This is a genomic window from Phenylobacterium sp. GW821-FHT12F10, from assembly GCF_058806695.1.
This window is the reverse complement of record NZ_JBXAPY010000003.1, coordinates 544,822-644,273: the sequence shown is the minus strand read 5'-3', so window position 1 is coordinate 644,273 and position 99,452 is coordinate 544,822. Positions and strand designations below refer to the sequence as shown.

General features: G+C 69.7%; 102 protein-coding genes, 1 tRNA gene and 1 pseudogene (1 of these 104 running past the window's edge). 55 read left to right on the top strand and 49 right to left on the bottom strand.

Annotation, left to right across the window (positions count from 1 at the left end; translation table 11 throughout):
• The first annotated feature begins 229 nt into the window (after nt 1–229).
• A complete protein-coding gene (locus AC1RN5_RS19255) occupies nt 230–1,153 on the top strand; it encodes a DeoR family transcriptional regulator (protein ID WP_493042991.1) in 924 nt (307 codons plus the stop codon).
• Between the two features lie 236 nt (nt 1,154–1,389).
• Nucleotides 1,390–3,339: an O-linked N-acetylglucosamine transferase, SPINDLY family protein gene (locus tag AC1RN5_RS19250; RefSeq protein WP_493042988.1), complete on the top strand. Its 1,950-nt coding sequence runs from the start codon at nt 1,390–1,392 to the stop codon at nt 3,337–3,339.
• Here the strand turns inward: AC1RN5_RS19250 and AC1RN5_RS19245 are convergent.
• On the bottom strand, nt 3,321–4,073 hold the full coding sequence (locus AC1RN5_RS19245) for a TylF/MycF family methyltransferase (protein ID WP_493042986.1): 753 nt from the start codon (nt 4,071–4,073) through the stop codon (nt 3,321–3,323). The two genes, AC1RN5_RS19250 and AC1RN5_RS19245, sit on opposite strands and share 19 nt — an antisense overlap.
• An 81-nt stretch (nt 4,074–4,154) precedes the next feature.
• On the opposite strand from AC1RN5_RS19245, the gene AC1RN5_RS19240 reads away from it, so the two are divergent.
• Nucleotides 4,155–4,757 carry a class I SAM-dependent methyltransferase gene (locus tag AC1RN5_RS19240; protein ID WP_493042984.1) on the top strand — a complete coding sequence of 201 codons (603 nt, stop codon included), beginning with the start codon at nt 4,155–4,157 and terminating at the stop codon, nt 4,755–4,757.
• On the opposite strand, the gene AC1RN5_RS19235 is transcribed toward AC1RN5_RS19240, so the two are convergent.
• From AC1RN5_RS19235 to AC1RN5_RS19210, 6 genes are all read right to left on the bottom strand, one after another.
• Complete coding sequence (locus AC1RN5_RS19235; RefSeq protein ID WP_493042982.1) at nt 4,744–5,574, bottom strand: CgeB family protein; 831 nt, start codon at nt 5,572–5,574, stop codon at nt 4,744–4,746. The genes AC1RN5_RS19240 and AC1RN5_RS19235 overlap by 14 nt on opposite strands.
• 667 nt (nt 5,575–6,241) lie before the next feature.
• A complete protein-coding gene (locus AC1RN5_RS19230; RefSeq protein ID WP_493042979.1) occupies nt 6,242–6,568 on the bottom strand; it encodes a type II toxin-antitoxin system RelE/ParE family toxin in 327 nt (108 codons plus the stop codon).
• Nucleotides 6,565–6,804 (bottom strand): ribbon-helix-helix domain-containing protein, encoded by a 240-nt coding sequence (locus AC1RN5_RS19225; protein WP_493042976.1) that lies wholly within the window; start codon nt 6,802–6,804, stop codon nt 6,565–6,567. The genes AC1RN5_RS19230 and AC1RN5_RS19225 overlap by 4 nt, the downstream gene beginning before the upstream one ends.
• 70 nt (nt 6,805–6,874) lie before the next feature.
• Nucleotides 6,875–7,198: a hypothetical protein gene (locus AC1RN5_RS19220; RefSeq protein ID WP_493042974.1), complete on the bottom strand. Its 324-nt coding sequence runs from the start codon at nt 7,196–7,198 to the stop codon at nt 6,875–6,877.
• 191 nt (nt 7,199–7,389) lie between these two features.
• Nucleotides 7,390–8,109: a hypothetical protein gene (locus AC1RN5_RS19215; RefSeq protein WP_493042973.1), complete on the bottom strand. Its 720-nt coding sequence runs from the start codon at nt 8,107–8,109 to the stop codon at nt 7,390–7,392.
• 368 nt (nt 8,110–8,477) lie between these two features.
• Nucleotides 8,478–8,554 (bottom strand) — tRNA-Arg (locus AC1RN5_RS19210).
• A 215-nt stretch (nt 8,555–8,769) separates the two neighbouring features.
• Here AC1RN5_RS19210 and AC1RN5_RS19205 point away from each other — a divergent pair.
• Nucleotides 8,770–9,498 (top strand): class I SAM-dependent methyltransferase, encoded by a 729-nt coding sequence (locus AC1RN5_RS19205; protein ID WP_493042971.1) that lies wholly within the window; start codon nt 8,770–8,772, stop codon nt 9,496–9,498.
• A 55-nt stretch (nt 9,499–9,553) separates the two neighbouring features.
• Here the strand turns inward: AC1RN5_RS19205 and AC1RN5_RS19200 are convergent, their stop codons facing one another.
• The 3 genes from AC1RN5_RS19200 to AC1RN5_RS19190 form a co-directional block, all read right to left on the bottom strand.
• Entirely contained in the window at nt 9,554–11,215 is a 1,662-nt protein-coding gene (locus AC1RN5_RS19200; RefSeq protein WP_493042969.1) for a glycosyltransferase family 4 protein, read from the bottom strand.
• A gap of 37 nt (nt 11,216–11,252) precedes the next feature.
• On the bottom strand, nt 11,253–12,524 hold the full coding sequence (locus AC1RN5_RS19195; RefSeq protein ID WP_493042968.1) for a hypothetical protein: 1,272 nt from the start codon (nt 12,522–12,524) through the stop codon (nt 11,253–11,255).
• Nucleotides 12,525–12,809: 285 nt separating this feature from the next.
• Nucleotides 12,810–13,835: a P1 family peptidase gene (locus AC1RN5_RS19190; RefSeq protein WP_493042966.1), complete on the bottom strand. Its 1,026-nt coding sequence runs from the start codon at nt 13,833–13,835 to the stop codon at nt 12,810–12,812.
• Between the two features lie 102 nt (nt 13,836–13,937).
• Here AC1RN5_RS19190 and AC1RN5_RS19185 point away from each other — a divergent pair, with 102 nt between their 5' ends.
• The gene (locus tag AC1RN5_RS19185) at nt 13,938–15,647 is read left to right on the top strand and encodes a gamma-glutamyltransferase family protein (RefSeq protein WP_493042963.1); all 1,710 of its coding nucleotides are present in this window, start codon (nt 13,938–13,940) and stop codon (nt 15,645–15,647) included.
• Nucleotides 15,648–15,801: 154 nt separating this feature from the next.
• Here the strand turns inward: AC1RN5_RS19185 and AC1RN5_RS19180 are convergent, their stop codons facing one another.
• The 4 genes from AC1RN5_RS19180 to AC1RN5_RS19165 form a co-directional block, all read right to left on the bottom strand.
• On the bottom strand, nt 15,802–17,286 hold the full coding sequence (locus AC1RN5_RS19180; protein WP_493042961.1) for a sensor histidine kinase: 1,485 nt from the start codon (nt 17,284–17,286) through the stop codon (nt 15,802–15,804).
• A 70-nt stretch (nt 17,287–17,356) separates the two neighbouring features.
• A complete protein-coding gene (locus AC1RN5_RS19175) occupies nt 17,357–18,394 on the bottom strand; it encodes a quinone-dependent dihydroorotate dehydrogenase (protein ID WP_493042959.1) in 1,038 nt (345 codons plus the stop codon).
• Entirely contained in the window at nt 18,391–18,732 is a 342-nt protein-coding gene (locus AC1RN5_RS19170) for a DUF952 domain-containing protein (RefSeq protein WP_493042957.1), read from the bottom strand. The genes AC1RN5_RS19175 and AC1RN5_RS19170 overlap by 4 nt, the downstream gene beginning before the upstream one ends.
• 63 nt (nt 18,733–18,795) lie before the next feature.
• Complete coding sequence (locus AC1RN5_RS19165; RefSeq protein WP_493042956.1) at nt 18,796–19,293, bottom strand: SixA phosphatase family protein; 498 nt, start codon at nt 19,291–19,293, stop codon at nt 18,796–18,798.
• Between the two features lie 107 nt (nt 19,294–19,400).
• Here AC1RN5_RS19165 and metX point away from each other — a divergent pair, with 107 nt between their 5' ends.
• Nucleotides 19,401–20,558 (top strand): homoserine O-acetyltransferase MetX, encoded by a 1,158-nt coding sequence (metX, locus tag AC1RN5_RS19160; protein ID WP_493042954.1) that lies wholly within the window; start codon nt 19,401–19,403, stop codon nt 20,556–20,558.
• Nucleotides 20,555–21,211: a methionine biosynthesis protein MetW gene (metW, locus tag AC1RN5_RS19155; RefSeq protein WP_493042952.1), complete on the top strand. Its 657-nt coding sequence runs from the start codon at nt 20,555–20,557 to the stop codon at nt 21,209–21,211. The genes metX and metW overlap by 4 nt, the downstream gene beginning before the upstream one ends.
• Before the next feature lie 118 nt (nt 21,212–21,329).
• Here the strand turns inward: metW and AC1RN5_RS19150 are convergent, their stop codons facing one another.
• Nucleotides 21,330–21,608: a hypothetical protein gene (locus tag AC1RN5_RS19150; RefSeq protein ID WP_493042950.1), complete on the bottom strand. Its 279-nt coding sequence runs from the start codon at nt 21,606–21,608 to the stop codon at nt 21,330–21,332.
• Between the two features lie 12 nt (nt 21,609–21,620).
• A complete protein-coding gene (locus AC1RN5_RS19145) occupies nt 21,621–24,674 on the bottom strand; it encodes an autotransporter outer membrane beta-barrel domain-containing protein (protein WP_493042949.1) in 3,054 nt (1,017 codons plus the stop codon).
• A gap of 149 nt (nt 24,675–24,823) precedes the next feature.
• On the opposite strand from AC1RN5_RS19145, the gene AC1RN5_RS19140 reads away from it, so the two are divergent.
• The 3 genes from AC1RN5_RS19140 to hemE all read left to right on the top strand — a co-directional run bounded on the left by AC1RN5_RS19140 (nt 24,824) and on the right by hemE (nt 27,661).
• Nucleotides 24,824–25,165: a helix-turn-helix domain-containing protein gene (locus AC1RN5_RS19140; RefSeq protein WP_493042947.1), complete on the top strand. Its 342-nt coding sequence runs from the start codon at nt 24,824–24,826 to the stop codon at nt 25,163–25,165.
• A gap of 16 nt (nt 25,166–25,181) precedes the next feature.
• Nucleotides 25,182–26,537 (top strand): calcium-binding protein, encoded by a 1,356-nt coding sequence (locus AC1RN5_RS19135; protein WP_493042946.1) that lies wholly within the window; start codon nt 25,182–25,184, stop codon nt 26,535–26,537.
• 71 nt (nt 26,538–26,608) lie between these two features.
• Nucleotides 26,609–27,661 carry a uroporphyrinogen decarboxylase gene (gene hemE / locus AC1RN5_RS19130; protein ID WP_493042944.1) on the top strand — a complete coding sequence of 351 codons (1,053 nt, stop codon included), beginning with the start codon at nt 26,609–26,611 and terminating at the stop codon, nt 27,659–27,661.
• Here hemE and AC1RN5_RS19125 read toward each other — a convergent pair.
• Nucleotides 27,658–29,274 (bottom strand): NAD(P)/FAD-dependent oxidoreductase, encoded by a 1,617-nt coding sequence (locus AC1RN5_RS19125; protein ID WP_493042943.1) that lies wholly within the window; start codon nt 29,272–29,274, stop codon nt 27,658–27,660. The two genes, hemE and AC1RN5_RS19125, sit on opposite strands and share 4 nt — an antisense overlap.
• Nucleotides 29,275–29,441: 167 nt before the next feature.
• Complete coding sequence (locus AC1RN5_RS19120) at nt 29,442–30,119, bottom strand: nitroreductase (RefSeq protein ID WP_493042941.1); 678 nt, start codon at nt 30,117–30,119, stop codon at nt 29,442–29,444.
• A 211-nt stretch (nt 30,120–30,330) separates the two neighbouring features.
• Between AC1RN5_RS19120 and AC1RN5_RS19115 the strand changes: the two genes are divergently transcribed.
• Together AC1RN5_RS19115 and AC1RN5_RS19110 are read left to right on the top strand one after the other, a co-directional pair.
• A complete protein-coding gene (locus AC1RN5_RS19115) occupies nt 30,331–31,653 on the top strand; it encodes a cytochrome P450 (RefSeq protein WP_493042940.1) in 1,323 nt (440 codons plus the stop codon).
• A gap of 129 nt (nt 31,654–31,782) precedes the next feature.
• A complete protein-coding gene (locus AC1RN5_RS19110) occupies nt 31,783–32,652 on the top strand; it encodes an alpha/beta fold hydrolase (protein ID WP_493042938.1) in 870 nt (289 codons plus the stop codon).
• A gap of 82 nt (nt 32,653–32,734) precedes the next feature.
• On the opposite strand, the pseudogene AC1RN5_RS19105 reads toward AC1RN5_RS19110, so the two are convergent.
• Together AC1RN5_RS19105 and AC1RN5_RS19100 are read right to left on the bottom strand one after the other, a co-directional pair.
• Nucleotides 32,735–32,813, bottom strand: a pseudogene (locus AC1RN5_RS19105) (hypothetical protein); the annotation flags it as partial.
• 28 nt (nt 32,814–32,841) lie between these two features.
• A complete protein-coding gene (locus AC1RN5_RS19100) occupies nt 32,842–33,264 on the bottom strand; it encodes a YciI family protein (RefSeq protein ID WP_493042935.1) in 423 nt (140 codons plus the stop codon).
• A gap of 208 nt (nt 33,265–33,472) precedes the next feature.
• Here AC1RN5_RS19100 and AC1RN5_RS19095 point away from each other — a divergent pair, with 208 nt between their 5' ends.
• Entirely contained in the window at nt 33,473–33,868 is a 396-nt protein-coding gene (locus AC1RN5_RS19095; RefSeq protein ID WP_493042934.1) for a VOC family protein, read from the top strand.
• 9 nt (nt 33,869–33,877) lie between these two features.
• On the opposite strand, the gene AC1RN5_RS19090 is transcribed toward AC1RN5_RS19095, so the two are convergent.
• Nucleotides 33,878–34,147, bottom strand: coding sequence for a hypothetical protein (locus AC1RN5_RS19090; protein WP_493042929.1), 270 nt, complete (start codon nt 34,145–34,147; stop codon nt 33,878–33,880).
• A gap of 72 nt (nt 34,148–34,219) precedes the next feature.
• On the opposite strand from AC1RN5_RS19090, the gene AC1RN5_RS19085 reads away from it, so the two are divergent.
• Nucleotides 34,220–34,642 (top strand): MerR family DNA-binding protein, encoded by a 423-nt coding sequence (locus AC1RN5_RS19085; RefSeq protein ID WP_493042927.1) that lies wholly within the window; start codon nt 34,220–34,222, stop codon nt 34,640–34,642.
• Nucleotides 34,643–34,703: 61 nt separating this feature from the next.
• On the opposite strand, the gene AC1RN5_RS19080 is transcribed toward AC1RN5_RS19085, so the two are convergent.
• Nucleotides 34,704–35,726 carry a hypothetical protein gene (locus AC1RN5_RS19080; RefSeq protein WP_493042926.1) on the bottom strand — a complete coding sequence of 341 codons (1,023 nt, stop codon included), beginning with the start codon at nt 35,724–35,726 and terminating at the stop codon, nt 34,704–34,706.
• Nucleotides 35,727–35,940: 214 nt separating this feature from the next.
• On the opposite strand from AC1RN5_RS19080, the gene AC1RN5_RS19075 reads away from it, so the two are divergent.
• The 3 genes from AC1RN5_RS19075 (at nt 35,941) to AC1RN5_RS19065 (ending at nt 37,976) form a co-directional block, all read left to right on the top strand.
• Nucleotides 35,941–36,336, top strand: coding sequence for a hypothetical protein (locus AC1RN5_RS19075; RefSeq protein WP_493042923.1), 396 nt, complete (start codon nt 35,941–35,943; stop codon nt 36,334–36,336).
• Between the two features lie 300 nt (nt 36,337–36,636).
• Complete coding sequence (locus AC1RN5_RS19070; protein ID WP_493042921.1) at nt 36,637–37,179, top strand: hypothetical protein; 543 nt, start codon at nt 36,637–36,639, stop codon at nt 37,177–37,179.
• A 14-nt stretch (nt 37,180–37,193) separates the two neighbouring features.
• Nucleotides 37,194–37,976, top strand: a complete 783-nt coding sequence (locus AC1RN5_RS19065) for a hypothetical protein (protein ID WP_493042919.1) — start codon at nt 37,194–37,196, stop codon at nt 37,974–37,976.
• Nucleotides 37,977–38,099: 123 nt separating this feature from the next.
• On the opposite strand, the gene AC1RN5_RS19060 is transcribed toward AC1RN5_RS19065, so the two are convergent.
• Together AC1RN5_RS19060 and AC1RN5_RS19055 are read right to left on the bottom strand one after the other, a co-directional pair.
• Nucleotides 38,100–38,444, bottom strand: coding sequence for a P-II family nitrogen regulator (locus tag AC1RN5_RS19060; protein ID WP_493042917.1), 345 nt, complete (start codon nt 38,442–38,444; stop codon nt 38,100–38,102).
• Nucleotides 38,445–38,525: 81 nt separating this feature from the next.
• Complete coding sequence (locus tag AC1RN5_RS19055) at nt 38,526–39,281, bottom strand: class I SAM-dependent methyltransferase (protein WP_493042915.1); 756 nt, start codon at nt 39,279–39,281, stop codon at nt 38,526–38,528.
• Nucleotides 39,282–39,358: 77 nt separating this feature from the next.
• On the opposite strand from AC1RN5_RS19055, the gene gloB reads away from it, so the two are divergent.
• On the top strand, nt 39,359–40,105 hold the full coding sequence (gene gloB, locus AC1RN5_RS19050) for a hydroxyacylglutathione hydrolase (RefSeq protein ID WP_493042913.1): 747 nt from the start codon (nt 39,359–39,361) through the stop codon (nt 40,103–40,105).
• A gap of 132 nt (nt 40,106–40,237) precedes the next feature.
• Here gloB and AC1RN5_RS19045 read toward each other — a convergent pair whose 3' ends face one another.
• The 3 genes from AC1RN5_RS19045 to AC1RN5_RS19035 all read right to left on the bottom strand — a co-directional run bounded on the left by AC1RN5_RS19045 (nt 40,238) and on the right by AC1RN5_RS19035 (nt 43,092).
• Nucleotides 40,238–41,011 (bottom strand): DUF4908 domain-containing protein, encoded by a 774-nt coding sequence (locus AC1RN5_RS19045; protein ID WP_493042911.1) that lies wholly within the window; start codon nt 41,009–41,011, stop codon nt 40,238–40,240.
• A gap of 117 nt (nt 41,012–41,128) precedes the next feature.
• On the bottom strand, nt 41,129–41,854 hold the full coding sequence (gene phbB / locus AC1RN5_RS19040; RefSeq protein ID WP_493042910.1) for an acetoacetyl-CoA reductase: 726 nt from the start codon (nt 41,852–41,854) through the stop codon (nt 41,129–41,131).
• Nucleotides 41,855–41,916: 62 nt separating this feature from the next.
• Complete coding sequence (locus AC1RN5_RS19035; RefSeq protein ID WP_493042909.1) at nt 41,917–43,092, bottom strand: acetyl-CoA C-acetyltransferase; 1,176 nt, start codon at nt 43,090–43,092, stop codon at nt 41,917–41,919.
• Nucleotides 43,093–43,268: 176 nt separating this feature from the next.
• On the opposite strand from AC1RN5_RS19035, the gene phaR reads away from it, so the two are divergent.
• On the top strand, nt 43,269–43,886 hold the full coding sequence (phaR, locus tag AC1RN5_RS19030) for a polyhydroxyalkanoate synthesis repressor PhaR (protein ID WP_493042905.1): 618 nt from the start codon (nt 43,269–43,271) through the stop codon (nt 43,884–43,886).
• Nucleotides 43,887–43,926: 40 nt separating this feature from the next.
• Nucleotides 43,927–44,259, top strand: coding sequence for a hypothetical protein (locus AC1RN5_RS19025; RefSeq protein WP_493042903.1), 333 nt, complete (start codon nt 43,927–43,929; stop codon nt 44,257–44,259).
• Here the strand turns inward: AC1RN5_RS19025 and AC1RN5_RS19020 are convergent.
• From AC1RN5_RS19020 to AC1RN5_RS19010, 3 genes are all read right to left on the bottom strand, one after another.
• The gene (locus tag AC1RN5_RS19020) at nt 44,256–44,564 is read right to left on the bottom strand and encodes a DNA-binding protein (RefSeq protein WP_493042901.1); all 309 of its coding nucleotides are present in this window, start codon (nt 44,562–44,564) and stop codon (nt 44,256–44,258) included. The two genes, AC1RN5_RS19025 and AC1RN5_RS19020, sit on opposite strands and share 4 nt — an antisense overlap.
• A 143-nt stretch (nt 44,565–44,707) precedes the next feature.
• Nucleotides 44,708–45,136, bottom strand: coding sequence for a hypothetical protein (locus AC1RN5_RS19015; protein ID WP_493042900.1), 429 nt, complete (start codon nt 45,134–45,136; stop codon nt 44,708–44,710).
• Nucleotides 45,137–45,232: 96 nt separating this feature from the next.
• On the bottom strand, nt 45,233–45,970 hold the full coding sequence (locus AC1RN5_RS19010; protein WP_421934226.1) for a glycosyltransferase family 2 protein: 738 nt from the start codon (nt 45,968–45,970) through the stop codon (nt 45,233–45,235).
• A 55-nt stretch (nt 45,971–46,025) separates the two neighbouring features.
• Here AC1RN5_RS19010 and AC1RN5_RS19005 point away from each other — a divergent pair, with 55 nt between their 5' ends.
• Both AC1RN5_RS19005 and AC1RN5_RS19000 read left to right on the top strand, forming a co-directional pair.
• Nucleotides 46,026–47,705 (top strand): ArnT family glycosyltransferase, encoded by a 1,680-nt coding sequence (locus AC1RN5_RS19005; protein WP_493042897.1) that lies wholly within the window; start codon nt 46,026–46,028, stop codon nt 47,703–47,705.
• Complete coding sequence (locus tag AC1RN5_RS19000) at nt 47,702–48,601, top strand: hydroxymethylglutaryl-CoA lyase (protein WP_493042895.1); 900 nt, start codon at nt 47,702–47,704, stop codon at nt 48,599–48,601. Before AC1RN5_RS19005 ends, AC1RN5_RS19000 begins: the two co-directional genes overlap by 4 nt.
• 129 nt (nt 48,602–48,730) lie before the next feature.
• Here the strand turns inward: AC1RN5_RS19000 and AC1RN5_RS18995 are convergent, their stop codons facing one another.
• From AC1RN5_RS18995 to cysS, 6 genes are read right to left on the bottom strand one after another with little or no spacing between them, the layout of a single operon-like run.
• Nucleotides 48,731–49,669, bottom strand: coding sequence for a glycosyltransferase family 2 protein (locus AC1RN5_RS18995; protein WP_493042893.1), 939 nt, complete (start codon nt 49,667–49,669; stop codon nt 48,731–48,733).
• Nucleotides 49,666–51,651, bottom strand: coding sequence for a threonine--tRNA ligase (thrS, locus tag AC1RN5_RS18990; protein WP_493042891.1), 1,986 nt, complete (start codon nt 51,649–51,651; stop codon nt 49,666–49,668). The genes AC1RN5_RS18995 and thrS overlap by 4 nt, the downstream gene beginning before the upstream one ends.
• Entirely contained in the window at nt 51,648–51,917 is a 270-nt protein-coding gene (gene yidD, locus AC1RN5_RS18985) for a membrane protein insertion efficiency factor YidD (RefSeq protein ID WP_493042889.1), read from the bottom strand. Before yidD ends, thrS begins: the two co-directional genes overlap by 4 nt.
• A 59-nt stretch (nt 51,918–51,976) precedes the next feature.
• Nucleotides 51,977–52,426, bottom strand: coding sequence for an iron-sulfur cluster assembly scaffold protein (locus AC1RN5_RS18980; protein ID WP_493042888.1), 450 nt, complete (start codon nt 52,424–52,426; stop codon nt 51,977–51,979).
• Nucleotides 52,423–52,974, bottom strand: coding sequence for an SRPBCC family protein (locus AC1RN5_RS18975; protein ID WP_493042886.1), 552 nt, complete (start codon nt 52,972–52,974; stop codon nt 52,423–52,425). The genes AC1RN5_RS18980 and AC1RN5_RS18975 overlap by 4 nt, the downstream gene beginning before the upstream one ends.
• Nucleotides 52,974–54,368, bottom strand: coding sequence for a cysteine--tRNA ligase (gene cysS / locus AC1RN5_RS18970; protein ID WP_493042884.1), 1,395 nt, complete (start codon nt 54,366–54,368; stop codon nt 52,974–52,976). Before cysS ends, AC1RN5_RS18975 begins: the two co-directional genes overlap by 1 nt.
• Before the next feature lie 178 nt (nt 54,369–54,546).
• Here cysS and folE point away from each other — a divergent pair, with 178 nt between their 5' ends.
• Entirely contained in the window at nt 54,547–55,176 is a 630-nt protein-coding gene (gene folE / locus AC1RN5_RS18965) for a GTP cyclohydrolase I FolE (RefSeq protein ID WP_340646527.1), read from the top strand.
• Here the strand turns inward: folE and AC1RN5_RS18960 are convergent.
• Nucleotides 55,173–56,051, bottom strand: coding sequence for a DUF817 domain-containing protein (locus AC1RN5_RS18960; RefSeq protein ID WP_493042881.1), 879 nt, complete (start codon nt 56,049–56,051; stop codon nt 55,173–55,175). The two genes, folE and AC1RN5_RS18960, sit on opposite strands and share 4 nt — an antisense overlap.
• Before the next feature lie 45 nt (nt 56,052–56,096).
• On the opposite strand from AC1RN5_RS18960, the gene hisI reads away from it, so the two are divergent.
• Together hisI and AC1RN5_RS18950 are read left to right on the top strand one after the other, a co-directional pair.
• The gene (hisI, locus tag AC1RN5_RS18955; protein WP_421934216.1) at nt 56,097–56,498 is read left to right on the top strand and encodes a phosphoribosyl-AMP cyclohydrolase; all 402 of its coding nucleotides are present in this window, start codon (nt 56,097–56,099) and stop codon (nt 56,496–56,498) included.
• Nucleotides 56,495–57,121 carry a LysE family translocator gene (locus tag AC1RN5_RS18950; RefSeq protein WP_493042878.1) on the top strand — a complete coding sequence of 209 codons (627 nt, stop codon included), beginning with the start codon at nt 56,495–56,497 and terminating at the stop codon, nt 57,119–57,121. The genes hisI and AC1RN5_RS18950 overlap by 4 nt, the downstream gene beginning before the upstream one ends.
• Here the strand turns inward: AC1RN5_RS18950 and AC1RN5_RS18945 are convergent.
• On the bottom strand, nt 57,118–58,800 hold the full coding sequence (locus AC1RN5_RS18945) for an alkaline phosphatase D family protein (RefSeq protein ID WP_493042876.1): 1,683 nt from the start codon (nt 58,798–58,800) through the stop codon (nt 57,118–57,120). The two genes, AC1RN5_RS18950 and AC1RN5_RS18945, sit on opposite strands and share 4 nt — an antisense overlap.
• 69 nt (nt 58,801–58,869) lie before the next feature.
• On the opposite strand from AC1RN5_RS18945, the gene AC1RN5_RS18940 reads away from it, so the two are divergent.
• The 3 genes from AC1RN5_RS18940 to rpoH all read left to right on the top strand — a co-directional run bounded on the left by AC1RN5_RS18940 (nt 58,870) and on the right by rpoH (nt 61,291).
• Nucleotides 58,870–59,187: a ferritin family protein gene (locus AC1RN5_RS18940; protein ID WP_493042874.1), complete on the top strand. Its 318-nt coding sequence runs from the start codon at nt 58,870–58,872 to the stop codon at nt 59,185–59,187.
• Nucleotides 59,188–59,206: 19 nt separating this feature from the next.
• Nucleotides 59,207–60,199, top strand: a complete 993-nt coding sequence (locus AC1RN5_RS18935; protein WP_493042873.1) for an RluA family pseudouridine synthase — start codon at nt 59,207–59,209, stop codon at nt 60,197–60,199.
• A 204-nt stretch (nt 60,200–60,403) separates the two neighbouring features.
• Nucleotides 60,404–61,291: an RNA polymerase sigma factor RpoH gene (gene rpoH / locus AC1RN5_RS18930; protein WP_421934211.1), complete on the top strand. Its 888-nt coding sequence runs from the start codon at nt 60,404–60,406 to the stop codon at nt 61,289–61,291.
• 42 nt (nt 61,292–61,333) lie between these two features.
• Here the strand turns inward: rpoH and AC1RN5_RS18925 are convergent, their stop codons facing one another.
• Nucleotides 61,334–62,167: a response regulator gene (locus AC1RN5_RS18925; RefSeq protein ID WP_493042870.1), complete on the bottom strand. Its 834-nt coding sequence runs from the start codon at nt 62,165–62,167 to the stop codon at nt 61,334–61,336.
• Nucleotides 62,168–62,283: 116 nt separating this feature from the next.
• On the bottom strand, nt 62,284–63,570 hold the full coding sequence (locus AC1RN5_RS18920) for an adenylosuccinate synthase (protein WP_493042869.1): 1,287 nt from the start codon (nt 63,568–63,570) through the stop codon (nt 62,284–62,286).
• A gap of 217 nt (nt 63,571–63,787) precedes the next feature.
• On the opposite strand from AC1RN5_RS18920, the gene AC1RN5_RS18915 reads away from it, so the two are divergent.
• The 3 genes from AC1RN5_RS18915 to AC1RN5_RS18905 all read left to right on the top strand — a co-directional run bounded on the left by AC1RN5_RS18915 (nt 63,788) and on the right by AC1RN5_RS18905 (nt 67,360).
• Nucleotides 63,788–64,207, top strand: coding sequence for a VOC family protein (locus tag AC1RN5_RS18915; protein ID WP_493042867.1), 420 nt, complete (start codon nt 63,788–63,790; stop codon nt 64,205–64,207).
• Complete coding sequence (locus tag AC1RN5_RS18910; protein ID WP_493042865.1) at nt 64,204–65,181, top strand: threonine ammonia-lyase; 978 nt, start codon at nt 64,204–64,206, stop codon at nt 65,179–65,181. Before AC1RN5_RS18915 ends, AC1RN5_RS18910 begins: the two co-directional genes overlap by 4 nt.
• Nucleotides 65,182–65,329: 148 nt before the next feature.
• Nucleotides 65,330–67,360, top strand: a complete 2,031-nt coding sequence (locus tag AC1RN5_RS18905; protein ID WP_493042863.1) for an ATP-binding protein — start codon at nt 65,330–65,332, stop codon at nt 67,358–67,360.
• Here the strand turns inward: AC1RN5_RS18905 and AC1RN5_RS18900 are convergent.
• The 4 genes from AC1RN5_RS18900 to AC1RN5_RS18885 all read right to left on the bottom strand — a co-directional run bounded on the left by AC1RN5_RS18900 (nt 67,357) and on the right by AC1RN5_RS18885 (nt 74,057).
• Nucleotides 67,357–68,262 (bottom strand): hypothetical protein, encoded by a 906-nt coding sequence (locus AC1RN5_RS18900; RefSeq protein WP_493042861.1) that lies wholly within the window; start codon nt 68,260–68,262, stop codon nt 67,357–67,359. The genes AC1RN5_RS18905 and AC1RN5_RS18900 overlap by 4 nt on opposite strands.
• A 109-nt stretch (nt 68,263–68,371) precedes the next feature.
• The gene (locus AC1RN5_RS18895) at nt 68,372–71,512 is read right to left on the bottom strand and encodes an efflux RND transporter permease subunit (protein WP_493042859.1); all 3,141 of its coding nucleotides are present in this window, start codon (nt 71,510–71,512) and stop codon (nt 68,372–68,374) included.
• The gene (locus tag AC1RN5_RS18890) at nt 71,509–72,624 is read right to left on the bottom strand and encodes an efflux RND transporter periplasmic adaptor subunit (RefSeq protein WP_493042857.1); all 1,116 of its coding nucleotides are present in this window, start codon (nt 72,622–72,624) and stop codon (nt 71,509–71,511) included. Before AC1RN5_RS18890 ends, AC1RN5_RS18895 begins: the two co-directional genes overlap by 4 nt.
• Nucleotides 72,625–72,626: 2 nt before the next feature.
• A complete protein-coding gene (locus AC1RN5_RS18885; RefSeq protein WP_493042855.1) occupies nt 72,627–74,057 on the bottom strand; it encodes an efflux transporter outer membrane subunit in 1,431 nt (476 codons plus the stop codon).
• 304 nt (nt 74,058–74,361) lie between these two features.
• Between AC1RN5_RS18885 and AC1RN5_RS18880 the strand changes: the two genes are divergently transcribed.
• Nucleotides 74,362–76,020: a M28 family metallopeptidase gene (locus AC1RN5_RS18880; RefSeq protein WP_493042854.1), complete on the top strand. Its 1,659-nt coding sequence runs from the start codon at nt 74,362–74,364 to the stop codon at nt 76,018–76,020.
• Between the two features lie 13 nt (nt 76,021–76,033).
• Nucleotides 76,034–76,837, top strand: coding sequence for a DUF72 domain-containing protein (locus AC1RN5_RS18875; RefSeq protein WP_493042852.1), 804 nt, complete (start codon nt 76,034–76,036; stop codon nt 76,835–76,837).
• Nucleotides 76,838–76,983: 146 nt separating this feature from the next.
• Here AC1RN5_RS18875 and AC1RN5_RS18870 read toward each other — a convergent pair whose 3' ends face one another.
• Complete coding sequence (locus AC1RN5_RS18870) at nt 76,984–77,292, bottom strand: hypothetical protein (RefSeq protein ID WP_421934199.1); 309 nt, start codon at nt 77,290–77,292, stop codon at nt 76,984–76,986.
• A 236-nt stretch (nt 77,293–77,528) separates the two neighbouring features.
• Between AC1RN5_RS18870 and AC1RN5_RS18865 the strand changes: the two genes are divergently transcribed.
• The 8 genes from AC1RN5_RS18865 (at nt 77,529) to AC1RN5_RS18830 (ending at nt 84,567) form a co-directional block, all read left to right on the top strand.
• Nucleotides 77,529–79,490: a methyl-accepting chemotaxis protein gene (locus AC1RN5_RS18865; RefSeq protein WP_493042851.1), complete on the top strand. Its 1,962-nt coding sequence runs from the start codon at nt 77,529–77,531 to the stop codon at nt 79,488–79,490.
• A gap of 121 nt (nt 79,491–79,611) precedes the next feature.
• The gene (locus AC1RN5_RS18860; protein WP_493042849.1) at nt 79,612–80,523 is read left to right on the top strand and encodes an SDR family oxidoreductase; all 912 of its coding nucleotides are present in this window, start codon (nt 79,612–79,614) and stop codon (nt 80,521–80,523) included.
• A gap of 43 nt (nt 80,524–80,566) precedes the next feature.
• The gene (locus tag AC1RN5_RS18855) at nt 80,567–80,911 is read left to right on the top strand and encodes a hypothetical protein (protein ID WP_493042847.1); all 345 of its coding nucleotides are present in this window, start codon (nt 80,567–80,569) and stop codon (nt 80,909–80,911) included.
• 34 nt (nt 80,912–80,945) lie between these two features.
• On the top strand, nt 80,946–81,356 hold the full coding sequence (locus AC1RN5_RS18850) for a hypothetical protein (RefSeq protein ID WP_493042846.1): 411 nt from the start codon (nt 80,946–80,948) through the stop codon (nt 81,354–81,356).
• Between the two features lie 81 nt (nt 81,357–81,437).
• Nucleotides 81,438–82,061 carry a TetR/AcrR family transcriptional regulator gene (locus AC1RN5_RS18845; protein WP_493042844.1) on the top strand — a complete coding sequence of 208 codons (624 nt, stop codon included), beginning with the start codon at nt 81,438–81,440 and terminating at the stop codon, nt 82,059–82,061.
• A gap of 1 nt (nt 82,062) precedes the next feature.
• Nucleotides 82,063–83,109, top strand: a complete 1,047-nt coding sequence (locus AC1RN5_RS18840; RefSeq protein WP_493042842.1) for an alpha/beta hydrolase — start codon at nt 82,063–82,065, stop codon at nt 83,107–83,109.
• Nucleotides 83,109–84,092: an NADPH:quinone oxidoreductase family protein gene (locus AC1RN5_RS18835; protein WP_493042839.1), complete on the top strand. Its 984-nt coding sequence runs from the start codon at nt 83,109–83,111 to the stop codon at nt 84,090–84,092. The genes AC1RN5_RS18840 and AC1RN5_RS18835 overlap by 1 nt, the downstream gene beginning before the upstream one ends.
• 4 nt (nt 84,093–84,096) lie before the next feature.
• Nucleotides 84,097–84,567, top strand: coding sequence for a DUF6882 domain-containing protein (locus AC1RN5_RS18830; protein WP_493042837.1), 471 nt, complete (start codon nt 84,097–84,099; stop codon nt 84,565–84,567).
• Here AC1RN5_RS18830 and AC1RN5_RS18825 read toward each other — a convergent pair.
• Nucleotides 84,564–85,802: a hypothetical protein gene (locus tag AC1RN5_RS18825; protein ID WP_493042835.1), complete on the bottom strand. Its 1,239-nt coding sequence runs from the start codon at nt 85,800–85,802 to the stop codon at nt 84,564–84,566. The two genes, AC1RN5_RS18830 and AC1RN5_RS18825, sit on opposite strands and share 4 nt — an antisense overlap.
• 116 nt (nt 85,803–85,918) lie before the next feature.
• Between AC1RN5_RS18825 and map the strand changes: the two genes are divergently transcribed.
• Both map and AC1RN5_RS18815 read left to right on the top strand, forming a co-directional pair.
• Complete coding sequence (gene map, locus AC1RN5_RS18820) at nt 85,919–86,665, top strand: type I methionyl aminopeptidase (RefSeq protein WP_493042833.1); 747 nt, start codon at nt 85,919–85,921, stop codon at nt 86,663–86,665.
• Between the two features lie 358 nt (nt 86,666–87,023).
• Nucleotides 87,024–87,434 (top strand): M15 family metallopeptidase, encoded by a 411-nt coding sequence (locus AC1RN5_RS18815; protein WP_493042832.1) that lies wholly within the window; start codon nt 87,024–87,026, stop codon nt 87,432–87,434.
• Here the strand turns inward: AC1RN5_RS18815 and AC1RN5_RS18810 are convergent.
• The gene (locus tag AC1RN5_RS18810; protein ID WP_493042830.1) at nt 87,431–88,108 is read right to left on the bottom strand and encodes a hypothetical protein; all 678 of its coding nucleotides are present in this window, start codon (nt 88,106–88,108) and stop codon (nt 87,431–87,433) included. The two genes, AC1RN5_RS18815 and AC1RN5_RS18810, sit on opposite strands and share 4 nt — an antisense overlap.
• A 96-nt stretch (nt 88,109–88,204) precedes the next feature.
• On the opposite strand from AC1RN5_RS18810, the gene rpmH reads away from it, so the two are divergent.
• The 6 genes from rpmH (at nt 88,205) to AC1RN5_RS18780 (ending at nt 92,647) form a co-directional block, all read left to right on the top strand.
• Entirely contained in the window at nt 88,205–88,339 is a 135-nt protein-coding gene (gene rpmH / locus AC1RN5_RS18805) for a 50S ribosomal protein L34 (protein ID WP_215343146.1), read from the top strand.
• A gap of 23 nt (nt 88,340–88,362) precedes the next feature.
• Nucleotides 88,363–88,755, top strand: coding sequence for a ribonuclease P protein component (gene rnpA / locus AC1RN5_RS18800; protein WP_421934186.1), 393 nt, complete (start codon nt 88,363–88,365; stop codon nt 88,753–88,755).
• Nucleotides 88,756–88,768: 13 nt separating this feature from the next.
• Nucleotides 88,769–90,565, top strand: coding sequence for a membrane protein insertase YidC (gene yidC, locus AC1RN5_RS18795; protein ID WP_493042825.1), 1,797 nt, complete (start codon nt 88,769–88,771; stop codon nt 90,563–90,565).
• On the top strand, nt 90,562–91,239 hold the full coding sequence (gene yihA, locus AC1RN5_RS18790) for a ribosome biogenesis GTP-binding protein YihA/YsxC (RefSeq protein ID WP_493042823.1): 678 nt from the start codon (nt 90,562–90,564) through the stop codon (nt 91,237–91,239). The genes yidC and yihA overlap by 4 nt, the downstream gene beginning before the upstream one ends.
• 65 nt (nt 91,240–91,304) lie before the next feature.
• On the top strand, nt 91,305–91,784 hold the full coding sequence (locus tag AC1RN5_RS18785; RefSeq protein WP_493042821.1) for a hypothetical protein: 480 nt from the start codon (nt 91,305–91,307) through the stop codon (nt 91,782–91,784).
• A gap of 107 nt (nt 91,785–91,891) precedes the next feature.
• Nucleotides 91,892–92,647, top strand: coding sequence for a Crp/Fnr family transcriptional regulator (locus tag AC1RN5_RS18780; protein WP_493042819.1), 756 nt, complete (start codon nt 91,892–91,894; stop codon nt 92,645–92,647).
• A gap of 12 nt (nt 92,648–92,659) precedes the next feature.
• Here the strand turns inward: AC1RN5_RS18780 and AC1RN5_RS18775 are convergent, their stop codons facing one another.
• Nucleotides 92,660–93,928: a Xaa-Pro dipeptidase gene (locus AC1RN5_RS18775; RefSeq protein WP_493042817.1), complete on the bottom strand. Its 1,269-nt coding sequence runs from the start codon at nt 93,926–93,928 to the stop codon at nt 92,660–92,662.
• Between the two features lie 135 nt (nt 93,929–94,063).
• On the opposite strand from AC1RN5_RS18775, the gene argB reads away from it, so the two are divergent.
• The 5 genes from argB (at nt 94,064) to AC1RN5_RS18750 (ending at nt 98,121) form a co-directional block, all read left to right on the top strand.
• A complete protein-coding gene (argB, locus tag AC1RN5_RS18770) occupies nt 94,064–94,978 on the top strand; it encodes an acetylglutamate kinase (RefSeq protein ID WP_493042815.1) in 915 nt (304 codons plus the stop codon).
• Complete coding sequence (locus tag AC1RN5_RS18765) at nt 94,975–95,637, top strand: pyrimidine 5'-nucleotidase (protein WP_493042813.1); 663 nt, start codon at nt 94,975–94,977, stop codon at nt 95,635–95,637. The genes argB and AC1RN5_RS18765 overlap by 4 nt, the downstream gene beginning before the upstream one ends.
• Nucleotides 95,637–96,467, top strand: a complete 831-nt coding sequence (dapD, locus tag AC1RN5_RS18760) for a 2,3,4,5-tetrahydropyridine-2,6-dicarboxylate N-succinyltransferase (RefSeq protein WP_493042811.1) — start codon at nt 95,637–95,639, stop codon at nt 96,465–96,467. Before AC1RN5_RS18765 ends, dapD begins: the two co-directional genes overlap by 1 nt.
• Before the next feature lie 364 nt (nt 96,468–96,831).
• The gene (locus AC1RN5_RS18755; RefSeq protein WP_493042810.1) at nt 96,832–97,266 is read left to right on the top strand and encodes a hypothetical protein; all 435 of its coding nucleotides are present in this window, start codon (nt 96,832–96,834) and stop codon (nt 97,264–97,266) included.
• A gap of 324 nt (nt 97,267–97,590) precedes the next feature.
• Nucleotides 97,591–98,121, top strand: a complete 531-nt coding sequence (locus AC1RN5_RS18750) for a hypothetical protein (RefSeq protein WP_493042808.1) — start codon at nt 97,591–97,593, stop codon at nt 98,119–98,121.
• An 82-nt stretch (nt 98,122–98,203) separates the two neighbouring features.
• Here the strand turns inward: AC1RN5_RS18750 and AC1RN5_RS18745 are convergent, their stop codons facing one another.
• Entirely contained in the window at nt 98,204–98,710 is a 507-nt protein-coding gene (locus AC1RN5_RS18745; protein WP_421934175.1) for a hypothetical protein, read from the bottom strand.
• Between the two features lie 303 nt (nt 98,711–99,013).
• Between AC1RN5_RS18745 and dapE the strand changes: the two genes are divergently transcribed.
• On the top strand, nt 99,014–99,452 hold the 5' end (the start) of the coding sequence (dapE, locus tag AC1RN5_RS18740) for a succinyl-diaminopimelate desuccinylase (protein ID WP_493042805.1). 707 nt of this gene lie beyond the right edge of the window; the window shows 439 of its 1,146 coding nt (coding positions 1–439); the start codon lies at nt 99,014–99,016; the stop codon falls past the right edge of the window.

Genomic DNA, 99,452 nt, shown 5'->3' with positions numbered 1-99,452 from the left:
CCCATCGCCCCCGCGCCCCTGGCCATCCCCGAGGTGACCACCCCCGCGCCGGCGCCGCCCCCCGCCCCCGCCGTCGCGCCCCCGACCGATCCGGAGGTCCCGATGACCACCCGCCTGCCGGGCCCCGGCTAGGGCGCGACGCCGGCGGCGACTTTGTAAAACATCGTTCCCGGCCTTGCGGCCGCCCCGCTTACCGGCTGTTCTGGTCAAGCTTTGGGGGAAGCTGGCCATGATTCATCGGTCCGATTCGGCCACCAACCAGCGGTACCGGCTGATCCTGCGCTGCGTGCTGGAGTTCCTGCTGGACGAGTGCCGCAGCCTGATCCTGAGCCACGAGGGCAGCATCACCCGCGCGGCGGTCCACCTGGCCGTCGCCCAGGCCTCGCACCGCCGACCGGCCGGCGCGGCCGGGGCGATCAGCGTCCGCGCCGTCGCCCAGTCCCTGGACCTCGCCTATGAGACCACCCGCCGCCAGGTGGGCGCCCTGGAGGCCGCGGGCCTGCTGGCGCGGGCCGGCGAGTCCGGGGTGCGAATCTCCGGCGATCCCAGCTGGCCCCGGGTCGGGCGCGCCCGCGGACGACTGGCCGCCCTGCGCGCCCTGGTGGCCGACCTCAAGGGCCTGAACTTCGCGTTCGACCCCGGACCGCTCGGCCCTCCGCTGGAGGACGACGCCCTGGCCGCCCCGCTCTCCGACCTGCTGGACGACTTCATCCTGAGGGTGCTGGAGGCCGGGGTCGAACCCTACGGCTCGATGCTGGACGCGGTGATCTTCTCGGCCCTGGTGGTGGCCAACGCCGAGGCCATCACCTACGACCCCGAGCTGGCGGCGACCTATGCCTGGTCCGACAGCCCGCCCCCCGACGCGCTCCGCCGGCCGGCCACCGTCACCGAGCTGGCCGAGCGGTTGGGCATGCCCCACGAGACGGTGCGTCGCCGCATCGCCCGCCACCAGGCCCTGGGCTGGGCCGACCGGGTGCGCGGCGGCTACCTGTCGGCCATGAGCCGCCAGCAGGCGCCCGAGGTCATGCAGGGCAGCCAGATCATCGTGCAGCGCTTCCTGCAGCTGATCCGCGCGGCCCGGCAGATCGGCCTGGACGTCGAGGCCATCGCCCCCAAGGTCCGCCGCCCGGCGCGCGCCTCGATCCCCGCCTAGGGGACGAGGGGGCGCGCGAGGAGGCCCTGTTCCATCCCAGGGTGCGGGAGGCCGAAGTCCAGCGACCACGCCCCGACCTGGATCGATCGCCGACAGACCTTGAGGCGCGATGCGGAAACCAATGCGCTGGTGCCGCCTCGCGAAGAGCGAGTCGGGGGTTGTCGTCCCATCCGATATGGGTATCTGGAGCCCCATGGCGTCGGCGGGCCGACCGTTGAAACGATCCGGGAGCGGCTATGGACCAGGACGGCGGGGAGATGAACTCCGGCAATGGCGCAGGCTCCATGAACGTGGATGACGCGTTCCTAGCGGCTGTTGAACTTCACCGCGCAGGTCGTCTCGACGAGGCCTTGGCGGGCTATCAACGGGTGTTCGGCCACGCTGCTGACCACGGCGACGCCCTGTACAATGCTGGGCTGATCTATAAGGCGCGGGGGGCCTTCGAAGAGGCGCTCGGCCTCTGGCGACGAGCCTCCGCCCTATCCGAAACGAAGTTGAACCCGCAGATCGCGATGGGGCGATTGCTCGTCGAGATGGGGCGGCTGGAGGAGGCTCAGGCCTGCTTAGATCGGGCCTTGAAGGCGCGGCCCGACAGCGTGGATGCGCTGAATCTCCGCGGGGCCCTTGCGCATCGGAAGGGCCGACTGGGCGAGGCGCTGGGCTTCTTCGACGCCGCAATCGCGCTGAAGCCAGACTTCGCTCTTGCCTTGGCGGGTCGGGGCGACGTGCTGAGCAAGCTTGGCGAGTTGGAGGCCGCGATCGAAAGCTATCGAAGCGGCATCGCCGCCGATCCGACCAATGCGCCGCCCTTCGGATCGAAGCTCTATCGTCAGCTTCAGATCTGCGACTGGTCGGACTTTGACGAGGCGAGGACCACCGTGCAGCTTCGCCTCGGCCGCGGGGAGCCCGCCGCGCTGCCCTTCGTCGCTTTCGCCTTTTCAAACAGCGGGGCCGAGCAGCTCAATTGCGCCCGCATCCATCGGCGGCTGCGCCTGCCGCGGTCCCTACAACCCCTCTGGACGGGGGAAACATATAGGCATGATCGTATCCGGGTCGGCTACGTTTCCCCCGACTTCCGCAATCACGCCACCGCAGCCTTGATCGCCGGCCTGTTCGAGCAGCATGACTCTCAGCGGTTCCAAATATTTGGCTACGCTCTCGCGCCCGCATCGGACGATGCGATGCGCAACCGGATTCAGGCGGCTATTCCCGATTTCCATGATGTCGCCAACCTCGGGGAAGATCAGATCGCCCGCCTGATCCGCGCCCATGAGATCGACATCCTCATCGACCTTGGCGGCTATTCGGACAACGCGCTGCCTGGCGTCTTCGCCAGACGCTGCGCGCCGATCCAGATCAACTATCTGACCTATCCGGGCACTCTAGGCGGGACATTCATGGACTATATCCTGGCCGACCGGCATGTGATCCCACCCGGGTCGGAGAGGTTCTACGACGAAAAGGTGATCCGGCTGCCCAACAGCTATCAGGTCAATAGCCGGGTGGCTGAGCCACCAGGGCTCCCGCTGAGGCGAGCGGATGCCGGGCTGCCGGAGGAAGCCGTGGTCTTCTGTTGCTTCAACGCCAGCTACAAGATCACGCCCGAGGTCTTCGACGTCTGGATGCGGCTGCTGTCGCGGGTTGAGGGCAGCGTCCTTTGGCTGTTGGACCTGTTCGAACCGGTCAGCCGAAACCTGCGGGCGGAGGCGCAAAAGCGCGGCGTCGATCCTGCCCGCCTGGTGTTCGCCCCCAAGGTCGGTCACCGAAGCCACATGGCCCGCCACCGCCTGGCCGACCTCTTCCTCGACACCCTGCCCTGCAACGCCCACACCACGGCGAGCGACGCCCTGCACATGGGGCTTCCGTTGGTGACCTGCGCGGGCGAACCCTTCGCCGCAAGGGTCGCAGCCAGCGTGCTCTGCGCCGTAGGCCTACCTGAGTTGGTCACGGAGAGCCTAGAGGCCTATGAAGCCCTCGCCGCCGACCTGGCGCTCAACCCGGACCGCCTCGCCCGGGTGAAGGCCGAACTGCAGGCCCGCATCCGGTCGGCGCCCCTCTTCGACACCGCGCTCACGACTCGCCACATCGAGGCCGCCTATTTGGAGGCTTGGTTACGCCAGCAGCGGGGCGAGCCCCCGAACCATTTCGAGGTCGATCCCCGCCACGATCAGGTCTTCCGCCAATAGGCGCCCGTCCAGTCGATCTGCTCGACCTTGTCGGTGATGCCCCTCTTTGCGCGGAAGTCGATCACCGCCTGGCGACAGGCCGGGACCGCACCGAGGTCGTCGACGATGACGTAGCCACCCGGCGACAGCTTGTCGTAGAGCGCGTCGAAGGCCTCCATGGTCGATTGGTACATGTCGCCGTCCAGGCGCAGGATCGCCAGGCGCTCAATCGGCGCTGCGGCCAGGGTGTCCTTGAACCAGCCCTTCAGGAACCGGACCTGGTCGTCCAGCAGGTCATATTTCGAGAAGTTCTGCTGCACCTGCTCAAGGGAGATCGCCAGGGCCTCGTAGGTGGCGTGTTGGTCATTGGCGTCCTGCGGGTAGCTCGCCGGATCGGGCGGCGGCAGACCCTCGAAGGAGTCGGCGCACCAGACGCGACGGTCGGTGACGCCGTGGGCCTTCAGCACAGCCCGCATCATGATGCAGGCGCCGCCGCGCCAGATGCCAGTTTCGATAAAGTCCCCCGGCACGCCGCGGCGCAGCACGTCCTCGCTAAGCATCCTGACATTGTGCATCCGGCGAGCGCCGATCATGCTGTGGGCCTTGCTCGGCCAGTCCCGTCCGGTATCCCGCAGGGCCGGCTTGTAGGTCCCGCCAGACCAGATGTCCTGCGGCGGATCTTCCCAGATCAACCCCAGCAGGCAACGCTCCATGAGCTGGAGATAGCTGTCTTGCAACGCCTTGGCGTCTGTCATTAAACCTACCTCGTCGCCATGCGTCGGAGCCCCCTTCGGGGGCCCGGTTCGAGGCCATGGCTTTCGCCTGGGGAAAAACCGATGTCAACGCCGCCGCCAACGAAGATAAATCTAGGCAGCGGTAAGGACTTCAAGGCTGATTATCTGAACATCGACGTCTCGGACTATTGGTCGCCGGACATCCTGGCCGATGTGAGCGGCGAGTTCCCGATCGGCGGGCGTCAAATCTTCAACACCCGCCGCTTCGGCGACATCGAGGTAGCCCATGGGGCCTTCGACGAAATCGTCTGCATCGATGTCCTGGAGCATGTGCCAGACTTGGTGCGCACCATGACCAACGGCCTGAACCTGTTGCGGGTTGGAGGCGCCTTCCACATCCTGGTGCCCTACGACCTTTCCTACGGCGCGTGGCAGGACCCGACCCATGTGCGGGCGTTCAACGAGCGCAGCTGGCTCTACTACACCGACTGGTTCTGGTACCTCGGCTGGACCGAGAGCCGCTTCGTCACAAAGCGTCTCGAATATGTGATGGGCCCGCTGGGCAGGGAGTTGCTGGCCAAGGGCGAGACGCAGGATCTGATCTTGCGCACGCCTCGAGCGATCGACTCCATGAAGGTGATCTTCGAGAAGATTGCGCTCTCGGAGACCGACCTGGCCACCCTGCGGCGGTTCACCCGCGGTTGAGCGGCGCCAAGGCGGCCAGGGCCCGCGCCAGCATCGGCGCCTGCGGCCGGGCGGCGAAGGCCGCGAATCCCGCCGCGGCCAGGGCCTCGCGACGCTCCGGCGCCGACAGCAGGTCCAGGCAGGTCTGGGTCAAGCGGTCATAGGGCGCGAAGGCGACACCCTCGCGGAACGGCGCCTCCAGCTCGGCGTCGAGGCCACTCTCGGAGACCACGCAGACCCGGTTGGCCAGAAGGTAGGAGACGCGAACGATCTCGAACAGCTGGGCCTCGTAAAAGTGAAGGTTGATCACGATCTTGGCCCGCGCGATCAGGGCGTCGCGCTCGGGGCCATAGACGCCGAACACCGCCCTCACCTTGACACCTCGGGCGGCCAGATCGTTCAGGGCGGCGCGCCGGCGCGGATTCATGGAGCCAACGAACAGAACCTCGATATCCTGGATGGGCGCGTGCGGAATGCGGGTCAGGCCGGGCGCATAGCCGACGCCACACAGGATCGCCGACACGCCCTCCCGCGCCAGGGCCTCGATGTTGCGGGCGCTATAGTCCCAGACCGGATAGGCCCGCAGCAGGTCAAGATACTGTGGCGTGATCCAGGCCGACCCGGACTGCACCTGTTCCAGATTGTAGAGCACTAGTCCGGGCGGCCGCACCTGAGGCTGGGCCGCCAGGAGGTTGGCCCCCAGCACCACCGCCCGGCCGGTGATCCCATCCAGCCGGGTGATGATGGGCGCCTCGAATCCCAACTCGGCAAAGGCTTCGCGCAGGGCCAGGGCGAGATCCTCGAATGCCCGACTGTGGGTGTAGCCCGCTGGTGTCACGACCCATAGGCAATAGCCATTGTCTGTCGGAGGGATAAGGCCCACGGGCTTCCAGTCTCCAAGGGATGACGAGCCCCGCTTCTCATCCAGCGATACTCAGAATTCGAGGTTGATCTGAGCCTTGGTTGTCCTGCGCTGCAAGAGGTTGAGGCGCGGAACTCTGAGGTCACTCAGCACGCTGGAAGCGCCGGGGCTAGACCTTGGATGGCCCAAGAGATGCTCGAAAATGAAAGAATTTGGCGCGCCCGGAACGATTCGAACGTCCGACCCTCAGATTCGTAGGCTAAGGCCGAGCGTTGAAGTCGCTCGGTTTTCTTGTAAACCGGCCGTTTTTACCCCTTTGAATTCGTTGGGGTTCTGGCAGTTTTGCAAACTGCAAATCGTCACTTCAGGTAGGCAATCTCTAGACATCTGGTGCGTTCACCAGGCGATCGCTCAGCGACCGCCGCAGGCACGCGTCCGCGCCTCACGGCTCCTCGACTACAGCATTGATCAGTTCCGATCAGATCGCCGATTAATTTCGATCCGGCATAGCGAGATTCCGGCCGACAGCAAAATGGATGAGGCTCTGCTTCGTAGTCTCGGGAAATCCTTTGGGGGCTCAACGGATCCGCTCCCGGGGCGTGGAAATGGGCGAGTGACATCGATCGCCGTATCACCCCAGGTCTTAGGCCTGGGGCTCGCTCAGCCCCGCTGGTATGTCCCGGTGAGCGTGCAACACGCGCCAGACATCCAAGTAGTCTTTCTGCTCTATGTAGAAGACCACGTAGGGGAAGCGCTTCAGGGATCGGGTGCGCAGACCCGGAAGATCAAGCTCGTGACCGTATCGGGGCGAGCCCATCGCCGGTCGACGGCTGATCGCGCGGTAGGTCTCTTCTATAGCGTCAACGAAACGCAAGGCGATCATCTCGCCGGCCTCCGCCGCATAGTAGTCGACGGCGGCTTCAACATCCTGCCGGGCCCTCTCTCTCGGGACGACCTGCTTGGCGCTCATCCCGCCGCATGGGCGCGAGCGCGGAGACGAAGCCCGTCAAAATAGGCTTGATCAACGGGCGCCGTGAGCGCCGTCGATGCGCCGTCGAGGAGAACGCCGCGCAGGTGCAGGCGGTCCTGATCCCTCCGGATCAGCTCGCGAACATACTCGCTGCTGGTGCTGTAACCCCTGCCCAGGACCTGCTCGTCGACGAAGGTCTTGAGCGCCTCGGGAAGGGAGATGTTCATGGTGGTCATGGAAGAGAGAATATTACCTTGCCAAAATTTGGCAAGGTTTGAAGGCTGGCGCCTCGGCGACCCGACCCCTTCAGTGGGGCTCGAACGTGTCTGGTTGAAGCAGGTCATAGATCGCCGCGATCTTCCTGGTCTTCCTCACCTTGGCGAGAAGCGCTTTGAATTCGGCCTCGTCCTCATCGCCGTCCGAGTAATCCTCGGCGTGGGCCTCCATAGCGGCGCACGCTCGGCGCTGGACCTCTTCGAGTAAGACCTTCTCCAAGGGTTCAAGGTCTTGCTCGATACGCGATTGCCGTGGCCCAAACGGCAAGAAAAGAGAGACCCAGGAACCAGCGCGACCCGTTCTAGAAATCGAGCGAACCACCCAGCGGCTTCCCGCCGCGTCGATCAATTCCATGCCTGTCTGCGTACCCTCCTTCAGCTTACGGGGACCACACCGCGTGAGGGTATCTAGGTCCCTGAACCCCCAGATTTCCAAGTCGGTGGTGAATCCCAGGACCGGAAAATGAAAGCTTACGTCGGTGGACTTCATCGACATTTGAACAAATAGGGAACATATGCCATCGGGAGCGACCTGTGAAGCTTCAATCAGCGTCGCGACTTCGTGGGAGGTCCGAATGAAGGAGGGAAATACTGACCTGCGAGATTATCCACGGAATCCGCGAGGTAGCCGCCCGTGGCCACAGCCCCGGTCTTCATCCAGTCAGTGGTTCCATACCAGACACGCCGTATGGGATCGTACCTTGGCTTACCGGCCCAGCTCCCGGTGAGACGCCGATGCTGCTCCTTCGGGAGCACCTTGAGGAAGGCGTAGTGGTTTCTCCAATTCTGGGCGGTGCGACTTGCGCCGTTGAGGGGCACTGTGTGGTGGATTTCCTGCCCCTTTGTCGCCACACCCCAATCTCGGAGGCGACTGGCGGCGGCCTTGGCGGTGACGGACCCCTTCTTAAGAACGGTCACGCCCTTTCGGGCCGCGTTGAAGCCCTTGATGGCGGGGCCGATGGGCAGCGCGTCGGCCACGGCCATGGCGCCGTTGAACGTCGCCCCCGCGTAATTCCCGTCCTGTAAGTCGGCGACCGCCTCCCAGGCAGGGCCAACAATCGGAATGAACGACTGGGCCAGGTTTGGGCGCGGAATATCCGGACCATCCTGAAAGTCCCGCAGCGCGTCCCGGGCGACGTCGAGCGGCGAGGGGTATCCCTGGTCCTCGGCTTTCCTCTGCGCCCTGAGCTTCGCCATCTCCTGATCGTAAAGTTCGCCGGCCGGATCCGGCACAGACTGCGGCTGCCCGCGAGGTACGCTGGCCATCTTCTTCTCCATAAATTGGGGATATCGGCGCGCGCTCAACAGCGGCGAACATGCCAAGCCGTCGCGGTGCTCGAAATAAGAAGCGCGATACTCTTGCTGCGCTGGCCTTGTCCGTTCGCTCGGATGGCCCTGCGCAGTGACGAACGCGGGCAACCATCTCACGGACGGCACTGCGCGTCAAGAACAAAACAAGAACAGTTTGCATACTGTGCGCAGCCGACCACCCCGATGATGAGCTGCAGACGGTGTCTCTAAGGAAAGGTGTGGGAAATCAGCAACCTATAGAGGGCGTTGGCGCTGTCACGACAAATCGCTGCAAACCGCGCGCAACTGAAACGCCGACTAACCACATGAATTGTCAGGAAATTTGGCGCGCCCGGAACGATTCGAACGTCCGACCCTCAGATTCGTAGTCTGATGCTCTATCCAGCTGAGCTACGGGCGCGCATCGCCTCTCGGCGAAGGGCGGGTATCTACCGGTTCGTCGGCGGCGATTCAACCACGATCTCGCGCGATCATTCTGATCCGGAGCGCGATGGTTCGCGCAAACCGGCAAAGGAGCCCGCGCGCCGCCGGTAAAAATGGGGCGCGGGCCATTGCTTTAGAGTTGTCACGCCAGATCGCCCCCCATATCGATCTTCCTTTGAGGTCCTTGGAGAGTTGGATTTGCATCCTCATGAAGATTGGTTCGCCGCGGGCGGCGGAGCCGATAAGATACAGGGCTTCATCTCTGCGCGGGCGGCCAGGGCGATCGCCGCGATCCTGACCGATCAGAAGGCACGCCAGGTTTCCGGATCACTCGCGGAGATCGGCGCCTATCAGGGCAAGACCTTCATCGGAATGGCGCTCGCCGCCCAACCGAAGGAATCCGTGATCGGCCTCGACCTATTCCCCGGCTCCATGGCGGAGGATCTAACGGCCAACCTGAAAGCTCTGCTCCCGACCGAGGACCCCGCGAATGTGCGCTTGGTCAAGGCCGACTCCACCAAGCTTGCGACCATCGACTGGATTCGCCTCCTCGGCGCGCCGGTTCGTTTCGCCCATATCGATGGCGACCACACCCGTGACGCCGTCCTCAGCGACATGATCCTGGTGTCGTCGCACCTTGCGCAAGAGGCAGTCGTCGTCATCGACGACTACCTCCACGACTGGTTTCCTGACGTCACAGAAGGCGTGATCGACGGGCTCAGGATTTCCAAGAACTTGCGGCCGGTCGCCGTCATCCCTCGATCGGGGCCCCTGATGAAGGGGGGCACCAAGCTGGTCTGCGCGACGCCGAAGGCGTTGGCGGGGTGCCGGGACCTAATGATCCGGACATTCCCCGAGGTTCAGCGTCGGGAATTCGTCATCGCCGGCCACCCGGCGTTCACACTGCTGAACAACGACTAATCCGCGGCGAAGGCCGGACGGGGCGGCGGCGGTTCGCGCGCCCTCCCGTCGTGTCCTACAGCCAGTCCAGCATCCCGAGCTTGCACATCCACATCAGGCCCATCTGCACCGCCCGCCGGCGTTCGGGCGGGAAGGTGAGCAGGATCTCCTTCACCGTGCGCTGAGCGCTCCCCAGGCCCCTCAGCACCGCGGCGCAGTCCTCGGCCGAACAGCGCCAGGAGCTGGCGAAGCGGTCGAGCTCCAGGCTCATGGCGCGGTCGATGTCGGCGGCGGTCACGCCCGGCCGGACGCGGAGCAGGGTCTCCAGGCTCTGGACCTCGCTGGCGAAGCCCGCGAAGTCGCGGTGCGGATCGCCCTTCACCGGATTGAGTCCGCCCCGGGTCGCATCCTCCGGCGCGGCCAGGCGGATGGCGGTCAGCTCGTCGGCCAGGGCCGCGTACTGGCGGGCCACCACCGGCCAGTCGAACACCTCGCGCACGCGCTGGCGCCCGGCCTCCCCCATGCGGCGGCGCAGGTCGGGCGAGGCGATCAGGGCGCCGATGGCCTCGGCCGCGCGGCCGACATGGACGGCGGTGTGCTGGGCCAGCGCCCCCACATAGAGCTGATAGGACTCCAACCCCAGGACGTGCCGCTCGGCCGCGGCGATTCCCAGGCTGGCGGGCGGCCCGCCCAGGGTGGGGATCAGGAAGCCCTGCTGGCCGTCCTGGACGGTGTAGCGGTAGCCGTCCCAGTCGCTCACCACCACCGGCAGGCCCGCGGCCATGGCCTCCACCGGGGTGATGCCGAAGGTCTCCTGGATGTTGTCCACCAGCGAGATGAAGATGTCCGAGGCGGCCCAGAAGCTCCCCACCCGGCCCTGGTCGTTGCCGTCCAGGAAATGCACCGCCACGTCGGGGGCGTAGGCCTCGGCGGCCTGCTGGTAGCGGGCCCGGTCCTGGTCGCCGTTGGGGAACCAGCCCACCATGGCGAAGGCCACCTTGGCGCCGGCGGCCTGGGCGGCCTCCTGCACGGCGCGGAACATGGGCTGGGGGGCGGCCTTCTCGAAGAAGGAGAGCCGGCCCAGCCACAGCACCAGGATGTCGTCGTCCCCCAGGCCCAGCTCCTGGCGCAGCTGGGCGCGCACCTGCGGCCGGTCGGCGCGGGCCTGGATCGCCGGCTGGTCGACGCCGAGCGGAATCAGCGGCAGGCGCGGCTTGGGGTTCTTCGTCCCCCCGAAGCGGTCGCCGAGGAAATCCGCCCACTCGTCGAACATGCGGTTCAGCGCGTCCTGCACCGAGGGCGAGGTGCAGATCAGGGCGTCCCAGGCCTGGATGGGGGAGACGGCGGCCGTCGCCATGTCCTGGCGCAGGGCCGGCGGCGCGAGGGTGTGGACCAGGCCCATCAGGCTGTAGGCGCGGTCCCCCACCGCGCGGCGGCGCAGCCAGGCGATGTCGGCCAGAGCCGGGGTGCCGCGCAGCATGACCCCGGCCTCGGCCACCCGGCCCTGGGCCAGCAGGCTGGCGGTGGTCAGGGCCGCCCCGCCCGGCGCGTCCCCCAGCAGACCCTGGCGCAGGGCCGCGTCGCTGATATTGGCCTGGCTGAGGAAGCTGACCTGGTCGAAGCCCCCGTGGGCGGCCAGCGCCCGGAACAGCTCCAGGTTGGCGACGTCCTTGCCGAACGGGTTGTTGACCAGGTTGAACTGGCCCGAGGGATGGTAGATCGCCAGTCGCGACGCCAAGGCCCGCCTCGTTCTCTAGAGGCGTTTGCCCGCCCGATCAGAAGCGGGGAATACGACCTCCCAGACCGCGCAGCAAGGCGCCGCCAATGGCCTCGGCCGGGGTCTGGGGCGCGGTCTGCGGCGCGCCGGGGGCCGGACGCCCGTCGGCCTGGCCGCGGGGGCCGCCGCCGGGCATCTCCATCCCCAGCAGGGCGCCGGTCTGCGACTTGTAGCGCACCTTCACCGTCCACTCGATGTTCCACGGGACCTTCGGATCGGCGGGACGGGCCGGATAGGAGAGGTTGGTCTCGCCGCCATAAGCCGCCAGTTGCACCATGGCCTGGGGGGCGACCTTCACCACCTCCTGCGGGATGGTGCAGGCGGTGGTCTGCGGGCCCATCAGGGCGCGGGAGGCCACCAGCCGGGCGATGTCGCCATTGCTGAGATAGTCGGGCAGGGAGAAGGCCGAGGCCTGGACCTCGCTGGAGGTCCACAGCACCACGGTGTCGTTCTCGCCGCCGCCGATGGCGGTGGCCAGATAGGCCTGGGCCCCGGGGACCGCGCCCCAGCCGAGCTGGCCCGCGCCGCTGGCGCCGATGGCGTTGGTGACCAGGTTCAGCGGTCCCAGGAAGTCCTGGTTGGCGTTCAGGCTGAAGCGGATGTCGGGGCTGTAGGTCCCGCGGATCAGGTGCTCCCCCACCAGGGAGCCGTTCCCCGGCACGCTGGTGCGGGTCTTCTCGTTGGGCCACTCGCCATAGGTGGCGTTGCGCGTCGGCGAGGGCGGCTGCATGGGGGTGATGGCCAGGCCGCGGCTCATGGCCTCCATCCCGGCGGGAACCTTGCCGTTCGCCATCTGGGCGAAGTCGATGACGATCGGCTGGCCGGGCTTGGCGTGCTCGCCGCAGCCCCAGAAGATCAGCATCCGGCCCTTGGGCTTCTGATAGTCCCGCGGCACGGTGGGGCTCTCCTCCGTGCGCTGGGTCGGCTGGGCGCGCGGGGTCACCAGGGGCAGGCTGGGACCGGCCCGCAAGCCCGGGGGCGGCAGGTGTTCGGCGGTGGGCTCGCCCGCGGGCTTGCGGGTCGAGCCGAGCTGCAGGGTGAGCGTCTTGTTGGCCCCGCCGCCGCCGCCCATCATGCCCATCATCTGGCCCATGGAGGGCCGCGCGCCGCCCGCGCCGCCGCCCATGCCGGCGCCGAAGCCCGACATCGTCTGGGCGCTCATCCAGTAGACCGCCACCGGACCGGTCACGACCTGCTTCTGCTGCGCGTCGGCCGCGCCGGCCGTGAGCGCGATCACACTGACCGCCGTCGCCGTCTTCACCCAAGCCATTGGACGTCTCCTGAAACCCCGAAAGCCGCGTGGCTTAGCTTTTACGTCCGCCGAGCGCATTCGGCAAAATCGAAGAGGGGGTCTGCGTTCCCGCAGCAGAGCCCAGGCGGGCGGCGCGCGTCTTGATCGGGGTCAAGGGTCGCCCCACCCGCTCATCCCGGCGAAGGCCGGGACCCAGATTCATCCTGGACGTAGGATGCCGAACCTCAGGTCGGACCTCGGGCGGGCGCTGAGGCTGGTGGGCTTCACCTGGGTCCCGGCCTTCGCCGGGATGAGCGGTGGTCCCTACAGATCGCGCCAGCAGCGCACGTCCGACCCCGGCCAGGGGGTGGCCTCGAACACCGCCCGGGCCACCGCGCGGGCCAGGACGTCGGCGGCCAGGGCGCCGATGCGGGCGATGGTGAAGTCGCCGCCCTCCAGGGCCCGGCGGCCGGTGGAGAGCGCGAAGACCACGTCGCCGTCGAAGGGGGCGTGGATCGGGCGGATGGCGCGGGCCAGGCCGTCCTGAGCCATCACCGCCACCCGCTTGGCCTGGGCCGGCGTCAGCGCCACGTCGGTGGCCACGCAGGCGATGGTGGTGTTCATCCGCGCCTTGGGGTCGGCCTTGGCCAGGCCCCAGGCGTCGGGCCGCGCCGACAGCCCCGCCGACCCCAGGCCGCCGAACTCCGCCCCCATCTCGAAGGGCGCGGCCCAGAAGGTCCGGTCGTCGCCGGCCGTCACCGAGCCGAAGCTGTTGACGCAGACCAGGGCGCCCACTGTGATCCCGTCGGCGGCGACGATGGAGGCCGAGCCCGTCCCGCCCTTCAGGGATCCGGCCATGGCGCCGTAGCCGCCGCCGGCCGTGCCGAGGGCGAAGTCCAGGCCCGCCGCCGCCACGGCCTCGCGCCCCAGGCGGCGATAGGGCGGGTCCTCCCCCCAGGCGCGGTCGCCACCGTTGGCCAGGTCGAAGAGGATGGCGCCGGGCACCACCGGGGAGGGCGGCACGCCGGGCCGCGCCAGGCCGCCATAGCCGCGCCCCTTGGCGCCGAGCCAGGCCACGACCCCGTCGCCGGCGGCCAGGCCGTAGACCGAGCCCCCCGAAAGGACGATGGCGTCGATGGCCTCCACCAGGTTCTCCGGGGCCAGGGCGTCGGTCTCCCGGGTGCCGGGCCCGCCGCCGCGCACGTCGCAGGCGGCCACGGCCCGGTCGTCGGGCAGGATGACCGTCACGCCGGTGCGGGCCCCGACGTCCTGGGCCTGGCCCACGGTCAGACCGGGCACATCGGTGATCAGGTTGCGCGTTCCGGGGGCGGCGGCGGGCTTTTGGGTCATGGTCGGCACGAAGAGCATGGCTTGAGGTTTGTTGTCCACGCGCGGCTGGTTAAGGTGGCGCCTCGCATTTCCGTCGCTCCCCCTTTTCCGCGTGGTCCGTCCGTGTCGCATTTCAAGCGTTTGAGCATCGTCCTGCTGGCCTGTCTGGCCAGCGCCTGCGCCAGCCTCAACCCCGCCCCCTCCGCCCCGGCCCCGAGCGCCGGCAAGGGCATGGTGGCCGCGGCCAACCCCCTGGCGGTGGAGGCCGGCGTCAAGGTGCTGGCCCGGGGCGGCTCGGCGGTGGACGCCGCCGTCGCCGTCCAGGCGGTGCTCGGCCTGGTGGAGCCGCAGAGCTCGGGTCTCGGGGGCGGCGCCTTCATGACCTATTACGACGCCAAGACCCGCAAGGTGACCGCCTATAACGGCCGCGAGACCGCGCCCGCCGCCGCCACCCCGGCCCTGTTCCTCGACGAGGCCACCGGCAAGCCCCTGCCCTTCCCCGTCGCCGTGCTCAGCGGCCGCGCCACCGGCGTCCCCGGCGCCATCGCCATGCTCTCCATGGCCCAGGCCGACCACGGCAAGCTGGCCTGGAGCAGCCTGTTCGGCGACGCCGAGAAGCTGGCCGACGAAGGCTTCAAGGTCAGCCCGCGCCTGGCCTATATGATCGCGGGCCGCTTCCCCCAGACCAGCGCCCCGGACGTGGTGGCCTATTTCACCAAGCCGGACGGCGCCCGCTACGTGGCCGGCGACACCCTGAGGAACCCCGCCTACGCCGCCTCGGTGCGCAAGATCGCCGCCGAGGGGCCCAGGGCCATCCTGCAGGGCCCGATCGCCGAGGCCATCATCGCCCGCCTGCATCAGGGCGATCGCCCCAGCACCATGACCCTGGCCGACCTGGCGGCCTACAGGCCCAAGGCCGGGCCCGCCACCTGCCGCACCTTCCGCGTCTACCTGGTCTGCACCCCGCCGGCCCCCTCGGGCGGCCCGGCCCTGCTGGAGGGCCTGGCGATCCTGGAGCACACCGACGTCGCGGCCCACCCCAATGACGTCCAGGGCTGGTACCTGTTCTCCCAGGCCAGCCGCCTGATGTACGCCGACCGCGACCGCTACATGGGCGACCCCGACTTCGTCGACGTCCCCACCGCGGGCCTGCTGGACCCGGCCTACGCCGCCAGCCGCGCGGCCCTGATCAATGCCGACATGGCCGGTCCCGCCCCGGCCCCCGGCAAGCCCAGGGGCGCCGGCGTCCGCGCCCCCGACGCCACCCTGGAGCCCGGCGGCACCTCGCACATGGTCATCGTCGACGCCGAGGGGAACGCCGTCTCCATGACCACCACGGTGGAGAGCATCTTCGGCAACGGCCGCATGGTCGGCGGCTTCTTCCTCAACAACCAGCTCACCGACTTCTCCTTCTCGCCGACCGAGAAGGACGGGGTCGCCGCCGCCAACGCGGTGGCCGGGGGCAAGCGGCCGCGCTCGTCCATGGCTCCGGCTGTGGTGCTGGACAAGGACCGCCGCTTCGTGGCCGCCGTGGGCTCGCCGGGAGGCTCGGCCATCCTGGCCTACAACCTCAAGGCCCTGGTGGCCCTGCTGGACTGGAAGCTGCCCATCGACCAGGCCATCGCCCTGCCCAACCTGATCGCGCGCGGCGACACCTACGCCTCCGAACCGGCCAAGTTCCCGGCCGGCGTCGTCGAGGGCCTGGAGGCCAAGGGCGTGAAGCTCAGCAAGGGCGGCGGCGAGGACTCCGGCCTGCACGGCATCGTCATGACCCCCACCGGCCTGGTGGGGGCGGCTGATCCCCGGCGCGAGGGCGTGGCGAAAGCGCCTTAGGGGCAGCTCCCCCTACCAACCGCTCATCCTGGCGAAGGCCGGGACCCAGGTGAAACCCGCTCCGATCTCATAGCGAGAACACGGCCGGCGACTGGGACAACCTCCCGGTTCTGGTGATGAATCTGGGTCCCGGCCTTCGCCGGGATGAGCGGATCTATGCCGAGGGCTTCCGCGTCCGCTTCGGCTTCACCCGCGGCGGCGTCCCCGGCAGGCGCAGTTCGAACACCGAGCCGGCCTCGCTGGTCTCCGCCAGGGTGAGATCCCCGCCGTGGCCCTGGGCCAGCTCGCGGGCGATGGCCAGGCCCAGGCCCGCGCCCCCCGGCCGGCTGGAGCCCGCGAAGGGCTGGAAGATCCTCTCCCGCGCGCGGGCCGAGACCCCCGGGCCATTGTCGGTGAACCGGATCAGGGTCGCTCCCTCCGCCTGGGCGATCGCCACGGTGACGAGGCCGGGCGCCTCGCGCCCCTCCTGCTGCTCGACGGCCTCCCGCGCATTGCGCAGCAGGTTGACGACGATGCGGTGCAGCTGGTCGGGATCGGCCACCACCTGGTCGGCCGGATCGACCTCCATCTCCAGGCGCACGGTCTCCGGCGACAGGCGGGCCTCCTCGGCGGCCATCTCCAGGGCGGCGGCGAGCGGCATGGGCCGCGCGTCGGGGGCGGCCTCCTGGGTCTTGCCATAGACCAGGACGTCGGTGGCCAGCTTCACCGCCCGGTCCAGCGCCCGCTCCAGGCGCGGCAGGGCCTGGGCCACCTTCGGGTCCCGCGAGGCGGCCAGGCGCTCGGAGGCGATCTGGGCGCTGGTGAGCATGTTGCGCAGGTCGTGGTTGATCTTGGCCACCGCCTCGCCGAGCTGGGCCAGGCGCGCGCGGGAATTGAGCGCCACCCGCAGGTCGGCCTGCATCAGGTCCAGCTCCACCTCGGCCCGGCCGATCTCGTCGCGGCGGCCCGAGGGCTCCAGGTGCGAGGCCGGATCGTCGGGGTCGGCGCGGAACCGCTCCATGGCGTGGGTGATCCGCTGCATGGGCCGCACCAGGAAGAAGGCCAGGGACAGGTAGACCAGGATGCCGGCCATGGTGGCCACGAAGGCCATCACCAGCAGCAGCTGCCACAGATAGCGGGTCAGCTCGCGCTTCAGGGCCGCGTCGGGGGCGACGATCTCGATGAAGTCGGCCTTGCGGATGCGGGGCTCGGCGATCACCCGGACCATCCGCCCCTCGCCGCCGCCCATCAGGGTCTGGAAGGGCGCCGCCAGCCAGGAGATCGGCGCCTGGTCGCGCAGGTCCACCAGATAGGGCGCCCGCGCCAGCTTGGGCCCCTGCAGCACCAGGCGGCGCATGCCCTCGGTCTGGATCGCCACCCGCTGCACGCCCGCGCCCTCCAGCAGCTGGGCGGCGAGGGCCTCGCTCACCACCCGGTCGGGGGCGACGTCGGGGGCGATGGTGGCCAGCTCGGCGGCCCGGACCCGGTCCAGCAGCCACTGCTCCTCGAAGGCCGCGAGCGCCGGCGGCAGGATCGTGCCCCCCGCCGCGGAGACGAACAGGATGGTGAGGATCAGCAGACGCGCGGAGAGGCCGCCCGGCCAGAAGAACCGCCGTCTGGTCCGCCTCGGGGGCGCCTGAGGCTGAGGGGCGTCCGCCATGAACCTTCCCCCTACTTCACCGTGGCGCTTTCGGCAACGCGACGTCTGTTCGCGCGTGAGGGGAATCTTGTCAGTTGGCCCCCACCGCGTCGGCCACCTGGGCGAAGCCGTCGGCCCGCAGGCGCCGCGCCAGGTCGGCCTTGATCCGGCTCACCAGGCCCGGTCCGCCGAACACCATGGCCGAATAGAGCTGCACGGCGCTGGCGCCGGCCCGGATGCGCGCATAGGCGTCTGCGCCCGAGGCGATCCCGCCGGCCCCGATCAGGACCGTCCGCCCCGCCGCGGCGGCGTGGAACTCCGCCATCATCTGCTGGGCCAGGGCCTTGAGCGGCGCCCCGGAGAGCCCGCCGGCCTCCCCGGCGTGGGGCGAGGCCAGGGGCGGGCGGCTGATGGTGGTGTTGGAGACGATGATCCCCGACAGGCCATTGGCGATCACCGTCTCGACGATGGCCTCCACCTCGCCGGCCTCCAGGTCGGGCGCCACCTTGAGGAACATGGGGACCAGGCCGCTGGCCGGCAGCCGGTCGCGGGCCTCCGCCAGCCGCCCCAGCAGCTCCTCCAGCGCCGCCCTGGTCTGCAGGGCGCGCAGGCCCGGCGTGTTGGGCGAGGAGATGTTGATGGTGAAATAGGAGGCCAGGCCCCACAGCCGCGTGAGCCCGGTCACATAGTCGCCGATGCGGTCGGCGGCGTCCTTGTTGGCGCCGATATTGGCCCCGACCACCCCGGGGCCGCGCCGCGCCAGCCGGGCGGCGAAGGCCTCCAGCCCCGCATTGTTGAAGCCCATCCGGTTGATGACGCCCTGGTCCTGCGTCAGCCGGAACAGCCGCGGGCGCGGATTGCCCGCCTGGGGCAGGGGCGTGACCGTGCCGCACTCCACGAAGCCGAAGCCCGCCGCCAGCATCGGGCCGAACACCTGGGCGTTCTTGTCGAACCCCGGCGCCAGCCCCACGCAGTTGGGCAGGGAAAGCCCCGCCACCGTCGTGGCCAGGATCGGATCGTCGGCGCCCGCGCGGGGCCCCAGCCCCAGCTCCAGGGCCTTGAGGGTCACCCCGTGGGCGTCCTCGGGGTCGAGCAGATGCAGGGCGCGGGCGGCCAGGTCGTGGATCACGCCAGTTCTCCCAGCACCGGGATCCCGTCGGGGCCCAGGGGCGCCTCACGCACGGCTGCGACCTCGTTCACCGGCAGGGGCGCGTAGAGATGGGGAAACAGGTCCCCGCCCCGCGAGGGCTCCCAGCGCACCGCCTGGCTCAGCCCCTCGGTCTCCACCTCCAGCACCACCAGGTCGGGGATGTCCTTGAAATAGCGCCGCGCGGTCTCGGCGGCCTGGAGGCCGGTGGACAGGTGGATATAGCCGTCGGCCAGGTCGATCCCCGACCCGGCGAACTGGCCGGCGCCCTGGGCGGCGGTCCATTCGGCGCGGGGCAGGATCTTGTAGATGCGGGTCATGGGGTCCCTGTCTCAGAATCGATGGTCATCTCCGCCTCTCCCCTTTCAAGGGGAGAGGCGGAGTCATCGCCGGTCGCGCGGGAAGAACAGCCCGTCATAGGACGGCCGGCCGGCGTGGTCGAAGAGGAAGACCGCCGCCGCGGCGGTGGGGAAACCGTTCTGGGCGCGGGCGATCAGGGCCGGGGGCGCGCCGCCCTGGACCAGCATCTGCACCGCCAGCTCCTGCAGGCCCGGATTGTGCCCCACCACCATCACCGTGCCCGCCGTGGCGCCGGCCGCCTCGGCCAGGACCCGGATGGTCTCGGCCTCGGCCAGGTAGAGGCTGTCCTCGAAGCGGGCCACGGCCTTGGGGAAGGCCGGGGCCACCGCCGCCCACGTGCCCCGGGTGCGGGCGGCGGCCGAGACGAGGGCCAGGTCGGGCGACAGGCCCAGCTCCGCCAGGGTCTCGCCCATGGCCGCCGATTCGGCCGCACCCCGGCTCGCCAGGCGGCGGTCGAAGTCGTCGCCGCTAGGGGCGTCGCGCTCGGCCTCGCCGTGCCGCAGGAGTATCAGCCGGTCCATGGTCTCTCCGTCACCCCGCCATGCTGGGAGTCGATCGGTTCATAGCGGGCAAGCGCGCCGACGCGAAGCGGTTGACAGCGAAAGAGGTTGGCGGTCCAAGCGGGCCCATGAGCGACGTGCGCCACGCCACCCTCGCCACCCCCACCGACGGCGGGACCTGGAGGTCACCGGCCGACCGTCCGCTGCGCCTGGATTCCGGCGCGGTCCTGGCCCCCCTCGAGGTGGCCTACAAGACCTACGGGACCCTGAACGCCGACAAGTCCAACGCCGTCCTGATCCTCCACGCCCTGAGCGGCGACCAGTATGTGGCCTCCACCCAGCCGGTGACCGGCAAGCCCGGCTGGTGGACCACGGTGGTGGGGCCCGGCCTGCCGATCGACCCCGAGCGCTACTTCATCATCTGCCCCAATGTGCTCTCCGGCTGCATGGGCACCACCGGTCCCGCCAGCCCCGACCCCACCACGGGCAAGCCCTACGGCCTGGCCTTCCCGATGATCACCATCGGCGACATGGTGCGCGCCCAGGCCATGCTGGTGGAGTCCTTCGGCATCGAGACCCTGTTCGCCGTCGTCGGCACCTCCATGGGCGGGATGCAGGTCCTGCAATGGGCGGCCGATTACCCGGAGCGGATGTTCTCGGCCATCGTCGTGGCCGCCGCCGCGCGGCACTCGGCCCAGAACATCGCCTTCCACGAGGTGGGCCGCCAGGCGATCATGGCCGACCCGGACTGGCGCGGCGGCGCCTATGAGCTCGAGGGCGTCCGCCCCGAGAAGGGCCTGGCCGTGGCCCGCATGGCCGCCCACATCACCTATCTGTCGGAGACCGCCCTGCAGCGGAAGTTCGGCCGCGAGCTGCAGCGCGACGGCCTGTCCTGGGGCTTCGACGCCGACTTCCAGGTGGAGAGCTATCTGCGCCACCAGGGGGCCAGCTTCGTCGACCGCTTCGACGCCAACTCCTACCTCTACATCACCCGGGCGCTCGACTATTTCGATCTTGCCGCCAGCCACGGCGGGGTGCTGGCCAACGCCTTCCTGCGGGCCCGCAAGGTGCGGTTCTGCGTGCTCTCCTTCTCCTCGGACTGGCTCTACGCCACCTCGGAGAGCCGCGACATCGTCCGCGCCCTGAACGCCGCCGGCTGCCGGGCCAGCTTCGCCGAGATCACCACCGACAAGGGCCACGACGCCATCTTCCTGGAGGAGCCGGCCCTCGACAGCGCCCTGCGCGGCTTCCTGGCCTCGGCGGCCGAGAAGCGGGGCCTGGCGTGAGGACCCAGCGGGAGGACTTCAAGGAGATCCTGCGCCTGGTGCGCCCCGGCTCGCGGGTGCTCGATGTCGGCTGCGGCGAGGGCGAGCTCCTGGAGCTGCTCACCCGCGAGAAGCATGTCGACGGCCAGGGCCTGGAGATCTCCAGCGAGGGGGTCTCGGCCTGCCTGGCCCGCGGCCTGGCGGTGGTGCAGGGGGACGGCGACCGCGACCTGGATCACTTCCCCACCAAGGCCTTCGACTACGCCATCCTGTCCAAGACCCTGCAGCAGATGCGCGAGCCCCGCCACGTGCTCAACGAGCTGCTGCGCATCGCCGACCGGGCGGTGGTCTCCCTGCCCAATTTCGGCCAGTGGCGGGTGCGCTGGTCGCTGATGGTGCGCGGCCGCATGCCCGAGACCGCGGCCCTGCCCGATCCCTGGTGGTCGACGCCGAACATCCACCTCTGCACCCTGCACGACTTCACCGCCCTGTGCGACGACCTGGACCTGCGGATCGAGGCCTGCGCGGCGCTGAACAACGGCAAGCCGGCGCGGGCCATCGACCCCACCCGGGCCATCGAGAACTGGCGCTCGGAGACCGCGCTCTTCCTGCTCAGCCGCAAGGGCCAGGCCGAGGCCACCGCGGCCCCGCCGGGCGAACTGTTTCCGAAATAGCCCCCCGCTCACCCCGGCGCGGCCGGAGCCCGAGACGCCGGACCCGGGGAGGGGTCGTGTCTGTCCCGGGTCCCGGCCTGGGGGTGCAGGCCGGGATGAGCGCCCGGGGGGGGTCTTGTCAGGCCAGCCACCTCGGCTGGCGCAGGCCGGCGGCGGCCATCAGGCTGATGGCGGCCATGGCGCCCTCGAACAGGCACAGGGCCGCGACGATCAGCACCGGGGTCTCGCCCAGCGCCCGGGGGTCCAGGGCCACCAGGACCATCCCCGCCGCCAGGCAAAGGACCGAGCCCACGAAGGCGAGCTTGGAGCGCCACAGGGGCGGCTTTCCGGCGGTATGGCGGGCGATGCAGACGAGAACCGCCGCCAGCGCCAGAAGTCCTCCGGCCAGGTGGGTCATGGGAGAAAGCCCCTAGAACAACATCCTCGCGACGATGCGGGCGTCATAGGCCTCGTAGTCGTCGCGAATCTCCCCGCCGCCTTCCAGGGCGAAGTCGAGGTACTCGCCCTGGCCACGCAGGGCCAACCGTACAACCGCCCCGCCGCCCGAGAGTTCCGGCGCCGCGATGGTGAAGGCCGATCCGCCGCTGACGAACCGCGCGGTGGTGGAATCGGCGCCGTCGCCCGCCACCTGGCGCCAGCCGGCGGTGAGCTCCGGCCCCCAGCGGAAGTCGCCCTTCAGTCCGAACCTCGCCCCGACGCTGACCCCGGCGAAGGCCGCCATCTGGCTGGAGGACCGCTCATCGATGGCCAGGTTCATGGCGTCCCCGCCCCCGGTCTCGGTGCGGTCGCCCTCCTTCAGCAGGAAGTAGTCGAAGCTGGCCTGGGGCCGGGCGTAGAAGGTGTCGCCCTCCAGGTTCCAGTTCAGGTGGGCGTGGGCCGCCACCGTGGCGCCGTTCCAGTCGGCCGAGGCGGTGCGGGTGAAGCCTGAGTCGGTCAGCACCCGCTCGCTCTTCAGCGAGGCGTAGCCGCCGGTGATCCCGGCGCCCACCGTCAGGTCGCCGAGGCTCTCGCGCCAGTAGACCCCGGCCGACAGCACCGAGCCGGTCAGCGACTCCGAGCCCACCGAGGCGGCCTCGTCGACGTCCACATTGAGGAAGCTGGTCTGCAGACCCAGCGTGCCGAAGGCGGTGTCGGGGACCTCGATCCCCGCGGCCAGGCCGAAACCTCCGGCGTCGTAGGAGGAGGCCCGGTCGAGGTCGCGCTTGACCATCACCGCGATCTCCTGGGTCCAGGCCCGCACGCCCTCCCCCGCCGCCATGGAGGCGTCGGCCTCCGAGCCCCGGCCCGCGGCGTCCGAGGCCGCCGCCAGGGTGTGGAACAGGCCCCCGGAATGGTCGGGCAGGAACTGGTCGTAGAGGGCCTGGAAGCCCGCCGCCGTGGTCTTGGACAGCAGGGCGTCGCGCACCGAGGCGTCCTTGTCGAAGGCGGCGAACACCGCGTCATAGGCCGCCCCCTCCGCCGTGGTCAGGCCGGCCTCGGCGGCGGTGCGGCGGCGCACCTCGGCGATCAGGCTGGCGGTGGGCGTGTCGACCCGCAGAGTGGTCTTGTAGAGGAAGGGGGTGTCCCCCAGCAGGCTCTCGTCCAGGGCGCCGGTGGTCAGCGACCCGGCCTTGATCAGGGTGAAGCTGGCCGGCGCCTCCAGCTTGGAGGCGAAGGCCAGGCCCACCTTGGCGCCGGTGGCCAGGGTGGCGGCGCCGGCCACGTTGAAGGTGGTGGCCAGTCCGGCCTTGGGATCGGCGGTGAACACCAGCTCGCCGCTCGCCCCCACGTTCAGGCTGGTGAGGTTGACCGCCTGGGTGCTGGTGTCGGTCAGCCGGCCCTTGACGATGTCGAGGGCCAGGCCGCCGCCGGCGTCGGTCAGCGCCCCCTTCAGCTTGGCCCCGCCGTCGATCAGCAGGCTGTCGGCGCCCGAGCCGAAGGCCACGGCCCCGTTCAGCACCCCGGCCAGCAGCTCCAGCCGCGCCGCCCCGGAGCCGAACAGCACGTCGCCGGTGATGGTGGGGGTGATGGTGGTGTCGGTGTTGGCGTACTGGCGCAACAGCACGCCCGCCGTATTGGCCCGCAGGTCGAGGGCGATGGCCCGGCCGGTGACGGCGAGGGTGGAGTCGGTGGCGGTCACCGTGGCGGTGATGGAATTGGTGGTCTCGATGGCCCGCAGCGACCCCGAGGCGTCCAGGACGGCGGTGGCCGAGGCCTTGGAGCCGTTGACCACCGCGTTGATCACCCCGCCATTGGCCAGATAGGGCAGGCTGGCCCCGGCGTCGAGGCGCAGGGCGGTGGCGTCGGCGACGTCGGTGGCGGTGGTGGTGGCGCGGATGATCCCGATGTTGGTCAGGCTGGGGCTCTGGGCTCCTAACCCGACCCGGATCGCCGTGGCGCTGGCCTTGACGCCGGTGGCCAGGATGGATCCGGCGTTCCAGATCCCGCCGTCCACGGTCACCGTCCCGCCCTGGCCGCCCAGTTGCAGGGCCGTGGCGGTGATCCCGTCATAGATCCCGCCCGCCTGGATGGCGCCCTTGTTCATCAGGCCATAGGCGTCCGCCCCGGTCCCCAGGACGCCCAGCCGCACGCCGCGGCCGGCCGCGCCGATCACCATGCCGGGCGCCGAGCCATAGGAGGTGATGGCGCCCGACGACCCCACGAGCAGGCCGCCGAACAGGTCGCCGCGCACCCGCACCGCCGGGCCGCCCAGCAGCAGGTCGTCGGCGTCCAGCTTGGCCACCACCGCGTCGGTCCCCCGCGTGGTGGAGCGGAAGCCGGTGGCCGAGATCGCCGCATTGAGGGAGAGCTTGCCGCCGACATTGTCGTCCACCGCCACGGCGATGGAGTCCAGGCCTTGGGCGGTGACGCTCCCGGTCACCGCCACGTCGCCGCCGACCGTGCCTCCGGTGTGAATCCCGAAGGAACGGTCGCCGACCACCGAGATCGCGCCGGCCGTCTGCAGCGATCCGTCGATGGCGCTCTCCAACGCGACGCCGGCTGAATCATTACCCTCCACCACGATCGACCCGCCGGTCTGGGTGATCGACCCATGGAAGGTGGCGGGCCCGGTCACCCTGACCCCGAACCGGCCCGAGCCGACGGCGAACTGGCCGTCATTGTCGCCGTCGGAGTCGGTGTCCTTGATCTCGGTGGACTCATCGACGGTGATGGAGCCCGACAGCTTCACCTCGCCGGTGTTTCCCCCCACCACCGCCAGGCCCACGGCGTTGTTGGCGTCGGTGATGGCCACCACGCCCTCGAGGGTGACGTTGTTGTTGCTGTTCAGGGTGATCGCGGTCCCGCCGGTGGGCTTGATGGAGCCCGCCGAGGTGACGCGCACGTCGTCGCGGGCCCCGCTGGCGGCGGTGGCCGTGGCCACCGGCGTGGTCACCGCGGTGGAGATGGCGGTCTCAGCCCAGGCGGGCGCGGCCATCAGGCACAGGGGGGAGGCCGCGGCGAGCAGGAGGTGGCGAGGCGACATGGGCGATCCAGGTGGTGGCGGGACGGGGGGAGGTCGTCTATTGTACGGACGACGAGGCGTTATACGTCGCGTATTAATGTGTTTCGTAAGAACTGTATATTGTGTCGATTGCGGCGGCAAGATGGCGCCGCCCTGGAGTAGGAACCGAGATGCCGAGACCCGCCGTGGACCCGGTGCGCGCCGCCGCCACCAAGGCCCTGCGCCAGGAGGCCGGCCGCTGGCTGAAGGCCGGGCGCGAGGCCGCCGGCCTGACCCAGGCCGAACTCGCCGAGCAGGTGGGCATGCGCTACTACACCTTCGTCTCCCAGGTGGAGAGCGGCCTGGGCCGCGTGCCCATCGAGATGCAGCGGGCCTGGGCCCTTGCGGTCGGCCTTGATCCCGCCCATTTCGCCCGCACCTTGCTCGCCTATTACGAGCCCGAGCTGAACCGGCTGCTGTTCGGGGACGCCGCCGAGATCACCCCCGACGCCCAGCGCGCCTTCGGGACCTGAGGACCGCCCCTTCCCGATGAGCAACGTCGTCCCCTTCACCCCGAGGCCCGACACCGGCGGCTGGACCGCCGGCGAGCGCGCCAAGCTGTCGGACCTCGCCGACCGCCTGGCCGCCGAGGGCATCCATGTGCGGGTGGTCTACGGGTCCACCGACGCGGGCGACCCCTGGTGCGTGATCACCGACGAGAACGACGAGGTCCTGGTCCACGTCGCCCGCATCAACGGCCAGTTCGTCATCCACGACGCCGCCGCCGACGCGGTGGAGGAGGGCGACACCCTCTGGACCGCCTTCGACCGCCTGCTGGGCGAGGGCTGGCGCGAGGCCGAGGGCCAGGTGGTGGTGCCGATGGCCGCCCGCCAGGCCCAGACCCTGATGGCCCTGGTGGTGGCCGCCGCCTTCTTCGACATGACCGCCCAGGCCCAAGAGGCGCCCGACGAGGGCGGCCATCACGACACGCCCGCCGAGATCCTGGCCGCCTTCGCCGCCACCGCCACCCTGGCCGCCCCCTCGGCGGAGGCGCAGGAGCACCAGCGCTTCGAACGCAACGCCGCCCCGGCCGAGACCGACGGCCCCCAGGGGTCCGCCTCCGACCTGGCGGACGCCGAGGACCAGCCCGCCGCCCCGGTCCTCGCCCCGTCCGACACCGACACCGCCAGGTCCGCCCCGCAGGCCGAGGCGAGCGCCGCCGACGCCGACGCCACCCTGGCAGCCGACGCCCGCCCGCTCCAGGGCGCCGAGGGGGGTCAGACCCTGCGCGGCGGCGACGGCGACGACCTGCTGACCGGCGGCTCGGGGAATGACAGCCTGAACGGCGGGGCCGGCGCCGACCACCTGCTGGGGGGCGACGGGAACGACACCCTGGCGGGCGGCGGGGCGGGCTCCACCCAGGTCGATTTGCTGGAGGGCGGCGCCGGAAACGACCGCATCGAGCTTGGCCGCAACGTGGTGGCCATCGGCGGCGCGGGGGACGACACCTTCGTCATCGCCGCGCCGGCCCACGACCAGACCCCGCCCCCGCAGCACGCCCTGGGGGTGATCCTCGACTTCTCCGCCGGCGACCGCCTGGCCGACGGCGCCGGGCGCCTGGTCAATATCCTCAACGCCATCCGCCAGGACGACGTGCTGAGCGGCCTGCGCGGCTTCACCGGAACCGGCCACCTGCCCACCCCGCCGGTCCCCGGCTTCCGGGTCGAGGTGGACGTCAACGGCGACAACCAGGCCGACGGCTTCGTCATGGTCGCCGGAACCGGCGCCGCCAACCTGGTGAACCATGTCCTGGCCGGCGGCGGCCATCCGCCTGCCGCCCCCGACAGCGCCCCCATCACCCTGCCGGCCCACCCGCCCATCCCCGACGGCGACTTCCTGGGCTGACCGGCGCCATTGGCGACTCCCACCCGGCTTGCTAGCACTACGGCGCAGCTTCAACCGGAGGCGGAGACGACATGGTCCAGGAGAAGTTGCTGCTGCGCGCCCTGCGGGGCGAGCGCACCGAGCGGCCTCCGATCTGGCTGATGCGCCAGGCCGGCCGCTACCTGCCGGAATATCACGACACCCGGGCCGCGGCCGGCGGCATGCTGCAGCTCTGCAATTCCCCCGACCACGCCGTCGAGGTCACGCTCCAGCCGATCCGCCGCTTTCATCTCGACGGCGCCATCCTGTTCGCCGACCTGCCCCAGCTCGCCGCCGCCCTGGGCCAGACCCTGGACTATGTCGAGGGCGAGGGCCCGACCCTGAACCCGCCGATCCGCTCGGGCGAGGACATCAGGCGCCATCTCAGCGCCGACCGCCTGCACGAGAACCTGGCCCCCATCTATGAGACCGTGCGCCGGCTCGCCGTCGAGCTGCCCAGCGACGTCACCCTGGTGGGCTATGCCGGCGCCCCCTGGACCATCGCCACCTACATGGTGGAGGGCCGCGGCGGCGCCGCCACCGACCATGCCGTCATCCGCCAGTGGGCGCTGGCCGATCCCGACAGCTTCCAGCCCCTGATCGACCTGCTCACCCAGTCGGTGATCGCCTTCCTGGACCGCCAGATCCAGTGCGGCGCCGAGGCGGTCCAGCTGTTCGAGAGCTGGGCCGGGATCCTGCCCGAGCCCTTCTTCCGCCGCTGGTGCATGGAGCCTGTCGCCGCCATCACCGCGGCCCTGAAGGCCAGACACCCCACCGTGCCGGTGATCGCCTTCCCCCGCGCCGCGGGCCTGCTCTACGAGGCCTATGTGGCGCAGGTCCCCGCCGACTGTATCGGCCTGGACACCACCGTCCCCCTGGCCTGGGCCGCCCAGCGCATCCAGGGCGAGGGCCGCTGCATCCAGGGCAATCTCGACCCCCAGTTGCTGGTGGCCGGCGGCCCGGCGCTCGCCGCCGAGACCGACCGCATCCTGCGCGCCGCCACCGGCGGCCCCTTCGTCTTCAACCTCGGCCACGGCATCCCCAAGACCACACCGCCCGAACACGTCGGCGCCCTGGTCGCCCAGGTCCAGGCCTGGCGGGGCTAGGGCGCGGCCGCCCGCGCCACGGCCTCGGCGACCTTGATGCCGTCGATGGCGGCCGAGAGGATGCCGCCGGCATAGCCCGCGCCTTCGCCGGCCGGGAACAGGCCGCGCAGGGTCAGGCTCTGGAAGTCGGCGTCGCGGGTGATGCGGATCGGCGAGGACGTCCGCGTCTCCACCCCGGTCAGCACCGCGTCGGGATCGTCGTAGCGCGGGATCTTGCGGCCGAAGACCGGCAAAGCCTCGCGCATGGCCGCGCTCACATAGTCGGGCATCAGGGCCGCGAGGTCGGTGGGCCGGACCCCGGGCTTGTAGCTCGGGACCACCTCGCCCAGCGCGGTGGAGGCCCGGCCGGCCAGGAAGTCCCCCACCCGCTGCCCCGGGGCGGAATAGTCGCCGCCGCCGGCGACGAAGGCCGCGCTCTCAAGGGTCCGCTGCAGCTCGATCCCGGCCAGGGGATGGTCGCTCCCGTAGTCGGCCGGCGAGATCCCCACCACGAAGCCGGAATTGGCGTTCCGCTCGTTGCGCGAGTACTGGCTCATGCCGTTGGTGACCACCCGGCCGGGCTCCGACGCCGCGGCCACCACCGTGCCGCCGGGGCACATGCAGAAGCTGTAGACCGTCCGCCCGTTGGCGCAGTGGTGCGACAGGGAATAGGCCGCCGCCCCCAGGTCCGGATGCCCCGCGCAGGGCCCGAACATCGCCTTGTCGATCCAGGACTGCGGATGCTCGATACGGAAGCCGATGGAGAAGGGCTTGGCCTCGATGAAGACGCCGCGGGCATGCAGCGCCTCGAAGGTGTCCCGCGACGAATGCCCCACCGCCAGCACCACCTGCTCGGCGGCGATCACCTCGCCGCCCTTCAGGCGCAGGCCCGCCAGGCGCCGGACGCCGTCCGCGCCCGTCTCGATCTCCAGGTCGGTCACCTGGCAGCCGAACCGGTATTCCCCGCCGAGCGCCTCGATCTTGGCCCGCATCGACTCCACCATGGTCACCAGGCGGAAGGTGCCGATGTGCGGATGGGCCTCGGTGAGGATCTCGGCCGGCGCCCCGGCCTGCACGAACTCGGTCAGCACCTTGCGGCCCAGGAAGCGCGGGTCCTTGACCTGGCTGTAGAGCTTGCCGTCGGAGAAGGTGCCCGCCCCGCCCTCGCCGAACTGGACGTTGGATTCGGGGTCCAGCTCGCCCCGCCGCCAGAGGCCCCAGGTGTCCTTCGTCCGTTCACGGACGGCCTTGCCGCGATCCAGGATGATGGGGTTGAACCCCATCTCCGCCAGGATCAGCCCGGCGAACAGGCCGCAGGGCCCCGCCCCGATCACCACCGGCCGTGGGCCGCCGCCGGCCGGCGCGTTGGCCACCGGCTTGTAGGCGGTGTCCGGCGTGGCCCGCAGGTGTGGGTCCCCGGCCATCCGCGCCAGCACGGCGGCCTCGTCCTTCACCTCGACGTCGACGATATAGACCTTGAGGATCGCCGCCTTCTTGCGCGCGTCATGCGCCCGCTTCCAGACCGACCAGCTCAGCAGCTCCTCGGCGCCCACCCCCAGGCGCGCGAGGATCGCCGCCGGCAGGGCGTCCGGTTCATGGTCCAGGGGCAGCTTGAGTTCCGAGATCCGCAACATGGCGGTTCTCTAGCGGTTCTGGGCCGTCGGCGCACCGTCAACAAGTGTCATCCCGGAAACGCGAAGCGTTGTCCGGGACCCAGACGCGCGGGGCCCTCAGGAGAAATCGGTGTCTATGGGTCCCGGTCTTCCGCGTGCCGCGGAAACCGGGATGACACCCGAGAGAGCTAGTCCTCGAACCCCACGAACACGGTGGCCTCTTCCACCGCCTTGCGTTCGGACACCACCGCATTGGCCGGGAAGTCCTCGTCGGGCCAGCCCAGCGCGACGCTCTTCATGATCACCTGGTCGTCGGCGATGCCGGCGTGCTCGCGCACCACCGGCGACTGCATGATCCCCTGGCTGTTGATCACCGCCCCGAGGCCCCGCGACCAGGCGGCGTTGACCAGGGCCGTGGTCACCGCGCCGCAGTCGAAGGGGGTGTCGTCGCTGCCGTCCAGCACCTTGTCATAGGTGACGATGATGCAGACCGGGGCGTCGAACTGGCGGAAGCCGCGCAGCACCCAGTCCTGGCGCATCTCCTTGTCCTCGCGGGCGATCCCCATGGCGGAGAACAGCTGCTTGGCCACCACCACCTGGCGGTCGCGGTGCGGCCCGGCGAAGGGCTGGCCCTGGCGGAATTCGCGCGACTGCGGCACGCCCGCCACCATCCGCTCGGTGTTGCCCGCGCGGATCCTGTCCAGGGGCTCGCCGGTGATGACATAGAAGTTCCACGGCTGGGTGTTCATCGACGACGGCGCCCGCATGGCCAGCGCGATGATCTCCTCGATCAGCTTGCGCGGCACCGGATCGGGCTTGTAGCCGCGGATGCTCCGGCGACCGAGGATAACGTCGTCAAACTTCATGGAGGGGTCCCTGGAGAGCGTTGCGCGGGCGGCCGACCGCCCTGCCCGCAGTCTAAGGGCGCCGCCGACACAATTCCAAACCCCACGCCCACCGGAACGTGACCGCAAAACTGACGCCCCCGTCACGATAGGTCTTGTCGAACGCCGTTCAAGCGGCGACTTGTGGGGACAACGGGTCTTCAAAGACCTGGCCCAAGCGAGGAACGCCCCCATGAGCCAGAGCGCCACCCAGGACGCCCCCAAGGCCGACGCCCACCGCGCCGAGGTCTACGCCCAGCCCATCGAGAGCCTGAACGTGGCCCAGTCGGCGCTCTTCCAGGCCGACGCCATGTGGCCCTATTTCGAGCGCCTGCGGGCCGAGGACCCCGTCCACTGGACCCCGGCCAGCGACTTCGAGCCCCACTGGGCCGTCACCCGCTACAACGACATCATGGCGGTCGACACCAATCACGAGGTCTTCTCCTCGGCGCAAGGAATCAGCCTGGGCCCCAGCGAGGAGATGATCGCCAAGCTGGTGGCCAGCGGCGCCCAGATGACCGGCGGCCCCTTCGGCGGCCCCACCGGCGGGCCCACCATGTTCATCGCCATGGACCCGCCCAAGCACGACGAGCAGCGCAAGACCGTCAGCCCGGCGGTCTCGCCGCACAACCTGAAGATCATGGAGCCCCTGATCCGCGAGCGCGCCGGCCTGATCCTCGACAACCTGCCGATCGGCGAGGCCTTCGACTGGGTCGACAAGGTGTCCATGGAGCTCACGGCCATGACGCTCGCCACCCTGTTCGGCATGCCGCAGGAAGATCGCCGCAAGCTGACCCGCTGGTCGGACACGGTGATGTCGCGTCCCGGCGACGGCGTCGTCGATTCCTGGGAGGAGAAGCGCGCCGAGATGGCCGCCTATGCCGGCTACTTCCTGAACCTGTGGGCGGAGCGGAAGGCTGAGCCCATCGAGGGCGACATGGTCTCCATGCTGGCCCACGGCGAGGCCACCAAGGACATGAACCAGTTCGAGTACCTCGGGAATATCATCCTGCTGACCATCGGCGGCAACGACACCACCCGCAACACCATCTCCGGTTCGCTCTACGCCCTCAACAAGTTCCCCGACCAGTTCGCCAAGCTGCGCGCCAATCCCGACCTCATCCCCTCCATGGTGTCGGAGACCATCCGCTGGCAGACCCCGCTCGCCCACATGAAGCGGGTGGCGACCCAGGACTATGAGCTGGGCGGCAAGACCATCAGGAAGGGCGACAATGTCGTCATGTGGTACGTCTCGGGCAACCGCGACGACACGGTGATCGCCAACCCCAACGCCTACATCATCGACCGCGAACGTCCCCGCCAGCACCTCTCCTTCGGCTTCGGCGTCCACCGCTGCGTCGGCAACCGCCTGGCCGAGCTGCAGCTGAAGATCATCTGGGAGGAGATCCTCAAGCGCTTCCCCGAGATCCAGGTGCTGGAGGAGCCGCAGCGCGTCCCCTCCACCTTCGTCAAGGGCTACAAGTCCATGCAGGTGATGATCCCCCGCAAGCTCTAGGGGGGCTCGCCCTCAGGACCGTCATCCTCGGGCTCGTCCCGAGGATGACGGCCGGGGAATGCCAAATCTCCCTGCCCCCCGCGGGCCCGCGGGTGCTAAGCCTCGCCGGCCCTGCCGCGGAGATCGTCAATGGAAGGCCCCACGTCCCACTTCTACGTCTCGCAGCGGCTGCGGCTGCACTATGTCGACTGGGGCAATGAGGGGGCGCCGCCTCTGGTCCTGGTGCATGGCGGCCGCGACCACTGCCGCAACTGGGACTGGGTCGCCCAGCGCCTGCGCGACCGCTACCACGTCATCGCCCCGGACCTGCGCGGCCACGGCGACAGCGAATGGGCGGTGGGGGGCGGCTACGACCAGCCCGCCTATCTCTACGACCTGGCCCAGATCATCCATCAGAAGGGCATGGCGCCGACGACGATCATCTCCCACTCCCTGGGGGCCGGGATCGCGCTGAACTACAGCGGCGCCTTCCCCGAAAGCGTGAGCAAGATCGTCGCCATCGAGGGCCTGGGCCCCTCGCCGGCCATGATGGCCGAGCAGGCCAAGCGCACGGTGGAGGAGCGCCTGCGCGCCTGGGTCGACGACCGGCGCAAGAACTCCGGCCGCACCCCGCGTCGCTACGCCAGCCTCGAAGAGGCCGTGGCCCGCATGGCCCAGCAGAACCCCCACCTGTCGCCCGAACAGGCCCGCCACCTCACCCTCTACGGCGTCAACCAGAACGAGGACGGCACCTATAGCTGGAAGTTCGACAACCACACCGGCGGCGGCGGCGTCGGCGGCCTCTCCCACGCCGACCAGCACCGTCTGTGGAGCCAGATCACCGCCCCGGTCCTGCTGGTGCGCGGGGCGGAGTCCTGGGCCTCGGACCCCGTGGTCGACGGGCGGATCAAGCACTTCAAGAACGCCCGCCTGGTGAACTTCGAAGGCGCCGGCCACTGGGTCCACCACGACCGCCTCGACGCCTTCATGGCGGAGGTGGAGACCTTCCTGGCGGAATAGGGCGGCGGGCTCCCGTGTGGGGCAAACTCCCCTTGCGGCCCGCGCGCCGCTCATGGAACCACAACCCCGTCATCCCGGACGGCCGCAAGGCCGATCCGGGACCCAGGGGCCGAGCGCGCCGCCCCTGGGTCCCGGCTCTCCGCTTCGCTGCGGCCGGGATGACGATGTGGGATGAGGCCTTCGCCCTCCTCAGGCCACCCCCAACCTCCCGCGCTCCCCGCCCTGCGGCTCGGGAGCCTCCAGGCCCAGGGCGTCGGCCATGTCCTCGGCCTCGAAGAACGGCCGGATCTCGATCTCGCTGCGGCCCGGCATGGGGTTGGGGCTGCGCCGGGCCCAGGCCACGGCCTCGTCCATGTCCTTGACCTCCCAGATCGAGAAGCCGGCCACCAGCTCCTTGGTCTCGACGAAGGGCCCGTCGAGAACCGTCCGGGCGGCGCCGTCGAAGACGATCCGCTTGGCCGCGCCGGAATTCTTCAGACCGGCCCCGGCCACCAGGACGCCGGCCGCCACCAGCTCCTCGGTGAACCGCTCCATCGCCTCGAACGCCTCCATCGTGGGAGGCGCGCCGGCCTCGCTCGCCTGCGTGGCCTTCGCCAACACCATCACCCGCATGACCTGTCTCCCTGCCCGCCCCGTCGGCGGCTCATCGGAACGACGAACGAGCCCGGCGGAAATCGACATCGCGCGGCGATCTTGCACGCGCCCGTCCTCAAGTCCCCGATCCTGGTGACAGCGCACGCCAGCGCCATGACGCCGCGAGGGGTTTGCGAGCCCCCGCCGTTTCCGCTTGAGTGCGCTGTCACCGTCATTCGCAGGAGGCATGGCCGTGCTGGACCACTTTGGAATCAAGTGCCACCGCCCCGAGATCACCCTGCCCTTCTATGAGCAGTGCCTGGCGCCGCTGGGGGTGGTGGTCGTCCGGCGGCACCCGGATCTGAACGCCATGACCCTCAAGCGCCCGGACATGCCCACCCGCCTCTGGATCGGCGAAGGCGACGCCGACTGGAAGGCCCAGGCCGGGCAGCCGAGGTTCCACTACGCCTTCCGCGCCGACGCGCCGGCGGCGGTGGACGCCTTCCATGACGCCGGGATGCGTCTGGGCGCCCGGGACAACGGCCCGCCCGGCTATCGCCGCCCCACCAGCTATGAGGCCTTCCTCTTCGACCCCGAGGGCAACAACATCGAGGCGATCTGGCAGACCGAGCGGCCGTTCTAGGCCCCGCCTCTACCGTGGCTCCGGCTCCATCCGGCAGCTGGTTTCGCAGTCGCACGACCTGCGCGACGCCATTCTGCGGCCAAGCCAGAGCGCCAGCAGCAGCACCGCCCCGAACGCCGGCAGGCCCACGCACAGGATCTGATCCCAGGTCAGGCCGAAGAGCCGGCCGCCGCCCACCATTCCGGCCAGGCCCGCGCCGGCCAGCAGGGGCGCGATCAGCGGCGCGCAGCAGGCGCCGCAGGCGGCCGCCAGGCCGAGAATTCCCCAACGCAGCTTCATCGCAATCTCCATGAAAAGCTTCACAGGCCCCGTGCTACCTCTTCAAGCGACTTGAGGATCAAGGGGACTTTCATGGCGATGACGATTGGCCAGGCCGCGGTCCGCTCCGGCTGCTCGACCCCGACCATCCGCTACTATGAGGACATCGGGCTGCTGCGCCCGGTCGACCGGACCCCCAACGGCCGCCGCAGCTACGGCTGGCCGCAGGTCCAGCGCCTCACCCTCATTCGGCGCGCGCGCGATCTCGGGCTCCCGATCGGCGAGGTGCGCCAGCTGCTGGGCATCTTTGACGGCGACCAGTCGGCCTGCGGCGACGCCCGCGATCTTCTCCAGACCCACGTGGCCGAGGTGCGGCGCCGGCGCGTCGAACTCGAGCAGCTGGAGGCGACGCTCACCCGCATGGCGTCCCGCTGCGACGGCGCCTGCGCCGCCAACCCCGCCGAGCCCTGCACCGTCTTCGAGGACCTCGCGGCCCTGCCGGCGGCGGCCGGATGAGCTGGTCGGCGGGGCCGCCGATTACGGTCACACTGTCGGAAATAGGTCGCCCGCGCCGGCCCTAGCCTTTGATCAGTCGGCCGAACTGCCGACGCGCGTGGTCGGCGCCCACCAGGTCGCGGCGGTCGTGGACGATGATGTCCTCCTTCACCCGCTTGGGTTCGAGGCCGGCCATGTGACGGTAGACGCACATGGAGATGGCCAGGGGCAGCGAGCCGGCCAGGCCGAACAGCAGACCCGTGACGCCGGCGATCAGCACTAGCAGCAAGGGCGCGAGCAGGCCGGCGATCAGGTAGGCTATGTAGGACTGCTTATCCAAGGCCTTCAGGATCAGGTGGGCCAGCAGCACGGCCACGCTGAACGGGATCGGCGCGACCAGCCCCATGATCGCGATCACCTGCAGCTGGGACGCCACGGCCAGGCCCAGCATTTCCGACACCGGCATCGCGCCGCCGTGCTGCAGCCGGGCGGTCATCTCGCCTGCGGCGCCGATCACCAGCTGCGCCAGGCCGAAGGCCCCGGCGGAGACCAGCGAGGCCACGAACACCACCGGCAGGGCGGTGCGCACCTGTAGCGGCCCGTTGAAATATTCCGCCGCCCCGGTGTCGACCAGGGCGCCGTCTTCCGACACCGCGCCGGACCCCTCGGCCCCGCGCGAGGCCAGCACCCGCGACAGCCGGGCCGGATCGTCGCCCTCGGCCTCCAGCCCGGCCCGGTAGTGGAAGAGGAATCCCATGATCGCGCCCACCACCAGCAGGAAGGCCAGGAAGACGCTGAGCATCCCGCCGGTCATCATCATCCGCCAGGCGGATGGCGGCGTCTGGCCGCCGACGGCGATCAGAACGGCGAGCGCGCCCGCCCCCGCATAGGCCCAGCGCCCGCCGATCCTCGCCCGCCGAAGTCCGAAGTGCAGCGGCAGGAAGACGGCCAGATAGACCAGGACGCCGCGCAAGCCGAGCAGGACCTGGGCGTCCAGCGTGGCCGGCGCCGCGGCGGGCGTCGCGCCGCTCAACGTCACCAGGGACAGGACCGCCGACAACACCGCCGCCGCGGTCACCGCGCTCGCTGTGGTCCGTACTCTCATGGTGGTCTCCTGCCCGGGCAACTCTACGGCAGGTTTTGCAGATGCGCGATAATTCCCCCTTAAGTGGCATGGTAAACGATCCGCTCACCGGCTGGGGATCGGCTCCGACCGGTAACGGCGGACGTGTTTCGTGCAGCGTCGCCGCATCTAGGCCGGAGCAAACAGACCTTAAGCCTCTGCACCCCAGGATAGCGGAAATGGAGGAGCGCCCAGCATGAACCTAGTCCGTTTCGCTTGCGCCGCCGCGGCGCTCTCGCTGCTCGGCGCCTGCGGCCAAGGCAAGCTGAGCAGCGCTGACGAAGAGGACGTCTCTTGCCTTCTTGCCGATATCGCCGGGTTTTCGAGCGCTCAGAAGGCAGGGGACGAACGTCTATCCTTGGCGTTCACGCAGTCCGCCCTCTATCGCGTGGGCAAGCTGCAGGGGCGGCACGGAGACGATTGGACCGCGACCATCGACAAGCTCGATCCGAAGATCATGCAGCTGTCCGTGGCCGAAAAGGTTCGAGCCTGCAGGAAGACGGCGGATTTCCGCACCCTGTTCAGCGACCCAAAGCTCCTGCAGGCCCTCAAGCGATTGGCCCCGGAGACGGCGGGGAGAGCCGCTCAATAGATCTACGGTAGTGGGGCATACGGTGACGGGAGCACCAATCCCGACGACGGTAGATCGGTTGGCCGTGGGCGCGATCTTCAGAAGCTGAGCGTGTCGCATTCGAGATTGCGGTGACAGTGCACTCAATCGCCCTTGGCTTGGACCCGCGTTTGCCCTGGGCGAGCGACCGGCCTGACCGGGCTTCGAGCCCCGGCAGGAAGGGCGCTCTCACGACAATTGTGGCGCGACGCCTGGTGGCCCTAGACGCGTCGCCACAACTGTGGGACGCGGACTGCATAACAACCTTGGCTTTGAAAGCGGATGGGCATGCAGGCTTGGCGTTTGTGTTTGGGCGTGGCGCTTCTTGCGCTTGTCGGTTGCGCCTCGGCGCCAGTTTTGGAAGACGCGATGGCGCCGGGGGCGTACAGCGCGGTCGCGGCCCTCCAATTCAACAAGGGCTACACCTCCCGCCCCATGGTCACCGGAACGCAAAGCTACTTCGTATCGACGACGCCCCGGTGCGAAGATTTGAAGGTCGCCGCCAACCTACTCTGGACCTCGGCCGACGGCCCTGTGCGCCAAGTGGCGGCGAACCAGCCAATCACCATCATGGCGGCCACGCTCTACTATGTGAACGCAGGCTATATGCAGCTGAGCCATCCGAGCTGCCAACGTCGGGCGACCTTTACCCCTTTGGCCGGCCACCAATACGCCGTCGTCTCTCACGCGCCCATGGGCGAGGAGTGCGATCTCGAAGTGCTGGATCAGTCAACCAACAGGCCGCCCGCGGACCTGGCGGTTGAAGATGGAGCAACTTGCCTGCGGGTCTACCAGCGTGAACTCGCGTTGCGAAAAGAGCGGTAGGGGAAGCCCATCTCATGTGGAAAGCCCGCATCATCGTCGCGTTGGGTTTCGCGCTGACCTGCAGCGCCGCCCAAGCTCAGCGGGTCGGCCAGCGTCTCGTCATCCAGCCACCGACGAGGTCCTTAGATGGCCCGCAGGTCGCACGTCCTGACGAGCCTCTCCTGGTTCAAACCGCCAGATCCGAGCAGCATGCTAGGCTGCTGGCGCCTGTTCGCGCGACGATCAGGCGCGCAATGACGGCCAACCAGGTCGATCTCCCGGAGGGCGCCATTCTGCATGGCGCATCGAGCGACGGTGCGATCTTCTGCTCGCCGCTAAAGGCCAATCAGGGAGCTTGCCTGGAGGACACCGACAACGACGGACGCTTCGACGTCGTCTACGACGCCACGATGGACGTTCTGTATTGGAACTACTTGGCCTTCCATACGGATGGAAATGTATCGCCAGGTGTGTTCAGCAGACCCCAGCGACTGGCCTCGCCGGTTCCCTACGTCCTGGCCGACGTCGGGCAAGCCCTCATCGCGCCAGTCGAAGTCTTTCTTTGGTCCAACCACAGACCCGGAGCGCCCGGCCGTTCGACGAAGGCCGAACTTCAAGTCTATCTCGGGACGCCCAAGGCCCGCGCCATGCGCGCAAGTTCAGGCTCGTTCCGACTTGAGGCTTCGACCGGTGGCGAGGCGTCAGTTGTCGGCGCCGAGGTTGAAATTCTCGGCTTCGACGCCGATGGCGCCGTCCAGTACAGGGTACGACGCCCCATTCCTCCGGGGCCGGATCAGCTCTCGGTAGCTCCGCCCTGAGCGGACAGGAATCACGCCGACAAGTGCCTTCGGGGCTACGCTGGCACGATTCGTCACCGTGCAGCCAATCACCCTGCCGCCGCAATCACGCGCGGGTCGGTGAGCCGCTCGTCTCCCGCCCCCCTACCCCGCGATCGCCGCCGCGTCCCGGTCGCCGGTGCGGATTCTCAGCGCCTGTTCCAGGTCCAGCACGAAGACCTTGCCGTCGCCGATCTTGCCGGTGTTGGCGGTGCGGGCGACGGCCTCGATGACGGCGTCGGCGATGTCGTCGGGGACGGCGATCTCCAGCTTCACCTTGGGCAGCAGCTTCACCTCGTACTCGGCGCCGCGATAGACCTCGGTCTTGCCCCGCTGGCGGCCATAGCCGCGCACCTCGGTGACCGTCAGGCCCGAGGCGCCCGCCTCGGTGACGGCCTCGAGCACCGCGTCGAGGCGGCTGGGCTTGATGATCGCGACGATCATTTTCATGGGCGGACCTCCGGATGGGCCGTCGAGCGGCCGCGTGAAGCTCCAAGCTAGGGCGATCCGCCGCCGGCTCCAAGGGGTGGGCTAGTCGGTTCCGCCAGGCGCCCGCGAAACAGGCGCCCGCCCCGCCGGCAGGGGATTGAGCGCCGGGCGGGCCACCCGCACCCGGGCCCGCGCCGCGCGGGGCTTGACCGCGAAGGTCTGCTTCACCGCCTCCATCAGCACCAGGCCGGCGAAGCCCGGCCACAGCCGCGAGCCCGCCTGCTCGAAGCCCTCGGCCCAGCCGGCCAGCCAGGTGACGGGGGGGACATAGAGGGCCCGCGTCCAGCCGGAGGGCTCCAGCTCGGCCTCCCGCAGCAGCTCGGCCAGCTGGCTCCGCGTATAGGGCCGGCCGTGACCGAAGGGCGTGGCCTCGGCGTTGGCCCACAGGCCGTTGCGGGCCGCCACCACCAGGATCACCCGCCCCGAGGGCGACAGCACCCGCCAGACCTCGCGCAGCAGGGCCACCGGATCGGGGCTCTCCTCGATGGCGTGGACCGCCAGGATGCGGTCGAACAGGGCGTTCTGGAACGGCAGGCTGTCCTCGGCGGTCAGGGCCGCCAGGTTGCGCGGGCCGGCGGGCCACAGCTCCACCCCCTGCTGGGCCGGCATGGCCGCCACCACCCGCCGCGCGGCGGGCGCGAGCGGCCCCAGGAACGGGGTGGCGTAGCCCAGGCCCAGGATGTCCAGGCCCCGGCCGTCGCCCCAGGTCTCCAGCACCTTGCGCGCCGTCATCTCGCGGGCCGCGGCCCCCAGCTTGGAGGCGTAGAACTGTCGGAGCTCGAGGACGTCGCGGCGCATGGGTTGGAACTTAAGGGCGTGCTCGACTTATCGCGACCCCCAACCTAAATCGGCAGGGTCCAACCCGGAGGAAGCCCATGTCGGTCACCATCCACCAGTTCCCCTGCCTGTCGGACAATTACGGCTTCCTGGTGCGCGACGACGCCAGCGGCCTGGCGGCCTGCATCGACACCCCCGACGCCGAGGCGATCCTGGGCGAGCTTTCCAAGCTGGGCTGGAAGCTCGACCTGATCCTCAACACCCACTGGCACCCCGATCACGCCGGCGGCAACGCGGCGATCAAGGCGGCCACCGGCTGCACCGTCGTCGGCCCCGCCGAGGTGGAGCGCCTGTCCCCCGTCGACCGCCAGGTGGCGGGTGGCGACGTGGTGAAGCTGGGGGAGACGACGTTCGAGGTGATCGAGTCCGGCGGCCATACCCTCGGCCACATCGCCTATTTCGACGCCGCCGACCGCGTGGCCTTCGTCGGCGACACCCTGTTCGCGCTCGGCTGCGGCCGGCTGTTCGAGGGCACGGCCGAGCAGATGTGGGCCAGCCTGGCGCGGCTCACCGCCCTGCCCGACGACACCGCCGTCTACTGCGCCCACGAATATACCGCCTCCAACGCCCGCTTCGCCCTGTCGGTGGATGACGACCCGGCGCTCGCGGCCCGCGCGGCGGCGATCTTCGCGGCCCGGGAGCGGGGCGAGTGGACCGTCCCCACCACCATCGGCCTGGAGAAGGCGACCAACCCCTTCCTGCGCGCCCCGGTGCTGAAGCCCGGCCTGCCGCCCCACGAGGCCTTCGCCGCGGTGCGGGCGGCCAAGGACAGTTTCAAGGGCTGAGCGGGGTTCGTCGGGACCTCGACGGTCACCTGTCGGTCTTGGTCGGCCGGCCCGACCCCTTGCGGATCAGGGGTTCGTCGGCGCCTGGAGGCCTCTGAAGGGCGCTCTCATCCCTCCGCGGCCACCGACACGTCAGCGGCTGCCGGCCGCGGCCATGATGCGGTCGGAGGACGGGCGCCCGGCCAGGCCGTCGCCAGGCGTGATGGTGATGTGCATGACCCCCTGGTGCACGCTCGCCCCGGGCTTGCGGCCCTCCACCAGGGCGACCTTGTTGAACCGGTTGATGAGGCTCAGCCCGCCCGGCTTCTTGGACATCCGGATCACCGCCTCCGAGGCCACCAGGGCGGCGTCGGCCACCAGGGCCGAGGAGGCCGGCGAGGCGTCGGCCTCGAAGGGGATCAGACGCCGCGCGGCCCGCGTCGCCCGGGCGCTGGCCTGGGCCAGCCGCTCCAGCAGGGCCTGGGGGCCGAGCGCCGGCAGCCGCAGGGCCGGTCCGCCCCCGGCCAGGGCCGCCGCCGTGCCGCCGGGCCGGTCCTCGGTGAACAAGGTCAGGCCCCCCAGCCGGGTGGCCCGCAGCACCGGTTCGCCCAGGTCGTTCTTGTAGATGATGTCGCCCCGCGGCGCCGGCTGGGGCTTGAGCGCCCAGACCTCGGGGCTGTCCTGGAACTTCAGCAGCGGCCGGTTCTGGCTGCGGTCGAGGACGAAGACGTCGCCCTCCTGGCTGACATAGCGGGCGATGGGCGGGGAGGTGTTGCGACCCGGCGCCATCTGGCGCTCGCCGAACAGGTTCTCCCGCAGGTTCTCGGGGCCCGCCCAGGCCGGGCTTGCGAGTCCGGCCAGCCCCGCCGCGGCCAGGGCCGCGACGAAGGCGAGCTTGCAAGCCTGCGCCGGTCGTTCGCTTATCATCAGACGCAAGGTGATGCTGGAGGACTGGGGCGCTTTTTGGACGCCAATAGGCCTACGCTCAAGCTCCCACCGCCTTGTTCGTCTGCGCCAGTCCTTTTTCCCACAAGGGAATCGACCCTAGCCGGCCATGTACTGGCCGCCGTTCAGCGACAGGGTGGAGCCGGTGACGTAGCCGGCGTGCTCCCCGGCCAGGAAGGCCACCATGTCGGCGATCTCGTGCCCGTGGCCCAGGCGGCCCACGGGGATCTGGGCGATGATCGAGGCCAGCACGTTCTCCGGCACGGCCTGCACCATCTCGGTGTCGATATAGCCGGGCGCGATGCAGTTGACCGTCACCCCCTTGCGGGCGTTCTCCAGGGCCAGCGCCTTGGTGAAGCCGATCACCCCGGCCTTGGCGGCGGAGTAGTTGGTCTGGCCCATCTGGCCCTTCTGGCCGTTGATCGACGAGATGTTGATGATCCGGCCCCACTCGCGCTCGCGCATGCCCTCGATGACGTGGCGGGTCATGTTGAAGACGCTATCCATATTGACCCGGATGACCTCGGACCACTGTTCGGGCTTCATCTTGTGGAAGACGCCGTCACGGGTGATGCCGGCGTTGTTGACCAGGACGTCGATGGGGCCGAGTTCGGCCATCACCGCGTTCACCGCCCGCTCGCAGTCCTCGAAGTTCCCGACATTGCCCTTCACCACCATGACGCCCAGCTCCTTGGCGCAGGCGGCGGCGGCCTCCTCGTTCCCGGAATAGCCGGCGGCGACCTTCATCCCGTCGGCCTTCAGGCGCTCGCAGATCGCCCGGCCGATGCCCCGGGTCCCGCCCGTGACAAATACGACTCTCGCCATTCCCGTCTCTCCCTAAGAACCTGTTCCCGCGCCGGTTGCTCCGGCGCTGGGCCTTGCCGCGGCTAGACTTGCTCGACGCACATGGCCACGCCCATCCCGCCGCCGACGCACAACGTCGCCAGGCCCTTCTTGGCTCCGGAACGCTTCATCTCGTGCAGCAGGGTGGTCAGGATGCGGGCGCCCGAGGCGCCGATCGGGTGGCCGATGGCGATGGCGCCGCCGTTGACGTTCACCTTGGCCGGGTCGAGGCCGAGGTCGCGCACCACGCAGATCGACTGGGCGGCGAAGGCCTCGTTGGACTCGATGAGGTCGAGGTCGCCCACCGACCAGCCGGCCTTTTCCAGGGCCTTGCGGCTGGCGGGGATCGGGCCGGTGCCCATGATCTCAGGGTCGACGCCGGCGCTGGCCCAGGAGGCGATGCGGGCCAGCGGCTTGAGGCCGCGCTTCTTGGCTTCGTCGGCGCTCATCAGCACCAGGGCCGCGGCGCCGTCATTGAGGCCCGAGGCGTTGGCCGCGGTGACCGAGCCTTCCTTGTTGAAGGCCGGGCGCAGGCCCGAGACGCTGTCGAGGGTGGCGCCGTGGCGGATGTATTCGTCCTGGTCGACGACGGTGTCGCCCTTGCGGCCCTTGATGGTGACGGGCGCGATCTCGCCCGCAAACTTGCCGGCCTTCTGGGCGGCCTCGGCCTTGTTCTGGCTGGCGACGGCGAACTCGTCCTGTTCGGCCCGGGTGATCTGCCAGCGCGAGGCGATGTTCTCGGCGGTCTGGCCCATGTGGTAGCCGTGGAAGGCGTCCAGCAGGCCGTCCTTGATCATGGTGTCGACGAAGGTGGTGTCGCCCATCTTCGTGCCGGTGCGCAGCTGCGAGGCGTGGGGCGACTGACTCATGCTCTCCTGGCCGCCGGCGATGACGATGCCGGCCGAGCCGTCGGCGATCTGCTGGGCGCCCAGCGCCACGGCGCGGAGGCCCGAGCCGCACAGCTGGTTGAGGCTCCAGGCCGGGCTCTCCTGCGGGATGCCGGCGTTGATGGAGGCCTGGCGGGCCGGGCCCTGGCCGGCGCCGGCCTGCAGCACCTGGCCCATGATCACCTCCTCCACGTCGGCGGCGGTGATGCCCGCGCGCTCGATGGCGGCCTGGATGGCGATCTTGCCGAGTTCATGCGCCGGAAGGGCGGAGAGCGCCCCATTGAACGATCCGACCGGGGTGCGGGCGGCCGAGACGATGACGACGTCGGACATGGCGGGCTCCTTCAAGCGCGTGAGCCCCTATCTATCGAGAACCGCTCCGGATTGAGCAAGAGGGTGAAATCGTTCGCCTTCCACCGGAGCGCGCTTTGCGAACGCGCTCGCATCCGCGATACTGCGCCGCAAGATAGGAGCGCGCCGCGGGGGGCGGGCTCAAAGAAGGATCTGGGATGGCGGACGCTCAGGGCAATACCGGCAAGTCCAACGAAGACCGCGTGGTCATCAAGAAGTACGCGAACCGGCGGCTCTACAACACCGCGTCGAGTTCCTATGTGACGCTTGAGCACCTGTCCGACATGGTCAAACAGGGCGTCCACTTCGTGGTCTATGACGCCAAGACCAACGAGGACATCACCCGTTCGGTCCTGACCCAGATCATCGTCGAGGAAGAAGGACGCGAGGGGCAGAACCTCTTGCCGATCCAGTTCCTGCGGCAGCTGATCGGCTTCTACGGCAACTCCATGCAGGCCTTCCTGCCGTCCTATCTGGAGCTCTCGCTGTCGACCTTCGCCGAGCAGCAGGAGCGGATGCGCTCGCAGTTCTCCACCCTGGGCCAGGGCGCCGGGATCGGGGTCTACGACGACCAGATCCGCCAGAACCTGGCCCTGTTCGACCGGGCCATGAAGATGTTCTCGCCCTTCGCCTACACCCGCACCGAGGAGCCGCCGCCCGCGCCCCGGGCCCCCGAAGCCGCCCCCAGCCCGGCCGCCGACGAGGCCCTGACCGAGATGAAGCGGCGGATGGAGGAGATGCAGGCCCAGATCGAGAAGCTGATCTCCAAGACCTAGGCGTCATTTTTTAACGAACGGGGGGCCAGGATCGGCAGCCATGACCTCGCCGATCGACCCCATTCGCAGAGCCGCCCAGGCCCGCCGGGCCCATCGCTCCCGCGTGGACGACTCCGAAAGGCTGCACGACACCGACGACCGCAGCTTGCCGGCCATCGTCTCCGGCGAGACCGTGCGCCCCGCCCCCGACCACGCCGCCGAGGGCGCCAGCGTGTTCAGCGCCCAGCTGATGGGCCAGGACGGCCAGAAGCGCGGCCTGCGCGGCGGCGTCGAGACCCTGGGGGCGGCAAGAAACGCCTATGGCCGCACCGAATGGTCCGGCAAGGCCGACCGCCGGGCCCGAAAGGGTTCGGCCACCAAGACCGAGATCTAGCGCCTCAGCCGGGCGAGCTCGGCCTCCAGGGCCGCCACCCGCCGCTCCAGGGCCGCGATACGCGCCTCCGCTCCGCCGCCGGGGACCGGGGTGGAGACCCCGGCATGCCGCGCGATCTCGGCCGGGGCGACCCCGAGGACCTCGGCGAACACCCCCACCTCCTGCGCCGATAGCTCCCGCTGATCCTTGAAGACGAGGGCCAGGTCGGCCTCGCTCATGGCGGCGGCGGCGGCCATCACCGTACGCGACAGGCCGCGCTCGGCGAGCCGGGCGTCGAACCAGGCGTGATCGAAGAACAGGGCCATTCAGCCGCGCCCGCTCTGGCGCCGGTCTTGCTTGAACCTTTGGGTAACCATCCCGACGGGGCGCCCCATGATCGCTTTCATCCGCATGTTCGACGTCGCCGTCGTGGCCCTGATCTTCACGGCCCTCACCTAGGGCTGGAGCGTCAGACGCCGTCTGGCGTGAAGTCGATATCCCGGCGGGCCGAGACGATGGTGACGATGAAGCCGGCGAGCACGTCGAGCAGCACCATGATCGTCAGCAGGAAGAAGGTGGAGGTGGCGAAGGCCGGCGCCAGCAGGAACTCCACCAGGCAGACGATGAACAGGATCATCGACAGCGAGTGATTGATGATGGCGATCCGCCGGCTGGTGGTGGACTTCAGCAGCTCGATGAACAGCACCACCAGGGCCGCGGCCAGCAGCAGGTCGCCCAGGCTCACCGGCCAGTCGGCCCGCGAGGTCATGTGGATGGTGAACAGCTGCTCGCTCATCCGCGTCCCGGCGTCGAGGGCGGAGAAACCCCCGGTCAGGGTGAGCGCGATCAGGTTGTAGACCAGCACCGGCAGGACCAGCAGCGGAAACGCGGCGAACATCGCAGAAGCCCCCTTCGCCGGTGAAGCTCCGGCGACGCCAAGGGTTAACCGCTTTGCCGCGGGCCGCAAAGACGCTTCACCGCCAGGTTGCCTGCACTAGACCTCGTCGGCGCCGCCGGGGTTGCGGGCGCGGGTCTGCAGCCACATCACCCCCAACAGGTCCGAGGCCGAGGCCATCAGCCGGCCGAAATTGGTGTATTTCGACGCCCCGGTCTGGCGGTGACGATGGTTCACCGGCCGGAAGTCCACCCGGTAGCCCTCCCGCAGCATCAGGGCCGGGATGTAGCGGTGGATGTGATCGAAATAGGGAAGCCGCAGGAAGGCCTCGCGGCGGAAGGCCTTCAGACCGCAGCCGGTGTCGTTGGCGGTGTCCTTCAGCAGGCGCTTGCGGACCCCGTTGCCGAACTTCGACGCGATCTTCTTGGCCTGGCTGTCCTGGCGCTTGACCCGCTCGCCCCCCACCAGGGCGAGGTCGGGCGGCCCCGCCAGCAGGGCGTCCACCAGCATGGGGCCGTCGGCCGGGTCGTTCTGTCCGTCCCCGTCCAGGGTGACGATGACGTCGCCGCGGGCGGCTAGGATGCCGGTGCGGATCGCCCGGCTCTGTCCCGAATTGGCGCGGTGGGCCAGGACCCGAAGCTGCGGGATCTCGGTCTTCAGGGCCGTGAGGGCCGCGATGGTGCCGTCCCGCGAGCGGTCGTCGACGAAGATCATTTCGTAGTCGCGGCCCTTGAAGGCCGCGGCGATCTCGCGGGCCAGGGCGGGCGCGGCGCCCTCCTCGTCGAAGACGGGAACCACCACGGAAATGTCGGGCGCTGAGGCTGCGGATCTGGCCATGACCTCTCCATACCGGAAAAGTCGGCGCCTGAAAGGATCGTGCTATCAAGCGGCCATGACTCTGGACGGCTATATCGAACGTTGGAGCCGGGGATGGCGCGGGCCGGCCCTGGCCGCCCTGATCGCCCTGCTGGCGGGCCTGCCCGGCGTCTTCGCCGTGCCGCCCCTGGATCGCGACGAATCACGCTTCGCCCAGGCGACGGCCCAGATGCTGGAGACCGGCGACTTCGTGGTCATCCGCTTCCAGGACGAGCCGCGCTTCAAGAAGCCCGTGGGGATCTACTGGCTGCAGGCGGGCTCGGTGGCCCTGCTGTCGCAGGCCGAGGCGCGGGATATCTGGGCCTACCGCATTCCCTCCCTGCTGGGGGCCATGCTGGCGGCGGCGGCCTGCGCCTGGGGGGCGGCGGCCTTCTTCGGCGGGCCCACCGGCCTGCTGGCGGGCGCGGCCCTGGCCTCGACCTTCCTGCTGTCGTCGGAGGCCTTCATCGCCAAGACCGACGCGGTGCTGTGCGGAACCACCACCCTGGCCGTCGCGGCCCTGGCGCGGATCTACGCCGCCAGCCGGGATGGGCCGCCATCGGGGCGGCTGACCCGGCTGCTGTTCTGGCTGGGCCTGTCGGGGGCGACCCTGGTGAAGGGCCCGGTGGGCCTGATGGTGGTGGCCCTGACCGCCGTCACCCTGTGGATCGCCGACCGCAAGGCCCCCTGGGCCAAGAGTCTGGGCTGGAGCTGGGGCCTGATCCTGTTCGCGGCCGTCATCGGGCCCTGGGCCTGGGCGGTGACGGTGGCCACCGACGGCGGCTTCTGGAGCGCGGCCCTGGTGGGGGACCTGGCCCCCAAGCTGGCCGGCGGCCAGGAGAGCCACGGCGCCCTGCCCGGCTATCACACCCTGGCCACCCCCCTGCTGTTCTTCCCCGTCACCCTGCTGCTGCCGGCGGCCCTGGTCCACGGCTGGCGCAACCGCGCCGAGCCCGGGGTGCGATTCGCCCTGGCCTGGCTGATCCCGGCCTTCCTGGTCTTCGAGCTGACCCCCACCAAGCTGGTCCACTACACCCTGCCCACCTATGGCGCCCTGGCCTGGCTGGCGGCCGCGGCCCTTCGCGAGCCCCTGGGCGACCGCGTGCGCTGGATCGGGGCGGCCCTGTCGGGGGGGGTGGGCGTGCTGCTGGCGGGCGGGGTCGGCTATCTGATGGCCGAGTACGGCGATACGAGCGACATCCCCATGGCCCTGATCGCCGGCGCCCTGATGGCGGCGGCGGGCCTGGCGGGAGCCTATATGCTGCTGCGGGGGCGCGCCGGAACCGCCCTGGTGACCGCCGGCGCCCTGGGGATCGCAGCCCACGCGGCGCTGGCCGCGGGCCTGGCGCCCCGGCTGGAGCCCCTGTGGCTGTCGCAACGCACGGAGCAAGCCTTGGCCCAGGCCCGCCTTCTGCCCCGCCAGGGGATCGCCCCGGCCCCGGTGGCCGTCGCCGGCTACGCCGAACCCAGCCTGGTCTTCGCCCTTGGCACCCCCACCGACCTGGGGGGCCCCGACCAGGCCGCCGAGGCCCTGGCCGACAACCGGCCCGCCGTGGTGGAGGGCCGCGAGCAGAAGGCCTTCGAGGCGGCCCTGAAGGCGCGGGGCCTGAAGCCGCGGGAGATCGGCGAGATCCGCGGCCTGGACTATTCCAACGGCGACGAGACGAGCTTACGCATCTACGCCCCGCCCCCACCCCAACCGGAGACCGCGCCATGAGCCGGTTCATCGAGATCGTCGAGGTCGGGCCCCGCGACGGCCTGCAGAACGAGAAGGCCCTGCTGGATGTCCCGCAGAAGCTGGACTTCATCGCCCGGCTGGAGGCGGCCGGCGCCCGACGCATGGAGACCGTCTCCTTCGTCAATCCCAAGCGCGTGCCGCAGATGGCCGGCGCCGAGGAGGTGATGGAGGCCCTGCCCGCCCAGGCGGGGCGCTCGCGCATCGGCCTGGTGCTGAACATGAAGGGCTGGGAGCGGGCGGTGGCCGCGTCCTGCGACGAGGCCAATGTGGTGGTCTGCGCCACCGACGGCTTCGGCATCCGCAACCAGGGCGCCTCGACCGCCGAGCAGATGGCCGCCCTGGCCGCCATCGCCGCCCGCCGCGACGCCGAGGGCGGGCCGCCCATCAGCGCCACCTTCTCCGTGGCCTTCGGCTGCCCCTTCGACGGGGAGGTCGGCCAGGATCAGGTGGTGGCGCTGGCCCGCGAGGCCGCGTGCCTGAACATCGCCGAGATCGCGCTCGCCGACACCATCGGGGTGGCCGATCCGTGGACCGTGCGCGCCCGGGTCGAGGCGGTGAAGAAGGTGATCGGCGACACCAAGCTGCGCCTGCACTTCCACGACACCCGCAACACCGGCCTGGCCAACGCCTATGCCGGGGTCGAGGCCGGGGTCGATATCCTGGACGCCAGCTGCGGCGGCCTGGGGGGCTGCCCCTTCGCCCCCGACGCCACGGGAAACATCGGCACCGAGGACCTGGTCTACATGCTGGAGCGCGCGGGGTTTTCGACCGGCTACGACCTGCCCGGCCTGATCAGCACGGCCAGGTGGGTGTCGGATTTGCTGGGCAAGCCGCCCACCTCGTCGGTGGCGCGGGCGGGGCTGTTTCCGGCCTAGACCCTACCGCTCACCCCGGCGAAGGCCGGGGCCCAGGTCCCAGGTCGCGGCCTGAGCCAGGAAGTCTGAATACGGCGGATGTATCCGGCTCCCGGCCTTCGCCGGGATGAGCGGATAGTGGGATTGGCTCTAGGTGGCTCGGCCGCGCACCCGCCACATCATCGGGCGGGCGACGGCGGTGCAGACGATGACCGGCGAGAGCAGCCAGGCCAGCAGGGTCTCCGAGAGGTTCTCGGCCCGCTTGCGGAAGTAGCGGGCCAGGCCCACGCCCTTGTGGAACTCCACCTTGATGGGGCTGGCGTGGCTGGTGTGCCCGAGGTGGACGACCTCGGCCTTCGGCTGGAAGAGCACGGTCCCGCCCGCCCGGCGCACGCGCCAGCAGAGGTCCACGTCCTCGACGTGCAGGAAATAGCCCTCGTCGAACCCCTGGACCGCGTCGAAGTCTTCCCGGCGCATGGCGAAGCAGGCGCCGGAGATGGTGGGGATGGCGGCCACGCAGTCGGGGGCCGCGTCGTTCTCCCAGTGGACCTCGTAGCGGCGCCAGGCCGGCACGTGCCGGGCCAGGTGGCTGAGGCTCATCAGGGCGCTGATGGGGGTGATATCGCCGCGGCGCGCGCCGCGCTGCTCGGTGCGGTCGGTGTTCAGCACCCGGCCGCCGACGATGCAGGGCGCCGGCCGGCCCTCGATGGCGCGGACCAGCTCGGTGATGCAGCTCGGCTGCAGGAAGGCGTCGGGATTGAGGAAGACGATGACGTCGCCCTTGGCGGCCTTGGCGCCGAGATTCGCGCCTCGGGCGAATCCGACATTGCCCTGGCCGTTGATCAGCACCACCCGGCGGTCGCGATCGGCGACGCCGTCCAGGCGCGCCGCCTCCGTCCGGGTCGAACCGTTGTCGACGATGACGAACTCATCGACCATGGGATCGGCCAGGACGCAGGCGATGCTCTCCTCGAGCGCCGCACCGGTCATGTAGACAACCATCACCACCGACACCTTGCGGCGCGGCCTTACGAAATCAGGCGTTGGCGCGGGTTCGTAGGCGACGATCGGTGCGGCGATGCCGTTCATCCAGCCTCCCTGGCCCCGACCGATTCGCGAGGCGAAGCAGCGGCCGCGCCCGTGGTGCGACGGGCAACATCGGGCGCTAGAGCTTCCATGGCAAGCGTCTTCGCGGCCTGAGCGAGCGAAAGGATTTCCTGCCCATCCGATCCAAACCGCCGCAGCGCCACCTTGCCCTCCTCGGCTTCCCGCCGGCCGACCACGGCGATCACCGGGGCCTTGGCGAGACTGTGCTCCCGAATCTTGTAGTTGATCTTCTCGTTGCGAAGATCGGTTTCAACCCGCAGGCCCGCCGCGCGCAATTCTTCGGCGACCCGCATCCCATAATCATCGGCGTCGGACGTAATTGTGGCGACCACCACCTGGGTCGGCGCCAGCCACAGGGGGAAGGCCCCGGCGTGGTTCTCGATCAGGATGCCGAGGAACCGCTCCACCGCCCCGAACACCGCCCGGTGCAGGACCACCGGCCGCTGCTTGGAGCCGTCCTCGGCCGTGTACTCGGCGTCCAGGCGCTCGGGCAGGACGAAGTCCAGCTGCAGCGTGCCGCACTGCCAGGTCCGGCCGATGGCGTCGCGCAGGTGGAACTCGAGCTTGGGGCCGTAGAAGGCGCCCTCGCCCGGCAGGCGGTCGATCTTGATGTTCACCGCCTGGCGGGCGGCGCGGTCGAGCTTGTCCTCGGCGATATCCCAGACCTCGTCGGAGCCAGCGCGCAGCTCCGGCCGCAGGGCCAGCTTGACGCTGTCGAGATGAACGCCGAAGTCGGAATAGACCGAGTTCAGCAGGCGGACGAACTTGGTCGTCTCCTCCTCGATCTGGTCCTCGCGGCAGAAGATGTGGGCGTCGTCCTGGGTGAAGGCCCGCAGGCGCATGATGCCGTGCAGGGCGCCCGAGGGCTCATAGCGGTGGCAGGCCCCGAACTCGGCCAGCCGCAGGGGAAGGTCCCGATAGCTCTTTTGGCCGACGTTGAAGATCTGGATGTGCCCCGGACAGTTCATTGGTTTAACGGCCAGCTCCTCGCCTTCCGGCGTTTCGCAGACGAACATGTTGGCGCCGAACTTCTCCCAGTGGCCGGAGCGGTCCCAGAGGCCGCGGTCCATGATCTGGGGCGTCTTGACCTCCTGGTAGCCCTCGGCGTCCAGCCGGCGGCGGATATAGTTCTCCACCGTGCGGAACAGGGTCCAGCCCTTGGGGTGCCAGAAGATCATGCCCTTGGCCTCTTCCTGCAGGTGGAAGAGATCCATGGCCCGGCCGATCTTGCGGTGGTCGCGCTTCTCGGCTTCCTCGATGCGCGTGAGGTGGGCCTCGAGGTCGGCCTCGCTGGCCCAGGCCGTCCCATAGATGCGCTGGAGCTGGGCGTTGCGGTGGTCGCCGCGCCAGTAGGCGCCGGCCAGCTTGGTCAGCTTGAAGGCCTTGCCCACGTGCTTGGTCGACGGCAGGTGCGGGCCCAGGCAGAGGTCCTTCCAGGCGCCCTGGCGATAGACGCTGATGGGCTCGCTCTCGGGCAGGTCGGAGATGATCTCGGCCTTGTAGGCCTCGCCGATCGCCGTGAAGTGCGCGATGGCCTCGGCGCGGTCCCACTCCTCGCGAACGATCTTCTCGTCGCGGTCGACGATCTCCCTCATCCGCTGCTCGATCTTGGCCAGGTCGTCCAGGCTGAAGGGCGTGTCGCGGGCGAAGTCGTAATAGAAGCCGTCCTCGATGGCCGGCCCGATCGTCACCTGGGTGCCGGGGAACAGCTCCTGCACCGCCTCGGCCATCACGTGGCTGGCGTCGTGACGAATGGTGTCGAGGGCCTCGGGCGCGTCGCGCGTCAGGATCTCGAACACCCCGCCCGAGGGCAGGGCGCGGTCCAGGTCGTAGAGCTTGCCGTCCAGCTTGATGAGGACGGCGCGCTTCTCCAGGGACTTGGCGATGGAGGCGGCGACGTCACGCCCCGTGGCGCCGTCTTCGTACTGGCGCTGGGAGCCGTCGGGGAAAATCAGGTCGATCATGTTTCACACGTCCATTTCCGGGCGGAGCCCTCGGGCTTCCCGCGCGGCGGGGGCGGCGGGTCATATCCCGAACCGCCCAGGGGATGACAGCGGCAGAGCCTGCGGGCCGCGAGCCAGGAGCCGCGCCACGGGCCTTGCCCGATCAGGACCTCCGCGGCGTATTCCGAACAGGTCGGAAGAAACCGGCATTGGCGCCCGATCAACGGCGATAACGTCAGCTTGTAGGCGCGGAGCGCGCCTCTGACGCAGGTTTCGTAAAAGGTCATGCCGGGACGCGAGCGCCTTGCAAATCAACCGCAGCGATTACGCCGACGGTTGGTGGCGATCAAGCCGCGCCGGCGCGGCTAGTTCGAGCGCTGGCCTGGCGGACGGCGTCGGTCGCGGCCTCGAACGCCAGCAGCGTCGAGGTGTGGCGGGCCGGGTAATCCTTCACGGGCGCGAGCATCTCTAGGTCCGAAAATCGTCCAACCGGCGCAGGCGCGCCGTCCTTCAACATAGCACGGAACTGATCCCGGGCCATCTCGATCTCCGCCAGCGTCGCCCCCACCACGTGGGCGCCCAGCACCGCGGCCGAGGCCTGGCCGAGCGCGCAGGCCTTCACGTCCTGGGCGAACTGGCCGACCCGGTCGCCGTCCATGACCACGTCGACGGTGACCTTGCTGCCGCAGAGCTTGGAGACCTTCTCCGAGGTGCCCTCGGGCGCGGGCAGCCGCCCGGCGTGCGGCATGTTGGCCGCCAGCTTCAGGAGCTTGGCCGAGTAGAGGTCGTCGATCATGGGGCTGATGTAGGCTTTCCGCCCTGGGCGCGCCACCTGGCCTCGGCGCGGTCCTTCAGGGCCAGGCCCAGGGCCTCGAAGCCGCGGTACATCTTGCGGCCCATGCGCCGGGCCACATAGCGCCCCAGCAGGCCGCCGACGATCTCGCCATTGGCGAAGACGCAGCTCTCCTCCGACAGCTCGTCGATCTCCAGGTAGCGCACCGTCCGCACCAGGCCCCCGGCCATGGTCAGCTTCCAGTGCAACAGGGAGTCCGGCGTCCAGTCGGTGACCACCGGACGGATGGTCTCGGGCGCCTCGTCGGGCAGCTGCAGGGTGAGCGTCAGGGTCCCCCCGATGGCGATCTTGCCCACGGCCTTGGTGTAGAGCGGATTCCACTCTGCCCAGGCGTCGAGGTCGGCCAGGACCTCCCAGATCACCCGGGCCGGGGCCTGGACCCCAATCCGGTGCTCGATCTTCTCGCCAGACGGGCCGCCGCCCCCGCCGCCGCGCTTGAAGGTCAGGCCGGCGGCGGCGGTGAAGTGCTTGGGTTGGTTGTAGCCCGGCATCAGCCCTGTTCCTTGATCCGCCAGGTCGCCCCCGTCGGATTATCCATGACCTCGATGTTCAACGCCGTCAGCTCGCCACGGATGCGGTCGGCCGCGGCCCAGTCCTTGGCGGCGCGGGCGGCGACCCGGTCGGCGATCAGGCCGTCGACCTTCTCCCGCAGCTCGTCGCTGACGCCCGCCTGGAACCAGTATTCCGGGTCGGAGAACAGGAAGCCCATCAGGTTGGCCGAGGCCAGCAGCTCGCCCTTGGCGTAGGCGCGATCCTCGCCGCGGGCGGTCTCCAGGGCCGTGGCCATGGCGAACAGCTCGGCCATGGCGGCCGGGGTGTTGAGGTCGTCCTCCAGGGCCGCCAGGAAGGCGACGGACGGGCCGGTGGCCTGCGCCTTCACCTCGCTGGAGCGGCGCAGGGCGCCGTAGAGCCGGTCCAGGGCCTTCTTGGACTGCTCGATCAGATCGCCCGTCCAGTCGAGCGGCGCGCGATAGTGACCCACCAGCAGGGCCCAGCGGAGGGCCTCGCCGGGCGCCTGTTCGATCAGCTCGTGCACCAGGGCGACGTTGCCGACGCTCTTGGACATCTTCTCGGCGCCCATGTTCAGGAAGCCGTTGTGCAGCCAGTAGCGGGCGTACTCGGTGGGGGCGTCATGGTCGTGGCCGGCGCAGAGGCCCTGGGCCATCTCGTTCTCATGGTGGGGGAACAGCAGGTCGATGCCGCCGCCATGGATGTCGATGGGCAGGCCCAGGCTCTGCTCGATCATGGCCGAGCACTCGATGTGCCAGCCGGGGCGGCCGGGGCCCCAGGGGCTGTCCCAGACCGGCTCGTTCGCCTTCGACGGCTTCCACAGCACGAAGTCGGCGGGGTGCTGCTTGTAGGGGGCCACGTCGACCCGGGCGCCGGCGATCATGTCCTCCATCGGATGGCCCGAGAGCTTGCCGTAGTCGGAATAGGCCTGGGTGTTGAAGAGGACGTGGCCCTCGGCGGCGTAGGCGGCGTTGTTGTGAACCAGGCGGCCGATCATGGCGATGATGGCGTCCATGGTCTGGGTGGCGCGCGGCTGGTGGGTCGGCCGCAGGGCGCCCAGAACCGACATGTCGGCGTTGTAGATGTCCAGATAGCGTTCGGTGATGACGTCGATGGAGACGCCTTCCTCGGCGGCCTTCTTGTTGATCTTGTCGTCCACGTCGGTGACGTTGGCGGCGTAGATCACGCTGTCGGCGCCGTAGGTGTGGCGCAGCAGGCGGAACAGGACGTCGAAGGCCACCACCGGCCGGGCGTTGCCGATATGGGCGTAATTATAGACCGTTGGACCGCAGACATACATCGTCACCCGCCTGGGATCGCGCGGGACGAAGGGCCGCTTTGTACGGGCCATGGTGTCGTAGAGGCTCAAGGTCATAGGGTCTGACGCTGCGTAACAGTTGCCGGGAAAGGCTTGCGCCCCATATACAGACGGGGCGTACGGGAAGCCACGGTCTCGCATCCGGAAAGCTTCGCCTTACGTATAAGGGTGGCCACGCGTCTTTTCCGGAGCCTTCGCTCCGGCGCAACTCAGCCCTGGAAAGAACCGATCTCACATGGACGCAGTCACTCGCGACCGAACCCTCGTCGGCACGCCCGGCGTTGATCTTGAAGCCGTGAAGCGCCCGACGCGCGAAGAGGCGATGGAGGCTGTCCGCACCCTCATCGCCTGGGCCGGCGACGACCCGAGGCGTGAAGGCGTGATCGACACCCCCAAGCGGGTGGTCGACGCCTATGGCGAATGGTTCGAAGGCTACAGCCTCGATCCGGCCAAGGAACTCTCGCGCACCTTCGAAGACGTGCAGGGCTATGACGACATCGTCATGCTGCGCGAGATCGAGGTGGAGAGCCACTGCGAGCACCACATGGCGCCGTTCCTGGGCAAGGCCTATGTCGCCTACATGCCCACCAACCGCGTCGTCGGCATCTCCAAGCTGGCCAAGGTGGTCGAGATCTTCGCCCGCCGTCTCCAGACCCAGGAGACCATGACCCAGCAGATCGCCGACGCCATCACCGACAGCCTGCGCCCGGCCGGCGTCGCCGTCCTGATCGACGCCGCGCACCAGTGCATGACCACCCGCGGCGTCCACCACCGCCACGTGACGACGATCACCACCCAGTTCACCGGCGTCTTCAAGACCGACGCCACCCTGCGTCAGCGGTTCCTGGACTTCGTCAACCGCTAGTCCAGCAGGGATGTTCGAGGCGCATCGCTCTCCACCGGCCGCGGCCGGTGGACGAGCGTGACCAGGACAAAGCTGAGCATCATCAGCAGATACCAGGATCCGAGTTTGGCCAGGCCGACCGGACGCCACTGCGCGGCCTGCTGTGGATAGGTCCAGGTCGCGGTGAAGGTGCCGATGTTCTCGGCGAACCAGATGAAGATCGCCACCAGGAAGAAGCCCAGCAGCATGGGCATGGAGCGCGGCTTCAGGTCCGGCGTGAACTGGAAGCTCCGCCCTCCGAACAGCACCACCGACAGGACGAACAGGCCCCAGCGGATATCGATCGTATAGTGGTGGGTGAAGAAGTTGGCGTAGCTGAGGATCGCCAGCAGCCACGGCCCCCACAGCGGCGGGTAGGTCTCGAACCGGATGTCGAACAGCCGCCAGGCCCGGGCGATATAGCTGCCGATGGCGGCGTACATGAAACCCGAGAACAGCGGCACGCCCGCGATCCTGAGGATCGATGGCTCGGGATAGATCCACGATCCGTGGCTGGTCTTGAAGATCTCCATGATGGTGCCCACCACGTGGAAGATGCCGATCACCAGGGCTTCGTCCCAGCGCTCCAACTTCGTCGCCAGCAGCAGGGCCTGCAGTCCAAGCGCCGCGACCACCAGGAAGTCATAACGGGACAGGGCGGCGTCGGACGGCCACCAGAAATGGCTGCCGATCAGCAGGGCCACCATCGCCCCGCCATACAGGCAGGCCCAGGCCTGCTTCAGGCCAAACAGCAGGAACTCGTAGGCGAAGGCGTTGAGCCTGGACCGCGCCGCCCAGGGGCGGATGGCGGCGTCCATGGCCGCCACCCGGCCCTTGATCCAGTCCTTCAGACTCATGCGGCGAAGCTAGCGCGGCGGGCATGATCGGCGCCATATGCGCGGATGGCCAAGCCGACCTTCCCCACCGCGACGTCCAAAGAGATCCTCGAGCGCGGCGACCTGCTCGCTCCGAGATTCGATTCCGCCGGCCTGATCCCGGCCATCGCCACCCACGCCGAGACCGGCGAGGTGCTGATGCTGGCCTACATGAACGCCGAGGCGCTTGAGCGGACGCTCGCCACCGGCGAGGCCCACTACTTCAGCCGATCCCGCAATGAGCTCTGGCACAAGGGCGCCACCAGCGGGCAGATCCAGCTGGTGGAGGAGGTCCGCATCGACTGCGACCAGGACGCCATCCTGCTGAAGGTCACCCCCGAGGGCGACGGCGGCGCCTGCCACACCGGCTTCCGCACCTGCTTCTACCGGGTGGTGGAGAACGGCAAGCTCAAGGAACGGCTGCCGTGACCGTCGTCCAGGCCCTGCTGGCCTTCACGGTGGCGGCGGGCCTGCTGACCCTGACGCCGGGCCTGGACACCGCACTCATCCTGCGCACCGCCGCGGTGGAGGGACCCAAGCGCGCCGTCCTGGCCATGGTGGGGATTCTCGCCGGCTGCTTCGTCTGGGGCGGGCTGGTGGCCCTTGGCCTCGGCGCCGTCCTCCAGGCCTCGGCGATCGCCTTCGCCATCCTGAAGTGGGCGGGCGCCGCCTATCTGGTCTGGCTGGGGATCGGCCTCATCCTGCGGCCCCGCGACAGCTTCGAGGTCACCGACGCGCCGGCCATGAAGGGCTCCGACACCGCCTGGATGCGGCGGGGCTTCCTGTCCAACATGCTGAACCCGAAGATGGGCGTCTTCTACGTGTCCTTCCTGCCGCAGTTCCTGCCGCAGGGCGTCGCGGCCGCGCCCTTCATGCTGCTGCTCACCGGCATCCACGTCCTGTTGGGGGTTGTCTGGCTGGGCCTGCTGATCGCCGCCACCCAGCCGATCGCGCGCGTGCTCAAGCGCGCCGCCGTCGTCCGCTGGCTCGACCGGCTGACCGGCGGGGTGTTCGTGGCCTTCGGCCTGCGCCTGGCCCTGGACCGCCGCTAGGCCTCGACCGGCGCCGACAGGCCTCCGGCTTCGGGAGTCACCCGATAGGTCTTCAGCACCCGCGTCTCATAGGTCGGCTCGGTGATGTTGGAGACCGCCATCAGATCGGCCCTGGCCTCGGCGGGGGTCAGGGTCAGCAGGACGAAGCCCTTGGCGCTCTGGTGATTGTAGACCACCTCCCGGTTGGCGCTGGCGAACACCTCCCCGATCGGGAAGGCGGTGAGCAGGTCGCCGCCGCCGGGGCTGGTGATCCCCGTGGCGCCGAACTCGACCCCGGCCCGGGCGCCGCCCTGGTCGAACAGCTCATTGACCCAGAAGGCGTGGCTGTCGCCGGACAGCACGATGGCGCGGGCCTGGGCCGCCCGAATCGCCGTGTAGAGCCGCTCGCGGTCGGCGGGATAGCCGTCCCACATGTCCAGGCCGTAGGGCAGGCCCATCCTGGAGAACTCCTCCAGGCGGGCCACGCGCTTGCGGGCGGCGTCCGACGAGGCGGCCAGGGCCTTGGCGAAGGCGGCCTCGCCCATCTCCTTGCGGGGGCTGGGGATGTTCAGGCGGCCCATCACCACCTCGTTGCCCAGCACCTGCCAGGTGCGGCCGGCCGCCACGGAGGCCTTCAACTCCGACGCCAGCCAGGCCTCCTGATCCTCCCCCATCATCCGGCGATAGGGGTCGGCCAGCTTCTTGCGGAAGGCCGGCAGGTCGGGCTTGCCGTTCAGGCCGTTGAGGTCCTGGTCGTAGGTGAGCTGCTTGTCGCGCGCGGTCAGCCGGGTCTCCAGCATCATCAGGCTGGCCAGGTCGCCGAAGTGGAAGGTGCGGTTGATGGCGAAACCGCCGCCCTCCGGCTCGCGGATCGGCATCCACTCGTAATAGGCCTTGATGGCCGTGGCCTTGCGCTCGTTCCAGGGGCCCTCGTCGATGGGGGTGTGGTTCTGGGCGCCGCCGGCGAAGCTGTCATTGGCGGTCTCGTGGTCATCCCAGACCACGATCCATGGGGCGCGGGCGTGGGCGGCCTGGAGCTGGACGTCGGACTTGTACTGGGCGTGGCGGGTCCGGTAGTCGGCCAGGGTGACGATCTCGTGGTTGGGCTCGTGGGCCCGATGCCAGGCCACCTTGCTGTCCATGCCGTAGGAGCCGGGACCGCCATACTCGTAGATGTAGTCGCCCAGGTGGATCACCGCGTCGACGCGGGGCAGGGCCGAGATGGCGCTGTAGGCATGGAAGTAGCCGTTGGGGTGCAGGGAGCACGAGGCCACGGCCAGCACCACCTGCGCGGTCTCGCCCACCGGCAGGGTGCGGGCCCAGCCGGGCGGGGAAACGACGCCGTTGGCTTCGAACTCGTAGCTGTACTCCGTCCCCGGCTTCAGGCCGCCGACATCGACCTTCACCGTGAAGTCGCGCGCCGCGCTGGTGACGCCCTCGCCGGTGAGGGTCTTCACCCGTCGGAAGCGGCGGGGCTTGCCGGTGGGGGTGATCCGCCACCGATAGGCGATCTCGCCGGCGTTGGCCTGGGCCGGGGTGATGCGGGTCCAGAGGATGATCCGGTCGGCCAGGGGATCGCCCGAGGCCACCCCATGCTTGAAGGCCACGGCGCCCGAATAGCGGGCCGGCGCCTGGGCCAGCACCGGTGTCGCCATGCCAAGGCCCAGAAAGGCCAGGGCCGCCCGTCGATTGATGGTCATCCTACTTCCCCGCTCGCGCGTTGTCGTTCGCCCATGCCATAGAGCAGGGAGTTACGACAGGAGCATGAGATGTCCAGCGAAGGCCTTCACGTCCCGCGCGAGAAGCTGTCCAAGAAGACCTTGAACATGCACTACGCCATCACCTCCCTCATCGAGGAGCTGGAGGCGGTGGACTGGTACCGGCAGCGCGCCGACGACTGCGACGACCCCGAGCTGAAGGCCATCCTGCTGCACAACGCCCACGAGGAGATCGAGCACGCCTCGATGGCGCTCGAGTGGATCCGCCGCAACGACGAGCAGTTCGCCGAGCAGCTGAAGGAGTTCCTGTTCTCCAAGGGCTCCATCACGGGCCACGAGGAAGAGTCGAGCGAGAAGAGCGGCCTGTAGGACCAGAAGGCGCCGCGGCGTGATCATCCCCGACGACGACGACGCGCCGCCCGGGGAGGTGGTCGCCCTGACCCTCACCGCCGAGGATGCGGGCGGACGGCTGGACAAGACCCTGGCCGAGCGCCTGCCCGACCTGTCGCGGGCCCGCATCCAGGCCCTGATGGCCCAGGGCCTGGTCAGCCGCGGCGGCGCGGTGCTGACCGACACCTCCGCCAAGGCCCAGGCCGGCGACTACGAACTGCTGATCCCGCCCCCGGAGGCCGCCGAGCCGCAGGCCGAGGCGATCCCGCTGACCGTGCTCTACGAGGACGCCCACCTGATCGTGGTGGACAAGCCGCCGGGCATGGCCGTCCACCCGGCGCCGGGCACCCCCAACGGCACCCTGGTCAACGCCCTGCTGGCCCATTGCGGCGCCTCGCTGTCGGGCATCGGCGGTGTGGCGCGGCCCGGCATCGTCCACCGCATCGACAAGGAGACCTCGGGCGTCGTGGTGGTGGCCAAGACCGACGCCGCCCATCAGGGGCTCTCGGCCCTGTTCGCCGCCCACGACATCGACCGGGTCTATGTGGCCCTGGTGCGCGGCGCGCCGTCGCCGGCCCGGGGAACCATCACCACCCAGATCGGCCGCTCCTCCAGCGACCGCAAGAAGATGGCGGTGCTGAAATCGGGCGGCCGGGAGGCTGTCACCCACTACGCCGTCACCGCGGTCTACGGCCCCCAGAAGAAGCCCCTGGCCGCCAAGCTGGAATGCCGGCTGGAAACCGGCCGCACCCACCAGATCCGCGTCCACATGGCCGCCAAGGGCAGCCCCTGCCTGGGGGATCCGGTCTATGGCTCCGGGCCGCCGGCGCCGGCGGTGCGCGAGGCGATGGCGAAGGCCGGCCTGACCCGCCAGGCCCTGCACGCCGCGGTGCTGGGTTTCGTCCATCCGGTGACCGGGGAGACCCTGCGGTTCGAGAGCGCCCCACCCCGCGACATGGCCACGCTGGAAGCTTTGCTCTCAGCCCTGTGAGAAAGCTTGCGGCCCCGGCGCCTTGAAGGCGCCAAGGTCCAGGGATAGAAATACCTGAGTTGAGCAGTCGGACTTACAGGTCGTTCTCCCAACGCCCTTCCGCAGTCGAAACCCGATACCTATCTCATGGGTTGAGGGGGCGGACGGACGCGCGCGCGCTGAGCGCGCTGCGACCCAGATGTCCGGGAAATAGGGGATAAGTCCATGGCCACGAACGCGCTGTCCGTGATGTCGCCTGATGGCGGCCTGAGCCGGTATCTCACCGAGATCCGGAAATTTCCGATGCTGGCCAAGGATGAGGAATTCATGCTGGCCAAGCGCTGGAAGGAACATGAAGACCCCGAGGCCGCCCATCGGATGGTGACCTCGCACCTGCGTCTCGTGGCCAAGATCGCCATGGGCTATCGCGGCTACGGCCTGCCGATCGGGGAAGTGATCTCCGAGGGCAATGTCGGCCTGATGCAGGCGGTCAAGAAGTTCGAGCCCGACAAGGGCTTCCGCCTGGCGACCTACGCCATGTGGTGGATCCGCGCCTCGATCCAGGAATACATCCTGCGCACCTGGAGCCAGGTGAAGATGGGCACGACGGCGGCGCAGAAGAAGCTGTTCTTCAACCTGCGCAAGGCCAAGAGCCAGATCAGCGCCTTCCAGGACGGGGACCTGCACCCCGACCAGGTCAGCCAGATCGCCACCAAGCTGGGCGTGCTGGACGAGGAAGTGATCTCGATGAACCGCCGGCTGTCGGGCCCCGACGCCTCGCTGAACGCGCCCATGCGCGCCGACGGAGAGAGCGAGTGGCAGGACTGGCTGGAGGACACCAACGCGGTCAGCCAGGAGACCCAGGTCGCCGAGAGCCAGGAGCACACCCTGCGCATGGGGCTGCTGGGGGAGGCGATGACCGAACTCACCGACCGCGAGCGTCACATCCTGACCGAGCGCCGGCTGAAGGACGATCCCTCCACCCTGGAGGAGCTGGCCGCCGAGTACGGCGTCAGCCGCGAGCGCGTGCGTCAGATCGAGGTGCGCGCCTTCGAGAAGCTGCAGAAGTCGATGAAGGCCGCCGCCGAGGCGCGGAACCTGATCGACGCCTGACCCCCTTGGCCTTCTCCCCACCGGGAGGAGGCCGCCTCTTTCCTAGATGGCCACGGCGTCGCGGGGCGGCGCCTTGCGCGCCGGCTCGTCGGCCGGCAGGAAGGCCAGCAGCGGCGCGGCCTGGGCCGACACCTCGTGCGGGATCAGCACCCCGCGCTCGGTCGCGGAAGTCAGGTAGCGCTGGAAGTCGGTCACGCAGGTGACCAGCTTGATGTCCGACACCGCCACGGCCGCGCGCTGCAGCTCGGCCACCTGGGCCTGCATGGAGCGCAGGGCCTGGCGCGGATCGCTCTCGATGGCGGTCAGGGCCGAGCGCAGGATCTTCAGGGCCTGGAGGATGCGCGCGGCGTCCGGCGTCGACTTGAGGTCGGAGCGGCGCTTGAGCTTGCCCTTGTAGTCCCCCGAATTGAACCGCCGGCGGTCGGGGCCGATATAGTCCACCGCCTCCACCCAGTCGCGCGGCCGCATGGTGACCGCCTCCAGGCGGCGCAGCAGGTCCTTGGCGGTGTAGGGCTTGCGCAGGAATTCATGCACACCGGCGTCGCGGGCCCCCAGGATGGCGCCCGCCGTGGCGGTGGCGGTGACCATGATGATCGGCGCCTGGCGGCAGTTGAAGTCCCCGCGCCGGATGCGGCGGGCGAAGTCGATGCCGTCGACATTGTCCCCCGACAGCTCCACGAAGATCAGCTGCGGATTGACCTGCTCGGCGGCCATTAGGCCGCGCTTGTTGTTGGGGGCGTTCCAGATCTGGCCCGCGGAGATGTTTCGCACCAGGTCGGCGAGCAGGCGCGCGCTGGCCGGCGCCGGATCGACGATCAGCACCCTCTGCAGCATGGGAACCATGCGCTGGATCAGCTTGTGCTCTTCGTTGAACACCTGGCAGGCGGACTCCCCGGGACGACTGGAGCCCAATCTGGGGGACGTCGGTAAAGATCGCCTTGACGTCGCCGCCCCCCGGCGTGGCCTCAAGCCGCGCCTGAAGACCCCGCCCCTCAGTCCTGGAAGGGGTCGCGCACCATGATGGTGTCGTCCCGTTGCGGGCTGGTGGAGACCATGGCCGCGGGCGCCCCGATCAGCTCCTCCACCCGGCGCACATACTTCACGGCGTTGGCCGGCAGATCCTTCCAGGAGGTGGCTCCCGCGGTGCTCTCGCTCCAGCCCTCCATCTCCTCGTAGATCGGGACCAGGGCCGACTGGGCCTTCAGGCCGGCGGGCAGGTAGTCGAAGGTCTTGTCGCCGAGCTTGTAGCCGACGCAGATCTTCAGCTTGGGCAGGCCGTCCAGGATATCGAGCTTGGTGAGCGCGATGCCGTCGATGCCGTTGAGCGCCACCGACTGGCGGACCAGCACGGCGTCGAACCAGCCGCAGCGGCGCGGCCGCCCGGTGACGACGCCGAACTCCTTGCCCACGGTCCCCAGGTGCTGGCCGATCTCGTCGAACAGCTCGGTGGGGAACGGCCCCTCGCCGACCCGGGTGGTGTAGGCCTTGACGATCCCCAGGACATAGCCCGGCCCCTTGGGCCCCAGGCCGGACCCGGCCGCGGCCTGACCCGCCACGGTGTTGGAGGAGGTGACATAGGGATAGGTGCCGTGATCGACGTCCAGCAGGGCGCCCTGGGCGCCTTCGAACAGCACTCGCTTGCCCGACTTCACCACCTGGTCCAGCAGCCGCCAGGCGGGTTGGGCGAAGGGCAGGATCTTGGGCGCGATCTCCTCCAGCGCCGCCAGCAGCTCGGCGCCGTCATATTCCGGCAGGCCCAGGCCGCGGCGCAGCGGCGTGTGGTGGGCCAGCAGGCGGTCGATCTTGGCCTCCAGGGCGTCCCGGTCGGCCAGGTCGCCGACCCGGATGGCCCGGCGGCCGACCTTGTCCTCGTAGGCCGGGCCGATGCCGCGGCCGGTGGTGCCGATCTTGTTGGTCGCCGCGGCCTCGCGCGCCTGATCCAGGTCGCGGTGCAGGGGCAGGATCAGGGCGGCGTTATCGGCCAGGACCAACAGGTCGGGGGTGATCTTGATCCCCTGGGCGCCGATCTTGGCGATCTCCTCCAGCAGGTGCCAGGGATCGACGACGACGCCGTTGCCGATCACCGAGAGCTTGCCCTGCACCACCCCCGAGGGGAGCAGGGAGAGCTTGTAGACCTGGTTGCCCACCACCAGGGTGTGGCCGGCGTTGTGGCCGCCCTGGAAGCGCACGACCACGTCGGCGCGATTGGACAGCCAGTCCACCAGCTTGCCCTTGCCTTCGTCGCCCCACTGGGCCCCGATCACGGTCACATTGGCCATGCAGATACGATCTCCCGGCCTGCCGAGGCGATCCAACCACGCCCTTCGACAGGCTCTCGGCGGGTGGACTTGATCGATTTTAGGAACCCAGACCGGGCCTCGCGGGCGCCAGGGTCGTGTTCGTCGGGTGTAGAGCATCCGGGCGCCCCCGCCGTCAAGTTGGCGGCGGACAAATCGGCGCTTCGCAGGGCCGAGCCCTTGGGTCTATGAGGCGGTCATGACCCTGCCCCGCTTCCATCTCGCCTTCCCCGTCCGCGACCTGGCCGAGGCCCGCGCCTTCTATGGCGGCCTGCTGGGCTGCCCGGAGGGCCGCTCCAGCTCCGACTGGATCGATTTCGACTTCTACGGCCACCAGATCGTGGCGCATCTCTCGCCGGACGAGGTCGGCCACCGGGCCACCAGCGCCGTCGACGGCGAGAACGTGCCCGTGCGCCACTTCGGGGCCATCCTGACCCTGCCCCAATGGGAGGCGATGGCCGCCCGGCTGAAGGCCGCGGGCACGCAGTTCGTCATCGAGCCGCAGATCCGCTTCAAGGGCCAGCCGGGGGAGCAGGCCACCCTGTTCTTCCTCGACCCCTCCGGCAACGCGCTGGAGTTCAAGGCCTTCGCCGACGACGCCATGGTGTTCGCCAAGTGAGCGTCATCCTGGCCGACATCCAGGCCGCCGCGGCGCGGCTGAAGGGCCACGCGGTGGAGACGCCGCTCATCGAGAGCCCGGCCCTGAACGACCGCCTGGGCCATCGGGTGCTGATCAAGCCCGAGACCCTGCAGCGGGTCGGCGCCTTCAAGTTCCGCGGCGCCTATAACCGCCTGGTGCAGCTCACCGCCGCCCAGAAGGCCTCCGGCGTCGTGGCCTTCTCCTCAGGCAATCACGCCCAGGGCGTGGCGCTCGCCGCCCGCCTGCTGGGGATCCCGGCCCTGATCGTCATGCCCGCCGACGCCCCGGCCGTGAAGGTGGAGGCCACCCGCGGCTATGGGGCGGAGATCCGGCTCTATGACCGCCTGACCGAGGACCGCGTGGCCATCGCCGCGGAGATCGCCGCCCAACGCGGCGCCGTGGTGGTCCCGGCCTTCGACGATCTCGACATCATCGCCGGCCAGGGCACGGTGGGCCTGGAGATGGTGGCCCAGGCGAAGGCCCTGGGGGTGAGCTTCGACGTGGTGATCTGCCCGGTCGGCGGCGGCGGCCTGATGGCCGGCCTGTCGACGGCGGTGAAGGCGCTCTCCCCCGCCACCGCCGTCGTCGGGGTCGAGCCCCAGGGGTTCGACGACACCCTGCGCTCCCTGCAGGCCGGGTCGCGCCAGAGCCTGAAGCCCACCACCCGCTCCCTGTGCGACGCCCTGGAATCCCCGGCCCCCGGCGAGCTCACCTTCCCGGTTCTGCAGAAGACGGTGGCCGACATCGCCGTGGTCAGCGACGCCGAGGTGGCCGCCGCCGTGCGCTACGCTTTCTCGACCCTGAAGCTGGTGGTGGAGCCCGGCGGCGCGGTCGGGCTGGCGGCCCTGCTGGCCGGCAAGGTGAGGCATCTCGGCGACCAGGGCGCGGGCCTAGTGCTCTCGGGCGGCAACGTCGATCCGACCCTCTTCGCCGAGATCCTGGCGGGGGGCTGACGCCGCCTCTCGGCAAGTGTCCCCGTTCTGGTGCGGTCTTTTGACCCGCGACGGAAGGCTGCGGTTTAATAGGTTGTTGACCCGTCAACGGTGAAGTTTGTTCCGATGTGTCGCAGCCCGCAGTTGCGCGCAGAGGCGGATGGACTGCTTGGACCAGGTCGATCACATGCGCGCCGATGCGCGCCCGGTCAGACGGGTCGGCTGGAGGGTGCTCTGCACCCACCTCAACGATCTCCCGGCGACCTGGAAACTGACCCTGGCCTTCGCCGTGGTGCTCAGCGCCATCATCGCCATGGGCGCGGCCCTGGTGGTCAACCTCGATGTCGTCAAGCGGGCGCAGGCGGCCGACAGCCACGCTCAGCAGGTCTTCGCCGTCGCCAATGACGCACGCTCGGCCCTGACGCGGCAGGAAGACTCCCTGCGCGGCTACATTATCTCGGGCGACCCCTACTACGCGCGGCGCATCGCGACGGTCCATCGCCCGGCCTTCCTGGCGCGCATGGCCGAGCTCGAGCGCCTGGGACGCTCCGACCCGGCGCTCAGCGGCAAGCTGACCCAGGCGCGGGCGGCCTATGAACTCTGGGACGAGTGGGCGGTCGCCCGGGCCCTCGAACTGGCCGCCGCGCGTCGGACGCGCTCCCTGGCCGCGGAGATGGTGGGGCCCACCAACCCCGCCGACGACCTGATCGCCCCGGCCGAGACGGCCCTCGACGCCATTCAGGCCGACAGCCGGCGGGCCCTGGCGCTGAGCGGCGCGCGCAAGGACCATGCGATGCGCGCCATGACCACGGCCCTGGCCCTGGGCGTGCTGTTCGCCGCCCTGATCGCCGCGGTGATGGGCCTGGCGCTGAGGCGAAGCATGGTCCGTCCGATCCTGGCCCTGACCACGGTGATGCGCCGCCTGGCCGACGGCGACCACGCCATCCAGATTCCCGAGGTGGCCCGCCGCGACGAGATCGGCCGGATGGCCGGGGCGGTGGTCACGTTCCGCGACGCCGCGGTGGAGAAGGCGCGGCTGGAGGCCGAGGCCGAGGTGCGCCGGCAAGAGGCCCACGCCCTGGCCCTGCAGGCCCAGGCGGCCAACCACGCCAAGTCCGAATTCCTGGCCACCATGGCCCACGAGCTGCGCACGCCCCTCAACGGCGTGCTGGGCCTGGTGGACGTCATGGGCAGGACCGAGCTGACGCCGGCGCAGCAGGCGCACCTGGCCACCATCGGCGCTTCGGGCCGCGCCCTGGTCAGCGTGGTCAACGACGTCCTGGACATCTCCCGGATCGAGGCCGGGAGCCTGGAGATCCTGTCGGAACCCTTCGACATGGACCGGCTGACCGACGACCTGACCTCGATCTACGCCGCCATGGCCGCCGACAAGGGGCTGACCTTCGAACTGACCTTCGATCCCGCGGTCCGCGGCTGGCGGCTCGGGGACGCCGCGCGCCTGCGCCAGATCGCCGGCAACCTGATCTCCAACGGCCTGAAGTTCACCCAGGCCGGTTCGGTGCATGTCGCCTTCACCCAGCGGGACGACCAGGTCGTCCTGGAGGTGACCGACACCGGCATTGGCGTCGCGGCCCACCAGCAGGCCGCCATGTTCGACCGCTTCGTCCAGGCCGACGGCTCCTCCACCCGGCGCTTCGGCGGCGCCGGACTGGGCCTGGCGATCTGCCGGGAGCTGTCGGACCTGATGGGCGGGACCATCGGCTTCACCAGCGAACTGGGGGTGGGCTCACGCTTCACCCTCCAGGTTCCCCTGCCCGCCTGCGCCGCCCCGGCCGAACCGGAGGCCGCCGAGCCGATGGACGACAAGCTGCGCATCCTGGTGGTGGACGACAACGCCACCAACCGCCTGGTGCTCTGCGCCCTGCTGGATCAGCTGGGCCTCGCCGCCGAGTGCGTGGTCAACGGCGTGGAGGCCGTGGCGGCCTGGGAGGCCAACGCCTGGGACGCCATCCTGATGGACATCCACATGCCGGAGATGGACGGGGTGGCGGCCACCTCCAACATCCGCCGGCGGGAAGCGGAGCTGGGCCGCGACAAGACCCCGATCATCGCGGTCACCGCCAGCGTGCAGCCCGACGAGACCCGCGGCTACCTGTCGGCCGGCATGGACGACTGCGTGCCCAAGCCCATCGACACCCGCGCCCTGGTGACCGCGCTCCAGGGCGTGCTGGTCGCCTAGACTGGATCGTCCGGCGCCACGGTGAGCTGGCGGTAGATGTCGGCGAACGGCGCCGTCACGAAGATGTAGAAGCCGGCGACGATCAACGAAGCCACGGCCATCACGCCGACATAGGCCGCCGCGAACTGAGGCGCCCAGGTTTCCGCGCCCTGAGCCATCTTGGCCGTCATGGCCTGGGCGATCGCGTCGGCATGGCCCGACACGCCCACCCCGATGGCGATGGCGATCAGGATCACCGCCAGGGCGATCGCCAGCTCGACGCCGATGATGATCGCCACCAGGGCCAGTTGAACGCCGAAGATCTTCCAGCCGTGGCCCCGGGTCAGGGCCCAGGATTCCAGGAGCCGGAAGCGGCCGTCGGCGAAGGCCATCGGATAGGCCAGGGACAGGCGGATGACGCACCAGCCCCCCAGGATGGCCGCCACCAGGATCAGGCCGAAGGTGGCCAGGCCCGTGGCGCCGGAGTCCGGACCCGCCGCCATGCGGACTCCCATGACCAGGATGAAGATGACCAGGGCCGCGGCGATCATCGCCACGATCAGCAGGAAGATGGCGGTCACGGAGGTGAGGAACATGGCGCCCTCCCGCCGGCCCAGGCGCAGGTAGCCGAAGCCGCGGTCCTGAGGCCGCAGGATCGCCCGATATATGGCGCCGTAGATCACCAGCATGCCCGCGACGCTGAAGGGAAAGGCCAGCAGCTGGTAGGGCAGCATATGGGCCTGCATCTGCGCCATTTCCGGGACTTCGCCGGCCTTGCCCCCGGTCAGGGCCGCCTTGGACGCCGCATCCAGGGCGGTGATCAGCTCAGGCCAGACCGCCCAGTAGGCCGCCAGCTGCGGCAGCACCCCGCTCAGCAGGTAGACCGCGGCCAGGGACAGGAGCAGCCGGGGCTCTCGCCGCATCAGGCCAAGACCGGAAAACAGCGCCCTGCGCCCCGACAACCTGACCATCGTCCGCCCCCTTCAACTTCCCCGAGCGGAGCTTAGGCCCGCCCAGGTGAAGTTGAAAAGCCTAGAGCCGATCCTCGGGGGCCGCGACCGCCGGGGCCTCGCGGGGGGTCACCAGCTTGGCCAGGCGCGGCCGCAGCCACATCTCGAAGTCGTCGATCATCTCGTAGACCACCGGCACCAGGACCAGGGACAGCAGGGTCGAGGTGATCAGGCCTCCGATCACCGCCACGGCCATGGGCTGACGGAACTCCGCGCCCTTTTCCAGGGCGAAGGCCGTGGGCAGCATGCCCGCGGCCATGGCCATGGTGGTCATGACGATCGGCCGGGCCCGCTCGCGGCAGGCCTCCAGGATGGCGTCGCGCTGGGGCATGCCGTCGCGCTCGCGCTCGATGGCGTACTCCACCAGCAGGATGGAGTTCTTCGCCGCCAGGCCCATCAGCATCAGGAAGCCGATCAGGGACGGGATCGAGAGCGACAGGTTGAACACCAGCAGGCCGAAGAAGGCCCCGCCCACCGCCAGCGGCAGGGCCGAGAGGATCACCACCGGCTTGAAGAAGCTGCGGAACAGCAGGACCAGAACGCCGAAGATCATGGCCACCCCGGCGAACACCGCCATGCCGAAGGAGCCGAACAGCTCCTGCTGGGCCTCCAGTTGGCCGGTCTCGGCGGGGGCGACCCCGGCCGGCAGGTGCTTCATGATCGGCAGGGCCCGGACCCGCTTGTAGGCGTCCCCGAGCTCGGCGCCGTTCAGCTCGGCCTGGATGGTCAGCTGGCGCTTGCGGTTCAGGCGCTCGATCTTGGCGGGGCCCGCCTGGAAGCTGACATCGGCCACCGCGTCCAGGGTGGTGGTCCCCCCGGTGACGGTGGGGATGCGCAGGGCCTTGATCCGCTCCAGGTCGCCCCGGGCGTTGGCGGGCATGCGGATGCGGATCGGGATGCGCCGCTCGCCGGAGGTCAGCTTGGCCACATTGGCGTCGATGTCGCCGACCGTGGCGACGCGGGCCACCTGGGCGATGGTGTCCACCGAGACGCCGAGGCGGGCGGCCTCGTCGGCGCGCGGACGCACGATCAGCTCGGGCCCGATCGGGGGCGCCGAGGCGTGCGGATCGGCGATGATGTCGATGGTCCGCATCTGCTTTTCCAGCTCCAGCGAGGCGGCCGTGAGCGCCGCTGGATCGTTGGAGGCCAGGATGGCCTGGAGGCCGGCGCCGCCCTGGAAGTCTAGGAAGGTGATGCGGGCGTCCGGCACTTCGCGCAGGGCCTGGCGGGTCTGGGCCTTGAGCTCATCGCCGGTTATGGAGCGCTTCTCGTCCAGCAGGACGGTGACGGTGCCGTTGCGCAGGTCGCTGCCGCCCCCGCCGCCGCCGAAGCCCGGGCCGCCGCCGCTGGCGGTGGAGCCCACCTGGGCGAAGACGCCGCGGACGCCGGGGCGGCCCACGAAGATGGCGCTGACCCGCTGGGCGACGTCCTCCATGGCCTCGACCGTCGCGCCGGGCGGGCCCTGCAGGTCGACATAGATGTAGTCGGGGTCACCGGCCGGCTGGAAACCCTGGGGCAGCATGGGCACCAGGAACAGGGAGCCGACGAACATCACTCCGCCCAGGATGCAGGCCACGATCCGGTGGTCCAGCGCCCATTCTAGGGCGTTGCGGTAGAAGCCCTCGAAGGGCTTGCGCGCCGTCGGATGGGCCGTGGGCTTCAGCAGATAGGCGGCCATCAGCGGCGTCAGCAATCGTGCGACCACCAGGGAGAACAGCACCGCCACCGAGACGGTGAGGCCGAACTCCCGGAAGAACTGGCCGGCCATGCCCTTCATGAAGCTCACCGGGGTGAACACCACCACGATGGCCATGGTGGTGGCCACCACCGCCAGGCCGATGGCGTCGGCCCCCTGCAGGGCCGCCTGGAAGGGCCGCATGCCCTGGGCCACCCGTTTCTCGATGTTCTCGATCTCGACGATGGCGTCGTCCACCAGGATCCCCACCACCAGGGTCAGGGCCAGCAGGGTCACCACGTTCAGGGAGAAGCCGAACAGCTTCATGAAGAAGAAGGTCGGGATCAGCGAGATCGGCATGGCGAAGGCGGTGATCATGGTCGAGCGCCAGTCGCGCAGGAACAGGAACACCACCAGGGCCGCCAGGATCATGCCCTCCAGCAGCACGTGCTGGGTGGCGCGGAAGCTGGCCCGGGTCTCGTCCACCGAGGAGAAGATGCGGGTGAACTTCACCCCCGGATGGGCCTTCTCCATCTTGGCGACCGCCTTGATCACCGCGTCGTCGACGCCGACGTCGCTGGAGTCGCGGGTCTTCATCACCTGGAAGCCCACCACCGGCGCGCCGTTGAAGCGGGCGAAGCCGCGCACCTCGCTGGAGCCGTCGCCGACCTCGGCCACGTCGGTGAGCTTCACATAGCGCCCGCCGCCGGTGGGGATGGTCAGCTCGCGCAGGGCGTTGAGGGTGTTGACCGCCCCCAGGATGCGCAGGGTCTGCTCGCGCCCGCCGACCGAGACCCGGCCGCCGGGGGCGTCGATGTCGAAGCCGCGCAGGGCGTTGTTCACCTGCGGCGCGGTCAGCCCCCGGGCCGCCATGCGGTCGGGGTCGATGAGGACGTTGATCTCGCGGTTCACCCCGCCCACGCGGGAGATCTGGGAGACTCCCTTCTCGGTCTGTAGCTCGCGGGCGATGGTGTCGTCGACGAACCAAGACAGGTCGGCGTCCGACATGGCCGGCGCGGCCACCGCATAGGTCAGGATGGGCTGGCTATCGAGCTCCACCCGGGTGACCGTGGGCTCGTCGATCTCGCGCGGCAGGATGGCCCGGGTCTGGTCCATGCGGGAGCGGACCTCGTCGGTCTTCTTCTGCAGGTCCTCGCCCAGCTCGAACTCCACATTGGTGGAGGAGACCCCGAGGCTCACCGTCGAATAGATGTTCTTGACGTTGGAGATGCCGGCGATGGCGTCCTCCACCGGCCGGGTGATCTGCGTCTCCATTTCGCCGGGCGCGGCCCCCGACTGGGTCACGGTGATCGAGACCATCGGGAACTGGACGTTGGGGAACTGCTTCACCGGCAGCCCGCCGTAGGAGATCATCCCGGCCAGGACCAGGGCGATGAACAACACCGCCACCGGGACCGGATTGCGGATCGCCCAGGAGGAGATCTGGAAGCGGCCTCCGGAGTCGTGATCGTGCGGCGCGGGACTCATTTCTTGACGCTCGCGGGCTTGGCGACCGGAGCCGCGCCCTCGACCGGGCGCACCACGTCACCGTCCAGCAGGAAGGCCGCGGCGTTCAGCACCACGCGGGAGCCGGCCGGGGGCCCCTTGATCAGCGACACCAGGCCCGAGCCGCGCGGCCCGGTGGTCACGGCCACCCGCTTCACGCGGTTGTCGGCGCCCACCACCATCACGCTGGCGCCGTCGGCGTCGTAGCGCACGGCGGTCTCCGGCACGGCCAGGCTCTGGCCCACGGCGTCGGCGAACAGGGCCCGGCCGTAGCCGCCGGAGCGGATGTCGGCGCGGACCGGCAGGCGGACGCGCACCGTCCCGAGCTTGCTCTGGGCGTTCACCTGGGGCGAGACCAGCCGGACATAGCCCTCGGCGCTGGAGCCGGTGGCGAGCACCACGCTGGCGCGCTGGCCGGGGCGGACCCGGGCCAGGTCCTCTTCGGAAAGCTCGGCCAACAGCTCCACCTCGCCGCCCTGGGCGATGCGGAACCAGGGGGTCGAGCCCCCGGCCGACAGGTCGCCGGGGCGCACGTTGCGCTCCAGCACCAGGCCGGAGACCGGCGCGGTGACGGCGAGCTTGCCGGCCCGGGTGCGGGCGTCCTTGTAGGCCGCGGCCTGGGCGTTGGCGGTGGCCCGCGCGGCGCGGGCCTGGAAGCGGCGCTGATCGAGCTGCTCCTGGGAGAGCACGCCCTGTCCGTCGAGGCCCTTCACCCGGGCGGCCTGGGCCTCGGCCTGCTCGGCCTGGATGGCGCTCTGGGCGGCCAGCGCCCCCTGCTGCTCCACCTGGGCGGCGATCAGGGCGCCGTCCAGCTGGACCAGGGTCTGTCCGGCGCGGACGTACTGGCCGGCGTCGGCCAGCACCCGGGCGACCCGGTAACCGGTGACCTCGGGCAGGACGGCGGCCTCCTCGCGGGGCGTGAGCACGCCGGAGGCGGTGAGGGAGCCGATGATGGCCCTGGGCTCGACCTTGACCACCCGCACGGCGCGGGCGCGCTGGGCGTCGGTCTCCTTGACCGCGGGCTTCTTGCCGCAGGCCGACAGGGACAGCGCCGCCATCAGGGCGAGCGTGAGGATTTGGGGCGTTCTCGTCACGTCTAGCGTGCCTCTTGCTTTGCGAGCGCCGGGGTGGCGGGCCAGCCGCCTCCCAGGGCCTTGTAGGTCTGGACGGCGCGGCGCAGGGCCTGGACCTGGGCGCTGGTCAGGGCCGACCGCGTCGCGCGCCAGGACTGCTCGGCGCCGAGCGCCGTCTGAAGGTCGTCGATGCCGGCGGCGTAGCGCACGCGGCTGGCCTCGTAGGCCCGCTCGGCGCGCCGCTCCCCGTCGGTGAGCAGGTCGACCCGGCGGCGATCGGACTCCAGCCGCGTCAGGGCGCTGTCGGCCTCGCCATAGGCGGTCTGCACCGCCTTCTCATAGGCGATGACCGCCTGCTCGGTGCGGGCGTCCTGGGCCTTGAGGTCCTGCAGCAGCTTGGGGATCGACAGGATCGGCTGGGTCAGGCCGGCCCCGATCGACCAGTTGCGGGTCGAGGACTCGTAGCCCGGCTGTTCGGTCTTGGAGAGGCCGATGCCCGGGGTCAGGGTGAAGGTCGGGAAGAAGGCGAGCTTGGCGTAGGTCAGGCGGCCGGCGGCCGAGCGGACCCCGGCCTCGGCTTGGCGCACGTCGGGGCGCCGAGCCAGCAGCTGACCGGGCACCGTGGCCGGGACCGGCGGAATCTCGCCGACGCTGGCGGGGGTGGGAACGCTGGCCAGGGGATCGATCCCGCGGCCCACCAGCACCAGCAGGGTGCGGCGGGTGGCCTTCAGCTCGGCCTCCAGGCTGGCGGCCTGGCCCTCGGCCTGGGCCAGGTCCCCGGCCACCCGGTCGGCGTCGGAGGAGGAGCCCAGGCCGCGCTCGGCCTTGGTGTTGGCCACGCGCTGCAGCGCTTGCTGGATGCGGGCGGTCTCGCGGGCGTCCTCGAGCTGGATGGCCTGGCCGCGGGCCTGGAAATAGGTGTCGGCGATATTGGCCGCCAGGCTGGCGCGGGCGCCTTCGTAGCTGGCCTCGGCGGCGTTGGTGTCCCCGCGGGCGGCCTTGGCCACCGCGAAGATCCGTCCGAACAGGTCGACCTCCCAGCTGACGTTCAGGCTGGCGCTGGAGGTGGTGCTCTCCCCGTTGGTGGAGAACCCCGGAATATTGACCACCGTCCCGGAGGTCTGGGTGGTGTGGGTCTCCTTGGTGGAGCCCGCGGCGTTGCCCTGGGGCAGGAAGGCGATCAGCGCGTTGGAGGAGGTGGCGCGGGCCTCGGTCAGCCGGGCGGCGGCCGAGCGGGAATCCGGCGCGGCCACCAGGGCCTGCTCGATCAGGTTGGTCAGCACCGGGTCGTTGAACTGGGTCCACCAGCGGTCGAGGGCCGCGGCGTCGATCGACGCCTGGGCGGGCTGGGGCGCCTCGAAGGCGGCGGGCAGGGCGATGTCGGGCTTGCGCGCCGAGGCGCATGCGGCAAGCGTCAGACAGGCCAGTCCGGCTACGAATGTGGCGGGGCGCATGATCTCTGTCGTTGTCAGACCGCGAATCGCCGCCGAGTGTATCGGCTTTGGGGAGGCGCGACGCGGTTAGCTGAAGCTCCCTTGATCATAGCAAGCCGACCGGCGGATTGCAGCGGCGTTACAAACCGCCTGCGCGCGCGGCGGTGCGGCGCGCGGGTCACACTCATTCCGGGTTGGATCGTTCAAGATTGAACCATCCCGCGCCGGACGACATTCGGCCCGCCCCCTGGCCCAACACGCTCTAGCGCCCGGGCCTGGGGCTCGTTAGGGTCGGGGCAAATCTGGTCCTTGCTTGAGTGTATTCATGAAACAATTCCTCCTGGCCGGCGCATGCGCGTGGGCGGTTCTGGCCCTGGGCGCGCCCGCCGGCGCCGCCGACATCGACCCGGCCAAGATCGCCGACCACGTCAAGGTCCTGGCCTCCGACGCCTTCGAGGGCCGCGGCCCCGCCACCGCCGGCGAGGTGAAGACGGTCCAGTACCTCACCGACCAGTTCAAGGCTGCGGGCCTGCAGCCCGGCGGCGACCTGCAGAAGGACGGCGCTCGAGCCTGGACCCAGGACGTGCCGCTGGCCCAGTTCGACAACAAGGACCCGATCAAGGTCAGCGTCACCGTCAACGGCCAGGTCCAGACCTGGGCCCAGGGCGAGCAGATCGCCATCCGCGCGCCCCAGACCGGGGTCGACCACGTGAGCGTGAAAGACGCTCCGGTGGTCTTCGTCGGCTATGGCGTCAAGGCGCCCGAGCGCAACTGGGACGACTTCAAGGGCGTGGACCTGAAGGGTAAGATCGCGCTCGTCCTGGTCAACGACCCCGACTTCGAGACCGGCCAGGGCGACTTCGGCGGCAAGGCCATGACCTATTACGGCCGCTGGACCTACAAGTACGAGGAGGCCGCCCGCCAGGGCGCCATCGGCTTCATCGTCATCCACGAGACCGCCCCGGCCTCCTACGGCTGGAACACGGTGAAGAACTCCAACACCAACACCGTCTTCGACATCATCCGCGCCGACCCCACCAAGGCCCACGCCCCCATCGAGGCCTGGATCCAGCGCGATCCGGCCGTGGAGCTCTTCAAGGCCTCGGGCCTGGATTTCGAGGCTCTGAAGAAGCAGGCCCAGACCCGCGACTTCAAGCCGGTGACCCTGAAGGGCGTGACCTTCTCCACCGACATCGCCGTGGACGCCAAGAAGATCGTGTCGAAGAACGTGGCGGGCGTCCTGCCAGGGACCAAGCACCCCGAGGACAAGGTGATCTACACCGCCCACTGGGACCACCTGGGGGTCGGCCTGCCCGACGCCAAGGGCGACCGAATCTATAACGGCGCCCTGGACAACGCCTCGGGGACCTCGGTCCTGATCGAGATGGCCCGGGCGGCCGCGGCCCAGCCGCGCACCGAGCGCTCGATGCTGTTCCTGGCGGTCACCGCCGAGGAGAAGGGCCTGCTGGGGTCGGAATACTACGCCGCCAACCCGCTCTATCCGCTCGCCACCACCGTGGCCGACATCAACATGGACGGCGCGTCGGTCAACGGCCCGTCGCGGGACTTCGGCACCTCGGGCGACGCGCCGCTCACCCTGCAGGACGACCTGATCGAGGTCGCCAAGGGCTACCACATGACCTACAGCCCCGACCCGCGTCCGGGCGCCGGCAGCTTCTTCCGCTCCGACCACTTCTCCTTCGCCAAGCGCGGTGTGCCGGCCATCTCCTTCGGGGGCGGCCAGGACCTGGTGAACGGCGGCAAGGCCCGCGGCGAGGCCCTGCAGAAGGCCTACACCACCGACAAGTACCACCAGCCGGCCGACGAGTATTCCCCCGACTGGGACCTGACCGGCGCGGCCCAGAACGCCGAGATGCTGCTGGACCTGGGGACCAGGCTCGCCAATTCCCGCGAGTGGCCGGAATGGAAGGCCGGGTCGGAGTTCAAGGCCGAGCGGGACAAGACCGCCTCGGCGCGCAAGTAGGAGAGCGGGCGGCATGGCGAAGGCAGGCGTCATCCGCGCCGGCATCGGGGGCTGGACCTTCGAGCCGTGGCGCGGGGTCTTCTATCCCGACGGCCTCAAGCAGGCCGACGAGCTCGCCTACGCCAGCCGCCACCTCACCACCATCGAGATCAACTCCACCTACTATTCCTCCCAGAAGCCCGAGACCTTCGCCAAGTGGAAGGCGGCCACCCCCGAGGGCTTCGTCTTCTCCGTCAAGGCCTCGCGGTTCTGCACCAACCGCAAGATCCTGGCCCAGTCGGGGGAGTCGATCGGCAAGTTCCTGAACCAGGGGATCGTCGAGCTGGGGGACCGGCTGGGGCCGATCCTGTGGCAGTTCATGCCCAACAAGGCGTTCGACCCCGCCGACTTCGAGGCCTTCCTCGACCTGCTGCCCAGGACTCAGGACGGCCTGAAGCTGCGGCACGTGGTGGAGGTTCGCAACGCCAGCTTCCTCGACGTGGCCTTCATCGCCATGTGCCGCCATCGCAACGTCGCCATCTGCGTGTCGGAGAACGACCGCTATCCGATGATCCCCGACGTCACCGCCGACTTCGTCTACGCTCGCCTGATTGACGGCTCCGACGACATCGAGACCGGCTATCCGCCGGAGGGCCTTGACCTCTGGGCCCGCCGGTTTGGCCAGTACGCCCAGGGCCGCTGCCCCGACGATTTGACGCCGGTGGACCGCACCGCCCCCGCCGAGCAGCCGGCAGACGTGTTCAGCTACTTCATCCACGAGGGGAAGGTCCGGGCGCCGGCGGCGGCCATGGCGCTCATCAGCCGTGTGAACCGCTAGACCGCGGCGACCCGCCCAGGTTGCGACAATCCGTCGCACGACGTTATCTCAGGCCCCGCGGCCGGGGTGTCGCCCATAACAAAACACCTCCGGCCCACGGGGCCGGAGGTGTGATTTGCAGAAATGATAATTCTTGAAGCTGCGGTCTAGCCGCCGCCCGGGAAGCGCATCGGGACCTTAACGACCCCGGTCTTCGAACCCATGGGCAGCGCTTCGGCGACGCAGAGCGCAGCCTTGTCGAACCCCTTGTTGGGTTGGGTGTTATCCAGCACCTTGCAGCCCGAAAGCTTGCCGGCGTCAGCGGTGCATTCCAGCATGACCATGGCCGCGTCCCGCGTATTAGCGTTCTTCGTCAGGCAACGGCCCATGCTGTCCTCGAAGCTCCCGGCAGACGCCGAACCGGCGACGGCCAGAGCCAGGGCGCAACCGCCCAAGATCTTGATGATATTTTTCATGCCCCACTCCTTTCTAGATTTGGACAAGTGGAGGTTGAAGCATTCAGGTTAAGAGAGTCTGATCCGGGCCACCCGATTTGTGGTTAATCAGCAGTAAAGACCGAGATCACATTTTCGAGTCTCTATAGTGAGACGCCCGACCCTCAAATCGCCCCCAACTCATTTCGGTGACGTTTGGTTAGCAACCTCGCGGCATGGTGACCGCGTCGCTAACCGTGTTTACGGGGGATTTCAGAGTGAAGCGCTTCAGGCTCGTGGATACGCCGCTGATCATCAAGATCGGCTTCGCGCCCGCATTCGCACTCGTCATGCTGGCCTGCCTGGCCACCGGAGCCATCATCCTGCAGCGCGGCCAGGCGGCTGAACTGCGGCAGGTCGTCCAGGTGGACATGCCCAACAGTCTGCGCATGCAGAAGGTCTCCGAACGGATCACCGCCGTTCACGGCCAGCTCTACTTCCTGCTGACCCACCAGGCCGCCTCCATCGAGGTCGAGAAGATCGACGCCGACTCCAAGGCCATGCTCGCCGAGATCGACTCCATCAAGAAGGAGGTCGAGACCGCCCGCAAGACCGCCCCGGCCGATCAGAAGAAATCCTATGACGAACTGATCAAGGCGCTCGGCAACACTCGCGACGCCCTCGACGTCATCTGCGCCATGATCACCGCCGACTTCGGCACGGCCGCCGGCTTCGCCGCCCCGTTCGAAGAAGAATACGGCAAGATGAGCGCCACGCTCCACAAGATCGTGGACGCCGGCCAGGCGGTCACCGACAAGAGCGCCGCCGAGAGCGGTGAGCGCGCCAAGGCCGCCCAGACCATGACCATGGTCGGCGCCCTGGCCACCCTGCTGATCGCCGGCGCCCTGGCCGTCAGCCTGACCCTGACCCTGCGCCGCGACGTCAAGAAGATCGCCACCGCCACCGAGGCCCTGTCGCGCGGCGACAACAGCATCAATCTCGACGCCCTGGCCCGCAAGGACGAGCTCGGCGCCATCGTCTCCTCCCTGACGGTCTTCCGCGACAACCAACTCCACCTGGAGAAGCTGCGCCAGGAGAGCGAGACCGCGGAGGCCTCCGCCGAGGCCGCCCGCCGCCAGAACGCCGAAGCCGCCGCGGCCATCGCCGAGGAACAGGCCAATGTGGTCACCAACCTGGCCCGCGCCCTGGACGCCCTGGCCTCGGGCGACCTGACCTACCGCGTCGAGACCGAGTTCCCCGGCGACTACCGCAAGCTCCGCGACGACTTCAACGCCGCCGTGGCCAAGCTGGAAGAGGCCATGACGGCCATCGCCGGCGCCACCGCCTCCATCCAGTCCGGGGCCGGCGAGATCAGCCACTCGGCCGACGACCTGTCGCGCCGCACCGAGCACCAGGCCGCGACCCTGGAAGAGACCGCCGCGGCCCTCGACCAGATCACCGCCACCGTCAACAAGACCTCCGAGGGCGCCACCCACGGCCGCGAGGCCACCGCCTCGGCCAAGACCGACGCCGAACAGTCCGGCGAGATCGTCCGCAAGGCGGTCGTGGCGATGAACTCGATCCAGGAAGGCTCCAACAAGATCAGCCAGATCATCGGCGTGGTCGACGAGATCGCCTTCCAGACCAACCTTCTGGCCCTGAACGCCGGGGTGGAAGCCGCCCGCGCCGGGGAGTCCGGCAAGGGCTTCGCCGTCGTCGCCTCCGAAGTCCGGGCCCTGGCCCAGCGCTCGGCCGAAGCGGCCAAGGAGATCAAGGCGCTCATCTCGGCCTCGACCCAGCAGGTCGCCGAGGGCGTGGGCCTGGTGGACGAGACCGGCAAGGCCCTGGAGCGCATCGTGCGTCAGGTCGGCGAGATCTCCACCGTGGTCGGCGAGATCGCCGCTTCGGCCAAGGAAGAGGCGCTCGGCCTCGGCCAGGTGAACACCGCCGTCAACCAGATGGACCAGGTCACCCAGCAGAACGCGGCCATGGTGGAGGAATCCACCGCCGCCAGCCGCGTCCTGGCCGACGAGGCCGAGGAGCTGGCCCGCCTGGTGGGCCGCTTCCGGGTCTCCGGCGGGGCTGCGGTCGCCAGCCGCGCGCCCGAACGTCACCAAGCCGCCCCGGCGCGTCACGCCCCGGCCCCGCGGTCCCAGGCCCAGTACGCCCCGGCCACCCGCGGGAACACCGCCCTCGCCCAACAGCCCCAGGCCGAGGACGACAGCTGGGAAGAGTTCTAGAAGCTTCCGACTTCCAAAGGGGCGTCTGAAGGGGGACCGCTTTAGGGCGGTCCCCCTTTTCATTTGACCGACCCGGCGTCAGCGGCGCGCACTTCCTCCAATCATAAGGAGGAGCGCCGCCATGGCCGAACTGACCCAAGACGACCTGATGTTCCGGCCGGGCCTGATGAAAGGCGAGCGGATCCTGATCACCGGCGGCGGCACCGGCCTGGGCAAGGTGATGGCCGAGGCCTGCCTGATCCTGGGGGCCGAGGTCTATATCTGCGGCCGCCGCGGCGGGGTGGTGGAGGCCGCGGCCAAGGACCTGATGGCCGCCCACGGCGGCAAGGTCGTGGGCATCGCCTGCGACATCCGCGTGCCCGAGGCGATCACCGACATGATGGACCAGATCTGGGCCGACGGCGGGGCGCTCACCGGCCTGGTCAACAACGCCGCGGGCAACTTCATCAGCCGCACCCAGGACCTGTCGCCGCGCGGCTTCGACGCCATCGCCAACATCGTCTTCCGCGGCTCCTTCTTCGTCACCCTGGACGCCGGCAAGCGCTGGATCGCCGAGGGAAAGAAGGCCTCGGTGGTCTCCATCCTCACCACCTGGATCTGGAACGGCGGCCCCTTCACCGTGCCCTCGGCCATGTCCAAGGCCGGCCTGGCCACCATGAGCCAGTCCCTGGCGGTGGAGTGGGGACCCTACGGCATCCGCTTCAACAATATCGCCCCGGGCCCCTTCCCCACCGAAGGCATGAGCGCCCGCCTCAATCCGGGCGAGGCGCGCGACGACGGCCAGGCCAGCCGCACCGGCAACCCCATGGGCCGGGTCGGCGAGATGCGGGAGCTGGCCAATCTGGCGGTCTATCTGCTGCATCCCCTGTCGGCCTATGTGAACGGCCAGACCATCGCCATCGACGGCGCCGCCTGGCAGGCCTCGGGGGGCAACTTCTCGGGCCTGCGGGCCTGGACCGACGATCAGTGGGCCGCCGCCAAGGAGTCCATCCAGGCCACGAACGCCAAGGACCGGGCCGCCCGAACGGTCTGATCATGGTTAACGCGGTCTTAAGATCGCGCTGCGAGGGTGGGGCATGCGCAAAGCCCTCCCCCTCGTGGCGCTGATCCTCGTCCTGGCCGCGCCCGCCCTGGCCGCGCCCGCCCTGCGCGGGTCGCAGTCGGCCGACCCGCCGGCGCCCGTCGGCGCGAGCGCGCCGCAGACCCCCGCCGTCGACCTCGCCCCCCAGCTCCCCATTCCCCTGCGCACCCTGGCCGAGACGCCCGTGGCCGGCGAGGCCGGCCAGTGCCGCCTGACCTGCGCCCAGTCCTATTATTTCTGCCTGGCCAGCGACGGGGCCGAAGACTGCGCCCCCACCTGGGGACAGTGCCGCGCCAAGTGCGACGCCCCCAGCCCGGTTGCGAGCGCCGTTCCCGGCTGACATCGTGGCCGCCGACCCCCTCGGAGCCCACGCCATGAAGCCCCTGTTCGCCGCCGCCGCCCTCATGGCCCTCGCCGCCTGCGGCCCCAAGGCGGCCCAGCAGGCCAAGCCGGCGGCCGCCCCCATCGCCTGCGCCGGCCTGCCCGCCTACGCCCCGGTCTATCCGGGCGCCAAGGTCACCCTCTGCACCCAGGGCGATTCGACTCCCGGCAAGATCGGCGGGGCGGTGGGCTTCACCAGCCCCGACGCTCCCGACACCATCGTCGCCCTCTACAAGGACGGCGCGGCGGCCGCCGGCCTGCGCCCGGGCCTGGACCTGGACCAGGGCGGATCGAAGGTGTTCTCGGCCCAGGACGGGGACCGCACGGTGCGCATCCAGGCCCTGCCGGAGGCGGGCGGCGGCTCCACCGCCATCCTCACCTGGGGCGCGGCCAAGCCCGGCTGACCGCCCGCAACGCGTGGCGGTTGGCGAGGCGGGCTTCGAGTGTCTAGTATGACACCCGTCACGATTTGATTTCAGGAATAGATGTCCCAGGTCGCTTATCTACCGGTCGGCAAACGCGAACAGACCAAGGTCCAGAATCGCCAGGCCATTCTCGACGCCGCGCGCGAGGTGTTCGGGGAGTTGGGTTACGAGGCCTGCACGGTGCGCGACATCATCCGGCGCACCGGCCTCGCGGCCGGCACCTTCTACAACTATTACCGCTCCAAGGATGAGGTCTATGTCGCCCTCTCCGACGAGGGGGCCCGGCGCTTCACCCCGCTGCTGAAGGCCCAGCGGGCCCAGTCGGCCGACTGGTCGAGCTTCGTCCGCGCCGCCATCGAGGCCTATTTCGGTTTCCTGGCCGACGAGCACAAAAGCTGGCTGGCGCGGCGCCCGGTGGACGAGCCCATTCCCCACGTGCACGGCGAGACCCCGGAAATGACCGCGGTGTTCAACGAGGTGCGCCAGGCCATCGTCGACGAGATCGCCCGCGGCGGCGCCCCCGGCGCCGACCCGGACTATCTGGCCGCCGCCTGCATCGCCATCGCCCGCGAGGTCGGCGAGAAGATGGTCGCCCGCCGCCCCATCGACACCAAGGCCGCCGCCGACTTCGTGGTCGCGCTCATCGAGGGGGGCGTGAAGGGCCTGCCCAAGTCTCCGGTCTAGGATGGCCAGCGTCTCAGCCCAGCGGTTCATGGTCCGCACCCTGCTTTCCCTGCCCGCCCCCATCCTGCGCCTGCTGTCGGGCGGCGGCGTGGTCTATCGCGGCGGGCGCACCCTCGATCCGCGCCTGCAGTTCCTGGCCGCCGGCGCCGCCCGCGCCCCATCCATGACCACCCTCAGCCCCGAGGAGGCCCGGCGGGCCAACACGCAGGGCCTGGCCGCCCTCGGCGGTCCCCCCGAGCCCGGGGTGCGCACCGAGAGCGTCAGCATTCCCAACGGCGCGGAGTCCATCCCCGCCCGCGCCTACCGCCCCGAGAACCAGGACCCCGCCGCGCCCCTGATGGTCTTCGCCCACTTCGGCGGCGGTGTGATCGGCGACCTGGAGACCTGCGACACCTTCTGCGGGATCCTGGCCAGGATCGCCCGCTGCCCGGTGCTGTCGGTGGCGTATCGCCTGGCGCCGGAGCACCGCTTCCCCGCCGGGCTGGAGGACGTGCTGGCCGCCTATCGCTGGGGCCGCGACAACGCCGCCCGCTTCGGGGCGCCGGCCGGCCGCGCGGCCATCGGCGGCGACTCCATGGGGGGCAACTTCGCCGCCATCGTCGCCCAGGAGCTCAAGCGCGCCGGGGAGGCCCAGCCCGACCTGCAGCTACTGATCTATCCCTGCACCGATGTGGCCAGCGAGACCGCGTCCATGACCACCTATGCCGAGGCCTTCCCCCTCAGCCGGGCGATGATGGACTGGTTCATGGGCCACTATATGGGCCCCGAGGCCGATCCCGCCGATCCACGCCTCTCGCCCGTGCGCGCGCCCGACCTCTCGGGCCTGGCGCCGGCCGTGGTGGTGACCGCCGGCTTCGATCCCCTGGTGGACCAGGGCGAGGCCTACGCCAAACGGCTGAAGGACGCCGGGGTCCCCACCGTCTATCGCTGCTATGACAGCCTGGCCCATGGCTTCACCGCCTTCACCGGGGCCGTCCCCTGCGCCGACACCGCCTGCCGCGAGATCGCCGGCCTGGTGCGCGAGGGCTTCGAAGGGCGGATCCACTGATGCGCGCCCTGGTGGTCGAGGCCCTGGCCGCCGACTATGGCGGCTGCGTGCTCAAGGAGATCCCGACCCCGGACCCCGGTCCGGGCGAGGTGCGCATCCGGGTGAAGGCGGCCGCCGTCAACTTCCCCGACCTGCTGCAGACCCGCGGCGAGTACCAGCACAAGCCGGCCCTGCCCTTCATCCCCGGCATGGAGATCGCCGGCGAGGTCGAGGCCCTGGGGGAGGGCGTCACCCAGTGGAAGCTCGGCGACGCCGTGGTCGGCGGCGCCCGCATCGGCGGCTTCTCGGAATATGCGGTCACCCCGGCCGCCGCCCTGCGGCCCAAGCCCGCCAACCTCTCCTTCAGCCAGGCCGCCGGCTACGCCACCGCCTATCTGACCGCCTATGTCTCCCTCGTCCGCCGCGCCCAGGTGGAGCCGGGCGAGTGGGTGCTGGTGCACGGCGCCGCCGGCGGGGTGGGCCTGGCCGCCGTAGACCTGGCCAAGCATCTCGGCTGCAAGGTGATCGCCGCCTCGGCCTCCGACGACAAGCTGGCCATCGTGGCGAAGGAATATGCCCCCGACGCCACGGTGAACGTCACCGGCGGCTTCCGCGAGAAGGTCAAGGAGATCACCGGCGGCCGCGGGGCCGACGTGATCTACGACCCCGTGGGCGGCGACGTCTTCGACGAGAGCGTCCGCTGCATCGCCTTCAACGGCCGCATCCTCTCCATCGGCTTCACCTCCGGCCGCCTGCCGGTGCTGCCGGTCAACATGGCCCTGATCAAGGGCTTCTCGGTCATGGGCGTGCGGGCCGGCGAATATGGCCGCCAGTTCCCCGAGAAGGGCCGCGAGAACATCGCCGCAGTCTGGGCGCTGGCCAATGAGGGCAAGGTCCATCCCCGCGTCGACCACGAATATCCCTTGTCGGAATGGCGCGAGGCCTTCGAAAGCCTCGCCAACCGCAAGGTGGTGGGCAAGACCATCGTGCGGCCGGACCTCTAGGCGCGTGGCCGCGCCCGAGGACTATGCCGACTTTCGACAGGCCGCCTGGCGGGAGCTGGAGGCGAAGAACGCCCGCATCTATGGCGACTTCAGACTCAGCCACTGGCCCCGCTACGACTACGACCTCAAGGCCGGGACCCTCACCTTTTCGGACGCCACCGGGCCCAAGGTGGTGGCGACGATCCAGATCGCGGGCAGTGTCTCGCTCCAGGCCGACGACTGGCTGTGGGCCTGGGCCAATCCCCATTGGCCCGACGGGGTCTGCGAGGACGCGCTGGCCACCCGCCGCCATGGGGAAGAGCATGGGATCCTGGAGCTTGTCGAACAGCATGCGCGGGCCGCCAACACCATGCAGCTGGCCTGGGAGCTGACCGCGGTCGCGGTCCGCCTCACCGGCGCCATGGGCGCCTATCGCGCCCCCGACGCCAACACGCCCATCTTCCTGCTCATCAAGGATATCGCCTTCGCGGGCTAGGGGACGGGGAAGCCGGTCAGGTCCCAGGTGGCCTTGGAGCTGTTCGGCAGCACCACGATGGCGTCGTGGGCGAAGATGTAGTCCCGCAGGGCCCCCTGCTGGTCGACGGGAACCTGGCCCGCGAAGGCCCGCGACCAGGGGTGCAGGGGCCGCAGGTCGACCACCACCGGCTGTTTGGGCGGGCCGTCGGGGAACAGGGCCTTCATCCATTCCCCCTCCTCGGTGACGTCGGAATTGTATCCGCCCACGGGGACCACCACGATCCCGTAGGCCTCGGCGCCGTTGGAGATGGCCAGCTCGTGGGCGAAATTGCCGAGGGTGAAGGCGCCGCCGGGGCTGCGGCCGCGATACATGTGCCAGCTTCCGAACTTGAACATCACCTTGGGCGGGGCGCCGGCGCGGGCCACCTGGCGGTAGTGGTCCATGAAGGCGCGCTTGAAGAGGGCCTCGCGCTCGGTGTTGTTGTAGAGCCCCACCCGCTCCCCGGCCATGGCGCGGCGATTGTAGGAATAGATCTCCGCCGAGGTGACGATCCCGGTCAGCAGGACGTCGGCCCGCGAGCCCGGCTTGGCGGCGAAGGCGGCCTTCAGGGCGGTCAGCCGCGGCAGGGTGGTGGGATCGTCGTGGATGAAGCCGCCGGGGCTGGTCCGACTCTCCTTGGTCCGCGCATCCTCCAGCAGGGCCTGGGCGGTCGCCCGGACCGCGGCGTTGGGCGCCAGGGCGACCAGCTCCTCCAGGTAGCGGATCGAGCCCTGGGCCTGCTCCAGGCCCCAGACCGAGGGGTCCCCCGGGCGGGCGGAGGCGGTGGCCTGGGCCAGGAAGCCCAGGTCCTGGTCCGAGGAGAAGCCGAGATGGGTCGGATGGCTGCGGGAGAAGGCGGCGATCTTCTTCACGTCGCCCCGATAGGCGGGGCTGTTGAGGTCGGCGATCGCCAGCGGGTCCTGCTCCACCGCCAGGTAGCGGAAGCCCAGATCCTGCCGCAGCCGGCCATAGAGGGCGCCGGCGAAGATCGGGACCTCGTGGTCGTGGTGGCTCTCCCCCAGCAGCACGAACTGCGCCCTGGCCATCTGGCGCATCAGGAAGTCGGCGCCCGGTCCGGCCAGCCTGCCGCCCGCATAGGTGAAGGGCCGGGTGTTGGCCGCCAGCAGGGCGCGGGTGTCCACCGGCGCCGGTATCTGGGCGGCCGCGGCGCTCGCCAGGCCCAGGGCCGCTAGGATCGACAACAGGATGCGCATCGGATGTTCCCCCTCAGGACGGGCGAACTATGCCGGGCGACACGCGCCTCACAACTTACAACGCGGCAATGTCGCGGCCCCTTGGGCCCGGGCCCATTCGGCGCCATCTTCCGCCCATGACCATCGGTAGCGAAGACGAACTCGACAAACTGCGGGCGGCCGGAAACCTCGTGGCCCGCACGCTGGCGGCCATGGGCGCGGCCCTGGAGCCCGGCGTCACCACCCGCGAGCTGGACCAGCTCGGCCGGGCCATGCTGGAGCGCGAGGGCGCGCGATCGGCCCCGGAGGTCACCTACGACTTCCCCGGCGCCACCTGCATCTCGGTGGGCCCGGCCTGCGCCCACGGCATCCCCGACGACACGGTCATCAAGGCCGGCGACCTGGTGAACATCGACGTCTCGGCCGAGATCGACGGCTTCTTCGGCGACACCGGCGCCAGCTTCGCCGTGCCTCCCATCGCCCCCAGGATCGAGCGCCTGTGCCGCGACGGCCGCCGCGCCATGTGGACTGGCATCCGCTCGGTGAAGCCCGGCGCCAAGCTCAACGAGATCGGCCGGTCCATCGAGGGCTTCGCCCGCAAGAACGGCTACAGCCTGGTGCGCAACCTGGCCTCGCACGGGGTCGGCCGCTCCCTGCACGATGAGCCGGGCGACATCCCCACCTGGTACGAGCCCCGCGATGAGCGCCGCATCTCCGAGGGCCTGGTCTTCACCATCGAGCCCTTCCTCTCCCTCGGCGCGGACTGGGTCGAGGAGCTGGCGGACGGCTGGACCCTGCGCCCCGCCGGCGGCCAGCCCACCGTGCAGTACGAACACACCCTGGTGGCCACCTCGCGGGGGCCGGTGATCCTGACGCTGGCGTGAGCATCCGCTGGGGCGCGCTCCTGGCGCTGATGGCGCTGCTCGGCGGCTGCGCGACCTTGCGCCTGGCCCCCTCGCCGGGCCCACGGTCCCTGGCCCGCGCCTATCCCGACCAGGTCTGGGGCGTGCGGGACGGCCAGCTCATCATGGCCGACGGGACGCGCTTCCCGATCTCCGGGGGCGGATCGGTCAAAACCACCGAACAGGCCCTCGACCGGGCCGACATCGCCGACATGTTCGCGGAGCCCTACCGGCGCGGGCCTCAGCGAAAGCCGCCGAGGGGTGATCCGGGCCGGGCGCGCTACGAGCCTCTGTTCCTGAAGATGTACGGGGACTGCGCCAGCGGACATTCCAGGCCCATATGCGCCGGGTCCCCTGGATGCCGATGTCGGCCCAGGGCGGCTCGGTCAACGTCACCACCGTCAACGGCGTCGACCGCGCCCTGGAGGCCGTGGTGGCCGATCTGGAGAAGCTGCCGCCGGAGATGACCCGGTACCTGGTCCCCACCGCCGGCGCCTACAACTGCCGCGTCGTCGCCGGGACCGCCCGGCGCAGCATGCACGCCTACGGCGCGGCCATCGACATCTCCACGGCCTGGGCCGACTATTGGCTGTGGAAGGGCGGCGAGGACGCGGTCTGGGCCAATCGCATCCCGCCGCAGATCGTCGCCGTCTTCGAGCGCCACGGCTTCATCTGGGGCGGCCGATGGCGGCATTTCGACACCATGCACTTCGAGTACCGCCCGGAGCTCCTACCCCGCCGCAGACCCTAGTTTTCGCCGGCCACCAGGGCGAGATCGGCGGTCAGGGCGATCCGCTGCAGTTCGCGCCCGTCGATGTCCAGGCGCGCCACCCCGTCGGGACCGGAAAACAGCACCAGGTCGGCCCGCGGGCCGCGATAGAGGGTCCCGTCGTGCGGCGGGAATTCCGAATGGACGGGTCCGGCGGCCACGAACCCCAGGGCCGCCAGGTTCCCCGCCGCCGCCGGCAGATCCTGCGCCCCCACCCAGACCCTGCGCAGCCGCGTGCCTGCGTCCGGCGGGCTGTCGGGTGGATAGAGGGGGCCGGAGAAGTCCGGCAGCCGCCAGGGGGCTGGGTCGTCGGCATATTCGATGGCCGAGATCTGGGTCAGCAGGCCTTGGCCCCGGCGGAACATCAGCATCGACCAGGGCTGGTCCTGGGCCGGGTCGGTGATCGGCTCGCGCCGGTGACTGCGGAAGGCCCAGCCCTTGGCCGCGGCCAGGGACTCCAGGTCGGCGAGCGGTCCTTGCAGGATCAGGGCGGCCGGGGTGGCGCTCTCTCCGAAGATGTCCAGGAAGGGTCCGTTGGCGAACCGCACCCCCACCGAGCCCTGCGGGTCCCCCGCGCGGTAGCCCGCCAGCAGCGGCCGCCCGGACAGGGCGACGACCTTGGCCGCCAGCCCGTCACGGTCCAACGCGCGGATCACCACATGATCGATCCTAAACCTTTGACCGCTAACGGTTGACATCGCCTGCCCCACCCCTTATTCCCCGCCGCTCGATTTCGACCCGGAGCCAGTCCCGTGAAACGCACTTTCCAGCCCTCCCGTCTCGTGCGCGCACGCCGGCACGGCTGGCGTTCGCGCATGGCCACCAAGAACGGCCAGAAGGTGATCGCCCGTCGGCGCGCCAAGGGTCGTAAGCGCCTGACCGCCTAATACCAGGGTCTTGGGGCGTCCGCATGACGGACCCCGTCTTTCCCATCGAACATCTGAAGATCCGGCCTGATTTCCTGGCCGCGGCCAAGGCGCCCTCGTGCGCCCGCGGCGCCGTGGTGCTGCAGGCCCGTCATCGGGCCGACGATCGCCCCCTCGTCCGGATCGGTTTCACCGCCACCCGCAAGGTCGGCGGCGCGGTGGTTCGCAACCGCGCCAAGCGCCGGATGCGCGAGGCCGCCCGAGCCTTGGTCCCGGTCCTGGGCAAGCCCGGCTTCGACTATGTCTTCATCGCCCGGGGCGGCGCGCCGACGCGCCCCTGGGCGCGTTTGCTTGACGATGTGAAAAGCGCGCTGATAAGCCTCGGCGCCGATAGCGACACCCGCGCGCCCGACCGCGCTCCTCCCCCTTCCGTTTGAGCGCGCGCCCCTCATGCAAGACAACTCAAACCGCAACACGATCATCTTCGTGGTCTCGGCGATGGCGCTGCTGCTGGCCTACCAGTTCCTGGTCATGGGCCCGCGCGCCAAGCAGCGGGAGGCCGAGCTGGCCCGCAACCCGCCGGCCGCCAGCGCCCAGGTCCAGGCCCAGAACCTCACCAAGGCTCCGCCCACCGCCGCCGAGGCCCTGGTTTCCCGCAATGTCGCCGCCGCCGCCAGCCCGCGGGTGCGCATCGAGACCCCGGCGCTCTCGGGCTCGATCTCCCTGCGCGGCGCCCGCCTGGATGACCTCTATCTGAAGCAGTACCGCGAGACGGTGGCCAAGGACTCCCCGCCGGTGGAGCTGCTGCGCCCCGAGGGCGCCCAGCACGCCCAGTTCGCCGAGTTCGGCTGGGCCGGCGCCAATGTGCCCGGCCTGCCCACCGCCGACACCGTCTGGACCCAGACCCAGGGCGCGACCCTGGCGCCCGGCGCCCCGATCACGCTGTCCACCACCAACGGCGCGGGCCTGACCTTCACCCGGCAGATCTCGGTGGACGACCGCTTCATGTTCACCATCGCCGACACCGTGGCCAACACCGGGACGGCGGCGGTGACCCTCGCCCCCTACGGCTCGGTGCAGCGCCAGGGCCTGCCCGCCGACATCGGCAAGAACTCCATCGTCCACGAGGGCGCGGTGGGCTGGCTGGGCAATGAGCTGCGGCTGATCAAGTTCAAGAAGTGGTCCAAGGACGGCGGCGCCTCCTATCCCACCACCGGCGGCTGGGCCGGCATCACCGACAAGTACTGGCTGGCGGCCCTGATCCCGGCCCAGACCGAGGCGGTCCAGAGCCAGTTCCGCGTCACCAAGAGCGGCGGCTTCGACATCTTCGAGGCCAACTATGTGGGCGCCGCCCGCGTCATCGCGCCCGGCCGCCAGGTCACCGAGACCCAGCGCTTCTTCGGCGGCGCCAAGACCGTGCCGGTCCTGAAGGCCTACGAGACCAATCTCGGCGTGCCGCGCTTCGACCAGGCCGTCGACTGGGGCATGTTCTGGTTCTTCACCCGGCCGCTGTTCCAGTTCCTGGAGTTCATCCACGGCCACGTCGGCAACTTCGGCATCGCCATCCTGCTGCTCACCGTGGCGGTGAAGGTGGTCTTCTTCCCGCTCGCCAACAAGAGCTACGAGTCGATCACCAAGATGAAGAAGGTGCAGCCCCAGATCGAGGCGCTGCGCGCGAAATACAAGGACGACGCCACCAAGCAGCAGACCGAGCTGATGGCCCTCTATCAGAAGGAGAAGATCAACCCGGTCACCGGTTGCCTTCCCATGCTGCTGCAGATCCCGGTCTTCTACGCCCTGTACAAGGTGCTGACGGTCACCATCGAGATGCGGCACGCCCCCTTCTTCGGCTGGATCCAGGACCTCTCGGCCCGCGACCCCTCCACCGTGTGGAACCTGTTCGGTCTGATCCCGTGGAACCCGGCCAGCCTGCCCATGGTCGGCGGCCTGCTGGACACCACCCTGCACATCGGCGCGCTCGCCCTCTGCTACGGCGTGACCATGTGGCTCACCACCTCGATGAACCCGCCGGCCGGCGACCCCGTCCAGCAGAAGATCTTCCAGTTCATGCCGATCATCTTCACGTTCATCATGGCCCCCTTCGCCGTGGGCCTGCTGATCTACTGGACCTGGTCCAACATCCTGACCATCATCCAGCAGTACATCATCATGCGGCGCTTCAAGGTGGATAACCCCATCGACAGCCTGATCGCCAAGATCACCGGCAAGCCCAGGCTCCAAGAGTGAACACCGACGGGACCTTCGACGAGGCCGAGATCGAGGCCGCGCGCGTCCTCTTCGCGCGCCAGGCCACCTTCCTGATGGGAGCCGTCTCGGTGGACGGCCTGCCGCCGTCGGACATGCCCGAGGTCGCCTTCGCCGGCCGCTCCAATGTCGGCAAGTCCTCGCTGATCAACGCCCTGGTGGGCCACAAGAAGCTGGCCCGGGCCTCCAACGAGCCCGGCCGCACCCGCGAGGTGAACTTCTTCGTCCTGGACGACGCCATCCGCCTGGTGGACCTGCCGGGCTATGGCTGGGCCCGCGCCTCCAAGATCACGACGAAGAAGTTCCAGAACCTCGGCCGCGACTATCTGCGCGGCCGGGCCAACCTGAAGCGCGCCTATCTGCTGATCGACGCCCGGCACGGCCTCAAGGAGGTCGACATCGAGCCGATGGACGCCTTCGACAAGGCCGCGGTCTCCTACCAGATCATCCTCACCAAGGCCGACAAGATGAAGCCCGCCGAGGTCGCCGCCCTGGTGGAGCGCACCCAGAAGGCCATCGCCAAGCGCCCCGCGGCCTTCCCCCGCGTCCTGGCCACCTCCTCCGAGAAGGGCACGGGCATCCCCGAGCTGCGCGCCGAGGTGGCCGCCGCCTGCGAGGTCCTGCCCCTCACCGAGCCCTCCGCCGTCACCGATTAGGCGCCGCGGCCCGACACGGCCTAAGACCGGAGGCGAACCTTCGCCATAGCTTCCGGAGACCGAACTTGGCCGCTCCCGAGACCGCGCCCCGGCGCAACCCCGCCGCCCTGATGATGACCGTGCGCCGCTGGCACACCTATCTGGGGGTCTTCATCGCCCCCAGCATCCTGTTCTTCGCCGTGACCGGCGCCCTGCAGCTCTTCGCCCTGCACGAGGCCCACGGCGCCTATCAGCCCGCCGCCGTCATCGAGAAGCTGGGGGAGCTGCACAAGAACCAGCGCTTCGCCGCCAAACCCAAGCGCCCGCCCCCCGCCGCCAGCGCCGCCAAGCCCGAGGCCGCCAGGGCGCCCGAGCCGGAAAAGGCCAAGCCCCTTGCGGTCCAGGCCTTGAAGTGGCTGTTCCTGCTGGTCTCGGCGGGCCTGGTGACCTCCACGGTCCTGGGCCTGTGGATGGCGCTGATCTCCACCCGCCGCCGGGGCCTGATCCGCGGCCTGCTGGCGGCCGGCCTGGTGATCCCGGTCCTGCTGGTGGTCCTGCAGGGCTGAGCCCCCTTCCCGCCGCCCGCGCCGTCCGACTCCGTCGGGTTCCGGACAAGCGGAGCCGTTCGGCCAATCGTGCGTTCTTGCCAGGTCGGTACCTGGGGAATTGTCGCATGAACAAGGTCGTCACCGCGCCGGACAGCACGGACCCGTCGGGCCCGCATCCGCGCCTGTCCAATCGCCTGCTGGCCGCCCTGTCCCTGCGGGACTTCGCGGTCCTGGAGCCGCACCTGGAGCTCGTCGCCCTGCCCCGCGGGCGGGTGCTGTTCGAGCCCGGCGACGATGTGGGCACCACCTATTTCCCCTGCCGCCAGACCATGGCCTCCCTGCTGATCGTCACCCGTGACGGGCGCGAGGTGGAGGCGGCCACCATCGGCCGGGAGGGCGCCGTCGGCGGTATCGTCAGCGAGGGCCACAAGCCCGCCTTTGGCCGCGCCGTGGTGCAGGTGGCCGGCTCGGCCTACGCCATCTCCACCAGCCACCTGGAGGCCGCCAAGCTCGGCTCGGCCCGGTTCGGCGACCTCTTCTCCCGCTACGCCGACGCCCTGCTCGCCCAGATGATGCAGTCGGTGGCCTGCAACGCCCTGCACACGGTGGAGGAGCGCTGCTGCCGCTGGCTGCTGGCCACCCACGACCGGGCCGGCGACAAGATCATCCACCTGACCCAGGAATCCCTGGCCGAGATGCTGGGGGTCCAGCGCACCACGGTCTCGGCCGTCACCGCCCAGCTGGCCGCCCGCGGCCTGCTCAAGACCCACCGCGGCCGGGTGGAGATCCTCGACCGCGCCGGCCTCGAGAAGGCCTCCTGCGAATGCTACGAAGCCGTCGAGCACCACTTCGCCACGGTCCTGCCCGAGGTGGCGCTGTAGGGACGCCGATGGTCAGGGCGCCTTCACCACGTCCCCGCCCTTCATCACGAAGGCCGGGTGCTCCAGGACGGTGACGTCCTTCAGGGGATCGCCGGTCACGCCCACGAGGTCGCCATAGGCGCCCACCTTCACCTGGCCGACGTCCTTCTCCTGGCCGAGCGCCTGGGCGGCGGTGACCGTGGCCGACTGGATGGCCTGCAGCGGGGTCGCGCCATAGCGCACCATCACCGCGAACTGCTTGGCGTTGTCGCCGTGCGGGTAGACCCCGGCGTCGGTGGAATAGATCATCTTCACCCCGGCCTTCAGGGCCTTGGCGTAGTTCTGCCGCTGGATCTCGCCGATATCGCGGTCCTTGCGCAGGTTATCCTCCAGCACGCCGTTCTTCTTGCCCTCGGCCTGGGTGTAGTCGGTGTTGTAGATGTCCATGCCGAAGTAGGTCCCCTTCTGCAGGGCCAGCTTGATCCCCTCGTCGTCCACCAGGCTGACATGCTCGATGGTGTCGACGCCGGCCAGGATCGAGGCCTTGATCCCCGGCGCCCCGTGGGCGTGGGCGGCCACCTTCAGACCGGCCATGTGGGCCTCGTCGACGATGGCCTTGATCTCCTCCAGGGTCAGCTGCTGGGCGCCCGGCTCGTCCCCGTGGGAGAAGACCCCGCCGGTGGCGCAGATCTTGATCACCTGGGCGCCGTACTTCTTCAGCTTGCGCACCATGCGGCGGCCCTCGTCGGGGCTGTCGATCACCGCCTCGGCCACCTGGTTCATCGAGGGCGGGAAGAAGGTGGAGTCGCAGTGGCCGCCGGTGGCGCCGATGGCGTAGGTGGCGGTGATGATGCGCGGTCCCACCACCAGCCCGTCGTCGATCGCCTCGCGCAGGCCGACATCGTCATAGAAGTCGGCGCCCACATTGCGGATCGTGGTGAAGCCGGCGTCGAGGGTGTCCTTGGCGTAGCGGGTCGAGGCCACCGCCCAGTAGGCGTCGGACTTCTCCAGATAGTTGTAGCCCCCGAACAGCGGCGACGAGGTGATGTGGGTGTGCATGTCGATCAGGCCCGGCAGCAGGGTCACCCCGGGCAGGTTCACCGCCTGCGCCCCGGCCGGGGTCGCGTCCCCCTGCTTGCCGACCGCGGTGATGCGGCCGTCGGTGATGATCACCAGGGGCTTTTCGGTGACCTTGCCGGTGGCCACGTCCACCAAGCGCTCGGCGCTGACCGCCACGGTCTTGGCCTGGGCGCCGGTGGCGAAGAGGACGGCCGCGCAGGCGAACAGGGCGGAGAAGCGCATGGGGGGATACCTTCGGGGGTTGGACTCGGACGGTGACGCTAGCACGAAGCCGCGCCCCGTCGAGCCGCCGCGAAGGTGACAGGGGCGCCCTTGTCCGCTAATCGACCCCTCCGAGCCGACGGAGTGCGTAGCGACGTGACCGAGACCCCCGAAGAGCAAGGCTGGGCCACCGCCAAGACGCTGGCCGAGGCCCTGCCCTATATCCAGCGCTACGATCGCGAGACCGTGGTGATCAAGTACGGCGGCCACGCCATGGGCCAGGAGTCGGTGGCCCGCCTGTTCGCCGCCGACGCCGTGCTGCTGAAGCTGCTGGGCCTGCACCCCGTCGTGGTGCATGGCGGCGGCCCGCAGATCTCCCGCATGCTGGACAAGGCCGGGGTCAAGTCGACCTTCGTCGACGGCCTGCGGGTGACCGACGAGGCCACCATGGAGGTCGCCGAGATGGTGCTGTCGGGCGCCATCAACAAGGAGATCGCCAACTGGATCACCCTGGCCGGCGCCGAGGCCGACGTGCGCGGCGTGGGCCTGTCGGGCAAGGACGCCCGACTGATCACCGTCAAGAAGGTGGAGCGCACCAAAAAGGACCCCGGCAGCCAGATCGAACAGGCCGTCGACCTGGGCTTCGTGGGCGAGCCGACCCGCATCGACCCCCAGCTCATCCAGGGCCTGATCTCCGCCGACCACGACTACATCCCGGTGATCGCCCCGATCGGCGTCTCCGAGGAGGGTCAGACCTTCAACATCAACGCCGACACCGTGGCCGGCGCCCTGGCCGGGGCGCTGAAGGCCAAGCGCATGCTGCTGCTCACCGACGTCACCGGCGTCCTGGGCGCCGACGGCGAGCTGATCCGCGAGATGAGCGTGGCGCAGGCCCGCGACGCCATCGCCACCGGCGTGGCCTCGGGCGGCATGATCCCCAAGCTGGAGACCGCCATCGCCGCGGTGGAGTCCGGGGTCGAGGCGGTGGTCATCCTGGACGGCCGGCGGCCCCACGCCATGCTGGTGGAGCTGTTCACCGAGCACGGGTCGGGCACCCTCATCACCCGATGAGCCCCGACCTCTCCCACATCGACACCTGGCTGTTTGACCTCGACAACACCCTCTACCCGGAGGAGTCGGGGTTCATGGGCCAGGTCGAGGGGCGCATGACCGACTTCGTGGCCAAGGTCACCGGCCTGCCGCGGGACGAGGCCTACGCCCTGCAGAAGAAGTACCTAGCCGACCATGGCCTGACCCTGCGCGGCCTGATGCTGAACCACGGGGTCGACCCCGCCGACTTCCACGCCCTGTTCCACGACCTGTCCCTGGACCTGCTGGCCCACGACGCCGACCTGCTTGCCGCTCTGGAGCGCCTGCCCGGACGCCGCCTGATCTTCACCAACGCCGACGACAGGCACGCCGAGCGGGTCCTGGCCCATCTGGGCCTGGACCACCTGTTCGACGACGTCTTCCACATCCACTCCTTCGGCTTCACCCCCAAGCCCGATCCTCTCGGCTTCCAGCGGATGATCGACGCCCATGGCCTGGATCCCGCCGCCACCAGCTTCTTCGAGGACTCCGAGCGCAACCTGAAGCCCGCCTTCGACCTGGGCATGACCACCGTCCTGGTGGGCCCGCGCGCGGCGACCTCCACCGCCCCCTTCGTCCAACACCGCACCGCCAAGCTCGCACCCTTCCTCGGGGCTGCGCGTCTGAAGGAACCCACCTGATGTCCCAAGACCTGAAGTCCGTGATCGAAGCCGCCTGGGAGGCCCGCGACGGGGTCAACACCGCCACCAAGGGCCAGGTCCGCGAGGCCGTCGAGGAGACCCTCAACCAGCTCGACGCCGGAACCCTGCGCGTCGCCAGCCGCGGCGACGACGGCGTCTGGACCACCCACCAGTGGGCCAAGCAGGCGATCCTGCTGTCCTTCCGACTCAGCGCCAACCAGCTGATCGACGCCGACGCGCCGCATCCCTACTGGGACAAGATACCCCTGAAGTTCACCGGCTGGGACGCCGCCCGCTTCGAGGCCGCCGGCTTCCGCGCCGTCCCCGGCTGCATCGTCCGCCGCGGCGCCTATATCGCCAAGGGCGCGATCCTGACGCCCTCCTTCGTCAACATCGGCGCCTATGTCGACGAGGGGACCATGGTGGACACCTGGGCCACGGTCGGCTCCTGCGCCCAGATCGGCAAGAACGTCCACCTCTCCGGCGGCGCGGGCATCGGCGGGGTGCTGGAGCCCCTGCAGGCCAACCCCACCATCATCGAGGACGATTGCTTCATCGGCGCCCGCTCCGAGGTCGCCGAGGGCGTCATCGTCCGCAAGGGCAGCGTGCTGTCCATGGGCACCTTCATCACCTCCACCACCCGCATCGTCGACCGCAAGACCGGCGAGGTCTTCCAGGGCGAGGTGCCCCCCTATTCGGTGATCATGCCGGGCTCCATGCCCAGCCCCTTCGGCGAGAGTCTGCCGTCCATCAACTGCGCGGTGATCGTCAAGACCGTGGACGAACGCACCCGCTCCAAGACCTCGATCAACGAGCTGCTCCGCGACTAAGGCCCTCATCGAGCCGCCAGCCATCAGCCCAGGGCGCCCGCGCCCTGGGCTTTTTCATGCCCGCCGCACAGGAACGTGACCGTCCTCCACAGCTCAAACCCCATTTTGGGTGCAAGCCACCTTCTCGCCTTAAAGGCGAATATATAGATTAGATAACAGCAAAGGAGGTTGTGCCGAACTAAATCGGCCCCATCTCCGATGTATCTGGCCGACACATGAAAAGTTAACAATTTACGAAGACCGGATTCTAGAGATGGATTACCTGGTTAACATACGTTAACTCTACTGAGAGGCCAATTCGATGCTTAGTGTGTCTCATGACGATCGGAAGGCTTCGGCCGAGACGGACACGGCCCAGCCTCTCGTGAACGGCGAACCCGCCTCCTGGGGCGAGCCCTATCCGGGCTATCTCGACCAGGATGTGTCGCGCTTCTTCTACCGCTGGGGCGGCCATCTCTCGGCCACCCTGATCCGGGTCCGCGGCCGTTTCGACGGCGACCTGGATCAGTACCTGCTCTACCTGATCTTCCTGCTGTCGGAGCTCTCGGACTCCCTGTCGGCCACCCCGCCGCGCACCTTCGCGCGCCGCCGCGGCCTCAATGCCCTCAGCCTGTCCGACATCACCCAGATCCCCCGCGAGACCGCGCGGCGCAAGCTTCTGGCCCTGGCCGACCAGGGCTATCTGGTGCGCGACGACGACGGCCTGTTCATGCTGGGCGAGCGGTACGGCCTGGATCAGTTCTTCGCCGACCTGCGGCCGCTGTTCTGGGACGCCGTGCGTCCCGACGCCGACCGCTAGAGCCTGACAGGGTCGCCGGTCCAGGCGTCCGTCACGCTCCACCCAAGAGGGCGGCCCCGGGCGAAGGCCTGTGGCGGCGTCGCCCGGCCGGCCGCGCGCCCGGCCTCGGATCGCCACAATTTCCCCAATATGGGGATATATGACGACCGCACCTTAAAGTCGAATCGTAAGATAAATGACGGTTGTGCGACGCCGACTTTCTGGTATCGGAGCCGGATAGGTCGCACCTGGGGTTGTCCTCCAAGCTCACCCTTGAGCATTCGATACTATTGAATCACAAGTTTTATCGTTTACACACCGTTAACTCTGACCACGGATCTCCCAATGCTGCCGGCCCGCCTCCACGCCGACCCAGACAACACCAGCGGAGATCCCGACAACGCCGGCCGCGCCGCCGCGGGCGCGGAGCCCTATCCCGGCTATCTGGACCAGGACGTCTCGCGCTTCTTCTATCGGTGGGGCGGCCATCTGTCCTTGAGCCTGGTGCGCGCGCGCAGCCGGTTCGACGGCGACCTGGACCAGTACCTGCTCTACCTGATCTTCCTGCTGGCGGACCTTTCGGAGTCCATGAGCCAGGCCGCCCAGCCCCGCAGGATCTCCAGCCGCCCGCGCGGACTCAATGCGCTCAGCCTGGCCGACATCACCCGCATCCCGCGGGAGAGCGCGCGGCGCAAGCTGCTGGCCCTGGCCGAGCGGGGCTATCTGGTGCGGGACGAGGAGGGTCTGTTTGTCCTGGGAGACCAGTACGGCCTCGACCAGTTCTTCGGCGACCTGCGGCCGCTGTTCTGGGACCGACCGGAGACCGGGCGGTCGGACGCCCGGCGCGATCCCCCCCGGCCCGACGTGGCCGCATAGGGCGCGACGGACGCCTGAACCGGTCGCCGCTTCAGGCGCCCATCCGGCTCCAGGCCTGGGAGACCGGGCCGCCTCACCGGCCTCAGGAGTCCAGGTCGTCCATCCACCGCCACAGGTCGCGGATCGCCAGGGCGCGCATGGCCGCGTCGTCCGACTGCAGGGGCGGCAGCCCGGCCCGCTCGAGGCAGTCGGCCAGGGTCAGGGGCTCCCCGCGGGAGAGCCGGATGCCCCGCCGCCGGGCCACGGTCTGGAACCGGCGCCAGGCGCAGTCGACGCTGGCGGCCTGGGCCACCGCCACATAGGGCAGCAAGCCGCCCTGCAGCACCCGGTGGAAGGCCACCAGGGTGGCGCCGCCGCACAGGCGGCTCATCAGGTACTCGAAGGCCTCGGCGTCCAGGGGCTCCATGGTCAGGTCCTCGGCCGGCTGGCCGGCGATCATGGTCACCGGGCTGGCCGAGCGGGCCAGCGCGCTGAGCACCACCGTCCCCCGGTCGTCGACGAAGGCGTACTGCATGACGTGCTGGTGTCCGTCGGCGCAGATCGACCGGATCGCGAAGTACAGATGGCTGGTGGCCGACAGTTGTCGCACCGCGCCTTCACGCCGTTTCCCGAAATGTGGCCGCTCGGCCATCACACATCCTTCCCGGTTGGGCGCATCGTCAGTCATCGGGCGTGATTGACGTCCGGAATTTGAATCAAACCACGACCTGAGCATTGCTGTTCTCCTCAATTGAATTGGGAGTTTCTTCCTTCATGCTCCAAACGTCGATGCAGTTGCTTCCCACTACGGGATGGAATACAGAAATTAACCAGCCCGTTTCGGGCAGGAGGCCTTGACACCCCCGCGCCGACGCCATTGCCCGCCGGCGCGCGGGCCGCTACCAGCAGGGCCATGCTCGATCCCGTCGCCCTGACCCAGGACCTGATCCGCCGCCCCTCCGTGACCCCGGCCGACGCCGGCGCCATGGAGATCGTCCAGCAGACCCTGGAGGGCCTGGGCTTTTCCTGCCGCCGGATGAAGTTCGGCGAGATCGAGAACCTCTACGCCCGCTACGGGACCGCCCGGCCCAACCTCTGCTTCGCCGGCCACACCGACGTGGTGCCGGTGGGCGACGCCGCCGCCTGGAGCTCCGAGGCCTTCGCCGCCGAGATCGTCGACGACGTCCTGATCGGCCGCGGCGCGGTGGACATGAAGAGCGCCGTGGCCGCCTTCGCCGCCGCCGCCGCCAAGGCCATCGCGGCGGGCGAGGTCAAGGGCTCCCTCTCCTTCCTGATCACCGGGGACGAGGAGGGGATCGCCACCCACGGCACCAAGATGGTGGTGGAGGCGC

Coding starts and splice junctions, on each gene's coding strand:
- AC1RN5_RS19255 (WP_493042991.1), top strand. CDS start 230: ATGATTCATCGGTCCGATTCGGCCACCAACCAGCGGTACCGGCTGATC.
- AC1RN5_RS19250 (WP_493042988.1), top strand. CDS start 1,390: ATGGACCAGGACGGCGGGGAGATGAACTCCGGCAATGGCGCAGGCTCC.
- AC1RN5_RS19245 (WP_493042986.1), bottom strand. CDS start 4,073: ATGACAGACGCCAAGGCGTTGCAAGACAGCTATCTCCAGCTCATGGAG.
- AC1RN5_RS19240 (WP_493042984.1), top strand. CDS start 4,155: ATGTCAACGCCGCCGCCAACGAAGATAAATCTAGGCAGCGGTAAGGAC.
- AC1RN5_RS19230 (WP_493042979.1), bottom strand. CDS start 6,568: ATGAGCGCCAAGCAGGTCGTCCCGAGAGAGAGGGCCCGGCAGGATGTT.
- AC1RN5_RS19225 (WP_493042976.1), bottom strand. CDS start 6,804: ATGACCACCATGAACATCTCCCTTCCCGAGGCGCTCAAGACCTTCGTC.
- AC1RN5_RS19220 (WP_493042974.1), bottom strand. CDS start 7,198: ATGGAATTGATCGACGCGGCGGGAAGCCGCTGGGTGGTTCGCTCGATT.
- AC1RN5_RS19215 (WP_493042973.1), bottom strand. CDS start 8,109: ATGGCCAGCGTACCTCGCGGGCAGCCGCAGTCTGTGCCGGATCCGGCC.
- AC1RN5_RS19195 (WP_493042968.1), bottom strand. CDS start 12,524: ATGGCTTGGGTGAAGACGGCGACGGCGGTCAGTGTGATCGCGCTCACG.
- AC1RN5_RS19190 (WP_493042966.1), bottom strand. CDS start 13,835: ATGACCCAAAAGCCCGCCGCCGCCCCCGGAACGCGCAACCTGATCACC.
- AC1RN5_RS19180 (WP_493042961.1), bottom strand. CDS start 17,286: ATGGCGGACGCCCCTCAGCCTCAGGCGCCCCCGAGGCGGACCAGACGG.
- AC1RN5_RS19170 (WP_493042957.1), bottom strand. CDS start 18,732: ATGACCCGCATCTACAAGATCCTGCCCCGCGCCGAATGGACCGCCGCC.
- AC1RN5_RS19165 (WP_493042956.1), bottom strand. CDS start 19,293: ATGGACCGGCTGATACTCCTGCGGCACGGCGAGGCCGAGCGCGACGCC.
- metX (WP_493042954.1), top strand. CDS start 19,401: ATGAGCGACGTGCGCCACGCCACCCTCGCCACCCCCACCGACGGCGGG.
- AC1RN5_RS19150 (WP_493042950.1), bottom strand. CDS start 21,608: ATGACCCACCTGGCCGGAGGACTTCTGGCGCTGGCGGCGGTTCTCGTC.
- AC1RN5_RS19145 (WP_493042949.1), bottom strand. CDS start 24,674: ATGTCGCCTCGCCACCTCCTGCTCGCCGCGGCCTCCCCCCTGTGCCTG.
- AC1RN5_RS19140 (WP_493042947.1), top strand. CDS start 24,824: ATGCCGAGACCCGCCGTGGACCCGGTGCGCGCCGCCGCCACCAAGGCC.
- AC1RN5_RS19135 (WP_493042946.1), top strand. CDS start 25,182: ATGAGCAACGTCGTCCCCTTCACCCCGAGGCCCGACACCGGCGGCTGG.
- hemE (WP_493042944.1), top strand. CDS start 26,609: ATGGTCCAGGAGAAGTTGCTGCTGCGCGCCCTGCGGGGCGAGCGCACC.
- AC1RN5_RS19125 (WP_493042943.1), bottom strand. CDS start 29,274: ATGTTGCGGATCTCGGAACTCAAGCTGCCCCTGGACCATGAACCGGAC.
- AC1RN5_RS19120 (WP_493042941.1), bottom strand. CDS start 30,119: ATGAAGTTTGACGACGTTATCCTCGGTCGCCGGAGCATCCGCGGCTAC.
- AC1RN5_RS19115 (WP_493042940.1), top strand. CDS start 30,331: ATGAGCCAGAGCGCCACCCAGGACGCCCCCAAGGCCGACGCCCACCGC.
- AC1RN5_RS19110 (WP_493042938.1), top strand. CDS start 31,783: ATGGAAGGCCCCACGTCCCACTTCTACGTCTCGCAGCGGCTGCGGCTG.
- AC1RN5_RS19100 (WP_493042935.1), bottom strand. CDS start 33,264: ATGCGGGTGATGGTGTTGGCGAAGGCCACGCAGGCGAGCGAGGCCGGC.
- AC1RN5_RS19095 (WP_493042934.1), top strand. CDS start 33,473: ATGGCCGTGCTGGACCACTTTGGAATCAAGTGCCACCGCCCCGAGATC.
- AC1RN5_RS19090 (WP_493042929.1), bottom strand. CDS start 34,147: ATGAAGCTGCGTTGGGGAATTCTCGGCCTGGCGGCCGCCTGCGGCGCC.
- AC1RN5_RS19085 (WP_493042927.1), top strand. CDS start 34,220: ATGGCGATGACGATTGGCCAGGCCGCGGTCCGCTCCGGCTGCTCGACC.
- AC1RN5_RS19080 (WP_493042926.1), bottom strand. CDS start 35,726: ATGAGAGTACGGACCACAGCGAGCGCGGTGACCGCGGCGGCGGTGTTG.
- AC1RN5_RS19075 (WP_493042923.1), top strand. CDS start 35,941: ATGAACCTAGTCCGTTTCGCTTGCGCCGCCGCGGCGCTCTCGCTGCTC.
- AC1RN5_RS19070 (WP_493042921.1), top strand. CDS start 36,637: ATGGGCATGCAGGCTTGGCGTTTGTGTTTGGGCGTGGCGCTTCTTGCG.
- AC1RN5_RS19065 (WP_493042919.1), top strand. CDS start 37,194: ATGTGGAAAGCCCGCATCATCGTCGCGTTGGGTTTCGCGCTGACCTGC.
- AC1RN5_RS19060 (WP_493042917.1), bottom strand. CDS start 38,444: ATGAAAATGATCGTCGCGATCATCAAGCCCAGCCGCCTCGACGCGGTG.
- AC1RN5_RS19055 (WP_493042915.1), bottom strand. CDS start 39,281: ATGCGCCGCGACGTCCTCGAGCTCCGACAGTTCTACGCCTCCAAGCTG.
- gloB (WP_493042913.1), top strand. CDS start 39,359: ATGTCGGTCACCATCCACCAGTTCCCCTGCCTGTCGGACAATTACGGC.
- AC1RN5_RS19045 (WP_493042911.1), bottom strand. CDS start 41,011: ATGATAAGCGAACGACCGGCGCAGGCTTGCAAGCTCGCCTTCGTCGCG.
- phbB (WP_493042910.1), bottom strand. CDS start 41,854: ATGGCGAGAGTCGTATTTGTCACGGGCGGGACCCGGGGCATCGGCCGG.
- AC1RN5_RS19035 (WP_493042909.1), bottom strand. CDS start 43,092: ATGTCCGACGTCGTCATCGTCTCGGCCGCCCGCACCCCGGTCGGATCG.
- phaR (WP_493042905.1), top strand. CDS start 43,269: ATGGCGGACGCTCAGGGCAATACCGGCAAGTCCAACGAAGACCGCGTG.
- AC1RN5_RS19025 (WP_493042903.1), top strand. CDS start 43,927: ATGACCTCGCCGATCGACCCCATTCGCAGAGCCGCCCAGGCCCGCCGG.
- AC1RN5_RS19020 (WP_493042901.1), bottom strand. CDS start 44,564: ATGGCCCTGTTCTTCGATCACGCCTGGTTCGACGCCCGGCTCGCCGAG.
- AC1RN5_RS19015 (WP_493042900.1), bottom strand. CDS start 45,136: ATGTTCGCCGCGTTTCCGCTGCTGGTCCTGCCGGTGCTGGTCTACAAC.
- AC1RN5_RS19010 (WP_421934226.1), bottom strand. CDS start 45,970: ATGGCCAGATCCGCAGCCTCAGCGCCCGACATTTCCGTGGTGGTTCCC.
- AC1RN5_RS19005 (WP_493042897.1), top strand. CDS start 46,026: ATGACTCTGGACGGCTATATCGAACGTTGGAGCCGGGGATGGCGCGGG.
- AC1RN5_RS19000 (WP_493042895.1), top strand. CDS start 47,702: ATGAGCCGGTTCATCGAGATCGTCGAGGTCGGGCCCCGCGACGGCCTG.
- AC1RN5_RS18995 (WP_493042893.1), bottom strand. CDS start 49,669: ATGAACGGCATCGCCGCACCGATCGTCGCCTACGAACCCGCGCCAACG.
- thrS (WP_493042891.1), bottom strand. CDS start 51,651: ATGATCGACCTGATTTTCCCCGACGGCTCCCAGCGCCAGTACGAAGAC.
- yidD (WP_493042889.1), bottom strand. CDS start 51,917: ATGACCTTTTACGAAACCTGCGTCAGAGGCGCGCTCCGCGCCTACAAG.
- AC1RN5_RS18980 (WP_493042888.1), bottom strand. CDS start 52,426: ATGATCGACGACCTCTACTCGGCCAAGCTCCTGAAGCTGGCGGCCAAC.
- AC1RN5_RS18975 (WP_493042886.1), bottom strand. CDS start 52,974: ATGCCGGGCTACAACCAACCCAAGCACTTCACCGCCGCCGCCGGCCTG.
- cysS (WP_493042884.1), bottom strand. CDS start 54,368: ATGACCTTGAGCCTCTACGACACCATGGCCCGTACAAAGCGGCCCTTC.
- folE (WP_340646527.1), top strand. CDS start 54,547: ATGGACGCAGTCACTCGCGACCGAACCCTCGTCGGCACGCCCGGCGTT.
- AC1RN5_RS18960 (WP_493042881.1), bottom strand. CDS start 56,051: ATGAGTCTGAAGGACTGGATCAAGGGCCGGGTGGCGGCCATGGACGCC.
- hisI (WP_421934216.1), top strand. CDS start 56,097: ATGGCCAAGCCGACCTTCCCCACCGCGACGTCCAAAGAGATCCTCGAG.
- AC1RN5_RS18945 (WP_493042876.1), bottom strand. CDS start 58,800: ATGACCATCAATCGACGGGCGGCCCTGGCCTTTCTGGGCCTTGGCATG.
- AC1RN5_RS18940 (WP_493042874.1), top strand. CDS start 58,870: ATGTCCAGCGAAGGCCTTCACGTCCCGCGCGAGAAGCTGTCCAAGAAG.
- rpoH (WP_421934211.1), top strand. CDS start 60,404: ATGGCCACGAACGCGCTGTCCGTGATGTCGCCTGATGGCGGCCTGAGC.
- AC1RN5_RS18920 (WP_493042869.1), bottom strand. CDS start 63,570: ATGGCCAATGTGACCGTGATCGGGGCCCAGTGGGGCGACGAAGGCAAG.
- AC1RN5_RS18915 (WP_493042867.1), top strand. CDS start 63,788: ATGACCCTGCCCCGCTTCCATCTCGCCTTCCCCGTCCGCGACCTGGCC.
- AC1RN5_RS18900 (WP_493042861.1), bottom strand. CDS start 68,262: ATGCGGCGAGAGCCCCGGCTGCTCCTGTCCCTGGCCGCGGTCTACCTG.
- AC1RN5_RS18895 (WP_493042859.1), bottom strand. CDS start 71,512: ATGAGTCCCGCGCCGCACGATCACGACTCCGGAGGCCGCTTCCAGATC.
- AC1RN5_RS18885 (WP_493042855.1), bottom strand. CDS start 74,057: ATGCGCCCCGCCACATTCGTAGCCGGACTGGCCTGTCTGACGCTTGCC.
- AC1RN5_RS18880 (WP_493042854.1), top strand. CDS start 74,362: ATGAAACAATTCCTCCTGGCCGGCGCATGCGCGTGGGCGGTTCTGGCC.
- AC1RN5_RS18875 (WP_493042852.1), top strand. CDS start 76,034: ATGGCGAAGGCAGGCGTCATCCGCGCCGGCATCGGGGGCTGGACCTTC.
- AC1RN5_RS18870 (WP_421934199.1), bottom strand. CDS start 77,292: ATGAAAAATATCATCAAGATCTTGGGCGGTTGCGCCCTGGCTCTGGCC.
- AC1RN5_RS18860 (WP_493042849.1), top strand. CDS start 79,612: ATGGCCGAACTGACCCAAGACGACCTGATGTTCCGGCCGGGCCTGATG.
- AC1RN5_RS18855 (WP_493042847.1), top strand. CDS start 80,567: ATGCGCAAAGCCCTCCCCCTCGTGGCGCTGATCCTCGTCCTGGCCGCG.
- AC1RN5_RS18850 (WP_493042846.1), top strand. CDS start 80,946: ATGAAGCCCCTGTTCGCCGCCGCCGCCCTCATGGCCCTCGCCGCCTGC.
- AC1RN5_RS18845 (WP_493042844.1), top strand. CDS start 81,438: ATGTCCCAGGTCGCTTATCTACCGGTCGGCAAACGCGAACAGACCAAG.
- AC1RN5_RS18840 (WP_493042842.1), top strand. CDS start 82,063: ATGGCCAGCGTCTCAGCCCAGCGGTTCATGGTCCGCACCCTGCTTTCC.
- AC1RN5_RS18835 (WP_493042839.1), top strand. CDS start 83,109: ATGCGCGCCCTGGTGGTCGAGGCCCTGGCCGCCGACTATGGCGGCTGC.
- AC1RN5_RS18825 (WP_493042835.1), bottom strand. CDS start 85,802: ATGCGCATCCTGTTGTCGATCCTAGCGGCCCTGGGCCTGGCGAGCGCC.
- map (WP_493042833.1), top strand. CDS start 85,919: ATGACCATCGGTAGCGAAGACGAACTCGACAAACTGCGGGCGGCCGGA.
- AC1RN5_RS18815 (WP_493042832.1), top strand. CDS start 87,024: ATGCGCCGGGTCCCCTGGATGCCGATGTCGGCCCAGGGCGGCTCGGTC.
- rnpA (WP_421934186.1), top strand. CDS start 88,363: ATGACGGACCCCGTCTTTCCCATCGAACATCTGAAGATCCGGCCTGAT.
- yidC (WP_493042825.1), top strand. CDS start 88,769: ATGCAAGACAACTCAAACCGCAACACGATCATCTTCGTGGTCTCGGCG.
- AC1RN5_RS18780 (WP_493042819.1), top strand. CDS start 91,892: ATGAACAAGGTCGTCACCGCGCCGGACAGCACGGACCCGTCGGGCCCG.
- AC1RN5_RS18775 (WP_493042817.1), bottom strand. CDS start 93,928: ATGCGCTTCTCCGCCCTGTTCGCCTGCGCGGCCGTCCTCTTCGCCACC.
- AC1RN5_RS18765 (WP_493042813.1), top strand. CDS start 94,975: ATGAGCCCCGACCTCTCCCACATCGACACCTGGCTGTTTGACCTCGAC.
- dapD (WP_493042811.1), top strand. CDS start 95,637: ATGTCCCAAGACCTGAAGTCCGTGATCGAAGCCGCCTGGGAGGCCCGC.
- AC1RN5_RS18750 (WP_493042808.1), top strand. CDS start 97,591: ATGCTGCCGGCCCGCCTCCACGCCGACCCAGACAACACCAGCGGAGAT.